Origin of the sequence: Halomonas sp. PAMB 3264 (genome assembly GCF_031954245.1) — a bacterium.
GTDB lineage: Bacteria > Pseudomonadota > Gammaproteobacteria > Pseudomonadales > Halomonadaceae > Vreelandella.
The window spans coordinates 1766851-1880696 of the sequence record NZ_CP134866.1; the positions used below are offsets into that span (position 1 = coordinate 1766851).

The 113846-nt window shown below is 60.6% G+C and carries 104 protein-coding genes, 5 tRNA genes and 3 pseudogenes (1 of these 112 running past the window's edge); 37 read left to right on the plus strand and 75 right to left on the minus strand.

The window, feature by feature from the left end:
* Window positions 1–46 precede the first annotated feature (46 nt).
* Entirely contained in the window at window positions 47–2794 is a 2748-nt protein-coding gene (locus tag RN347_RS07905) for a bifunctional acetate--CoA ligase family protein/GNAT family N-acetyltransferase (protein WP_263584163.1), read from the plus strand.
* A 60-nt stretch (window positions 2795–2854) separates the two neighbouring features.
* Here the strand turns inward: RN347_RS07905 and pdxH are convergent, their stop codons facing one another.
* The 4 genes from pdxH to RN347_RS07925 all read right to left on the minus strand — a co-directional run bounded on the left by pdxH (window position 2855) and on the right by RN347_RS07925 (window position 5161).
* A complete protein-coding gene (pdxH, locus tag RN347_RS07910; protein WP_311960759.1) occupies window positions 2855–3499 on the minus strand; it encodes a pyridoxamine 5'-phosphate oxidase in 645 nt (214 codons plus the stop codon).
* 71 nt (window positions 3500–3570) lie between these two features.
* Window positions 3571–3960 carry a DUF2069 domain-containing protein gene (locus tag RN347_RS07915; RefSeq protein ID WP_311960760.1) on the minus strand — a complete coding sequence of 130 codons (390 nt, stop codon included), beginning with the start codon at window positions 3958–3960 and terminating at the stop codon, window positions 3571–3573.
* Entirely contained in the window at window positions 3957–4580 is a 624-nt protein-coding gene (wrbA, locus tag RN347_RS07920; protein WP_311960761.1) for an NAD(P)H:quinone oxidoreductase, read from the minus strand. Before wrbA ends, RN347_RS07915 begins: the two co-directional genes overlap by 4 nt.
* On the minus strand, window positions 4577–5161 hold the full coding sequence (locus RN347_RS07925; protein WP_311960762.1) for a gamma-glutamylcyclotransferase family protein: 585 nt from the start codon (window positions 5159–5161) through the stop codon (window positions 4577–4579). The genes wrbA and RN347_RS07925 overlap by 4 nt, the downstream gene beginning before the upstream one ends.
* A 150-nt stretch (window positions 5162–5311) precedes the next feature.
* Between RN347_RS07925 and smrA the strand changes: the two genes are divergently transcribed.
* A complete protein-coding gene (smrA, locus tag RN347_RS07930) occupies window positions 5312–5926 on the plus strand; it encodes a DNA endonuclease SmrA (RefSeq protein WP_311960763.1) in 615 nt (204 codons plus the stop codon).
* Between the two features lie 90 nt (window positions 5927–6016).
* Here smrA and RN347_RS07935 read toward each other — a convergent pair whose 3' ends face one another.
* The 3 genes from RN347_RS07935 to metH all read right to left on the minus strand — a co-directional run bounded on the left by RN347_RS07935 (window position 6017) and on the right by metH (window position 12106).
* Window positions 6017–6565 (minus strand): DUF934 domain-containing protein, encoded by a 549-nt coding sequence (locus RN347_RS07935; RefSeq protein WP_311960764.1) that lies wholly within the window; start codon window positions 6563–6565, stop codon window positions 6017–6019.
* Window positions 6555–8210: a nitrite/sulfite reductase gene (locus RN347_RS07940; protein WP_311960765.1), complete on the minus strand. Its 1656-nt coding sequence runs from the start codon at window positions 8208–8210 to the stop codon at window positions 6555–6557. Before RN347_RS07940 ends, RN347_RS07935 begins: the two co-directional genes overlap by 11 nt.
* A 179-nt stretch (window positions 8211–8389) precedes the next feature.
* Window positions 8390–12106: a methionine synthase gene (metH, locus tag RN347_RS07945; RefSeq protein ID WP_311960766.1), complete on the minus strand. Its 3717-nt coding sequence runs from the start codon at window positions 12104–12106 to the stop codon at window positions 8390–8392.
* A gap of 280 nt (window positions 12107–12386) precedes the next feature.
* Between metH and nfuA the strand changes: the two genes are divergently transcribed.
* Window positions 12387–12989 (plus strand): Fe-S biogenesis protein NfuA, encoded by a 603-nt coding sequence (nfuA, locus tag RN347_RS07950; RefSeq protein WP_263584154.1) that lies wholly within the window; start codon window positions 12387–12389, stop codon window positions 12987–12989.
* A 320-nt stretch (window positions 12990–13309) separates the two neighbouring features.
* Window positions 13310–14950, plus strand: coding sequence for a BCCT family transporter (locus RN347_RS07955; protein ID WP_311960767.1), 1641 nt, complete (start codon window positions 13310–13312; stop codon window positions 14948–14950).
* Window positions 14951–15002: 52 nt separating this feature from the next.
* Here RN347_RS07955 and RN347_RS07960 read toward each other — a convergent pair whose 3' ends face one another.
* Window positions 15003–16076 carry a DNA-binding protein gene (locus tag RN347_RS07960; RefSeq protein WP_311960768.1) on the minus strand — a complete coding sequence of 358 codons (1074 nt, stop codon included), beginning with the start codon at window positions 16074–16076 and terminating at the stop codon, window positions 15003–15005.
* 243 nt (window positions 16077–16319) lie between these two features.
* On the opposite strand from RN347_RS07960, the gene RN347_RS07965 reads away from it, so the two are divergent.
* Window positions 16320–17441, plus strand: coding sequence for a tyrosine-type recombinase/integrase (locus RN347_RS07965; protein ID WP_311960833.1), 1122 nt, complete (start codon window positions 16320–16322; stop codon window positions 17439–17441).
* Window positions 17442–17488: 47 nt separating this feature from the next.
* Window positions 17489–17905, plus strand: coding sequence for a SufE family protein (locus RN347_RS07970; RefSeq protein ID WP_311960769.1), 417 nt, complete (start codon window positions 17489–17491; stop codon window positions 17903–17905).
* Here the strand turns inward: RN347_RS07970 and yidD are convergent.
* From yidD to RN347_RS08045, 15 genes are all read right to left on the minus strand, one after another.
* Entirely contained in the window at window positions 17902–18192 is a 291-nt protein-coding gene (gene yidD / locus RN347_RS07975) for a membrane protein insertion efficiency factor YidD (protein ID WP_263587318.1), read from the minus strand. The two genes, RN347_RS07970 and yidD, sit on opposite strands and share 4 nt — an antisense overlap.
* A gap of 55 nt (window positions 18193–18247) precedes the next feature.
* Complete coding sequence (gene hisI / locus RN347_RS07980) at window positions 18248–18709, minus strand: phosphoribosyl-AMP cyclohydrolase (protein WP_311960770.1); 462 nt, start codon at window positions 18707–18709, stop codon at window positions 18248–18250.
* A gap of 36 nt (window positions 18710–18745) precedes the next feature.
* Entirely contained in the window at window positions 18746–19210 is a 465-nt protein-coding gene (locus RN347_RS07985; RefSeq protein ID WP_263587317.1) for a transcriptional repressor, read from the minus strand.
* Between the two features lie 30 nt (window positions 19211–19240).
* Window positions 19241–20242 (minus strand): alpha-L-glutamate ligase-like protein, encoded by a 1002-nt coding sequence (locus RN347_RS07990; RefSeq protein WP_263584149.1) that lies wholly within the window; start codon window positions 20240–20242, stop codon window positions 19241–19243.
* Window positions 20239–21762, minus strand: coding sequence for an inactive transglutaminase family protein (locus RN347_RS07995; protein WP_263584148.1), 1524 nt, complete (start codon window positions 21760–21762; stop codon window positions 20239–20241). The genes RN347_RS07990 and RN347_RS07995 overlap by 4 nt, the downstream gene beginning before the upstream one ends.
* Window positions 21763–21825: 63 nt before the next feature.
* Window positions 21826–22659 carry an ATP-dependent zinc protease gene (locus tag RN347_RS08000; RefSeq protein ID WP_311960771.1) on the minus strand — a complete coding sequence of 278 codons (834 nt, stop codon included), beginning with the start codon at window positions 22657–22659 and terminating at the stop codon, window positions 21826–21828.
* Window positions 22660–22919: 260 nt separating this feature from the next.
* Complete coding sequence (locus RN347_RS08005; protein ID WP_263584146.1) at window positions 22920–23315, minus strand: ectoine synthase; 396 nt, start codon at window positions 23313–23315, stop codon at window positions 22920–22922.
* Window positions 23316–23378: 63 nt separating this feature from the next.
* Entirely contained in the window at window positions 23379–24650 is a 1272-nt protein-coding gene (ectB, locus tag RN347_RS08010) for a diaminobutyrate--2-oxoglutarate transaminase (protein WP_263584145.1), read from the minus strand.
* Window positions 24651–24747: 97 nt separating this feature from the next.
* Complete coding sequence (ectA, locus tag RN347_RS08015; protein ID WP_311960772.1) at window positions 24748–25329, minus strand: diaminobutyrate acetyltransferase; 582 nt, start codon at window positions 25327–25329, stop codon at window positions 24748–24750.
* Between the two features lie 248 nt (window positions 25330–25577).
* Window positions 25578–26954: a glutathione-disulfide reductase gene (gene gorA / locus RN347_RS08020; RefSeq protein WP_409365776.1), complete on the minus strand. Its 1377-nt coding sequence runs from the start codon at window positions 26952–26954 to the stop codon at window positions 25578–25580.
* Between the two features lie 196 nt (window positions 26955–27150).
* Window positions 27151–27771, minus strand: a complete 621-nt coding sequence (msrA, locus tag RN347_RS08025) for a peptide-methionine (S)-S-oxide reductase MsrA (RefSeq protein ID WP_311960774.1) — start codon at window positions 27769–27771, stop codon at window positions 27151–27153.
* A 9-nt stretch (window positions 27772–27780) separates the two neighbouring features.
* The gene (locus tag RN347_RS08030) at window positions 27781–32211 is read right to left on the minus strand and encodes a translocation/assembly module TamB domain-containing protein (protein WP_311960775.1); all 4431 of its coding nucleotides are present in this window, start codon (window positions 32209–32211) and stop codon (window positions 27781–27783) included.
* A gap of 9 nt (window positions 32212–32220) precedes the next feature.
* The gene (locus RN347_RS08035; protein WP_409365777.1) at window positions 32221–34071 is read right to left on the minus strand and encodes an autotransporter assembly complex protein TamA; all 1851 of its coding nucleotides are present in this window, start codon (window positions 34069–34071) and stop codon (window positions 32221–32223) included.
* An 85-nt stretch (window positions 34072–34156) separates the two neighbouring features.
* Complete coding sequence (locus RN347_RS08040) at window positions 34157–34978, minus strand: hypothetical protein (RefSeq protein ID WP_263584140.1); 822 nt, start codon at window positions 34976–34978, stop codon at window positions 34157–34159.
* A 9-nt stretch (window positions 34979–34987) separates the two neighbouring features.
* Window positions 34988–36277 carry a nucleotide sugar dehydrogenase gene (locus RN347_RS08045; RefSeq protein ID WP_263584139.1) on the minus strand — a complete coding sequence of 430 codons (1290 nt, stop codon included), beginning with the start codon at window positions 36275–36277 and terminating at the stop codon, window positions 34988–34990.
* Between the two features lie 206 nt (window positions 36278–36483).
* Between RN347_RS08045 and ubiG the strand changes: the two genes are divergently transcribed.
* Window positions 36484–37227 (plus strand): bifunctional 2-polyprenyl-6-hydroxyphenol methylase/3-demethylubiquinol 3-O-methyltransferase UbiG, encoded by a 744-nt coding sequence (gene ubiG / locus RN347_RS08050; protein ID WP_263584138.1) that lies wholly within the window; start codon window positions 36484–36486, stop codon window positions 37225–37227.
* Window positions 37228–37932: an HAD-IA family hydrolase gene (locus RN347_RS08055; protein ID WP_311960776.1), complete on the plus strand. Its 705-nt coding sequence runs from the start codon at window positions 37228–37230 to the stop codon at window positions 37930–37932.
* A gap of 32 nt (window positions 37933–37964) precedes the next feature.
* Here RN347_RS08055 and RN347_RS08060 read toward each other — a convergent pair whose 3' ends face one another.
* The 13 genes and pseudogenes from RN347_RS08060 to RN347_RS08120 form a co-directional block, all read right to left on the minus strand.
* Entirely contained in the window at window positions 37965–38726 is a 762-nt protein-coding gene (locus RN347_RS08060; protein ID WP_311960777.1) for a YciK family oxidoreductase, read from the minus strand.
* An 18-nt stretch (window positions 38727–38744) separates the two neighbouring features.
* Window positions 38745–39557: a tol-pal system protein YbgF gene (ybgF, locus tag RN347_RS08065; protein WP_263584135.1), complete on the minus strand. Its 813-nt coding sequence runs from the start codon at window positions 39555–39557 to the stop codon at window positions 38745–38747.
* 84 nt (window positions 39558–39641) lie between these two features.
* Window positions 39642–40196 (minus strand): peptidoglycan-associated lipoprotein Pal, encoded by a 555-nt coding sequence (gene pal / locus RN347_RS08070; protein ID WP_263584134.1) that lies wholly within the window; start codon window positions 40194–40196, stop codon window positions 39642–39644.
* A 77-nt stretch (window positions 40197–40273) separates the two neighbouring features.
* On the minus strand, window positions 40274–41560 hold the full coding sequence (gene tolB / locus RN347_RS08075) for a Tol-Pal system beta propeller repeat protein TolB (protein ID WP_263584133.1): 1287 nt from the start codon (window positions 41558–41560) through the stop codon (window positions 40274–40276).
* Window positions 41560–42771, minus strand: a complete 1212-nt coding sequence (tolA, locus tag RN347_RS08080; RefSeq protein ID WP_311960778.1) for a cell envelope integrity protein TolA — start codon at window positions 42769–42771, stop codon at window positions 41560–41562. Before tolA ends, tolB begins: the two co-directional genes overlap by 1 nt.
* 7 nt (window positions 42772–42778) lie before the next feature.
* Window positions 42779–43222 (minus strand): protein TolR, encoded by a 444-nt coding sequence (gene tolR, locus RN347_RS08085; RefSeq protein WP_263584131.1) that lies wholly within the window; start codon window positions 43220–43222, stop codon window positions 42779–42781.
* A gap of 11 nt (window positions 43223–43233) precedes the next feature.
* The gene (gene tolQ, locus RN347_RS08090; RefSeq protein ID WP_263584130.1) at window positions 43234–43914 is read right to left on the minus strand and encodes a protein TolQ; all 681 of its coding nucleotides are present in this window, start codon (window positions 43912–43914) and stop codon (window positions 43234–43236) included.
* A 116-nt stretch (window positions 43915–44030) separates the two neighbouring features.
* Window positions 44031–44429 carry a tol-pal system-associated acyl-CoA thioesterase gene (ybgC, locus tag RN347_RS08095; protein ID WP_311960835.1) on the minus strand — a complete coding sequence of 133 codons (399 nt, stop codon included), beginning with the start codon at window positions 44427–44429 and terminating at the stop codon, window positions 44031–44033.
* A gap of 59 nt (window positions 44430–44488) precedes the next feature.
* Window positions 44489–45526 (minus strand): Holliday junction branch migration DNA helicase RuvB, encoded by a 1038-nt coding sequence (gene ruvB / locus RN347_RS08100; RefSeq protein ID WP_311960779.1) that lies wholly within the window; start codon window positions 45524–45526, stop codon window positions 44489–44491.
* Window positions 45527–45585: 59 nt separating this feature from the next.
* Window positions 45586–46194, minus strand: a complete 609-nt coding sequence (gene ruvA, locus RN347_RS08105) for a Holliday junction branch migration protein RuvA (protein WP_263584128.1) — start codon at window positions 46192–46194, stop codon at window positions 45586–45588.
* Window positions 46195–46313: 119 nt separating this feature from the next.
* Window positions 46314–46865, minus strand: a complete 552-nt coding sequence (gene ruvC, locus RN347_RS08110) for a crossover junction endodeoxyribonuclease RuvC (protein WP_263584127.1) — start codon at window positions 46863–46865, stop codon at window positions 46314–46316.
* Between the two features lie 129 nt (window positions 46866–46994).
* The gene (gene aspS, locus RN347_RS08115; protein WP_263584126.1) at window positions 46995–48776 is read right to left on the minus strand and encodes an aspartate--tRNA ligase; all 1782 of its coding nucleotides are present in this window, start codon (window positions 48774–48776) and stop codon (window positions 46995–46997) included.
* A gap of 133 nt (window positions 48777–48909) precedes the next feature.
* Window positions 48910–49188 (minus strand): annotated as a pseudogene (locus RN347_RS08120) (FmdB family zinc ribbon protein); the annotation flags it as partial.
* A 187-nt stretch (window positions 49189–49375) separates the two neighbouring features.
* Here RN347_RS08120 and RN347_RS08125 point away from each other — a divergent pair.
* Complete coding sequence (locus RN347_RS08125; RefSeq protein WP_311960780.1) at window positions 49376–50323, plus strand: D-2-hydroxyacid dehydrogenase; 948 nt, start codon at window positions 49376–49378, stop codon at window positions 50321–50323.
* A gap of 33 nt (window positions 50324–50356) precedes the next feature.
* Here the strand turns inward: RN347_RS08125 and RN347_RS08130 are convergent, their stop codons facing one another.
* The 9 genes and pseudogenes from RN347_RS08130 to RN347_RS08170 form a co-directional block, all read right to left on the minus strand.
* Complete coding sequence (locus RN347_RS08130) at window positions 50357–50632, minus strand: acylphosphatase (RefSeq protein WP_311960836.1); 276 nt, start codon at window positions 50630–50632, stop codon at window positions 50357–50359.
* Between the two features lie 21 nt (window positions 50633–50653).
* Window positions 50654–51553: pseudogene (locus RN347_RS08135) on the minus strand (YihY/virulence factor BrkB family protein); the annotation flags it as partial.
* A 152-nt stretch (window positions 51554–51705) separates the two neighbouring features.
* On the minus strand, window positions 51706–52623 hold the full coding sequence (locus RN347_RS08140; RefSeq protein WP_263584124.1) for a LysR substrate-binding domain-containing protein: 918 nt from the start codon (window positions 52621–52623) through the stop codon (window positions 51706–51708).
* A 33-nt stretch (window positions 52624–52656) separates the two neighbouring features.
* Window positions 52657–54075, minus strand: a complete 1419-nt coding sequence (cls, locus tag RN347_RS08145) for a cardiolipin synthase (RefSeq protein ID WP_263584123.1) — start codon at window positions 54073–54075, stop codon at window positions 52657–52659.
* 100 nt (window positions 54076–54175) lie between these two features.
* Window positions 54176–55681, minus strand: a complete 1506-nt coding sequence (locus RN347_RS08150) for a fumarate hydratase (RefSeq protein WP_311960781.1) — start codon at window positions 55679–55681, stop codon at window positions 54176–54178.
* A gap of 200 nt (window positions 55682–55881) precedes the next feature.
* Entirely contained in the window at window positions 55882–56706 is an 825-nt protein-coding gene (gene nei / locus RN347_RS08155) for an endonuclease VIII (protein WP_263584121.1), read from the minus strand.
* A gap of 2 nt (window positions 56707–56708) precedes the next feature.
* Window positions 56709–58733, minus strand: coding sequence for an excinuclease ABC subunit UvrB (gene uvrB, locus RN347_RS08160; protein WP_311960782.1), 2025 nt, complete (start codon window positions 58731–58733; stop codon window positions 56709–56711).
* A gap of 24 nt (window positions 58734–58757) precedes the next feature.
* Window positions 58758–59192 (minus strand): OsmC family protein, encoded by a 435-nt coding sequence (locus RN347_RS08165; RefSeq protein WP_311960783.1) that lies wholly within the window; start codon window positions 59190–59192, stop codon window positions 58758–58760.
* Window positions 59189–59386: a hypothetical protein gene (locus RN347_RS08170; RefSeq protein ID WP_311960784.1), complete on the minus strand. Its 198-nt coding sequence runs from the start codon at window positions 59384–59386 to the stop codon at window positions 59189–59191. The genes RN347_RS08165 and RN347_RS08170 overlap by 4 nt, the downstream gene beginning before the upstream one ends.
* Before the next feature lie 208 nt (window positions 59387–59594).
* Between RN347_RS08170 and RN347_RS08175 the strand changes: the two genes are divergently transcribed.
* Window positions 59595–60548, plus strand: coding sequence for a folate-binding protein YgfZ (locus RN347_RS08175; RefSeq protein ID WP_263587267.1), 954 nt, complete (start codon window positions 59595–59597; stop codon window positions 60546–60548).
* A gap of 107 nt (window positions 60549–60655) precedes the next feature.
* Here RN347_RS08175 and RN347_RS08180 read toward each other — a convergent pair whose 3' ends face one another.
* The 7 genes from RN347_RS08180 to RN347_RS08210 all read right to left on the minus strand — a co-directional run bounded on the left by RN347_RS08180 (window position 60656) and on the right by RN347_RS08210 (window position 64877).
* Window positions 60656–62245 carry a peptide chain release factor 3 gene (locus tag RN347_RS08180; RefSeq protein ID WP_263587266.1) on the minus strand — a complete coding sequence of 530 codons (1590 nt, stop codon included), beginning with the start codon at window positions 62243–62245 and terminating at the stop codon, window positions 60656–60658.
* A gap of 223 nt (window positions 62246–62468) precedes the next feature.
* Window positions 62469–62678, minus strand: a complete 210-nt coding sequence (locus tag RN347_RS08185; RefSeq protein ID WP_311960785.1) for a putative motility protein — start codon at window positions 62676–62678, stop codon at window positions 62469–62471.
* Between the two features lie 114 nt (window positions 62679–62792).
* Window positions 62793–64037, minus strand: coding sequence for an FAD-dependent oxidoreductase (locus tag RN347_RS08190; protein WP_311960786.1), 1245 nt, complete (start codon window positions 64035–64037; stop codon window positions 62793–62795).
* A 340-nt stretch (window positions 64038–64377) separates the two neighbouring features.
* Window positions 64378–64452: transfer RNA gene (locus tag RN347_RS08195), tRNA-His, on the minus strand.
* A 53-nt stretch (window positions 64453–64505) separates the two neighbouring features.
* Window positions 64506–64580, minus strand: a tRNA-His gene (locus RN347_RS08200).
* A 55-nt stretch (window positions 64581–64635) separates the two neighbouring features.
* Window positions 64636–64712: transfer RNA gene (locus tag RN347_RS08205), tRNA-Arg, on the minus strand.
* A gap of 88 nt (window positions 64713–64800) precedes the next feature.
* Window positions 64801–64877, minus strand: a tRNA-Pro gene (locus RN347_RS08210).
* Window positions 64878–65078: 201 nt separating this feature from the next.
* On the opposite strand from RN347_RS08210, the gene folD reads away from it, so the two are divergent.
* Together folD and mtnN are read left to right on the plus strand one after the other, a co-directional pair.
* A complete protein-coding gene (gene folD / locus RN347_RS08215; RefSeq protein WP_311960787.1) occupies window positions 65079–65933 on the plus strand; it encodes a bifunctional methylenetetrahydrofolate dehydrogenase/methenyltetrahydrofolate cyclohydrolase FolD in 855 nt (284 codons plus the stop codon).
* 54 nt (window positions 65934–65987) lie between these two features.
* Window positions 65988–66692, plus strand: coding sequence for a 5'-methylthioadenosine/S-adenosylhomocysteine nucleosidase (gene mtnN, locus RN347_RS08220; protein ID WP_311960788.1), 705 nt, complete (start codon window positions 65988–65990; stop codon window positions 66690–66692).
* A 134-nt stretch (window positions 66693–66826) separates the two neighbouring features.
* Here mtnN and pyrC read toward each other — a convergent pair whose 3' ends face one another.
* Window positions 66827–67864 carry a dihydroorotase gene (pyrC, locus tag RN347_RS08225; protein WP_263587261.1) on the minus strand — a complete coding sequence of 346 codons (1038 nt, stop codon included), beginning with the start codon at window positions 67862–67864 and terminating at the stop codon, window positions 66827–66829.
* 210 nt (window positions 67865–68074) lie between these two features.
* On the opposite strand from pyrC, the gene RN347_RS08230 reads away from it, so the two are divergent.
* From RN347_RS08230 to RN347_RS08240, 3 genes are read left to right on the plus strand one after another with little or no spacing between them, the layout of a single operon-like run.
* The gene (locus RN347_RS08230; RefSeq protein ID WP_263587260.1) at window positions 68075–68500 is read left to right on the plus strand and encodes a hypothetical protein; all 426 of its coding nucleotides are present in this window, start codon (window positions 68075–68077) and stop codon (window positions 68498–68500) included.
* 23 nt (window positions 68501–68523) lie between these two features.
* Window positions 68524–69801 carry an ATP-binding protein gene (locus RN347_RS08235; RefSeq protein ID WP_263587259.1) on the plus strand — a complete coding sequence of 426 codons (1278 nt, stop codon included), beginning with the start codon at window positions 68524–68526 and terminating at the stop codon, window positions 69799–69801.
* Window positions 69802–69828: 27 nt separating this feature from the next.
* Window positions 69829–70368 carry a response regulator transcription factor gene (locus RN347_RS08240; RefSeq protein WP_263587258.1) on the plus strand — a complete coding sequence of 180 codons (540 nt, stop codon included), beginning with the start codon at window positions 69829–69831 and terminating at the stop codon, window positions 70366–70368.
* Window positions 70369–70404: 36 nt separating this feature from the next.
* Here the strand turns inward: RN347_RS08240 and RN347_RS08245 are convergent, their stop codons facing one another.
* Window positions 70405–71178 (minus strand): 3-hydroxybutyrate dehydrogenase, encoded by a 774-nt coding sequence (locus tag RN347_RS08245; RefSeq protein WP_311960789.1) that lies wholly within the window; start codon window positions 71176–71178, stop codon window positions 70405–70407.
* Between the two features lie 155 nt (window positions 71179–71333).
* On the opposite strand from RN347_RS08245, the gene RN347_RS08250 reads away from it, so the two are divergent.
* Together RN347_RS08250 and RN347_RS08255 are read left to right on the plus strand one after the other, a co-directional pair.
* Entirely contained in the window at window positions 71334–71594 is a 261-nt protein-coding gene (locus RN347_RS08250; protein WP_263587256.1) for a GrxA family glutaredoxin, read from the plus strand.
* A 110-nt stretch (window positions 71595–71704) separates the two neighbouring features.
* Complete coding sequence (locus tag RN347_RS08255; protein ID WP_263587255.1) at window positions 71705–72469, plus strand: DUF1338 domain-containing protein; 765 nt, start codon at window positions 71705–71707, stop codon at window positions 72467–72469.
* Window positions 72470–72499: 30 nt separating this feature from the next.
* Here RN347_RS08255 and RN347_RS08260 read toward each other — a convergent pair whose 3' ends face one another.
* Both RN347_RS08260 and RN347_RS08265 read right to left on the minus strand, forming a co-directional pair.
* A complete protein-coding gene (locus RN347_RS08260; RefSeq protein ID WP_263587254.1) occupies window positions 72500–73165 on the minus strand; it encodes a CoA transferase subunit B in 666 nt (221 codons plus the stop codon).
* Between the two features lie 61 nt (window positions 73166–73226).
* Complete coding sequence (locus tag RN347_RS08265) at window positions 73227–73925, minus strand: CoA transferase subunit A (RefSeq protein ID WP_311960790.1); 699 nt, start codon at window positions 73923–73925, stop codon at window positions 73227–73229.
* Between the two features lie 156 nt (window positions 73926–74081).
* Here RN347_RS08265 and RN347_RS08270 point away from each other — a divergent pair, with 156 nt between their 5' ends.
* From RN347_RS08270 to RN347_RS08280, 3 genes are all read left to right on the plus strand, one after another.
* The gene (locus RN347_RS08270) at window positions 74082–75005 is read left to right on the plus strand and encodes a LysR family transcriptional regulator (RefSeq protein WP_311960791.1); all 924 of its coding nucleotides are present in this window, start codon (window positions 74082–74084) and stop codon (window positions 75003–75005) included.
* A 114-nt stretch (window positions 75006–75119) separates the two neighbouring features.
* A complete protein-coding gene (locus RN347_RS08275; protein ID WP_311960792.1) occupies window positions 75120–76001 on the plus strand; it encodes an acyltransferase in 882 nt (293 codons plus the stop codon).
* The gene (locus RN347_RS08280) at window positions 75938–76900 is read left to right on the plus strand and encodes a LysM peptidoglycan-binding domain-containing protein (RefSeq protein WP_311960793.1); all 963 of its coding nucleotides are present in this window, start codon (window positions 75938–75940) and stop codon (window positions 76898–76900) included. Before RN347_RS08275 ends, RN347_RS08280 begins: the two co-directional genes overlap by 64 nt.
* 72 nt (window positions 76901–76972) lie before the next feature.
* Here RN347_RS08280 and gcvT read toward each other — a convergent pair whose 3' ends face one another.
* Both gcvT and RN347_RS08290 read right to left on the minus strand, forming a co-directional pair.
* The gene (gene gcvT, locus RN347_RS08285) at window positions 76973–78085 is read right to left on the minus strand and encodes a glycine cleavage system aminomethyltransferase GcvT (protein WP_311960794.1); all 1113 of its coding nucleotides are present in this window, start codon (window positions 78083–78085) and stop codon (window positions 76973–76975) included.
* Between the two features lie 102 nt (window positions 78086–78187).
* Complete coding sequence (locus RN347_RS08290; protein WP_311960795.1) at window positions 78188–79588, minus strand: sodium:alanine symporter family protein; 1401 nt, start codon at window positions 79586–79588, stop codon at window positions 78188–78190.
* A gap of 429 nt (window positions 79589–80017) precedes the next feature.
* Here RN347_RS08290 and gcvH point away from each other — a divergent pair, with 429 nt between their 5' ends.
* Complete coding sequence (gene gcvH, locus RN347_RS08295; RefSeq protein WP_263587247.1) at window positions 80018–80404, plus strand: glycine cleavage system protein GcvH; 387 nt, start codon at window positions 80018–80020, stop codon at window positions 80402–80404.
* Window positions 80405–80478: 74 nt separating this feature from the next.
* Window positions 80479–83376: an aminomethyl-transferring glycine dehydrogenase gene (gene gcvP, locus RN347_RS08300; protein WP_311960796.1), complete on the plus strand. Its 2898-nt coding sequence runs from the start codon at window positions 80479–80481 to the stop codon at window positions 83374–83376.
* 128 nt (window positions 83377–83504) lie between these two features.
* On the opposite strand, the gene RN347_RS08305 is transcribed toward gcvP, so the two are convergent.
* Window positions 83505–84395, minus strand: coding sequence for a LysR family transcriptional regulator (locus tag RN347_RS08305; protein WP_263587312.1), 891 nt, complete (start codon window positions 84393–84395; stop codon window positions 83505–83507).
* Window positions 84396–84557: 162 nt separating this feature from the next.
* Here RN347_RS08305 and ppnN point away from each other — a divergent pair, with 162 nt between their 5' ends.
* The 4 genes from ppnN to RN347_RS08325 all read left to right on the plus strand — a co-directional run bounded on the left by ppnN (window position 84558) and on the right by RN347_RS08325 (window position 87274).
* A complete protein-coding gene (ppnN, locus tag RN347_RS08310) occupies window positions 84558–85943 on the plus strand; it encodes a nucleotide 5'-monophosphate nucleosidase PpnN (RefSeq protein WP_311960797.1) in 1386 nt (461 codons plus the stop codon).
* A gap of 30 nt (window positions 85944–85973) precedes the next feature.
* Entirely contained in the window at window positions 85974–86699 is a 726-nt protein-coding gene (locus RN347_RS08315; protein WP_311960798.1) for a sulfite exporter TauE/SafE family protein, read from the plus strand.
* Window positions 86700–86796: 97 nt separating this feature from the next.
* Window positions 86797–87000: a hypothetical protein gene (locus RN347_RS08320; RefSeq protein ID WP_263587244.1), complete on the plus strand. Its 204-nt coding sequence runs from the start codon at window positions 86797–86799 to the stop codon at window positions 86998–87000.
* A 94-nt stretch (window positions 87001–87094) separates the two neighbouring features.
* Window positions 87095–87274, plus strand: coding sequence for a hypothetical protein (locus RN347_RS08325; protein WP_263587243.1), 180 nt, complete (start codon window positions 87095–87097; stop codon window positions 87272–87274).
* Window positions 87275–87328: 54 nt separating this feature from the next.
* Here RN347_RS08325 and RN347_RS08330 read toward each other — a convergent pair.
* The 6 genes and pseudogenes from RN347_RS08330 to RN347_RS08355 form a co-directional block, all read right to left on the minus strand.
* Window positions 87329–87405 (minus strand) — tRNA-Pro (locus tag RN347_RS08330).
* Window positions 87406–87509: 104 nt separating this feature from the next.
* Window positions 87510–88313, minus strand: a complete 804-nt coding sequence (locus RN347_RS08335; protein ID WP_311960799.1) for an inositol monophosphatase family protein — start codon at window positions 88311–88313, stop codon at window positions 87510–87512.
* A gap of 65 nt (window positions 88314–88378) precedes the next feature.
* Window positions 88379–88831, minus strand: a complete 453-nt coding sequence (locus RN347_RS08340; protein WP_311960800.1) for an anti-virulence regulator CigR family protein — start codon at window positions 88829–88831, stop codon at window positions 88379–88381.
* Between the two features lie 337 nt (window positions 88832–89168).
* Window positions 89169–89303 (minus strand): hypothetical protein, encoded by a 135-nt coding sequence (locus tag RN347_RS08345; RefSeq protein ID WP_311960801.1) that lies wholly within the window; start codon window positions 89301–89303, stop codon window positions 89169–89171.
* A 73-nt stretch (window positions 89304–89376) separates the two neighbouring features.
* Window positions 89377–89640, minus strand: a pseudogene (locus tag RN347_RS08350) (anti-virulence regulator CigR family protein); the annotation flags it as partial.
* A 292-nt stretch (window positions 89641–89932) separates the two neighbouring features.
* Window positions 89933–90364 (minus strand): prepilin-type N-terminal cleavage/methylation domain-containing protein, encoded by a 432-nt coding sequence (locus tag RN347_RS08355; RefSeq protein ID WP_311960802.1) that lies wholly within the window; start codon window positions 90362–90364, stop codon window positions 89933–89935.
* Between the two features lie 221 nt (window positions 90365–90585).
* On the opposite strand from RN347_RS08355, the gene pilB reads away from it, so the two are divergent.
* The 6 genes from pilB to RN347_RS08385 are packed head-to-tail and all read left to right on the plus strand — an operon-like array spanning window position 90586 to window position 96326.
* Window positions 90586–92331, plus strand: a complete 1746-nt coding sequence (pilB, locus tag RN347_RS08360) for a type IV-A pilus assembly ATPase PilB (RefSeq protein WP_311960803.1) — start codon at window positions 90586–90588, stop codon at window positions 92329–92331.
* Between the two features lie 8 nt (window positions 92332–92339).
* Complete coding sequence (locus RN347_RS08365) at window positions 92340–93566, plus strand: type II secretion system F family protein (RefSeq protein WP_263587239.1); 1227 nt, start codon at window positions 92340–92342, stop codon at window positions 93564–93566.
* A 53-nt stretch (window positions 93567–93619) separates the two neighbouring features.
* On the plus strand, window positions 93620–94465 hold the full coding sequence (locus RN347_RS08370) for an A24 family peptidase (protein ID WP_311960804.1): 846 nt from the start codon (window positions 93620–93622) through the stop codon (window positions 94463–94465).
* Between the two features lie 28 nt (window positions 94466–94493).
* The gene (gene coaE, locus RN347_RS08375; protein WP_311960805.1) at window positions 94494–95120 is read left to right on the plus strand and encodes a dephospho-CoA kinase; all 627 of its coding nucleotides are present in this window, start codon (window positions 94494–94496) and stop codon (window positions 95118–95120) included.
* Between the two features lie 57 nt (window positions 95121–95177).
* Window positions 95178–95408, plus strand: coding sequence for a DNA gyrase inhibitor YacG (gene yacG / locus RN347_RS08380; protein ID WP_263587236.1), 231 nt, complete (start codon window positions 95178–95180; stop codon window positions 95406–95408).
* A gap of 45 nt (window positions 95409–95453) precedes the next feature.
* Entirely contained in the window at window positions 95454–96326 is an 873-nt protein-coding gene (locus tag RN347_RS08385; RefSeq protein WP_311960806.1) for a DNA replication terminus site-binding protein, read from the plus strand.
* On the opposite strand, the gene RN347_RS08390 is transcribed toward RN347_RS08385, so the two are convergent.
* The 10 genes from RN347_RS08390 to RN347_RS08435 form a co-directional block, all read right to left on the minus strand.
* Window positions 96298–96648: a hypothetical protein gene (locus tag RN347_RS08390; RefSeq protein ID WP_311960807.1), complete on the minus strand. Its 351-nt coding sequence runs from the start codon at window positions 96646–96648 to the stop codon at window positions 96298–96300. The two genes, RN347_RS08385 and RN347_RS08390, sit on opposite strands and share 29 nt — an antisense overlap.
* A 617-nt stretch (window positions 96649–97265) precedes the next feature.
* The gene (locus RN347_RS08395) at window positions 97266–97652 is read right to left on the minus strand and encodes a histone-like nucleoid-structuring protein, MvaT/MvaU family (protein ID WP_263587233.1); all 387 of its coding nucleotides are present in this window, start codon (window positions 97650–97652) and stop codon (window positions 97266–97268) included.
* A 264-nt stretch (window positions 97653–97916) separates the two neighbouring features.
* Window positions 97917–99599: a 30S ribosomal protein S1 gene (gene rpsA / locus RN347_RS08400; RefSeq protein WP_252108694.1), complete on the minus strand. Its 1683-nt coding sequence runs from the start codon at window positions 99597–99599 to the stop codon at window positions 97917–97919.
* Window positions 99600–99792: 193 nt separating this feature from the next.
* Window positions 99793–100482: a (d)CMP kinase gene (gene cmk, locus RN347_RS08405; RefSeq protein WP_263587232.1), complete on the minus strand. Its 690-nt coding sequence runs from the start codon at window positions 100480–100482 to the stop codon at window positions 99793–99795.
* The gene (locus RN347_RS08410; protein ID WP_311957878.1) at window positions 100479–102746 is read right to left on the minus strand and encodes a bifunctional prephenate dehydrogenase/3-phosphoshikimate 1-carboxyvinyltransferase; all 2268 of its coding nucleotides are present in this window, start codon (window positions 102744–102746) and stop codon (window positions 100479–100481) included. Before RN347_RS08410 ends, cmk begins: the two co-directional genes overlap by 4 nt.
* 17 nt (window positions 102747–102763) lie before the next feature.
* Window positions 102764–103855: a prephenate dehydratase gene (gene pheA / locus RN347_RS08415; protein ID WP_263587230.1), complete on the minus strand. Its 1092-nt coding sequence runs from the start codon at window positions 103853–103855 to the stop codon at window positions 102764–102766.
* Window positions 103856–103859: 4 nt separating this feature from the next.
* A complete protein-coding gene (serC, locus tag RN347_RS08420; RefSeq protein ID WP_311957879.1) occupies window positions 103860–104963 on the minus strand; it encodes a 3-phosphoserine/phosphohydroxythreonine transaminase in 1104 nt (367 codons plus the stop codon).
* A complete protein-coding gene (gene gyrA / locus RN347_RS08425) occupies window positions 104947–107676 on the minus strand; it encodes a DNA gyrase subunit A (RefSeq protein ID WP_263587228.1) in 2730 nt (909 codons plus the stop codon). The genes serC and gyrA overlap by 17 nt, the downstream gene beginning before the upstream one ends.
* A 292-nt stretch (window positions 107677–107968) precedes the next feature.
* On the minus strand, window positions 107969–108298 hold the full coding sequence (locus RN347_RS08430) for a DUF3140 domain-containing protein (protein ID WP_263587227.1): 330 nt from the start codon (window positions 108296–108298) through the stop codon (window positions 107969–107971).
* Window positions 108299–108441: 143 nt separating this feature from the next.
* On the minus strand, window positions 108442–108876 hold the full coding sequence (locus RN347_RS08435) for a thioesterase family protein (protein ID WP_311957880.1): 435 nt from the start codon (window positions 108874–108876) through the stop codon (window positions 108442–108444).
* Window positions 108877–109077: 201 nt separating this feature from the next.
* Between RN347_RS08435 and RN347_RS08440 the strand changes: the two genes are divergently transcribed.
* The 5 genes from RN347_RS08440 to RN347_RS08460 all read left to right on the plus strand — a co-directional run.
* Window positions 109078–110016 (plus strand): recombination-associated protein RdgC, encoded by a 939-nt coding sequence (locus RN347_RS08440; protein ID WP_263587225.1) that lies wholly within the window; start codon window positions 109078–109080, stop codon window positions 110014–110016.
* A gap of 68 nt (window positions 110017–110084) precedes the next feature.
* Window positions 110085–111263 carry a 1-acyl-sn-glycerol-3-phosphate acyltransferase gene (locus tag RN347_RS08445; protein ID WP_311957881.1) on the plus strand — a complete coding sequence of 393 codons (1179 nt, stop codon included), beginning with the start codon at window positions 110085–110087 and terminating at the stop codon, window positions 111261–111263.
* 102 nt (window positions 111264–111365) lie between these two features.
* Window positions 111366–111647: a hypothetical protein gene (locus RN347_RS08450; protein WP_263587223.1), complete on the plus strand. Its 282-nt coding sequence runs from the start codon at window positions 111366–111368 to the stop codon at window positions 111645–111647.
* A 134-nt stretch (window positions 111648–111781) separates the two neighbouring features.
* Complete coding sequence (gene metG / locus RN347_RS08455) at window positions 111782–113818, plus strand: methionine--tRNA ligase (protein ID WP_263587222.1); 2037 nt, start codon at window positions 111782–111784, stop codon at window positions 113816–113818.
* Window position 113819: 1 nt separating this feature from the next.
* Window positions 113820–113846, plus strand: partial view of an RnfABCDGE type electron transport complex subunit B gene (locus RN347_RS08460; RefSeq protein ID WP_311957882.1) — the start only. Its footprint extends 960 nt past the window's final position; only the first 27 of its 987 coding nucleotides appear in the window; it begins with the start codon at window positions 113820–113822; the stop codon falls past the right edge of the window.

The following is a 113846-nucleotide window of genomic DNA, read 5'->3' on the forward strand; positions in this document are numbered from 1 at the left end:
ACACTGATCATAAGTCGTACATGAAATACCCCCAGGAGATGCGTTCGTGAGCACCCGCTTTTTACATCACTTTTTCGAGCCGCAAACGATCGCCGTCTTTGGCGCCTCTGAAAAGCCGGAGTCTCTGGGCGGGCTGGTGCTCGGCAATCTTCAGGAGGGTGGGTTCAAAGGTAAACTTTGGGCGGTCAATTTAAAAGGCTACGACGAGGTTTTCGGCGTTCCCTGTTTCAAAGGCGTCGATGAGCTTCCCGAGCCCCCGGGGCTTGCGGTGATCTGCTCGCCGGTGGAAGGGGCACCCGGGCTCATCGAAAAGCTCGGTCGCAAGGGCGTCAAGGCGGCGCTGGTACTCTCGGGCGGGGCGTATCTCGATCGCGAGCAGGGCAGCGAAGGCTCGATTCGAGAGCAAATGCTTCAGGCCGCTCGTGTCTCGGGCATTCGCGTGCTGGGCCCGGAGTGCATGGGGCTGATCGTGCCCAGCAAAAAGCTCAACGCCTCCTACGCCAGCCAGCCGGTCAAGCCCGGGCGGGTGGCGTATCTGGGCCAGTCCGGGATGCTCGCTAACGCCATGATCGACTGGGCGGCGGGGCGCGAAGTAGGCTTTTCTCACCTGATCAGCGTGGGTGATAGCGTCGATGTGCTGCTGCCGGATCTGATCGACTACGTGAACCAGTTCTCGCCGGCCCAGGCCATCTTGCTCCACCTGGAGCGTATCAAGGACGCGCAGCACTTCATGACGTCGGTACGCGACGCCTCGCGTAACCGGTTGGTGCTGGCGATCAAAAGCGGGCGCACGCCGGAGTCGGATATCTCCGGTATGGCGCCGACGCCGGGTATCACCCACCGGGACGTGGTGTTCGATGCTGCCTTCGCCCGTGCCGGCGTCGTGCGCGTCAACGATTCCGACGAGCTCTTCGACGCGCTGGAGACGCTTTCACGCATGCGCCCGCTGCGCGGCGACCGCCTTGCGGTGGTCTCCAACGGCCTTGGCCCGGCGATGCTCGCCATCGACAAGCTCATCAGCGCCGGCGGCACACTCGCACGCTTTAGCGATGAAACCCAGGCCGCGCTGACCGAGCGTAAGGTCGATCGCAGCAAGCCCGGCGAGAACCCGGTGGATCTGGGCGGCAACGCCACCCCCAGGCGCTTCGTCGAGGCACTGGAGATCGTCACCGCCGACCCTAACGTGGACGCGGTACTGGTCGTCCATGCGCCGACCCGCCTGGCGCCGTCGGTCGAAACCGCCCAGGCGCTGATCGACAGCCGCAAACGCTTCAAGCGTAACCTGCTGACCAGTTGGATGGGCCTCAAGGAGGCGCTCAAAGCGAGAAGCACGTTTAGCGCCGCGGGTATTCCCACCTATATTTCGCCGGAAAAAGCGGTCAAGGCGTTCATGCACATGGTCGACTACCAGCGGGTACAGGCGCTTTTGCACGAGATTCCGCCCAGTTTGACCTTCGACACTCGCGCCGCTGACCGTCAGGCCTGCCGGGAACTGATCGCGAAAGCCAAGGAACAGCGCCGCTACACGCTCACCCACTCGGAAACCGCGACAGTGCTCGAGGCCTACGGTATCCCCACCGCGCCGAGCGTCTATTTGCAAAACCCGAGCGATGCGCTCAAGGAGCAGGGGCACTTCGCCGGCCCCAAGGCTCTAAAGGTGGTACACGATGGCAACTGCCACCCGTACCGTTACCGCCGCCACCCGCACAAGATTTCTGCCGGGCTGCTGCAGGATCTGGTCACCCCAAGCCAGGTCGCCGAAGGCGTTCAGCGTCTGGGCGACAAGGTGCGCGAGAAGTTTCCCGAGTACACCATCCAGGAGTACTGCCTGCAGCCCATGCAGCGCGGCAAACACTCGATGCAGATCTGTGCGGGCATCACCCGTGATCCGGTGTTCGGCCCCTTGATCGTGTTCGGTATCGGCGGCTACAAGGTGAACGTGTTGGCGGATCGCCAGGTGGCGCTGCCGCCGCTCAACATGAGTCTGGCCGCGGACATGGTGGGGCGCACCCACGCCGCCTCGCTGATTCGCGAACACTCGGGCGAGGCGGAGCGCGATATCGAGCGGCTCTGCCAGTTGCTGGTCAAGCTTTCGCAGATGGCTTCGGATCTGGTTGATCTGCGCGGGCTCGAGCTCAATCCGCTTTTGTTGAACCGCGATGGGCTGCTCGCGGTCGATTTCGCCATGGATCTGGGCCCGCCGGCGCGCTTTGCGATCATGCCGTATCCGGAGGAGCTTCGTGAGTGGGTCACGCTCAAAAACGGTTGGCAGGTCGAGGTGCGCCCGATTCGCGCCGAGGATGCGCCGCTGATTACCCGCTTTCACACTCGGCTTTCCGAGGAGAGCATCCGGTTTCGCTACTTCCACAACAAGTCGAACCTGTCCCAGCGAGATCTGTCGATCCTTTCGCACATCAACTACGACCGCCAGATGGCGTTCATCGCCGAGCACCAGCACGATGACGGTAGCAAGGAGATGCTGGGGGTGGTGCGGGTCTACAACGACGCCGACAACCTGCGGACCGAGTTCTCGATCATCGTGCGTGACGATCTGCAGGGGCTGGGAATCGGTAAGCTATTGATGGAAAAAATGATCAGCTACTGCAAGAGCGTGGGCACCATCGAAATGATCGGCAAGATCATGATGGATAATCATCCGATGCGCGCGCTGATGAAACATCTGGGGTTCACCAGCCGCTACAACATGGACGAGCAGGTGATCGACGCCGTCCTACGCCTCAACGAGCCGGACAGCGATTGGCAGCGCCATCGCCTTGAAAGCCTGCCGGATTGAACTGCATCAAAAACGCCCCTGGCAGCCCAAGGCGGGCAGGGGCGTTTGTCGATGCGGGTATCAAGGCGCGAGGCGAAAGCGGCTCCAGGGGCCGTCGTCCTGGCGCTCGAAGCGTACCCGATCATGCAGGCGGCTGGGTTGGCCCTGCCAGAACTCGATCATATCCGGCTTGATGCGATAGCCGCCCCAGTGGATCGGCCGCGGTATCGTTTGGCCATCGTAGGCATGCTCAAAACGTACCTGGCGCTCCTCGATCCATTTGCGATCCGGGATCACCACGCTTTGGGTCGCGATCCAGGCGCCCAGCTGACTACCTCGCGGCCGGCTCTGAAAGTAGGCGTCGGACTCTTCAGGCGCGACCTGCTCGACTGCGCCCTCGACCCGTACCTGGCGAGAAAGCCCCGGCCACCAGAACGTTGCCGCCGCGAAGGGCACGTTGGCAAGCTCGCTCCCCTTATGGCTGTGGTAGTTGGTGTAAAACGTCAACCCTTGGGCATTGACGCCTTTTAACAGCACCACGCGAGCGTGAGGACGGCCCTGGCTGTCGGCGGTGGCCAGCGTCATGGCGTTGGCGTCCTGGCCATCGCTTTCGAGAGCGGCTTCAAACCACTGGTCGAAAAGCGTGAAGGGATCGTCCGGCATGGCGGCTTCTTCCAATAGCCCGCCTTCGTAGTCACGCCGAACATCGGCAATATTACGGTTCATGATCGCTGCTCCCTGAAGCGTGGTTGAGTGTCGTTATTTTGATCGGTGTCGTCGTTTTTTCATCGAGCCGGTCAGCGCGACACCTTTCGCGCGCCAAACCGGGCATAGCCCAGCGAGCCGAAAAACAGCGCGGCAGCGGCGGCGATTTCAAGCGCCCCGCGCAGAAACTGCCCGGTGGCCGCGGCAAACATCACGCCCTGGGCGATATACAAAAGGCTGACGAAGGCGAGCCAGGCATGGCCCCGGGGCCGCTTGCCGATGATCGACGGCAAAAAGAGCAACAGCGGCAGAACAAAAGCCAGTACCGGGCGCCAGCTGTACTCGTCGCCCTGGACCTGAAAACCGCGCAGCATCACAAGCCCCAGCAGTACCACTAAGCTGATCAACACCAGCCGGCGCGTTTTCTGGCTCAGCGCCTCGCGCCCGTGACGGCGCTCCAGGTCGAGAAGCCACTGCCTCATGAGGACGCCTCGCGAAGTGCTGCGAGCGCCACCGCCAGCCGCGCCACACGTCTGCCCTGGGCGACGCACAGGGCGCGCTCGTGCTCATCGATCACGCGATCGCTGCGCCCACCCGCCACGTGGCTCGCCCCATAGGGCGTGCCGCCGGTTTGGGTCTCGATCAATTCGGTTTCATTATAGGGGATGCCCGCGTAGACCATGCCGTGGTGCAAAAGCGGCACCAGCATGGTCAAAAGCGTGCTCTCCTGACCGCCGTGCATGCTCGAGGTCGAGGTGAAGCAGGTGGCGGGCTTGTCGATCAGCGCGCCGTTCATCCAGAGATTGCTCGTGGTATCGAGAAAGTATTTGAGCGGGGCGGCCATGTTGCCAAACCGGGTAGGGCTTCCCAGTGCCAGGCCGCTGCAGTGGCGCAGATCCTCAAGGTCGGCGTAAATGGCGCCTTCTTCCGGCACCTCGCTTTCCACGGCTTCGGTCGTGGGCGAAACCGAAGCCACCGTGCGAAGCCGCGCCTTGATACCCGCCACGCTTTCGACCCCCGCCGCGACCTGGCGCGCCATCTCCCGCGTGGCGCCGGAGCGCGAATAGTAAAGCACCAGAATATAGGGGGTGTTGTCGCTCATGAGGTTTCCTTGAAAAGCCGAGTCTTGGCGCACGGATCAGTTGCGTCGTTTGCCGCCGGCCAGTGGTAGCCCGGCAGGCCCGGGGCGCCTGAACCGGCAAGCACCATTCGCTTATATCCTACCAGAGCCTGCTCGTTGGGCGCAGCTGCGTTGGCTGACGCTTGTTCGGCCAGGCGCCGGTAAACCCAGGCCACCTCGCCGCTTTCGAGCTCGACCTCTTCACGGCGATAGCGAACGCCCAGCCGCTCATAGCGGTCGAGTCGCGAAAGCTGCTGGGGCGTAACGGTTAGCAGAAGCCCTTGAACCGTGCCCTGCGGGGCCGGCGAAAGGTCGAGGCCATTTTTGGTGAAGCCTTTTAGTGCGTCGGCTTGCGCTTCGCCACCGGTATGCATCACCACCCAGCGCACCGGAGCAAAACGCAGCGTGCCGTAGACGAACACCTGGTGGCTTCGCTGCTCGATAGGCGCAATATGGGCCGGGCGCTCGTAAAACCAGGGGCTTAGCATGGTCATCCAGAGCCACATCGCCACGCCCAGCACGACGAGTAGCCCCAGGGCCAACCCCCTTTTTATCCAGATCATGTTCTATCCTTGTAGTGTCCGCCGTCCCTGCATGATGCAAAACGTGTCATGCAAGATAGCCCATGAAAAGAGAGCCTTGAATAGAGAGCCCTTAAGCCCGGCGCCGCTTTATGCCAGGATATCGATTGCACCCACTCCGAGGAGCCCGCCATGAATCAGCCACTTCGTGATGATTTTCGTGAAGACTTTCGTGAAGACATGGATTTTCGCGCTTTTGTCGGTGATGTGAAACCCCTGGCGAAGGGCCGCCGGGCGGATACGGGCGACCGGCGCTCCAAGCCCTCCGAGGCGCAGCTGGCCCGGCGAGAAAGCGCCGAGGCGGCTATTGATCAGAACAACTTTCTGTCCGACGACTTCGTCGATCTATTGCCGCCGTTCGACCCGCTCGAGTACCGCCGCGAGGGTATCCAGCAGGGCGTGGTCGATAAACTCAAGCACGGCGGCTACCCCGTTCAGGCGCAGCTCCACCTGCTCAGGCGCCCGCTCGCCGAGTGCCGGCGGATGCTCTTTCCCTTTATCCAGGACGCTTTTGGTCATGATCTGCGCTCGGTGATGATCGTTCACGGCCGCGGGCGTGAGATCGACAGCCCCGCCAACGTGCTGCGCTCGTATCTGGCCAAGTGGCTTTGCCAGTTCGACGAGGTGCAGGCATACGTTTCGGCGCAGTCTTCCGACGGGGGGCTCGGGGCGACCTGGGTAATGCTGCGCAAAAGTGACCGCGCCAAGGCCAACAACCGCGAGCGCCAGCAAAAGCGCCGCGGCTAACGCGCTCAATGCGCAACGACAAAAAAGGCAGCCCGTAGGCTGCCCTTTCGATTAGCGGCCAGAAACGCGCCGCTCGGTTTTATAAAGCGTTTACTCTGCAGCGGCCAGGCGGCGCTCGAACAGCGCTGAGCGCGTCTGGACATCGGTCTGATAGCGCACGCTGAACACCCTGAGCGCGCGCAGGGCGGTTTCCGGATCCTGATCCTGGCGCAGCGCCATGGCGTTGAAGCCACAGCGCTCCATGTAGTTGAGCTGATCGATCAGCACATCGCCCACCGCGCGAAGCTCGCCCGTAAAGCCGTAGCGCTCGCGCAGAAGCCGCGCCAGGCTGTAGCCGCGCCCGTCGGTGAAGGCGGGGAAGTCGATCGCCACCGCGTGAGCCTTTTTCAGCTCTTCACCCAGCGCCGGTGTAAGCTCGGTGTCGCTGGTCAACAGCGGGGCGAGGTCGGTGTCACCCAAATGCTCGCGCCAGAGCGCCAGCGGGACGAACGCCGGCAGCTGCTCGGGCAGGGCCTCACCGTCATACGAGACGCACCAGGCGTTCTCGGCGGCGAGCTCGCCGTCATTGATCAAATGGTCGACGTGAACCGGCGCCGGGGCGGTATCCTGTGCCGCGGCGTCTTTGGCATCAGTGGGCATAAACGCGCTCCTTGAAGGGTTTCAGGCCGATGCGGCGGTAGGTATCGAGAAAGCGCTCATCCTCGTGGCGCTCGGCCACGTACACTTCGAGCACTTTTTCGACCACGTCAGGCACGTCTTCGCGGAAGAACGACGGGCCCAGAATCTTGCCAAGCGAGGCGTCGTCGGTAGAGTTACCGCCGATCGAGACCTGATAATACTCCTCGCCTTTTTTATCGACCCCGAGAATGCCGATGTGGCCGACGTGGTGGTGGCCGCAGGCGTTCATGCAGCCCGAAATATTGAGATCGATCGGGCCCAAATCATAGAGGAAATCCAGATCCTCGAAGCGCTCCTGCAGCGACTGGGCGATCGGGATCGAGACCGCGTTGGCCAACGAGCAGTAGTCGCCGCCGGGGCAGCAGATGATGTCGTTGAGCGTGCCGACGGTGGGGTTGGCCATGCCGAGCGCCTCGAGCTCCTGCCAAAGCGTTTCAATCTCGTCGACCGGCACGTCGGACAGCACCAGGTTCTGTTCGTGGGTCACGCGAATTTCGCCGAACCCGTAACGGTCGGCCAGATCCGCGACCGCGTCCATCTGATCGGCGGTCACATCGCCCGGGGCGTGCTCGCGGCGCTTGAGCGAGAGCGTTACCGCCTTGTAGCCCGGCACCTTGTGGTCGGTCACGTTGTTGGTGACAAAGCGCGCAAAGGCGCGGTTCTCGCCGCGTAACGCCTCGAAAGCGTCAATTGCGCTTTGTGCCACTTCGCGGCGCTCGGGCTCGGGGAAGTGGCGTTTGGCGTCATCCACCGCGGCCTGGTTCAGCGTCTGGGGGCCGTCTTTCAGATGCGCCCACTCCTCTTCGACGCGGCGGCGATACTCTTCGACGCCCAGCGCCTTGACCAGAATCTTGATGCGCGCCTTGAACTTGTTGTCGCGGCGGCCGAACTGGTTATAGACGCGAACGCAGGCCTCGAGATAGGTGAGCAGGTGCTGCCAGGGCAGGTCCTCGCGTACGGTTTCGGCGATCATCGGCGTACGACCCAGCCCGCCGCCGGCGAGTACCTTCACGCGTAGCTCGCGGTCTGCGTTGTACCAGAAGCGCAGGCCGATATCGTGAACCTGAATTGCCGCGCGGTCGTGACTGGCGCCGCTGACCGCGATCTTGAACTTGCGCGGAAGGTAGGCGAATTCCGGGTGCAGCGTGGACCACTGGCGAATCAGCTCGCACCACGGGCGCGGGTCTTCGACCTCGTCGTTGGCGATACCGGCGAACTGATCGCTGGTCGTGTTACGAATGCAGTTGCCGCTGGTCTGGATGGCGTGCATCTGCACCTTGGCGAGCTCGCCGAGAATGTCCGGCACGTCTTCCAGCGCCGGCCAGTTGAGCTGCAGGTTCTGGCGCGTGGTGAAGTGGCCGTAGCCACGGTCGTAGCGCCGCGTGATCTCGGCCAGCGCTTTCAACTGATGGCCGGCGAGCATGCCGTAGGGAATGGCGATGCGCAGCATCGGCGCATGGCGCTGAATATACAAACCGTTTTGCAGGCGCAGCGGGCGAAATTCTTCTTCTCCGAGCTTACCGGCCTGGTAACGCTCCATCTGATCGCGGAACTGAGCGACCCGCTCATCGACGAGCGTTTGGTCGTGAATATCGTAACGGTACATGTGCACGGTCCTGCATGGCGAAATGGTCACGTCGAGACGGACGGTCGAGTACCGCCACCTTAACGCAGATCGTCATATTCTATGAAAGAATATATAATTATCTTTTTATTCTTGAATGATATTTATAAAGCGTATGCACGCCGGCACCGGTTGTAAAGCCGGCGCCGGGTGGCGGCACTTCAAACCGTGGCGCTGGCCGTCGGCTCTGGCTCGTAGGAGAGCACCGGTGAGAGCCAGCGCTCGAGCTCCTCGAGGCTCATGGCCTTGCGCGCCGCCAGCGCCTCGACCTGGTCGCGAGTAATCTTGCCCGTGGAGAAGTACTTCGACTGCGGGTGGGCGAAGTACCAGCCGGACACCGCCGCGGCTGGCCACATGGCGAAGTTCTCCGTCAGCGCCAGCCCGGTGTTCTCGGTGGCATCCAAAAGCCTGAACAGGGTCGCCTTCTCGGTGTGGTCGGGGCAGGCCGGATACCCCGGTGCCGGGCGAATGCCCTGGTACTTTTCGGCGATCAGCGCGTCGTTATCGAGCGTTTCATCTTTCACGTAGCCCCAGAACTCCTTACGCACGCGCTCGTGGATGCGCTCGGCAAACGCCTCCGCCAGCCGGTCGGTGAGTGCCTGGACCATGATCGCGCTGTAGTCGTCACCGGCTTTTTCATAGGCTTTCGAGAGCTCATCGACGCCATGACCGGTGGTGACCGCAAAGCCGCCGATCCAGTCGGGTTTGCCGCTCTCCCTGGGCGCGACGAAGTCCGCCAGGCTGTAACAAAGCCCGTCGCGGCCCTTGGTGGTTTGCTGGCGAATATGGTGCAGCCGCTCGACGACCTGCTCGCGGCTTTCATCGGCGTAGACCTCGATCACATCGTCATCGACCGTGTTGGCCGGCCACAGCCCGATTACCCCGCGGGCGTGGATATGGCCCTCGGAGAGCAACTTCTCGAGCATCACCTGGGCATCCTCGAACAGGTTGCGCGCCGCCTCGCCGACGACTTCATCGTTGAGAATCTTCGGATACTTGCCGGCGAGCTGCCAGCTCATGAAAAACGGCGTCCAATCGATGCGCTCCACCAGCTCACGCAAATCGTAGTTTTCGAACACGGTGATGCCGGGCTGCAAGGGGGCGACGGGCGTCACCTCGTTCCAGTCGGTCTTGAAGCGGCGCTTGCGCGCTTGGGTGTAGTCGAGATCCGCCGCCTTGGGTCTGCGCTTGGCGTTGCGCTCGCGCACCACCACGTACTCATCGCGAATGCTCTGGACATACTCCGCCTTCAGGCTCGGCGTCAACAGCCGCCCGGCCACGCCGACGGCCCGCGAGGCGTCGGTGACGTAGATCACCGGGTGCTCGTACTGCGGCTCGATCTTCACCGCGGTGTGCGCTTTCGACGTGGTGGCGCCACCGATCAGAAGCGGCAAATCCATGCCGCGGCGCTGCATCTCCTTGGCCACGTGAACCATCTCGTCCAGCGACGGCGTGATCAGCCCGGAGAGGCCGATGATATCGGCATTGTGCTCTTCGGCGGCCTTGAGGATCTTTTCGGCGGGCACCATCACGCCCAGGTCGATCACCTCGTAGTTGTTGCACTGGAGCACCACGCCGACGATATTCTTACCGATGTCGTGAACATCGCCTTTTACCGTGGCCATGACGATCTTGCCCTTGGCCTGGGTGTCCTCGCTCTTTTCCGCCTCGATGTAGGGAATCAGATACGCTACCGCCTGCTTCATGACGCGGGCGGATTTAACCACCTGAGGCAAAAACATCTTGCCGGCGCCGAACAGATCGCCGACCACGTTCATGCCGTCCATCAGGGGGCCTTCGATCACCTCGATGGGGCGCGCGGCCTGGGCGCGGGCCTCTTCGGTGTCGGCTTCGATGTGGGCGGTGATGCCCTTGACCAGCGCATGCTCGATGCGCTTGTTCACCGGCAGGCCGCGCCACTCCAGGTCCTCCTTTTTCGGGCCGCTGCTGCCGTCGCCCTTATACTCGTCGGCAATGTCCAGAAGGCGCTCGGTGGCGTCATCACGGCGGTTGAGCACCACGTCCTCGACCGCGTCGCGCAGTTTGGCCGGCAGGTCGTCGTAGACCGCGAGCTGACCGGCGTTGACGATGCCCATGGAAAGACCGTTCTTGATCGCGTGGAACAGGAACACCGAGTGGATCGCTTCGCGCACCGGGTTGTTGCCGCGAAAGGAGAACGACACGTTGGAGACGCCGCCGGAGATCATGGCGTGGGGCAGGTTCTCGCGAATCCAGCGGCACGCTTCGATGAAGTCCACCGCGTAGTTGTTGTGCTCCTCGATGCCGGTGGCGATGGCGAAGATGTTGGGATCGAAGATGATGTCCTCGGCGGGAAAGCCGATGTCATCGACCAGCAGGCGATACGCTCGTTCGCAAATTTCGGTCTTGCGCGCGAAGGTGTCTGCCTGGCCTTCCTCATCGAAGGCCATGACCACGATCGCCGCACCGTAGCGCATGCACTTGGTGGCCTGCTCGCGAAAGGCGGCTTCGCCTTCCTTCAACGAGATCGAGTTGACGACCGCCTTGCCCTGCACACACTTGAGCCCGGTTTCGATGATCTCCCATTTGGAGGAGTCGATCATGATCGGCACGCGCGCGATGTCCGGCTCGCCGGCGATCAGGTTCAGAAAACGCTCCATGGCTTCCTGGGATTCGAGCATCCCTTCGTCCATGTTGATATCGATCACCTGGGCGCCATTTTCCACCTGCTCCAGCGCCACCTCGAGCGCGGTGGTGAAGTCCTCTTCGACGATCAGGCGCTTGAAGCGCGCCGAGCCCGTGACGTTGGTGCGCTCGCCGACGTTGACGAACAGCGAGTCCGCCTCGATGTTGAACGGCTCGAGCCCGGAGAGTCGGCACGCCGTCGAGCGCTGCGGGATTTGACGCGGCGCCACATCGCGCACCGCGTCAGCAATGGCGCGAATGTGTTCCGGGGTCGAGCCACAGCAGCCGCCGATGATGTTGACCAGCCCGCTTTGGGCGAACTCGCCGACGATGGCGGCCATCTCTTCCGGGGTCTGATCGTACTCGCCGAACTCGTTGGGAAGCCCGGCGTTGGGGTGTGCGGAGACATAGGTGTCGGCGCGGGTCGAAAGCTCTTCGAGATAGGGGCGCAGCTCCTCGGCGCCAAGGGCGCAGTTGAGCCCGACGGTCAGGGGCTTGGCGTGGCGCACCGAGTTCCAGAACGCCTCGGTGGTCTGACCCGACAGCGTACGCCCGGAGGCGTCGGTAATCGTGCCGGAGATCATCACGGGAAGGCGCTTGCCCAGATCCTCGAACAGCACTTCGAGCGCGTAGATCGCCGCCTTGGCGTTGAGCGTGTCGAAGATCGTTTCGATCATGATCAAGTCGCTGCCGCCATCGATCAGCGCCGCCGCGGCTTCATAGTAGTTCTCGTACAGCGCATCGAAGGTGACGTTGCGCTTGGCCGGATCATTGACGTCTGGCGAGAGCGAGGCGGTGCGCGAGGTCGGGCCCAGCACCCCGGCCACGAAGCGAGGGACGCCGGTCTCTTCGGTCACCTCGTCACACACCTGGCGCGCAAGCCGCGCGGCTTCGCGGTTGAGCTCGATTACCAGCTCCTCCATGCCGTAATCGGCCTGGGAGAGGCGGGTGCTGTTGAAGGTGTTTGTTTCGAGTATGTCCGCGCCAGCCTCGAGGTAGTCGCGGTGGATGCGCGCGACCAGTTCGGGCTGGGTCAGCGCCAGCAGGTCATTGTTGCCCTTGAGATCCGATGGCCACGCCTTGAAGCGCTCGCCACGGAACTCCGCCTCGCTGAGCGCTGCGTTTTGCAACATGGTGCCCATACCGCCATCCAGAAGCAGGATGTTTCGGGAAAGACGTTGGGTGAGCGATGCGGTCATATCTCGTAAAGCCATGGCGAAGGGGAGTCTCCAACAGCGCAATCAGGGAAGTTCGGCGCGAACATCGACGCAAATGGCGCTTATCATATCAAACGCGCTTGATCGGGGCAGCACTCGGGGCGTCAACTGGCCAGGCTTTCGCGCCAATATCGACGGTAAAAGGGCTGGCAAGAGCTGCAGGAACTAATAGTTTACTAAAATGGTCGGGATTGTGTCCGCAGTCGGTTTTGCATACCATAGAGGCAAATGACATGTGACGCGGCACCGCCGCTACCACAGGAGGATGAGACCGCTCATGACCACGACTATCGAAGCGCCCGGCATCGACATCACCGATAGCGCCCAGGACTATCTTGCGGAACTGCTGGAAAAGCAAAACGTGGATGGCATTGCGGTGCGTATCTTCATCACCCAGCCCGGCACCCCCTACGCGGAAACCTGCCTGGCTTACTGCCGCCCAGGCGAAGAAGAGCCTACGGACGTGCTGCTCGAGCTCGAGAAGATCAACGTCTATCTCGACAAGAACAGTCTGGCGTTTTTGGAAGAGGCGGTGGTGGATTTCAACGCCGACCGCATGGGCGGACAGCTCACCATCAAGGCGCCCAACGCCAAGATGCCCAAGGTGAATGCGGATAGCCCGCTGGAAGATCGCATCAACTACGTGCTCTACAGCGAGATCAACCCGGGTCTTGCCGCTCACGGTGGCGAAATCAAACTGATTGAGCTGACCGACAAGAAGGTGGCGGTTCTCGCCTTCGGCGGCGGCTGCCAAGGCTGCGCGGCGGTGGATTTGACATTGAAAGACGGCGTCGAGAAAACCCTGATCGAGCGCATTCCGGAACTCGCCGGTATCCGCGACGTGACCGACCACTCGGATACGACCAACGCTTACTACTGATACGTGTCTGTAAATGGTCGGCTGAGGTTGTAGGCGTTTTTACTGCCTTATCGAGCACGCTAGACAGTGAAAAGCGCCCCGCCATTGCGGGGCGCTTTTTTTAGCGCTTGGGTCACCGGTATCGATCACGCTGCTCCGGTCGACAGCGGGATTTTAACCGACAGTCAACGCTTGGCTGCGTCAGAAAATTGATAAAACGGCGCCCGGTAGTATGGTTGAGTAGAGACGTGCGACTTGGGTTTCGCTCTCTTGAGCCCAATCACTAATAACTCTTAACTCTACCAACACGTTCGGGAGACAGGATCATTAAAACGTCGTCGATGTTATCCAACATTCACAAGCCGATCTTTTTCGGCTCGCTAGGGCTTTTGCTGCTGGTAACGCTACCCTTGATTCTCTTTCCAGAAGTGGGGCGTGTGTGGGTCATGGCGGCGCAGGCGTTCGTGTCGCGTAATTTTGGCATGCTCTACTTGGGAATGGGGCTCGCGTCACTAGGCTTCATGATCTATATCGTGTTCAGCGACATCGGCCAGATCAAGCTCGGCGATATCGATGCCGAGCCGGAGTTTTCGCTGCTCTCCTGGGGGGCGATGCTGTTTGCCGCCGGGATCGGCGGGGCGGTGGTGTTCTGGGGCATGGTGGAGTGGATGTACTACCTTCAGTCGCCGCCGTTTCATCTCGAGCCGTTTTCCGAGGAGGCGACCGCTTGGGCGGCCACTTATGGCATGTTCCACTGGGGGCCGATCGCCTGGTCGATCTATCTCGTACCGGCGCTTCCCATGGCGTACTTTCTTCATGTGCGCAAGAACAAGGTGCTGCGCATCAGCGAAGCGATTCGCCCGGTACTGGGAGAGAAACTCGCGCGAAGCTGGCTGGGCAACGTCATCAATATTCTGTTCATCTTCGGTATGCTGGGCGGCGGCGCGACTTCATTGGGCATTCTGGTACCACTGATCAATGAAGGACTGGGCAACCTTTTCAATTTCACGCCCAATGCCTTTAGTCAGATTCTGGTGCTGATAGGTACCACGGCGCTCTTTGCCGCCAGCGCCTGGCGCGGTCTCAAGGGCGGTATCGAGCTTCTGTCCGACATCAACATGTGGCTGGGTCTTGGTGTGCTGCTGTTCGTTCTGGTGGCCGGCCCCACGGTGTTCATTCTGGAGACCGGGCTCAACTCGATCGGCCTGATGCTGAGCAATCTGGTGCGCATGGCGACCTGGACCGAACCCTTCGGCGCGCTTGGCGGTTTCGAGGAGACAGGCTTCTCACGTAGCTGGACGATTTTCTACTGGGCCTGGTGGCTGGTGTTCGCACCTACGGTCGGGCTTTTCATCGCGCGTATTTCCAAGGGGCGCCGGATCAAGACCATGGTCGCGGGATCGATCTTTTTCGGGTCGCTGGGCTGTGCGCTATTTTTCATCATTCTGGGTAACTACGGGCTCTACCTGCAGTTGAGCGGCACCCTGGACGTCATTCAGATCATGAACGACCGCTCCGCCAACGCGGCGTTCTACGCGGTGCTCGGCGAATTGCCGCTGACCTGGCTGGTCACGGCGGCGGTCGTGATACTGCTGTCGATCTTTACCGCAACCACCTTCGACTCCATTGCCTACATTCTCTCGTCCGCGGCGGAGAAGAACCTGGAGGAGGAACCGGGGAAATTCCACCGCCTGTTCTGGGCGTTCACGCTGTCGTTTCTGCCCATGTCGCTGCTGTTTTTGGGCGGGCTCGAGACGCTGCAAACCGCCAGTATCGTTAGCGGCGTACCGCTTCTGTTGATCGCGGTGCTGTTGATGATGTCGATGGTGCGCGCGGCAAAGTACGATCTGCGCTACCAGCCGGACTATTCGGATCCTGAGATCAATATCGAGGAGTTTCCCGAGAACGATCCCTGGAGCGAGGAAGGCAGCTGGGAGCTGCCCGATGAAGCCGAGGACGAGGCGCCAAAACCGCAAACCTGAGCGTCTGGTTTTAATCGGCTCGCCTCACATGGGCTCTACGAAGGCCACTCCGTCAGCGGGGTGGCTTTTTCGTTTCTTCTTTTTGGCGCGCTGCTTCAAGGGTTTGAGGCAACTCCTTGAGCTGGCGATGAAGCGCCTCGACCTGCTCATTGAGCGTCTGCTGCCAGGCGTTAGCCTCGCTCGCTTGCGAGCGCGTTGTTATCAGACGCTGTTCGGTCTCTTCGCGTTCTCGCGCCAGCGTCGCGTTTTGCTCCTTGAGGCGCTGATTCTCCTGCTCGAGGCGCGCCAGGCGCTCCTGGGCGCTTTGCTCGTCGCGACTTTTTTGCTGTAGCGCCTGCTTTTCGCTTGCCAGCGACTCTTCCAGAGCGCCCAGTTTTTGCTCCATTTGACTCACACGCTTTTGGTGCGCCTTGTCCTGCTGGGCGCGCTCCTGTCTGAGCGTATCCAGTAGCGCCATGAGCTTGCCTTCCGAGGCCTCGTTGCGCTCCTCTTCCTGACTCAGCCGCTGCTCCCAGCTGCTTTGAAGCGCCTGACGCTCCTTTTGGCCGCTCTCTTCCAGCGCGTGATAGCGCTTCTCCAGCGCCTCGAAGGCGCGATGAGAGCGTTCGGTTTGCTGTTCGGCGCGGGTGGCCTGCTCGACGAGCTGACTCTGGGTCGATTCGAGCGTGGCCAGATCACGGCTCAACGCTTCGAGTCTCGCTTCGGTGTGACGCAAATGCTCTGTCAGTGCTTTCTCGCGCTGCTCGGCGTCAAGAGCGTTCTGGTCGGCCTGCTCGGCGGCTTCGCGCGCCTCGAGCACCTGGCGATTGGCATCCTCCCGATAATGGGCCAGCGCTTCGTTGGCGACCTCCTGAGCCTGCGCCCAAAGCGAGCTGGCCGCGTTGGCCACCACTTCCGGCACGCCTCTGGGCGGCGGCACGTCGCGATTTTGCTCGCGCTCACTGCGCCACTGACGAAAGTGCTCACTGATGGTCGTGAAACTGCCGGTGCCCAGCACCTCGCGAATACGCTGAACGCTGGGAGTGTCTCCCTGACTCAACAGCGTATCGATCGCCTGTTGAACGTCCCCGTACTGAATACCGCTACGCGCCATGATGTCGATTCCAATGACTGATAAAGACACCATTTTGCGACAGCTTTTCGATTTAAACAATAATTACGTAAAACGTAATATGTAATTTTATTTATGATACTGTCAATAAATTCAAGATTACACGTATTATCTTGAGTTTTTGTAGCTGTGGCAGCAGAATTTGGCGTGAGGCGTGAGGCGTGAGGCATGAGGCGTGAGGCGTGAGGCATGAGGCATGAGGTATTAAAGAGGTAAAGCGTAGTGAGTAACGAGGTTTACACCCTTCAAGATAATGATATTTCGAGGGTTTTTGACGTCGTCGGTAGGGCAGAAGGCGTTGCCCATATTACGGCTTCAAGCGACGCCGAGGCGGTCGGACTATGGCTAGCCGAGTACCGCGAGAGCCCGCAAACCTTCAAGGCGTATCGGCGCGAGGCGGAGCGGCTGCTGCTGTGGCTCTCAAGCACACGGCGGCGTTTGGGCGAACTCGATCGGGAAGGGCTGCGTGAATTCGAGGCGTTTCTCGAAGACCCGCAGCCGGCCTCGCGCTGGGTGGGGGGTGGGGCGTCGCGCTCGAGCCCCGCCTGGCGGCCGTTTCGTGCGGGGCTGTCGCCGGCGAGCCGGCGTCAAAGTCTGGTGATACTTCAAGGGCTTTACGGCTGGCTGGTCGAGGCCGGGTGGGTCGCGCACAACCCGTTTCGGCTGATGCGCGACAAGTCGCGTCGGCTCAATAACCAAACACTTGGCGTCGAGCGTTACCTGGAGTACGAGCTTTGGCAATGGCTTTGGGGCTGGCTGAATGGAGATACGGAGGAGGGCGCGAGTACCCGTCAGCGCTATGAGCGGGCGCGGTGCCGGTTCATTTTCAGTTTTGCCTATCTGCTGGCCCCGCGTATTAGTGAGATGGCCAGCGCCCGTATGGAGGATTTCGTTTTCAGGGAAGGGCGCTGGTGGTGGGTGGTGACCGGCAAGGGGCAGAAAACCGCACGCATTCCGCTGCCCGAGGATATGCTGGGCGCACTGGCCGAGTGGCGCTTGGCGCTGGGGCTCTCATCGCTTCCTGCGTTTGACGAGGCAACGCCGCTTCTGCGCGCGCTCGACGGTGTTCGCGGTATCAGCGACAACCAGCTCTACCGGCTGATCAAAAAAACCTTCGCCCAGGCCGCCGAGGCGCTGGAGGCGGAGCAGGGCGCGCCGGGCCACATCGAGGCCCTACGCCACGCGACACCCCACTGGCTGCGCCATACGTCGATTACTCACCAGGCGCAGTCGGGTATCGAACTCAGGTACCTGGCCCAAAGCGCGCGCCATGCGCGTCTTGAAACCACCAGCCGCTATCTGCATACCGAGGCCGAGCAGTGGCACACCGAACAGCAGCGCCATCGTCTGGGCGCTTCACCCACAAAACGGCGCGATTGAGCGTTATAATGACGGCCAAATTTGCCTAATGCCTTCAAGGAGAAACCATGAGCACGCCAGGCCCCGAGCTTGCCCAGCAGGAACTGATCGAAGAGTTCGAGATGTTCGACAACTGGATGGATCGCTACCAGTACATCATCGATATGGGCAAGCAGCTGCCCGACTTTCCCGCCGAGTGGCAAACCGAGGAGTACAAGATTCAGGGGTGTCAGTCCAACGTCTGGATGAACCACGAGCAAGACGGCGACAAGCTGGTATTCAAGGCGACCTCAGACGCGGCCATCGTTTCCGGCCTTATTGGCGTGCTGCTGCGCATCTACAGCGAACGCACCCCGGCCGAGATTACCGCCACCCAGCCGCACTTTTTGCAGGATCTGGGCCTCGACAAGCACCTTTCGCCGACGCGCAGCAACGGCCTGCACGCCATGCTCGAGCGCATCTATCAGGTCGCGCAAAGCGCCTAATCGGATCGATCGTTGCAGCAGTGTGTGTTGCCGGTTTTGGATTTATCGCACTCGATTTCGTCGTCGCGGCAAAGCGCTTCGCTGCGCCCGCCGGGCACCGGGTCCATGCCGCCGGGGTGGCCCGGATGGCATTTGACGAGTCGTTTCAAGGCCATCCAGCCGCCCTTAAGCGGGCCGTGTACCTGGATGGCCTCGATCGTGTAGGAGGAGCAGCTCGGCCAGAAGCGACAGCGCGGGCCGAGCAGGGGGCTCAGGATGAGCTGGTAGAGCCGAACCAGCGCGATCATCAGGGCGCCAGGGGTTTTGATGACCCCTTTCTTGACCGCCCGCCAGGCGTTCACGTTAGCGCTTGGCGTAGAGCGTGGCCGGGTCGATGAGGGGCGCGCTGGTGATGGCGGCTTTTTCGTGGTCGACGGCGATATAAAAGCAGCTGCGCCGGCCGGTGTGGCACGCCGGACCGGTTTGGTCTACCTGCAAAAGCACGGTATCGGCGTCGCAGTCGAACGCGGCGGACACCAGCGCCTGCTGCTGGCCGGAGCTTTCGCCCTTGCGCCAGAGTTTGCCGCGCGAGCGGGAGTAGTAGCAGACCCGGCGGGTCGAGAGGGTCTCCTCGAGCGCCTCGCGGTTCATCCAGGCCATCATCAGTACTTCGCCGCTGTCATGCTGCTGAGCGATGGCGGGTATCAGGCCGTCGCTATTGAACCTGGCCGCGTCCAGCAGCGTTTGGGTCGGCGGCAGCGTCTCATCGCATCCGGCGGATTCGAGCGCCTTGAAAAGCGAGGCGTGCGGGTCGAAACGGGACATAACGGATACTCGTTTGAAGGGTCGCTAAGAAAAAAGTCAGTCGGCGGCGGCGTTTGCCTGGCCGCTTTCCCGGCAGGTAGCGCAGTAGCCCTGTAATTCGATGGTCTGACGTTCGACGTTGAAGCCTTTTTCTCGCGCAAGACCCACCAGCTCGTCGCTGATGGCATCCAGGTGCAGCTCTTCGACGTGACCGCAAAGGCGGCAAATCAACAGCTGAAAACCGTGGGTGTGCTCGGGGCAGGCGCAGGCGATGTAGGCGTTTTGAGACTCGATGCGATGAACGAAGCCTTCGGTGATCAAAAACTCGAGCGCGCGGTACACCGTCGGCGGACGCGCGGCGGCGTGTTCGCTGGAGAGCTGGTCGAGCAGGTCGTAGGCTTTCAGCCCACCGCCGCTGTCGGCGATCATTTCGAGCACGCGCTTGCGAATCGGGGTGAAGCGCACGCCGCGATTGATGCATTGCGATTCGGCTTGCTGCAGTAACGTATTGGTTTTCATCATCAGCGACCGGGTCAACATGGTGAGCCTAGTTTACGCGCTCGCCGTCTCTGTGTCAGGGGCGCTGACGAGCTCACTTTGGCGCGCGAAGTGATGCTGGGCAAACGCCACGCGCTCCTTGGCGCTGACGCCCTCGGGCTGGCGTTCGATCAGATCGAGGCGTCGGCGAAGTCCTTCGCCGTTGGTCATCTGAATGGCAAGCCCGGGCCGGGCGTTGAGCTCCAGCAACATGGGGCCGTGTACCCGGTCGAGCACCATGTCGGTGCCCAGATAGCCAAGGCCGGTCATTTCATAACAGCCGGCGGCCAAATTCAGGAGCGTGTCCCACTGTGGCACGACCAGGCTCGCCAGGTCGTGGCCGGTATCCGGGTGGCTGTAGCAGGGGCGGTCGAACTGAACGCCTCTGAGCGCCGCGCCGGTGGCGATGTTGAGCCCCACGCCCACTGCACCCTGGTGCAGGTTGGCCTTGCCATCGGAGGCGGCGGTGGACAGGCGCATCATGGCCATCACCGGGTAGCCCTTGAAAACGATGACGCGAATGTCCGGCACGCCTTCGTAGGTGTAAGCCATCAGGCTTTCATCGAAGTTGATCAGTGTTTCGATCACCGCGACGTCCGGCGAGCCACCAAGCGAATAGAGCCCGGAAAGAATGTTCGATACGTGACGCTCGAGGTCGACCAGGGTCAAATGCGCGCCGCTGGGTTTGATGAAGACGTTGTCATCGTCGACGTTTTCGATGACCAGAATCCCCTTGCCGCCACTGCCCTTGGCGGGCTTGATCACAAACCCCTTGTGCCCGGTGAGCATGGCGCCGATATGCTTGACGCCGAACTGGGTGCTCACCGTACCGATCAGTGCGGGCGTGGTGATGTCATAGCGCTGGGCCAGCAGCTTGGTCTTGAGCTTGTCATCCACCAGCGGGTAGAGCTTGCGCGAGTTGTAGCGGCCGATGTAGCGAATGTTGCGCCGGTTCATGCCGATGATGCCCTTGTCTCTTAGCCTGGAAGGCCAGGTCCAGTCCTTGAACCAGCTCATGAGGGCTTCTCGTCATCAATAATCGGCTTGAAGCGGCGCAGTTCGAGCAGGCGATAACCGGTGTAGTTACCCAGCATCAAAATGAACGCCATCAAAATCAACTGCACGCCGAGGAAGTTGAAGGTGATGTGGCGAATCCAGGGGTTGTTCATGGCCAGATACGCGAGCACCGCGGTCACCAGACTGCCACCGCCCTGGATCAGCACCTGCTTCGGGCCTTCTTCCTCCCAAAGAATCGACATACGCTCGATGGTCCAGGCCAGAATGATCATCGGGAAGAAGGTGACGGTGAGCCCCGCCGAGAGGCCCATGCGATAGGCGAGCACGGTGAAGGCGGCGATGATCGCGATGACCGTGATGATGACCGCCGACACCCTCGCCACCAGCAGCAAATTCAAGTGCGACAGGTAGTTTCGGATCACCAGGCCCACCGCGACGATGAGCAGAAAGCCGATCAGGCCGGTTAAAAGCGTGGTTTGAATGAACGCCAGCGCGATCAGAACCGGCATGAAAGTACCCGAGGTTTTCACCCCGATGAAAACGCGCAAAAGCACCACCACCAGCGCCCCGATGGGGATCAGCAAAATGGTCTGGAACAGCGCCTGCTCCTCCAGCGGTAGGCTGTGAATCGAGAAGTTCAAGAGCGTGCTGTCCGAGCGGTGGTTACGCACCGCCGCCGACGCCGGTTGGTTGTGGGTCAGCATCGAGAAGCTGACCTGGGAATTGGTGCCGCCCTGAACCTCGAGTACCGCGCGGCCGCCGGTTTCCCATAGCAGCAGATTATCCGGGCGGCCACGCTCACCGGTCCTTGGATTGAACACTGTCCACTGCTCGCCGGTTTCGTCGAACACCTGAATCCAGCTGGTCAGCGACTGGCGCCGGCGCGCGTCCTCGAGCATGAGGCCGCTGATTTCCCGCGCCTGAACACCGGCCTGGTTCAATAGCCGTACGATCAGCGCCGTCGGCGTCTCCTGGCTCAACAGCAGCCGCGCGTTCTCGGCCTGACGTTCGCCGTTGAGATCGAGGATCAACTCGCGGGCAAACGTGGCGTTATCGGCGCTTCGCGCCCAGGCCCGCTCGATGATCTGCTCGGCGGCGCTATCGTAGGGCGCCCCCCAGGGCGTCGGCGTCGATAGCCCGGGCGGCGTCTGGATAGGCGCGCGCGCTTCGGGCGATACCAGCATTTGCACCGAGTAGTAAAGCTGCTGGCTACCGGCGGCATTGCGGATGGTCCACTGCGCCTGGCGGCCCAGCTCGTCGGCGCTATAGGCGAGGCCATAGCCCGATGAGGCCGTGTTTTCGGTCAATACACGATAGCCCGCCTGATGCGACGGCAGCGCCAAATCGACCTGAACCGGGCCATCCTGGGCGTTGAACGTGATCACCGCCTCGATCTCCCACACCTGGCGCTGCTCGCCGGGGGTCCAGGGAATTTCGAACTGAACGTGACGATGAATACTGGCCGCGATACCCACGACCAGCAAAAAGCCCACGATTAAATAAAACGCCAAGCGTGACATGAAGGTTGATTCCTTGCGGCATTAAACGACAGGGGAGAGCGGTGGCTCGAGGAGGTAGAGCGGCTACTCTTCTGTATCGTCCTGATCTTCAGAGACTTCATCGTCAGCGGCCTGGTCGGCAGGTTCGCCGCCGGGGAATTCGGGCCGATCGTGAACGTAGGTTTGGGCGACGTCGATGGTGGCAATATCCATCATGAAGCGCCGTCCCAGCAGCACCGGGAAATCCAGGTGGGTACGGTCGTTGAGCGTGAATTCGACGTTTTCGCGAATGGGCCCTAACGTCATCAACAGCGAAATGACCGGGCGCGACTCTTCGCCGGAGGCCTGCACGATGCGCACGCGACGCTGGATCGGCGCTTCGATCCATTCGTCTTTAACGCGCTCGACCGCCACGTCTTCGTCGTTGAGCGCGAGCTTGAAGCGTACCCAGTCTTCGCCGTCACGCTCGAAGCGCGTGATATCGGACGCCGACAGCGACGATGTCGAGGCCCCGGAGTCGATACGCGCCTTGAGGTAGGTACCGATCGCTGGAAAGCCGACCCATTCGCTGCGCCCGAGCACCGTTTTGGCGTTGTGTACCGGCTGAGCTTCGCACTCTTCACGCACGATGAGGGGTTCGCCGCCGCGCGCCTCGATAGTCGCCACGTCCTTTTGCAAGACACGCAGTAGGTTGCCCACTTCGTGCATGTTGGATCTGAGCGTTTCGTACTGGCTCGTTTGGCGCGACTCCAGCGCTTGGGTGTCACACTGCTCTAAAAGCGTGGACTCGAGCTTTGTGATGCGCGCGTTGAACGCGGCATCATCAAGCGGCGGGGGCTCTTGAGGCGCTGGCGGTTGAGCAGCGCAGGCTACCAGTAGCGGCATGCCTGCCATCATCCAGGTCAGTTTCGTGCGCATAGATCGGAAGTCCCTTACCAAACAAGAGCTGGGATAATATGAAGAAGTGCGTCCGGTTGTCCAATGATGTTAAGGGTTTTACTCAATGACTGCCATATGATTTAACATAATATATATTATGCGAACCAATAGAAGCCGGTCTGATGTGTAGAGATCTGCTTGCCCATGCACGGTTAAAACGTCACAGGAACCCGGCCATAAAAAAGACAGCCCGCTTGGGCTGTCTTCGAGATACTACATCATGGTGTCACGAGCGACGCTTACTCTTCCGGCGGCGCGTAGGAGCCGTCTTCGCGGTGTACTTCCTTGCCGGTCAGCGCCGGCGTGAAGACACACGCCACGGTCATGCCCTGTTCCTTGCCACGCAGCAGGTGCTCGTCGTGCTGGTCGAGCATATAGATGTCGCCGGCCTTGATCGGCCAGATTTTACCATCGGCGATGGTTTCCACTTCACCTTCGCCTTCGTAGCAGAACACGGCTTCGTAGTGGTTCTTGTAGTGAATGTGGGTTTCGGTGCCCGGAAAGATCCGGGTGATGTGAAACGAGAAACCGGCCTTGTCGCTGGCCAGCACCAGACGCGTGCTGTCCCAGTTACCGTTCTCAGCGGTTACCAGGCGGTCGGTCTTGCGGGCTTCTTCCAGGTTGCGAACGATCATCGGTGTGCTCCTTGAAAGGCGGCCGTCGATGGCCGCCGAAACGATGGCTTGGCGTTGGATCCGTTATTGGCCGCTGATCACGGCGTCGACACATTTTTCCAGAATATCGAGGCCTTCGATCAGGTCTTCATCGCTGATGGTCAGCGGGCACAGGCACTTGACGACTTCGCCGGCCTGACCGCTGGTTTCGATGATCAAACCGTGCTCGAACGCCTTACCGGTGATCGCATCGGCGATATCGCCATCGACCACGTCAATACCGCGCATCAGGCCACGGCCACGCTCGGTGGCGGGCATGCCGTTATCCGACAGGCGCTTGGCCAGCGTTTTGAAGCGCTCCTCGACGATATGGCCCTTGCGTTGAACATCGCGCTCGAAGGTATCGTTGGACCAGTATTTTTTCAGTGCGGCGGTCGCGGTGATCATGGCCAGGTTGAAGCCGCGGAACGTGCCGTTGTATTGGCCCGGTTTCCACTGGTCGAGCTCCGGGCGCATCAACACATGAGCAAACGGCAGGCCGAAACCGGACAGCGACTTGGAGTTGGTGACCATATCCGGTTTGATGCCGGCGTGCTCGAAGCTAAAGAACTTGCCAGTACGCCCGCAGCCCGCCTGAATATCATCGACGATCAATAGCAGATCGTGGTCGTGACAGATACCTTCCAGACGCTTCAACCATTCGAGGCTCGCCACGTTGATACCGCCCTCGCCTTGCACGGTTTCGACGATGACCGCCGCGGGAATATCGAGCCCGCCGGACTTGTCCGCCAACAGCTTCTCAAAGTAGTCAAGGGTATCGGTGTGCTCGCCCATGTAGCCGTCATAAGGCAAGAAGCTTGCGCCCTGGGTCGGGATGCCGCCGGTGGCCTCGCGGAACTTGCGGTTACCGGTAGTCGCCAGCGCCCCCATGGTGACACCGTGAAAGCCGTTGGTGAAGGTGACGATGTTGTGGCGCCCTTTGGCCACCCGCGCCAGGCGAATGGCGGCTTCGACGGCGTTGGTACCGGTCGGCCCCGGCAGGTGCACCTTGTAGTCGAGCCCACGCGGCTTGAAGATCAGCTCGTTGAGCGTATCGAAGTAGTCACGCTTGGCCGCCGTCCACATGTCCAGCCCATGTACTACGCCGTCCGAGGCGAGGTAATCGATCATCGCTTCTTTCAGGTGCGCATTATTGTGGCCGTAGTTCAACGTGCCAGCGCCGGCGAGGAAATCGATGTATTCGCGGCCGTTTTCATCGGTCAAACGGGCGTTTTTAGCCTTGGTGAATACTACGGGAAACGAACGCGAATAGGTGCGTACGTTGGATTCCATCCGTTCAAACGTTTGGGTCTGCATCATGACCTCCCTTTCAAAAAATTTCCTGTCTCAAGCGCTTAAAAAACCTTGAGACGGTTCGATGAATTTTCAAGGTGTCGCGCGGCGCTCGACCTGGCTAGACGATGTGATCGGTTTGAAAAGGTCCGATGCGCACGAGGTTTTCCGGGTCGTGCTCACCGCCGAGCTGTTCGGTGGAGAAATATTCGCGGCTGTTGAGCGGTGCCTGCCAGCGCGCCGCCAAGCGGCGGAAAAGCCCCCAGGACGCGAGATTGTCCGGTGTGATAGTGGTTTCCATGTGGTGTACGGCGCTGAGCTCGTCACGCGACATGATGGCCTCGATCAGCCTGCGCGCTAACCCGGTACCGCGCGCTTTCTCTCCTACCGCGACCTGCCACAGAAAAAACGTGTCCGGTGCGTTGTCCTTTACATAGCCGGAAACGAAGCCGACGATCTCGCCCTCTTCATTGGTCGCCACGGCGCAAGTATCGCGAAACTGGGTAGCGAGCAGCAGATAGGCGTAGGCAGAGTTGACGTCCAGCGGGGGGCACGCCTTGACCAGCTCGAAGATACCCCAGCCGTCGTCGGCATTGGGCTTGCGGATATAGAGCGGCGTCTGTTCATTACCGACCACGGCGTCAGCGACGGTCGGCCGCGCCAGGTCGAACGATGGGGTAAAAGGCGTTGAAGGCATGCTCATGGTGATACTTCGCCGTTGCGAATTCCAGCAGGATCATAACAGCTGATGACGTATAACTCAAAGCTCATATTATCCTTGGCTCCCTTTTCAATAATTTTTAATTATATGTGACGGGCAATGCTGTACGGTATATCGATCCTCTCTGTGACCGTTAAAAGCTTAGTCCAACTTCGATGAAGTGGTAAAAAAAAGCGGGCTTTCGCCCGCTTGTCATGAATCGCCCCGGTTACACCACGTCAGCATGCGGGTCAGGTACGCGAGGGTTCGCGCATGGTGACGAGTTCCTCGGAGCCGGTCGGGTGAACGCCCAGAGTGCGGTCGAAATCGGCCTTGGTGAGCCCGGCGCGTACGGCAATGCCGACGTTTTGAATCAGCTCGCCCGCCTCTTCACCCACGATATGCGCGCCGACCACAACGTCGCTTTCATCATCCACCACCAGCTTCATCAGCATTCGCTCGCTGCTTCCGGAAAGCGTGTGCTTCATGGGTTTGAAGTCGGTACGGTAAACACGAATGTTGGCGAAGCGCTCCCGGGCAGCCTCTTCGGTCAGGCCAACGGTGCCGATGTTGGGCTGGCAAAATACCGCGGTGGGAACGCGCTCGTAGTCCAGCGGCTCCGGTGTAGTCTCGCCAAAGTGATGCTCGACGATCTGCATCGCCTCGGCGATCGCCGCCGGCGTAAGCTCCGGACTATCGATCAGATCACCCAGGGCCAGAATCGAGGGCACGCTGGTCTCGAAGCGCTCGTTGACCGGAATCTTGCCGCTGTCGTCGAGCTCGATGCCCAGCGCCTCGATCCCCAGCCCGCTGACGTTGGCACGCCGCCCGGTGGCCACCAGCACGGTATCGACGGTGAGCGTATCGCCATTGGTGAGCGTCACGTTCAGGCCATCGTCGCCGCGCTCGATGCGCTCGATGTTGGTGTCAAAGTGCAGATTGACGCCCTTTTTCTTCATTTCGTCGCGGGTAAAGGCGCGCACCTCGTCATCGAAGCCGCGCAGGAAAAGCTCGCGGCGATAAATCAGATGCGTTTCGCTGCCCAGGCCGTTGAAGATACTGGCGAACTCGACGGCAATATAGCCCCCGCCCAGTACCAGAAAGCGCTGGGGAAAGGTGTCGAGATCGAATACCTCATTGGAGGTGACGGCCAGGTCGCTGCCCGGAAAGTCGGGTACCCAGGGCCAGCCGCCGGTGGCGAGCAGAATTTTGGCCGCGCTCACCTCGCTTTCGCCCTTGGCAGAGCTCATTGACACGGTATGGGCATCCTTGAGCGTCGCCCGGGCGTTATAGAGCGTGACGCCGGCGTTTTCCAGCAGGCGCTGATAGATGCCGTTTAGCCGCTTGATCTCGCCGGACTTGTTGTCTCTGAGCGTCGGCCAGTCGAAGGTCGGCGTATCCGGCAGATGCCAGCCGTAGCCTGCGGCGTCGTCGAAGCTGTCGCGAAAGTGAGAGGCGTAGGCGTAGAGCTTTTTCGGCACACAGCCCACGTTGACACAGGTGCCGCCCAGGTAGCGGTCTTCGGCAATGGCCACCCGTGCGCCTCGAGCCGCTGCGGTACGCGCGGCGCGCACGCCGCCGGAGCCGGCTCCAATGACCAGCAGATCGTAATCAAATTCAGCCTGCATCGACATAAGTACTCCTTGCAGTTCGACGTCGTTCAATCGAAGAGCCGTCTCATCGAACAGCTGTCGTAGTGAACCGTCGTCTTCTTTAACGTAAGCCGCTCGCTCGAGAGGCTCGAGCGAGCGGAAAAGGCCAACAGGTTGGAAAACGCAGATGACCGGCTAGACCGCCGACGGGGTCTGCGTGAATCAATAAAGCTTAACCAATCGCACAGGTCACGCCAGTGCCCTTCAAACCGCAGTAGCCGCCGGGATTCTTGTCCAGGTACTGCTGATGGTAGCCCTCGGCATAGTAGAACCTGTCCAGCGGATAGATGTCGGTGGTGATGCGCCCCTTGCCCTGCTCATCGAGCGCCTTCTGATACGCATCACGGCTCTGCTCGGCCTGCTCGCGCTGGGCGTCGGTCGTGGTGAAAATCGCCGAGCGGTACTGGCTACCGATATCGTTGCCCTGCCGGTTGCCCTGGGTCGGGTCGTGCTCCTCCCAGAAGGTGCGCAAAAGCGTGGCCAGCGAGACCTGGTCGGGATCATAGACCACTCGCACCACCTCGGTATGGCCGGTGCGCCCGGTGCAGGTTTCGTCATAGGTCGGGTTGGGGGTTTCGCCGCCGGCGTAGCCTGCGGCGGTCACGTGTACCCCGGGGATTTGCCAGAAGAGACGCTCGACGCCCCAAAAGCAGCCCATGCCGAGGACGATCTCCTCGAAGCCGTCAGGGATCGGCCCCTTCAGGGCGTTGCCGTTGACGGTATGGGTCTCGCTTGTTTCGATCGGCGTATCACGGCCTGGCAGTGATCCCGATGTTCTGGAAAAAAGTGTCATGGCCACCTCTTATTGCCGTGGGAGTATCGGTGGAAGTATCGTCGGTGAGCCCGGACGCGAGAAGGTGTAGATCAAGTCGACCGCCTGACTCGTGCCGGTAACCACCTGGACGTAGAAATTACGCCAAAGCGTATAGCGTAAGGTTAGTTCAGCGATGGGCGAAAAGATTCCCACACCGTAGCTAATTCGCAAATCGTCGGTAAGCTGACCGCTGAGTGCGACCTGGCTTTCGTCACCGGCGCCGGTGGTATCCAGAGTCAAGTCGTTGATGCCGAAAGCCTCCCCAATCGAGCCGACCGCCCCGCCGGTGCGCCCGAGCGACATACCGATCAGCGCCGTGGTCAAGGCGCTGTCGACACCGCCGGAGGAATCCGGGGCGCGCCCGCGAAGTACATAAGAAAGCGCGCTGTTCTCCGGCATCGCCGGCTCCGAGAAGATCGCTACGTTCGGTTCTTCGGCGGTGCCGGTGACCCTGAGGCCCGCGATCACGTCGTCCTGAGTCACTTCCGGGTTTCGGATCGCCTCGAAATTGAGCACGGGAAGCCCGGGCGGGCCGCTGAACAGCAGCTGGCCGCGACGAATGAGCAGATCCTGACCGAAGGCCTGGAAACGCCCGTCTACCAGGTTTACCTCGCCAAAGAGTTGCAGCACCCCGCTGTCTTGGCGCACCTCCAGACTGCCCGCCAGGTTCGATTCCAGCCCATAGGCGGAGAGCTCCATGTCGTCGCCCAGGTTCAGCGTGATCAGCATGTCGATCTCCATACCGCCGGCGGCGAGTTCATCCGCCGCGCTCGGGCCTTCGCCGTTGGCGGTGCGCAGCCGTGCGATGCGCTCGGCCTCGCGGTCGTCGCGCTCGGTGATGATGATCTCGTCGCCGCTTGGGGTAATCGCCGAGGCCGGCAGGCTGCCGATTTCCAGCCGCGCCCAGGGAATATCGACGTTGCCGCGAATCTGGAGTCGCTCCGGGTTGACGCGGATACGAATGTTTGGCGCCGCTTCGAGGCGCCCGAACTGGGGCAGCACGACCAAAAGCGGCTCCTGAACCGCGTTCAGGTCGACGCCTGCCCGCCACTGCTCGTTCTCCGGCCAGTAGGCGTCACCGGAGATGTTGAGCCGGCCGCGCTCGGCGGCGATGAAGCCGTCGATGCTGCCCTGGCCGCCGTCGAAGCGCAGCGCAAGCTCGCCGTCCTGAACGTCGATCGGAATGTCCGGGCCGCGGGCACGCACGCCGCGAAGGGCCAGCGTGCCCTGCAAATCCGGCTGGGCGGTCGTGCCGCCAATCGAAACGGTGCCGTTGAGCGCGCCCTGCAGCTCATCGAGCTGTGCGACCAGCGGCAGGTACGGTTCGAGCACGATATTGCTGGCGCGCAGCTCGCCGTTGAGCCCGCCCCGGCCGATCGGGTCGCTCACGCTCAGATCCAGCGCCAAACGCCCCGCCTCGGACAGCGACAGTACCACGCTGGCGTTGGCGTTGGCCTGGTTGGCATCGATCCGGGCATCCAGATTGATGACCGGTAAGCGCACCGGCTGGCCGTAGCCGTCGACCGCGGTGATCGCCAGTTCGCTCAAAAGCTCGACGTCGGCCTGCCAGCGCGCACCGCCCTGGCTCCAGGAGAGCGCCAGATCCGCGGTGGTGTCGCCGTCCAGACGCCACTCTTCGGGCAAAAACGGCTCGAGCGCTTCCATCGGCACTTCGCGCACGGTTAGAAGCGCCCGGCCCTGTTCGGCCGAAGCGTTGACCGTTTCTGTCGAGCACACGAGCCCGCCTTCGAGCCGGCGCAGGCAGAACGGCGACAGCCGCGCCTGGCCATTGGCCAGGTTGTAGCGCAAATCCAGCGGGCTCTCCAGGCGAATATCGCCGGCGTCAGAGTCGATCTCAAGCGGCGTAACGTTGGCCTGATAGAGCTGGTTGGCCTGATCGAAACGTCCGCGCAGCGCAAGCTCGGCGCGCTGCAAGGCGCTGGTATCATCGCCCTGCACATCAAGCGACAGCGTGTGCTGGGAAAGCAGGCCCTCGAGGGTCAGCTCCAGGCGTTGCAGCGTCTGGCCACCGGCCACGACCCGGTCGAGCAGCAGGTCGATGTCCAGGCGCGGGTCATCGATGCCGCTGATATCGGCGTTGAGCGAAAGCCGCTCGACGGCATTGTCGGCAAAGCGCAGGTCGCTGCCTTCAAGGGCGGCGTTGATTTGCGGCTGCTCGATGCTGCCGCGCGCCTGAACATTGCCGGCCAGACGCCCGGCAAGCTGCGGATGAATCGTTTGCAGCTGATTGAGCGCGATGTCGGCGTCGATCGACAGCGCCTGCTGGCTCGCCCGGCCCTGGGCGGTCAGGCGGTTGTTGCCCTGGGTGAAGACCAGGCTCTCGATGTCGGCCTCGAGATCCGAGTTGGCGCGCAGAGACGCCGCCAGCGTGAGCGGGTAATCGCGAAGCTCGCCCTCGATATCGAGCGTAGGGAGATCGATCAGCCAGCGCTCGCCCTGCTGAAGCACGCCCAGTTCGATATCGCCGTTGAGCGAGCCGTCGAGCTCGGCCACGAAGTGGGACGGATCAAACTCGTCGAGGCGAATCGTCGTGTCCAGCGTAATGGCGTTGGCCCAGTTCACGCGCCCCTGGCTTGCCAGGCGGCTCTCGTCGATTTGAAGCGCAAGCGTCGACCAGCCAAAGCTGCCCGTATCGCCGCTACCCTCCAGGTTCAGCGATAGAAGCGGCACGTCCGGGCCTTCGGCCTCGACGTCGAGGGCCAGGGTGTAGGCATTGATATCGCCGCTGGCGCGCAGATCCAGATTCTGCACCACCCAGGGGGTGACGTCGGCGCTCTCGGAAGTGATCAGCGGCCACTGTAGTCGGTCGCTTTGAAGCCGCGCAGTGAAGGGATAGTTCGGGTCCTCGATATCGGCGCGCGCCTCGAGTCGGGTGTTCTCCACGCCGTCGGCATCCAGCGTTACCGTGAATTCTTCGAGACTTCCACTGGCGTGCAGATCCAGGTTCTGCACCACGAAGGGCTCGGCGGCGGTGTCGGCGTCTTCCGGCACGTTGAGCGGCCACTGGAAGCGCTCGCTTTGCAAACGCACATCGAAGGGGTAGCTCGGATCATCGAGATCCACCTGCCCGTCGAGGCGCGTGTCATCGATGCCCTCGGCATCGACGGTCACCGCGAAGGCTTCCAGATTGCCGCTGGCGCGAAGGTCGAGATCCTCGACTCGGATGGGCTCGGCGTCACTGCCCTCCACCGGTGTGAGCGGCCACTGCAGCTCGTCGGTTTGCAGGCGCACGTCGAACGCGAACAGTGGGTCGAGTACGTCGACGCTGGCATCGAGCACGACGTTGACCAGCCCCTCGGTATCGAGCTCGCCTTCAAGTTCGGCAAGCGAGCCGGACAGTGCAAGCGACACCGTGTTGCCGGAAAGCTCGGGAAAGCGCTCCGGCAGGTAGAGCGTGGTGGCCAGGTTCAGATCGAGCGGATACTCCTCGGCCAGGCGGATCGTGCCGTCGAGATTCACCTCGGCGTCCGGAGTAAGCACGTAGAAGGTATCGATCGCGATGTCGTGCTCGACCGCCGAGCCCACCAGGGTTAGCCGCTCGACGCTGTAATCGACCGCGCCTTCCAGGGCGAAGTCGTTGATGGCGAGCTCTTCGACGATGACGTCGATCGGCAGCATGATGTCGGGAAGCTGGGTACGGCCCTGTTCCGTGACCAGCACCCCGCTGTCCTCCTGCTCGGCGGGCTCGGGCGCCGGCGGCGTATGCACGGCAATGGCGCCGTCGATTCCGGTGGCGTCCAGCGGCGTCTCGAGCCCCTGAGTCAAACGCACGCCCGGCGACGGCGGAAGGTAAACTCGGGGCTGGTCAAGCTCCGTGGGGGCCAGGCGTACGCTCTGGCCCTCGGCGATCGCGGCGCTGGTAAGCGAATCGACGGTGATGCGCGTGCCGTCACCGAGCGTGACCGCGGTATCGTTCAACACCAGTTCACGAAGCTCGATGGGAAACGGCAGCGTGATGCGAAGCGGCGGCTGATTGTCCGGCGGCGGCTCCGGCTCGTTCTGGCTCGCGCCCAGGCGAATGTCGGCGCCTTCGGCGCGCAGCGTGTCGATACAGAGCCTACCGGAAAGCAGGCAGTCGTCGGCCCAGCGAAGCTCGAGATCGTCGATCGCCACCTGCACGCCCGCGACGTTCATGCGAAAGCCCTGTAGCGTGAACTCGTCGAGCAGACCGCCGGACTGCGCCTCAACACTGACGTAGCCGCGTTTCTCGACCTGGGAGAAGAGCTGCGCCGTCCCCCAGGGCGACAGTGCCGCGCCCAGTACCAGTGCGACCAGGCCAAACAGCCATAGCGGCACGAGGATCACCAGGCGAATCACACTCCAAACGGCCAGTCGGGTACGCGCGCCGGAGGAGAGCCGCTTTTTCGTTCGCGGCTTTTTCTTTGCAACGTCTGCCAAAATGCGCTCCTAGAACTCGGGGCCGATAGAGAAGTGAATGCGGAAGTCGTTGTCTTCATCATCAAAAGGATGGGCGACGTCGAAGCGAATGGGGCCGACCGGCGAGATCCAGCGCACGCCAAGTCCGGCGCCGGTTTTAAGATCGTCGGCGCTCCAATCGTCGAAGGCGTTGCCGTTGTCGACGAAGGCCGCGCCCCACCAGTCGCCGGTGACCCGGCGCTGATACTCGAGCGTCGAGGTCAACATCTGCTGGCCGCCACGCAAAAGCCCATCGTCGTCGCGAGGCGACAGGCTCTCGAAGGAGTAGCCGCGCACGCTTTGATCGCCGCCGGTGAAAAAGCGCAGCGACGGCGGAATCTTGTCGAAATCGTCAGTTTCGATGGCGCCGACGCCCAAGCGCGCCAAAAAGCGGTTGCTGTCGCCCAGGGTGCGAATCCACTCGGTATCGCCGGTCACGCGCAAAAACGTGGCGTCCGAGCCCCATAACGTATCGGAATACTCCAGCGACAGCTGCTGGCGGTCACCCCAGAGCGGAAAGCGCGTGGGCCGCGTGCGTGTGCGCGACCACTGAATGCCGGGATAGTAGAGCCACACTTCATCCGAAAGATTACCCTGGGTGAAATCCTCGTAGGTGGTGCGCACGTAAAGGGTTTGCACCCAGCGGTTGTCGAACTCCCAGCGCCGCGCGAACTCTACCGTGCCCTCGAGCGACTCGGTGTCGTTGTCTTCACGCTTACGAATACCGTACTGCAGTCGGTAGTTGTCGCGAATCGGGTCTTCGAGCGGAATGTTGTAAACCCCGGTGAAGCGCTGGTCCGGCCCCGAGATATAAAGGTCGTGGTTCAGGCTGTGACCGAGGCTATTGATCCAGGGTTGCTGCCAGCCAAAACGAAGCCTGGGGCCAACGTCGGTGGCGTAGCCGATACCGGTTTCGAACTGATGACGGTCGGCGGGCTCGACGGTGACATCGATCGGCAGACGGTAGTCGTTGGGCTGGCCCACGCTCAACGCACTTGCAAAGGCGGCGCTCGAGAGCCTTGGGCGCTTTGGCTGGGAGGCAGTGGCGGAGTCGTACCAGGCCGCCCCACCGCCGGTCGGCGTAATGACGAGCTCCTGAGCGGTTTGCAGGCGCGGGCGAACGGTCACCGAACGAAACCAGCGGGTCTCGCCCAGGCGCTGGTTGTAAAGCGCGATCGACTCGGCAAGATAAGGGTCGCCGGGCTCAAAATCCTGCATCTGTTTGAGCCGCTCCGGCTGGATATGGCTTCCCACGATGCGCGTTTGACCAAACCGGTAGCGCGGGCCGCTATCGAAATCCATGTAGAGGCGCGCGCTTTCCTGATAAGGGCGCACTTCCATGCGCCGGTCAGTAAAGCCCCAGTCGAAGTAGCCGCGCTCGATGGCAAGCCCGGAAAACTCGGAGCCGAGCTGATCCCAGGGCTCGTGTTCGAGCACATCGCCCTCTTTGAGCGGGAAGTCGTCCAGCGCCTGTTGAAACGGCGGGTCGTCCTGAGCATCGCCTTCGATGTTGATCGAAAGCGTTTCGATGCGCACCTGGGGGCCGGGCTCGATACTTACTCGAACGGGTTCGGCGAGGGTCACCTCGACCTCTGGCTCGTAGTAGCCGAATACGCGCATCGCTTCCTGAGTGCGTTGGCGAATTTCGCCTTCCAGGCGCAGGTCGGTGTAGCGCTCTTCGTCGATATTTTGCAGGTAGGCGTCGATGTTCTCTTCGACCGGGCCCGACACGCCGCTGACGGTGGCTTCCAGCGCCCAAAGCGGCGGGCTTATCATCAATAAAGGGGCTGCCAGGTAGAACGCTACGGGCATCGCCGTAAATCGCTGACGGTATCGTTGCATGGTGTCCTTCTTTTACCTGATCAGACGGGCGACAGGCGAAGGCCGGGCGATACCCTTCGCCCCGGCGTTTTCACCCTTTTTTGAATTATCGCAGCATTTCCATTTGAGCACTAAACGCTAATTGCGCCTGACGCACCTGACGAACATCGCTCTCAAGTGCCCTGATACGCTCATTGAGCGAGGCGGTAGCGCGCTCGAGCGCCTGCTGGTCGATACCCGTTTCAGCGTTTTGGGACGCCTCGGCGAGTTCATCCAAACGTTCATCGAGATCATTGCGAAGCTCGATCAGTTGGTTGTCGAGGGTCACGCGCTCGCGGCCTAGCCGCTCTTCCAACGCGGCGACCCGCTCGGCGGTGTTCTGGTCTAAAGAGGCCACCTCTTCGAGCAGGTTTTGGCGCCCGGCGGTGCCCGCCTGCTCGAGCGCGCTCACCGAACTGCGTACGGCTTTGAGCTGGCGCTCGTTGAGCTCGGCCGCCTCGCGCTGCGCCGTTAGCGTTTCGCGAAGCTCGTCGATCGCCTCGAGCGACACCGTGTCCTCGCCATCGGTCAAAAGCCCGTAAAGCTCTTCACGGGTATTGGTCAGGCGCACGGCGAGTTGTTCCTGTTCCTGAAAAAGCGTGGTCATCTGGGCCTGCATGTAGCTGACCGAGTCGACCACGTCGGTGTCGCTGGAGTCCAGCCGTGCGTGCAGATTGGAGACTTCACCACTTACCCGGCGAACCTCGTCCAGAAGGCGCTCGCGCTCGTACCAAAGGCCCGCGGCCAGCGCCGCCAGCAGCGCGATGACCAGCAGTAGTACGAGCCACAGCGGCCAAAGGCGCGGACCTCGACGATGGCGCAGATGCTGGGCGCCCAGGCTCTGGTCCACGTCGGGCACGATACGCTGGGACGGGGTGGCGTCAGACATTAAAGTTCCTCAATGAGTCGTTGGGTCGGCGCGTCGGCCGATGCCTCGGTAGCGCAGCCCGCAGCTGGCAACGAAGGCCGGATCGAAAATATTGCGTCCATCCAATATCAATTTAGCATTTAAAAGCTCGGTCAGACGGTGCCAGTCCGGGTTCCAGTAGTTTTTCCACTCGGTGACCAGCATCAGCGCATCCGCGCCTTCGCAGGCCTGGTAAGGATCGTCGGTATAAAGCGTCAGATCCTCGCGCTCACCGAGCAGCGCGGCAAGCGCCGGGGTGGCGGCGGGGTCGTGAAGCTGCACCTTCACGCCTTGAGCCCAGAGCGCTTCCAGCAGTGTGAGCACCGGCGCATGGTCGATGCGTGCGGTGCCGGGTTTGAACGCCGCCCCCCAGATCGCCACGGTCTTACCGGCCAGGTCGCCGTCGAAAAACGTCCAGAGCTTTCTAAAGAGCGTCTCTTTTTTCTGCTCGTTGATATCCATGACCTGCTCGAGCAGCGCGGAGTAACGCCCGCTTTGCGACTGCACGTCGGCCAGGCGCATCAAATCCCGTGAGAAGTTGGGCCCGCCGAAGCCACACCCCGGGTAGAGATACTCAAAGCCAATACGCGTGTCAGCCCCCATCCCTTGGCGCACGTGCTCGACGTCCACGCCCAGGGTGTCAGCGAGCCCGGCGATTTCGTTCATGTAGCTGATACGGGTTGCCAGCATGCCGTTGATGGCGAGCTTGGTCAGTTCCGCGGCGCGCCTTGGCATCAGTTGAAACACATCGCGGCGGCGATTGAAAGCGCGCAACAGCTCGCGAGCGATTTGTTCGCCCTGGGCATCGTCACAGCCTAAAAGCCAGCGGGTCGGGCGCGTGAACGACTCCCAGGCCCGCCCCTCCTCGAGGGTATCCGGCAGCGCAACGCTACTGTGCTGTTCACCCATCAGAGCATTGAGGCGCTCGGTATCGCCAACGGGGAACGTGGAGTTATTGATGAGTACCGCGCGATGCTCGCGAAGGAGCGGTGCGCTCACGAGTGTCTCCGCTGACCGGCGCTGTTCCGGCGAAAGAGCCAGCCACACCACGTCCATCGGCGCTGCCTCGTCGAGGGAGGTCACGATGCGAAGCGTCTGCTGTTCGAAGGCCTGACCGATATGGGCCATGAGTTCGGGCTCACGGCGCAGCCAGTCGAGGGTGGAAATCACCTCCCAGGGGGCGTCCTCGTGCAAAAGCCAGTCGATGCGATGACCCACGAAAGCCAGCGCCGCCGCCGCCGTGGCGGCACTGAGTTCGCTGCCGTAAAGAAGTACGCGCATCAACCATGCTCCTTGCGCAATTGCCGGATAAACAGGGCCTTTTGGGTCATGTCGACGTCCTTTTCATGCGCTTCGCGCCTGGAGTGGTTAGAATGCAATAATACAAAACCGGGGGGTGGATGCCACCTTGTAGCTTAATGTAACCAATTTTTTTGGTAAACGGGCGCCGGTAACGTCTCGCGTTGACAGGATAAGGGAGTAAACCCATGCAAGCGACCCCAGAGGATAGCACCGCCAATCGCTATCAAGGTAACGTCGATCAGGCGGAAGTGGCGAAATTTGAAGCACTTGCCAGCCAGTGGTGGGATGAGACAGGAGAGTTCAAGCCGCTTCATGAGATCAATCCGCTACGCCTTGATTTCATCGACGCCCGCGCCGGGCTTGCGGGCAAGAAAGTGCTCGACGTGGGCTGTGGCGGCGGAATTTTGAGTGAGTCGATGGCGCGCCGCGGCGCCGAGGTGATTGGCATCGACCTGGGCGAGGCCCCGCTGGGCGTGGCACGGGTGCACGCCGAGCATCAAAACGTCGAGCTTACGTATCGCAACGTCAGCGTCGAAACCCTGGCCGACGAGTCGCCGGGAGCGTTCGACGTCGTCACCTGCATGGAGATGCTCGAGCACGTGCCGGACCCGGCCTCGGTCATTCGCGCGTGCTGCACGCTGGTACGCCCCGGTGGCTATGTCTTCTTCTCGACGATCAACCGCACGCCGAAATCCTACGCCTTCGCCATCGTCGGCGCCGAGTACGTGCTGAACCTCTTGCCCCGCGGTACCCACGACTACGCCAAATTCATTCGGCCATCAGAAATGGCGAGCTGGGCACGCAAGGCGGGGCTCGAGGTGCGCGAGCAGACCGGGCTGACCTACAACCCTTTCACTCGGCGCTACAAGCTGGTGGCCAACGACGTCTCGGTCAACTACATGATGTACTGCCGCCGGGTGGGCCACTGAATGGCTCTCGCTTCCACCAATCACGTGACCAACTTGGCCAGCGCCGAGCTTCCCGCGCCCAGGGCCATTTTGTTCGATCTGGATGGCACGCTGGTCGATACCGCGCCGGATCTGGCCAATGCCACCAACGCACTGCGCCGCTTTCACGGCCAGCCGCCCCTGCCCTTCGAGCAGATTCGCCGGGAAGTCTCCAACGGCGGCAGCGCCCTGGTGACGCTGGCGATTGGCCTTACGTCGGACGCCGAGGGCCATGCAGAGGCGCGCCAGTATCTACTGGATGCCTACGAGCAGGCCGTCGCCACCCATAGCCAGGTGTTCAAACCGCTGGACACCTGGCTTGCCGGCTGGCAAGGCGAACAAAAGCCCTGGGGGATCGTCACCAACAAGCCTCGCCGCTACACGCTGCCGCTGTTGGAGGCGCTGGCGCTTTCGCCTGGCGCGCTTCTGTGCGCCGACGATCTGAGCGTGAAAAAGCCGGAACCCGAGCCGCTCTGGGAGGCGGCGCGGCGCCTCTCGATCGACCCGGCGCACTGTTGGTACATCGGTGATCATCGGCGAGACATCGAAGCGGCGAAGGCGGCGGGCATGACCGCCATTGCGGTGGGCTACGGCTATATCAGCGAGCAGGATGACTACCGCCGCTGGCCCGCCGATATCTGGTTTGACACCTGCGAGGCGCTGGTCGAGCGGCTGGCCACGTTTTAACGCCTCGGCCGCCGCTCGTCCGGGTTAGCCCATCAGGCTTTCGGCGGCTGGGCGTCGATTTTTTGTCCGGTCACGCCGCGGCTATCCGGGCCCATCAGCCACAGGTAGGTCGGCATGATTTGCTCCGGGGTGCGCAGCGTGGTCGGGTCCTCGTCCGGGTAGGCGCCGGCCCGCATATCGGTGCGCGTCGCGCCCGGATTCAGCGTATTGATGCGAAGATGCTCGTGCGCCTTGAATTCGTCGGCCAGCACTTCCATGAAGCCTTCGGTCGCGAACTTCGACACGCTATAGGCACCCCACTGCGCCCGCCCTTTTCGGCCCACGCTGGATGAGGTGAAAATCAGCGAGGCATCGTCGGCGCTGTCCAGCAGCGGCAAAAGCGACTGGGTCATCCAGATTGGACCGTTGATATTGACCTGCATCACCTGCTCCCAGAGTTCCGGCTCATACTCCTCGAAGGGCGTGATGGTGCCCAGCAGTCCGGCGTTATGCAGCACGCCATCCAGACGGCCAAACTCACGGTCCAGCCGGCTTGCCATGTCGTCGTAGTCCTCGAGCAGCGCACCTTCGATATTGAGCGGAAAGATCGCCGGCTGGGGGTATCCCTGGGCTTCGATCTCGTCGTACACGCGCTCGAGCTTTTCGAGGGTGCGGCCCAGCAAAATGACGGTGGCGCCGTGGCGGGCATAGTCGAGCGCGGCGACGCGGCCGATACCATCACCGGCGCCGGTGACGAGAATGACGCGATCCTTGAGCAAGTCAGGCCGGGCCTGATAATCGATCTTGCAGGTCATGCATAACCTCGGGGTGAATTATCCGGCGGACTGGCGAAGAAAGTCGTTGGCCAAGCCGGCGGCGCTGCTTTGCGGGTAATCGTCTCGCACCTGCTCGAGCAGCTCGCGGCTGCGCTCGGTTTCGCCCTGGCGTGCCTTGACCAATCCCAGCTTATAAAGCGCATCCGGCACCTTGGAGCTTGAGTCGAAATCGTTGATGACGCGGCTAAACGCGTCATCCGAGGCGGAGAGCTCGTTTTCAGCAGCGTAAAGCTCACCAAGCCAGTAGTAGCCGTTGGCGGTCAGGCTGGTATCCGGGTGAGCGGTGACGAAATCGTTGAAGGCATCGATCGCCTCGCTAAAGCGGCGTGCCTGGACGTGGGCGAAGGCGGCCTGATAGTCCGCCTGAGCGTCTTCGCTGACGTTGCTTGCCGAGGACGATGAAGACGACGCGGCCACCTCCTCGGCGGCCTCGGGCTCGACCTGGGGTGCGGTCGGTGCTGACGGCGTGGGCGCGGGGGCACTTTGCAGGTTCATCAAGCGGTCCTCGATATCGAGATACTGCTGCTGCGACTGGCGTTTGAGCTGCTCCATCTGATGGCGAAGCTCTTCGATTTGACCCCGCAGGCGTTGAATCTCCTGCTGATGCTCCTCGACCTGATTGAACAGTACCAGGTTACCGCCAGAGGCTTCCTGACGCTGAGTTTGCGAGTAGAACCCGCCGGAACCGGAGGACATGTCCTGAACCAGCGGCTGCTGAGCGAGCACCGCGAGAGGCAATACGGACAGCGGGAGCGCAATGGCTCCCGCACCGCACAGCCTCCCAAAAAAACGTTTGAGACTGTGATTCATGATGACTCCCAAAGACGCCCCAAGGCAGTCCTGCCCCGGGGCGCTTGATAGCTTAACGTCTAACCGTCTGACCCATTAGCCGAATTAGTAGCTAAAGACCACGCGACGGTTTTGCGAGTAGGCGCTGTCGCCCTGACCGCTGGCCGCCGGACGCTCTTCGCCGTAGCTGACAACGCTCATTTGAGACGGGGAAACGCCCTGAATGTTCAAAAAGCGCTGAACGGCGCGGGCGCGACGCTCGCCAAGTGCCATGTTGTATTCACGCGTACCGCGCTCGTCGGTATGACCCTGTAGCGTCACGCGGGCGTTGGGGTTGGCCTGCAGGTAGCGCGCATGGCCCATCACGACGGATTCGTACTCGCTTTTGATCGTGTCGCGGTCGTAATCGAAGTAGATGGTACGCACTTCGGGAATGCGTGAGTCGGCCTGCTGGCCAGCGCCGTAGCCGGAGCCCGAGGTGGAACCGTACTGGCCGCTACCGTTGGTGCCCATACCGGAACCGTTACCGGTACCGGCGGTGCTGCCGCTTTGGCTACCGTATGCGTCACCGTCCTGGGTGCCGCCGGTGCTCGAACAGCCCGCAACGGCCAGAATGGAGAAGGCGACTGCTAGAGAGCGAGCCAATGGCTTAAGTTGCATGATCAGACTCCTTGCCTGAAAAACAGAATTCAATGTTGTTCAACGTTTCTGTGGTTCAACGTTTCTGTGGTTGAACTTCAGTTTAAAAAGGGAGACCACGCGGGGTCGCGTACTTCACCCTGTGCTGCCGGCAGTCTGAATGACGAGCGGCCATCCGCCGAAACGGCACTCAAAAAGCCACTTCCACCCTGTTGGGTAGCGAAGATTACCATGGTCCCGTTCGGTGCAACACTAGGAGATTCATCCCGCGTTGACTCACTCAAGACCACCAAACGACCGCCGTCGAGTTCCTGGCGTGCCACTTGATAACCGCGGTCCGACCGGTGGACCAAAAAGATCTGATCGCCTTCCGGTGAGTAGCGCCCGCGAGCGTTGTAGTTGCCGGTGTAGGTCACCCGATTGGCGTTTCCACCGTTGGCGGACATCTGATAGATCTGGGGGCCGCCGCTGCGATCCGAGGTGAAAAGAATGTTGGCGCCGTTGGGCGAAAAAGCCGGTTCGGTGTCGATGCTGTTGCTGTCGGTCAAGCGATTGAGCGAGCGGCTGCCGATATCGAGTACGTAGATATCCGGCTGGCCATCCTTGGAAAGCGACATCGCCAAGCGGCGGCCGTCCGGCGACCAGGCCGGCGCGCCGTTGATGCCCTCGAACGATGTTGCCTGTACGCGTTGACCGCTTGAAACATCCTGAATATAGATCGCCGGGCGCTCGGTTTCAAAGGAAACGTAGGCCAGCTTACGCCCATCCGGAGACCAGGCCGGCGACATGATCGGCTGATCCGACGTCAGCACCTGTTGGCTGCGGGCACCGTCGGCGTCTGCTACGTACAGGCCGAACTGCATGTTGTCGCCCAGCCCCTGAGCGGTAACGTAAGCGATTTTGGTCGAGAACGCGCCGCGGATGTCGGTGATCGCCTCGAACACCTGGTCACTGATGTAGTGGGCCGCACCGCGCAGGTCGTTGCCGCTGACGTTGACGGTTTCGCCGATCATGCGCGTCTGGCCGCTGATATCCATCAGATCGAACTGAATCTGATAGCCGCCGCCGGTTTGCTGGGCACGCCCGACCACCAGGTAGCGCGTATCGAGCGAGCGCCAGGTGCCGAACTGAACGTCGTTTGCCTGACTTGGGCGTTCGAACATGGCGCTGCGCGCGAGCGGCGCGAACATGCCGCTACGCTCCAGATCGTCCTGAACGATTTGCGCTACGTCTTCCGGCAAGCCTTCGCCCCCTTCGAAGGGCACGACGCCAATGGGAAGCGCCTGATCACTGCCGCGCGTGATTTCGATCGTCAGGTTGGCGCTTGCGACGCTGCTGATCAGCAGCAGCACACAAAATAGCCAGGCTTTACTCAAGGTTTGCATCAACGTACCCCCGATGGAGTGAAGTTAAAGTTTATCGGTCGCGATCGTATATCGCGCTGCTGTTCCGGTGTCAGCTGTAACAGCTCACGAAACGGTGCGGCTTGTTCGACCGCCTGAACGGCGGATTGATCGAAAGCGCTGTTGCCGCTCGACGTTACTATATTAGTCAATAGAACTTCCCCCGAGGGACCCAGGCGCGCACTTATTACCGCGCGCAGGTTGTCAGCCCCGCCCGGAATAATCCAGGCCTGCTCCACGGCACGCTGCACCAGGTTACTGAAGTTGTTCGCCGCCTGCTGCGCTTGCTGGGCGTTGGCCGCGGCGGCCGCCGCCTCGCCTTCGAGCCGACGCTGCATGGCGGCTTCTGCCTCGCGCTGGCGCTGTGCTTCGGCTTCGCGTTCACGCTGCGCCTCGGCCTCGCGCTGACGCTGCTCCTCTGCTTCTCGCTCACGCCGCGCTGCCTCCTCGCGTTCGCGCTCGGCCTGGGCTTCTGCTTCGCGACGAGCTTCTTCTTCGCGCTGACGCTCGGCTTCCGCTTCCGCTTCGGCCTGGCGCTGGCGTTCGGCCTCGGCTTCAGCTTCGGCTTCGCGGCGGGCTTCCTCTTCACGCTGACGCTCGGCTTCCGCTTCTCGCTCCTGGCGGGCCTGCTCTTCACGCAGCCGTTGCTGTTCAGCCTCTGCCTCGGCGCGCGCCTGCTCTTCGGCGGCGCGCTCCTCGGCCAGCCGCTGGGCCTCCTCTTCGCGTGCCTGGGCCTGAGCTTCCTGCTCTTGGGCAAGCCGCTCGGCTTCTTCAGCGCGGCGTGCGGCTTCGGCTTCGGCCTCTTCAAGCGCCCGGGCGCGCTCCGCCGCGGCGGCTTCGGCTGCCGCCTCGGCCTCGGCCTGGGCGGTACTTTGATCGGGTTCAGGTTCAGGTTCGGGTTCTGGGTCCGGCGCGGGCTCGGGCTCGGGAGTCGGCTCCGGCGACTGTTGGGTTTCGCTACTGGCGCCGCTTTCAAGCGCAGCCTGTTGCTCGATCGCCTGCTGCGCCTGATCGGTGAAGGTTTCGGTACTCACAAACGTCGCCTGAACGATCGAGGTGGTATCCGGCTCCTCGGTGGACGATGGCCAGCTCACAAGGCTGAAAAGAAGAATCAGCGCGTGCACCGCCACGGCGAGCACTAGAGGCCAGGTGTAGCCGACGTCCTGTGGGTCACGAAAAGCGTCATGGGCCATAAAAGCGTTACCCTTGGCCGTCCTGCGGCGGCTCGGAAAGAAGCCCCACGTTGGCCACGCCCGCACGCTGAAGCGTACTCATGAGCACCACGATCTGACCGTAGGGCACGTTGCGATCGCCCCGAACCATGACCGGCGTATTGGGCACGCGCTGCAAAATGGCGACCACGCGCTCGGAGACTTCATCGATGGTGACGCTGCTGGTGTCTTCGCCCAACGTGATATAGAAGCTCCCCTCGTCATCGACGGAGATGATGATGGGATCATTGTCTTCCTGATTCTCGATGGGCTCGGAGCTGACTTGGGGCAGGTCGACCTGAACGCCCTGGGTCAGCATGGGGGTTGTGATCATGAAGATCACCAGCAGTACCAGCATGACGTCGATGAAGGGAACGACGTTGATCTCGCCCATCGGCTTTTTCTTGCCGCCGCGATTGAATGGCCCGTGCATGGTGAACTCCCTTAGCCGACGCTTTTGGTGCTATCGCGACCCTGAAGATTGCGATGCAAAATGGCGTGAAACTCTTCGGCAAAGTCTTCGTACTTGCCCAGCAGCCGGCCGACATCGTTGGAGAGACGGTTATAGAAAATGACCGCTGGAATGGCCGCAAAAAGGCCCATGGCGGTCGCGATCAGCGCCTCGGCGATCCAGGGCGCGACGGTGGCAAGGGTAGCCTGCTGGGAAAACGACAGCGCTTGAAACGAGCCCATGATGCCCCAGACCGTACCAAAAAGACCGATGTACGGGCTTGCCGAGGCGACGGTGGCCAAAAACGTCAGATGCTGTGTCAGACGGTCCTCTTCGCGCGACCACGCCACCCGCATGCTGCGCTGAACGCCTTCCAGAACGGTGTCCGGGTTGCGCGTTTTGGGCATCAAACGGTTGAATTCGCGAAAACCGGATTGAAAGATGTGCTCAGCGCCGTGGCGCGGGTCGTCGGCGGGAATGTCGCGGTAAAGCTCGTTCAGATCTACCCCGGACCAGAACGACTCTTCGAACTCGCTGTACTCGCGCTTGGCGCGACGCAGAGCGATACTGCGCTGGAAAATCACCACCCATGAGAGGATCGAACCCACCACTAGCAGCAGCATGACCAGCTGTACGACGGTGCTGGCACTCATTATCAGGTGGGGGATGGACATGGTGTTATCGTTCACAGTGGCCCTCATTGGTCAGTCAGCGCAAACGCGCCTGGGTGGTCCGTCGGTTGAATACAAAGCCCCGCTCAAATGCCTTTAGCAAGTGCCGCGCTCAAGCGTCAAGCCGATGACGTCTGGCGCTCGGCCGAAACCGTTCGGAGCGCTTCGGGCCATGCCCGGGGGCGCAGCGTATGGCGATCAAGGCAGGCTATCTCGACTGTCGCGCGGCAAAGGAGTTCCTCGTTTCGCCAAACGCGCTGCTCGAACGTCATCCTGCAGCGGCCCATATGCTCGACGTGCGCATCGACGCTGAGCGCATCGTCGAGCCTTGCCGGCTTGCTGTAGTGACAAGCCAAGCGGTATACCACTAGCTGCGTGCCTTCGTCCAGCAGCGTTTGCTGGGAAAAGCCCAATGCTCGTAGCCATTCGCTGCGAGCGCGCTCCATGAACTTCAAATAGTTAACGTAGTAGACGATGCCGCCGGCGTCGGTATCCTCGATGTAAACGCGCACCGGCAGTTGAAACGCCTGGTTTTGTTTACATTGGCGCTGTTCGCACTCAACTGGTTCGGACTGGCTCACGGGCGGCGCTCCCCTTCCACATCGACGCTCTGCTCGTGGGGCACGCGATCGAAATGCAGCCACGCCTGGCGTGTCACCATGCGACCGCGCGGCGTGCGCATCATCAAGCCCTGCTGGATCAGGTAGGGCTCGATCACGTCCTCGATGGTATCGCGCTCCTCGCCGATCGCCGCCGAGAGTGAATCCACGCCAACCGGGCCGCCGTCGAACTTGTCGATCATGGCGAGCAGCAAGCGCCGGTCCATGTGATCGAGCCCGTGGTGATCCACGTTTAGCATATTGAGCGCGGCGTCCGCCAACGCTGCGTTAACGACGCCGTCGCCCCTGATGTCGGCATAGTCGCGCACGCGGCGCAAAAGCCGGTTGGCGATTCGCGGCGTGCCGCGCGAGCGCCGGGCCACTTCGATGGCGCCCTCCTCGTTGGTTTCGACGTTCAAGAGCCTGGCCGAACGGGAGACGATTTCGGTCAGCTCTTCGAGGTTGTAAAACTCGAGGCGCTGTACGATGCCGAAGCGGTCGCGCAGCGGCGAGGTCAAAAGCCCGGCGCGGGTGGTGGCGCCGACCAGGGTAAAGCGTGGCAGGTCGAGCTTGATCGAGCGCGCCGCCGGGCCTTCACCGATCATGATATCGAGCTGAAAATCCTCCATCGCCGGGTAGAGAATTTCCTCGACGACTGGCGAGAGCCGGTGAATTTCATCGATGAAGAGGACGTCCCCCGGCTCCAGGTTGGTGAGCATCGCGGCGAGATCGCCGGCGCGCTCGAGCACCGGGCCTGACGTGGATTTGAGCCCGACGCCCATTTCGGTGGCGATGATGTTGGCAAGCGTGGTCTTGCCAAGCCCTGGCGGGCCGAACACCAACGTGTGGTCCAGGCTCTCTTCGCGCAGGCGCGCCGCGCCGATGAAGATCTCGAGCTGCTCGCGCACGCGCGGCTGGCCGATATAGTCGCGAAGCTTTTTAGGCCGAATGGCGTGGTCGAGCCGCACTTCGCCCTGTTCCGGCGCGGCGGCGATGAGCCGGTCGTGTTCTAGCATAAAACCCCATGACTGGCTGGCGTAAAATTGGTTGGCCTCGAATGAGTGGGTGCGTTCACTCAGCCTCCCATGCGCCGCGTCAGCGCCGCCTTGATCAGCGCTTCGGTGCTCTGATGCGGATCAAGGTCGGACAGCATTTTAGCGGCTTCGGTCAGCTTGTAACCCAAACTCACCAGCGCGGCTTCGGCGTCGGCGGTGTTGTCGCGCGGTGGCGCCTCGCCGGTGGCGCCTTCCAACGCCAACGGCGCGTATTCACCTCGCTCCCATTCCGGGAACCGGTCGCGCATCTCGATAATCAGCCGCTCGGCGGTTTTCTTGCCCACTCCTGGAAGCTTGGTCAGCGCCTTGGCGTCGTCGTCGCGCACGCAGCGCATGAAGGCGTCTTCATCCATGCCGGAAAGAATCGCAAGTGCAAGCTTCGGCCCCACGCCGTTGACCTTGATCAACGCGCGAAACAGCGCGCGTTCGTGCTCTCGGGCGAAGCCGTACAGCAGGTGCGCGTCATCGCGGATCGTCAGGTGGGTGTAGAGCGAGACTGGCTCGCCCGGAGCGGGCAGCGCCACCAGGGTCGTCATCGAGGCCTCCAGCTCATAGCCGACGCCGTGCACGTCGACGACCACCCAGGGCGGGTGTTTTTCCAGCAGCGCGCCGCTTAAACGACCAATCATGAACGACCTCATTCCCAAACCAGAAGATGATCAAGCGCTGGCGGGCAGCGCTCGAAACCGGGGTTACTATATGACGACTCTGTACTTATGACCAGTGGTGCCGAGGCCCTGTGGCGTTGTCAAAGCCGCCAGCGCCCGCTCGAACGACGCCGGGCGCCGCGCGCGGGCGTGGCCAGTAGCCCCTGGCCCGCGTAGGCGTGGCTCAGCGCGATCGCCAACGCGTCGGCGGCGTCGGCCTGGGGCGTGGCGGAAAGATTCAAAATCGCGGTGACCATGTGCTGCACCTGAGACTTGTCCGCGCCGCCCTGGCCGGTCACCGCCTGCTTGATCTGGCGGGCAGCGTATTCGGCGATGTTTAAGCCGTGGTTGGCCATGCACACCAGCGCCACGCCCCGGGCCTGGCCAAGCTTGAGCGCTGAATCCGGGTTTTTGGCCATGAACACGCGCTCGACGGACACTTCAGTAGGCCGGTGAAGCCCGACCACCTCGGCAAGGCCGGCGTAAATTTGCGCCAGGCGCTGCTCGAGTGCCCCGTCGGCGGTACGAATACAGCCGCTGGCAACGTAGACCGGCCGGGCGTTGACCAGCTCGATCACGCCGTAGCCGGTGATTCGCGAGCCCGGGTCGATGCCCAGAATGCGCCGGGGCGGATCAGTGGGCCGTTCATTCATGTTGCTGCTCTCCAACCGGCTGGTCTCCAGCCGGCAAAGGTGGGCCTCTTGTCTGAATAGAAAGGCACCTTGAAACGAAAACACCGGCGCGAACGCCGGTGTTTGAGCCTGCTCGATAGTGAGACGACGTTACTGCGCGGCGTCTTCGGCTTTCGCTTTCTGGCGCAGGCGGATGTTGAGCTCCTTGAGCTGCTCGGCGCTCACCTCGCCCGGGGCGTCGGTCATCAGACACGCCGCGCTTTGGGTTTTCGGGAAGGCGATCACTTCACGAATGGTCTTCGCGCCGGCCATCAGCATGACCAGACGGTCGAGGCCGAAGGCCAGGCCGCCGTGGGGCGGCGCGCCGTACTGAAGCGCGTCGAGCAGGAAGCCAAACTTCTCCTGGGCTTCCTCTTCACCGATGCCCAGGATCTCGAACACGCTGCGCTGCATGGTTTGATCGTGGATACGGATCGAGCCGCCGCCGAGTTCGGTACCGTTGAGCACCATGTCGTAGGCGCGCGACAGCGCCTGGGCCGGATTGGCCTTGAGCTCTTCCGGCGAGCAGGACGGTGCGGTAAACGGATGGTGCAGCGGGCTCAGGCGGCCGCTGCCATCGGTTTCGAACATCGGGAAGTCGACGACCCACAGCGGCGCCCACTCCTGAGTGTAAAGTTCGAGGTCGGCGCCGAGCTTGACGCGCAGCGCGCCGATCGCTTCGTTGACGATCTGAGTCTTGTCCGCGCCGAAGAAGATGATGTCGCCATCCTCGGCACCGACACGCTCCAGAAGCTCTTCGACCACGTTCTCCATGAACTTGACGATCGGCGACTGCAGCCCTTCGAGGCCCTTGGCGCGCTCGTTGACCTTGATCCAGGCCAGGCCCTTGGCGCCGTAGATACCCACGAATTTGGTGTACTCGTCGATCTCCTTGCGCGACAGGCTGGCGCCGCCCTTGACCTTCAGCGCGGCCACGCGGCCATCGTCGGCGTTGGCCGGGCCGGAGAAGACCTTGAAGTCGACCTGCTTCATCAGGTCGTCGACGTCGGTCAGCTCGAGCGGAATGCGCAGGTCCGGCTTGTCGGAGCCAAAGCGGTCCATGGCCTCCTGCCAGGTCATGCGCGGGAAGTCGGGCAGCGTGACGTCGAGCACTTCCTTGAAGAGCTTTTGGATCATCGACTCGGTGATACCCATGATATCGCTCTCCTCGACAAAGGAGGCCTCGATATCGATCTGGGTGAACTCGGGCTGACGATCGGCGCGCAGGTCCTCGTCACGAAAGCACTTGGCGATCTGGTAGTAACGATCGAAGCCGGCGACCATCAGAAGCTGCTTGAACAGCTGCGGGGATTGCGGCAGCGCGAAGAATTCGCCGGCGTGGGTGCGGCTCGGAACCAGGTAGTCGCGCGCGCCTTCCGGTGTCGCCCGGGTCAGTACCGGCGTCTCGATGTCGAGAAAGCCTTCGTTTTCGAGAAACGCGCGTACGCTGTGAGAAATGCGCGAGCGCAGGCGCAGCTTCTCGATCATGTCCGGGCGGCGCAGATCGATATAGCGATGCTTCAAGCGCACTTCTTCACCGACCTTGCCGTGTTCATCGAGTTGGAACGGCGGCGTAGCGGCGGTGTTGAGTACCTCGACGTCCTTGGCCAGCACTTCCACCATGCCAGTGGGCATGTTGGGGTTCTGGGTACCTTCCGGGCGCAGACGGACGCGACCGGTAATACGCAGCACGTATTCATTGCGAGCACGGTCGGCGGTTTCGAACGCCTGGGCGGTATCCGGGTCGACAACGAACTGCGCGATGCCGTCACGATCGCGCATGTCGAGGAAAATGACCCCGCCGTGATCACGGCGACGGTGGACCCACCCACAAACGGTCACCGTTTGATCTACCAGAGTTTCGTTAAGCTGGCCGCAATAATGGCTGCGCATGTTTCATCCTGTTCTGTTACGTGGCAATAAAAGTGGCGCGGGCATCGCGCCGTGACCGGCGCGGCTAGGCCGCGGCGCCCTTATCCTTTGATGAACCGCCTTTTGACGAGCCGTTTTTCGACGAGCCATCCTTTGCAGAGCCGCTCGACGTAGGCGCGTCGCTTTTCGCGCTGGTGCTATCCTTACCGCTCGAGGCGCCCTGACTGTCCGCGGCAAGATTTTTCTTACCACCGGTCTTGAAATCGGTTTCGTACCAGCCGCCACCGGCCAGGCGAAAGCCCGCTGCCGATACCAGCCTTGAAAGCTCGTCCTGGGCACATGCCGGGCAGTGGGTCAGCGGGTCGGCGCTGATTTTCTGTAATTTTTCCATGCGATGACCGCAGGCCTTGCACTCATACTCATAGATGGGCATGTTGATGGCTCCTGAAAAGCTCAACTGGACAGGACGTCGATGACCCAAGCGTTGCTGGGCCGTGACAATATGTGGCCTGTGGTCATAAATTCCAAGACAGCGGCCCGCAAAGCCGCCCATTATACCCTTTTGTGCCCCCTGCCAAGCAAGGTTTGGCGGGGCTCGCCGTCCATATGGAGATCATCAAATGCCCCACGCGGTAATGCTCGATGCGAAAAGCATGGGTCCTGGTATCGATTTCACCGCCATTCGCGACAGCGTGTCGTCGCTCGAGGTGTTCGACCAGACAGCGTCGGACGAGGTTGTCGAGCGGCTCAAGAACGCTGATATCGCGCTGGTCAACAAGGTCAAACTGAGCCGCGACGCCCTCGACGCCCTGCCCTCGCTCAAGCTGATCTGCGTGATGGCCACCGGGGTCAACAATATCGATATGGACGCCGCCAGGGACAACGGCATCGCGGTGAAAAACGTCACCGCCTACGGTACGGCGAGTGTCTCGCAACACACGCTGATGCTGATGCTCACCCTGGCCGCGCGCTTACCGCGCTATCAGCAGGATGTCGCCTCCAGGGCCTGGCAGCAGAGTGCGTTTTTCTGCCTGCAGGACTACCCAACGCTGGAGCTTGCCGGCAAGCAGCTCGTGATGGTCGGCCAGGGAGAACTCGGCTCCGAAGTAGCGCGGCTGGCCGAGGCGTTTGGCATGAACGTGCGTTTTGCGGCCCGCCCCGGCGATGAGGCGAACGACGAGCGCCAAAGTCTTGATGAGCTGCTGCCCCAAGCCGACGTGATCAGTCTGCACTGCCCGCTCAACGAACAGACGAAGCATCTGATCAACCAGGCGCGCCTGGCGAAAGCGAAATCCACGCTTTTACTGATCAACTGCGCCCGCGGTGGCATCATCGATGAGCACGCCGCGCTGCAAGCGCTTCGCGACGGTCAGATTGGCGGACTCGCCGTTGATGTGCTGCCCGAAGAGCCGCCTCGCGAGGGGCACGCGCTACTGGATGCGCTGGCAGCCGTTGAGCCGCTCAATCTGATCGTCACCCCGCACAACGCCTGGATCACGCCCGAAGCGCGTCAAAACATCGTTCGTCTGACCGCCGAGAACATCGACGCCTACAAAAAGAGCGCCTGAGGCGCTCTTGTAAAACGGGTTTTGCCACGGCCCTCATGCCGTGGTGAAACTTTCGGGCACGTGGGCCTCCTTGACTTGCTCGAGGCTCACATCAGTCACATGAGCGCCTTCCGGGCCATGCCATAGCCACTCGACGAGCGAATCGACCGCCTCCTCTTCCCCGCATATCAGTACCTCGACGCGGCCGTCGGAGAGATTTTTAGCGTAGCCGCTGACACTGGTGGCCAGCGCCTTTTCCCGTGTGGTGCTGCGAAAATTGACGCCCTGGACCCTCCCAGTCACAAATGCTCGTACGCTTTTAGTCGACATGTCAGCCTCCTTGAACTCCTTCACGAACTCGTGCTTGACGCGAACGGCGCTGTTACGCGGAATGATCGCCCGACCGCGGCGGGTCAATAGCGAGCGCGTAAACGCCGCGCCGAACAGCAGAATCAGCGAACTGTAATAGACCCATAAAAGCACCATGACTACCGAGCCCGCCGCCCCGTAGGTCGAGGCCGTGGCGGTATAGGCAAGATAAATGGCGATCAAATTGCGCCCGATGGTGAATAGAATCGCCGTGACCAGGCCGCCAATGAACACGTCTCGCCAGCGCAGCACGACGTCCGGCAGCACCTTGAAGATGGTTGCGAACAAAAGCGTCACCATGCCAAGCGACACCAGCGACTCGACCGCGCGGGTAAAAAAGCTAACATAGGGCACGATATAGTTCGCCGCCTGCAGCATGCCCCTCACCACGACGCCCAATACCAGCGATACCAGCAGGATGAAGCCGATGGCAAGCACCACGGTGAGCGACAAAAGACGGGTCTTGATGAAGATGAATACGCTGTTGGAAGTAGGCTTGGCGGTTACATCCCAGATCGTGTTGAGCGAGAACTGCATCTGACCAAAAACGGTCGTTGCGCCGATCAGCAGCGCTCCAAAGCCCAAAAGCGTTGGCAGCAATCCCGACTCCTCGATACGCGATTGGGCGACCGCCTGCTCGATGGCCGAGGCCGCATCGAGGCCGAGCGTTCCCTGAAGCTGAGCCACGATCTGCCCCTGGGCGGCTTCTTCACCGAGCACCATACCAATGACCGTCACGGCGATGATGATCGTTGGCGCGAGCGAAAAAAGCGTATAGAAGGCCAAGGAGCCTGCGTAGCTAAAGGCGTTTCGCTCGAGCCAGAGCGCGATGGCGTCCTGCACCACGTGCCACCAAAAAAGCAGCGTTCTTTTTACCTGCATGTTGATTCCCTTGCAAAATGCATTATAAGTGCGCCTTATATCGAGCGCTTGTATGGTCTGATCAGCATATCTAACTATAGTCTGCCGCGCAGCGTTGTCGTGATGTCGGCAAAACTTGCCCCTAAGCGCTCAATGAACGGCTTTGAGGATTATCAGGCCTGCAAAAAGTCGCGGGGAAGCTTCATCATCTGGCGCCACAGCCGCTCGACGCCCGGTTTGTGGACCAACGAGCAGCGGTAAAGGCGAATTTCCAGTGGGATATCGAGACTCTCGTCGCCGGCGCGTACCAGCCGGCCACTTTTAAGCTCTTCGCGAATGCAGAAATCCGGGATCCAGGCCATGCCTACGCCTTGCAGCACCATTCCTTTCAGCCCTTCCGCCATTGCGGTTTCGTACACCGTACGCAGATTCAATCGGCGCGGGTCGTTCTTGAGCACCATGTGCACGCTTTTACCCAAAAAAGCCCCCTGGCTATAGCTCAGATATGGTACCGGGTCGGGTTGGTCGAGGGTAAACAGCGGCTTGCCCTGTGCGTCTGCAAGCGATACCGGCAGCATGTTGACGTTACCGATCGAAAATGAAGGAAAGACCTTGGTGTCGAGCTGCATGGTGGCAAAGGGGTCGAAGTAGGCGAGCATCAGATCACAGTTGCCCTCGCGCAGCACGTGGATCGCTTCGCCGACGTTCATGGCCACTAATCGGGTGGGTAGCTCTCCCACTCCCTTTTGCAGCCGCGAGATCCAGGGGGGGTAGAAACTTAGCGCAAGCGAGTGCGCCGCGACGATATCCAGCGCCTCGTTGGCGATCGATAGCCCCCTCAAGTGGTTCAACGATTCATTGAGCTGATCGACCAGGTTGCGCGCGGTGACCAAAAAAAGTTGGCCCTCCGCAGTCAGCCCGATGGGCGTGGTCGAGCGATCCACCAGCGTGGTGCCCAGCGCCTGCTCCAGAGCGCGAATGCGCCGGCTGAACGCGGGCTGAGTGACGTGGCGCTGTCGTGCAGAGGTGGAAAAACTGCGCGTATTGGCGAGCGCGACGAAATCCTCGAGCCATTTGGTTTCCAGATTCACCCGGTTCTCCTCGATTCGGCCTTCATGCTAGCGCTACTGAATGGGCGCGGTTAAATACGCGGCTCGCGACACGACCTTTTTCCAAAGCGGGCGATTGCGAATTTCATCGATCGTCACGCGACGACAGTGGGTAAAGTCCTCTTCCAGCATGTGGGCGACGCTCAAGGCAAAGGATTCAGACGGCATATACGCGGTAATTTCGAAATTGAGGCGAAACGAGCGGTTATCCAGATTTACCGTGCCAACCGTTGCGGCTTCTGAGTCAATAAGCATAACCTTTTGATGTAGAAATCCGGGAAGATAACGGTATATTTTTACACCCGCACGCAGCATGTCGGGTAAAAATGAAAAAGCCGAAAGAAACACCAGAAGATGGTCCGGACGCTCGGGGATCATGACGCGCACGTCCACTCCCCGCATGGCCGCCAGGCGCAGCGCATCCTGAACGCCTTGGTCCGGCACGAAATAGGGGCTGGTCACCCATAGCCGGTCGTTGGCGCTATGAATCAGCTGCTGTACCAGAAGACTTGCGGTATCGTGCTTGTCTGCCGGCCCGGAGGGTACGATCACCACCTGATGATCCATTTGGGCGTGATTTTCCGCGTGCCAATTCAGCGTGATCACCTCCCCGGTCGCCCAGTGCCAATCTTCCCAAAAAGCTTCCTGGAGGCCGAGTACGCCCGGCCCCTGAAGCGCCAGGTGCGTATCTCGCCAGGGGCCGTGACGGGGGTTCTCCCCCAGATATTCGATACCCACGTTGAAGCCCCCGACCCACCCCTTTTTACCGTCTACCACCATGATCTTGCGATGGTTACGAAAATTGAGCTGAAACCGGTGCTTGAAGCCGCGGGAAGATCCGAACGGGCTAACCGCTACCCCTTCGCTTTCGAGCTCCTTGAAGTAGCTGTCGCGCAGTTTGCGGCTGCCAAGCTCATCATAAAGAAAGTAGACCCGTACGCCGCGCCTGGCCGCCTCGAGCAGGCGCGCTTTTAGTGCCTGGCCAAGCCGGTCGTCACGTACGATGAAAAATTGCAGCAGCAGGTAGTCTGTCGCCTCGTCGATCCCCTGAAACAGATTTTCGAAAGTGGCTTCCCCATCGATCAGGAGCTCGGCGTGGTTACCCTTGGTCAACGGCATCATCGCCAGTTGCTCGACCGCCTGAATGTCCCGCGTGGCGGGCAGCGAAATATGCGGCTTCATGTTATTACGATAGCGGCGCAACACGCGGCGCAACACGTTGTCTTTGGCGCCACGAGCGGTCACGTAGCCGTAAAAGCGCGGCCGGCCGAACAGCCAGTAAGCGGGCAGCGCAACGTAGGGGAACGTGAGAAGTGACATGATCCAGGCAACGGCGCCCTGGGAGGTACGGCTCGACATCAGCGCCATGACGGCGGACACGACCCCCATGAGATGAATCAGTAAAATGGCCGTACCGATAAGCCATGAGGTCATCTAACGCTCCCTGCCATGGACATGAATTCCCTTGTGATTTCGCATGTGCAAAAGCCCCGCAATACGGGGCTTTGTCGGTCTATAATTGCAGGCGTTCAGTTTACGCGGTTTCGGCGATGATTGCCTTCCATTTGGCCGGGCCGGTCTGGTGCACCGACGTACCTTTCGTGTCGACGGCGACGGTGACCGGCATGTCTTCTACTTCGAATTCATAGATGGCTTCCATCCCCAGGTCCTCGAACCCGACCACGCGCGACTTCTTGATTGCCTGGGCGACGAGATAGGCCGAGCCGCCGACGGCCATCAAATAAACCGCCTGGTTGTCGCGAATCGCCTCGATAGCAGCCTCGCCCCGCTCTGCCTTGCCGACCATGCCCAAAAGGCCGGTCTCCTCGAGCATGGTGCGGGTGAACTTGTCCATCCGCGTGGCGGTGGTCGGACCCGCAGGGCCAACCACCTCGTCGCCGATCGGGTCGACCGGGCCGACGTAGTAAATGAAGCGCCCTTTCATATCGACAGGCAGCGGCTCGCCCTTGCTGATCATGTCGGTCATACGTTTATGGGCGGCGTCGCGCCCGGTCAAGAGTTTGCCGTTGAGCAGCAGCGTATCGCCGGGCTGCCAGGTTTTGACTTCTTCCGGTGTAACGCTGTCGAGATCGACCCGCTTGACGTTTTCACCCACTTCGCGAGTAATCTCCGGCCAGTCCTCGAGTTTGGGCGCAGGCAGCGCGACCGCGCCGGAGCCATCGAGGGTGAAGTGCGCGTGACGGGTGGCGGCACAGTTGGGGATGATGGCGACCGGCTTGTTCGCCGCGTGGGTCGGGTAATCCTTGACCTTGATGTCGAGCACCGTAGTCAGGCCACCCAGGCCCTGCGCGCCAATACCGGTCTTGTTGACCTTATCGAACAGCTCCAAACGCAGCTCTTCGGCACGGTTACTCGCCCCACGTGCCTGCAAATCCTGAATGTCGATCGGATCGAGCAGCGCTTCCTTGGCGATTTCCATGGCTTTCTCGGCGGTGCCGCCGATACCAATACCGAGCATGCCCGGCGGGCACCAGCCAGCGCCCATTTTAGGTAGCTGCTCCAGCACCCAATCGACGACGCTATCGGACGGGTTCAGCATCGCGAACTTGGATTTCGCCTCGCTACCCCCGCCTTTCGCCGCCACGTGGATATCGACCTTGTCGCCGGGCACGAGCTTGTGGTGAATGATGGCGGGCGTATTGTCTTTGGTGTTCTGGCGCTTGCCGTCCGGGTCGGCCAGCACCGAAGCGCGCAGTACGTTGTCGGGCAGCAGGTAGGCGCGGCGAACGCCCTCGTTGACCATATCGTCGAGGCTCATGTCCGCCTCCCAGGTCACGTTCATGCCCACGTGAACAAACACGGTCACGATGCCGGTATCCTGGCAAATCGGCCGATGGCCGGTGGCGCACATCCGCGAGTTGATCAGGATCTGGGCGATGGCGTCCTTGGCGGCAGGGTTCTCTTCGCGCTCGTAGGCGGCCGCCATGGCGTCGATGAAGTCTTTCGGATGGTAATAGGAGATGTATTGAAGGGCGTCGGCAACGCTTTGAATAACGTCATCCTGCTTGATCACGGTCATGAACAACGGGCTCCTCGGTGGATCGATTTCAAGCGGCTATTTATCAAGGGGATTTTTCAACCCGTTAGCCGTTCTAATTCATCGATTATACCTGATCGATTCATCGCCGGCAGCTTTGCTGTTGTCGCTGAATTTTTTGCAAAGACCTAAATTATAAATTTTTTATGTTGCATAAAAGATAACGGTATAAATATTTATCGTTAAGTCGCCGGCTGGCAGTGCGGGCACCAGTAAAGGCGCCGCGACCCTACCATTTGTCGTTCGATGATGTCGCCACAGCGATGACATGAGAGCCCGGCGCGCTCGAATACGCTAAAGCGCCACTGGCGCCTGGTTTCACCCGCTGCCTTGGCCTGCTCGATCCACGCCTCGCGGTTCGTCACGCCCGCCTGCCGGTAAGCCTGCCACGTGGTGTCGATAATGATCTGCGCCAGCTGCTCTCGCTCGTTATCGCCAAGGTCGACCGGGCGCTTTTTGGGGTTGAGCCCGGCGTAGAACAAAATTTCCGAGCGTAAATAGTTGCCGAGCCCCGCCACGAGCCCCTGATCCAGCAGCAGCGCCCCGAGGCTTCGACGGTGAAAACGCGAATCGTCGAGCCGCGCCAGCACGCTGGCAGCCGAGACGTTTTGACTCAAGAGATCCGGTCCAAGCCTTGCGAGAAACGGATGCTCATTAAGCGCATCAGCGTCGAGTAGCGCGATGCTTGATGCGCTGTAGAGACTCGCCGCCCTGCCCTCGGTGACGAGCCTTACGCGCAGCGAGCGATTGGTCTGAGGCGGCTTGTGGGCGGCGTGGAGTTTCCATACCCCGTAGAGCTGATTATGAGAATAGAGCACGCGCTGGTTATCGAAACGAATCAGCATCGCCTTGCCGCGGGTTTCGACGGCTTCGACACGCGTGTCGATCAGGGAATCCGCCTGGGTTTGTAGCTCTTCGAAGGCGAACCAGGCGTGCTCCAGCACGCGCCCGCCAATCTGTTTTTCGATGCGATCTGCTGCGCGGCGGATCTCTGGTCCTTCCGGCATGTTTACCCCAGTACCAGCTGTTTCTCTTTCATTTGGTTGAGCTGATCGCGAAGGCGCGCCGCTTCCTCGAATTCAAGATTCTGGGCCGCCTCGAACATGGCGTCTTCCAGCTTGCCAATCGCCTCACCCAGCTCGTGCTGGCCCATGTTGGCGATATCGTAGTCCGGCGTAGCACTTTTCTTGCGATCTGCCCCGCGACGGCCGTTGGTCTTCTTCGCCCCGGGGGCCTGGGCTGCCTCGAGAATGTCGGCCACGGAGCGCGTGACGGTGGTCGGCGTGATGCCGTGCTCTTCGTTGTGCGCCATCTGTTTGGTGCGACGCCGCTCGGTTTCGTCCATCGCGCGGCGCATCGAGTCGGTAATACGATCGCCGTAGAGAATCGCCTTGCCGTGGGCGTTACGCGCGGCACGGCCGATGGTCTGGATGAGCGAGCGCTCGGCGCGCAGAAAGCCCTCCTTGTCCGCATCGAGAATCGCCACCAGCGACACCTCGGGAATATCCAGGCCCTCACGCAGCAGGTTGATGCCCACCAGCACGTCGAATTTGCCCAGGCGAAGATCGCGGATGATCTCGACCCGCTCGACGGTGTCGATATCCGAGTGCAGGTAGCGTACGCGCACGTCGTGGTCGTCTAGATACTCGGTCAAGTCTTCGGCCATGCGTTTGGTGAGGGTGGTGACGAGCACGCGCTCGCCGACCGCCGTGCGCTTGTGTACCTCGGAGAGCAGATCATCGACCTGGGTACTGGCCGGGCGCACTTCGATTTCCGGGTCCAGCAGGCCTGTTGGGCGAACCACTTGCTCGACGACCTGGCCCGCGTGTTCGGCTTCGTAGTTGCCGGGCGTGGCGGAAACGAAGATCGTCTGCGGGCAGATCGACTCCCACTCCTCGAATTTCATCGGGCGGTTGTCCAGCGCCGAGGGAAGCCTGAAACCGTATTCGACCAGCGTTTCCTTGCGCGAACGGTCGCCCTTGTACATGCCGCCCACCTGCGGAACGCTGACGTGGGATTCGTCGATGAACAGCAGCGCGTCGTCGGGCAGGTAGTCGAAGAACGTCGGCGGCGCATGGCCCGGGTCGCGCCCGGAAAGATAGCGTGAGTAGTTCTCGATACCGTTGCAGTAGCCAAGCTCCAGCATCATCTCGATATCATAGAGCGTGCGCTGCTCGAGACGCTGCGCTTCCACCAGGCGTTCGTGCTTTCTAAGCCACTCCAGGCGCTCCTTGAGTTCACCCTTGATCGACTCGATCGCCTCGAGGATCGTTTCGCGCGGAGTGACGTAGTGGGATTTCGGGTAGATCGTCATGCGCGGCACCTGACCGCGCACGTCGCCAGTCAGCGGGTCGAACAGGCGGATGGAGTCGATCTCATCGTCGAACAGCTCGACCCGCACCGCCTCCTCGTCGGAGTCCGCGGGAAAAATATCGATGACGTCGCCGCGTACCCGGTAAGTGCCGCGGCGAAAATCCATGTCGTTGCGCGTGTACTGAAGTTCGGCAAGGCGGCGCAGGAATGCGCGCTGATCGATCAACTCGCCCCGAGTAAAGTGCAGGCGCATCTTCAGGTACTGGTCCGGGTCACCCAGGCCGTAAATTGCAGAGACCGATACCACGATCAGCGCGTCGCGGCGCTCCAGCAGCGCCTTGGTCGCCGACAGGCGCATCTGCTCGATGTGATCGTTGATCGAGGCGTCCTTCTCGATGAAGGTGTCCGAGGACGGCACGTAGGCTTCCGGCTGGTAGTAGTCGTAGTAGGAAACGAAATACTCGACCGCGTTGTCCGGAAAGAACGCCTTGAACTCGCCATAAAGCTGAGCGGCCAGGGTCTTGTTCGGCGCCATGACGATGGTCGGGCGCTGAAGCTGTTGAACGATATTGGCCATGGTGAAGGTCTTGCCCGAGCCGGTCACGCCCAACAGCGTTTGATGGGCAAGCCCCGACTCGAGCCCGTTGATCAGGCCCTTTATGGCATTGGGCTGATCGCCCGCAGGCTGAAACTTCGACGTTAGCCGGAACGCTTTGCTCATCACTACTCCCGTTCTAGAAAAGGACTATTGGCGCGAGGCGTCAGTCGCACTCGCAAGCCGGGTCTCGATGGTGACCGTGGCCTCGGTCATCAAGCGCTGCACCGGGCAGCGGCTGCTGATGTCCAGAAGTTTCTGTTTCATCGCGTCATCCAGAGGCCCCTGGAAGTCGAGACGTACGTCCAGCCCATATTCGCCTTCACGCTCCTTGCGGTCGTCACGCGCAATGGTCACCGTGATACCTTCGAGCGGCCACTCCTTGCGCCTGGCGTACATCTGCACGGTGATCGCCTTGCAGCTGCCCAGCGCCATATCGAAGTAGTCGTGGGGGTCCGGGTCCTGGCCGTCGCCGCCAAGCCCTTTGGGGGCATCGGCGTAAAGGGCCTCGATGCTTTCGACCTCGATACGGTGGCGAAACGTCCGGTTGCGTTCGCTGATCAGCGTGATGGGGGTGCGCATCATGAGACCTCGACGCCTAGCTTGAGATCCTTCACCGCCTTGACGAGGGTCTGGTGGCTCGCCCGTCCTTCCACTTCCGCACCGTGGCGACCGACCTCCGCACTCTCCACGCCGTCGAGCATCATTAGCGCGGTGGTGATTCGGTTGACCTGATCGGCGTTTTGTACACCCTTGAAGCTCAGCGATTGAATAGCCATGACACGTCCTTTACTTGAGCCGGCGCCAGCGCCGGTAAACTCGTGCAAAGGCTTGCTGCAAAACCGGGCAGCAGAACCTATGCAAAACTGATACAGACCGAGAAGTCTAGCACGGCGGGCCAGGCTTGCAATTACAACCTGGCGCCCGCACCTGCCTTGAGTAGTGTTAGGCTAGACGCATTCTCAATCCCCTTGCCGTGGAGCATGTATGGCAACCGAACACCTACCCACTTTTAATGGTGAAGTGCGCCTCGATCACCTATCAATACTGGACATCAAGGGCGAGAACGCCGAGAAGTTCCTTCAGGGCCAGACCAGCGCCCAGGTGAGCCTGGCCAACGGTTCTTTCGCCCCGCTCACCTGCTTCTGCACGCCCAAGGGGCGCATCATCGCCAACGGTCAGCTTTTCCGGGTTGCCGAGCACCATTATCGCCTGCTGGTCAGCACCACGCTGGCGGACAAGCTCGCGACTCACCTTAAAAAGTTTGCCGTGTTCTATCGCGCCGAGCTTAGCCTCAATTGCGCCATCGCTCTGGTGGGTGCCGGACCAGCCCAGGCCCTCGAGCGCGCCAGGGCACTGGGGCTCGTGCTACCCGCAAGCGGCTATCTGCACAGTGGCGACGAGAAGGCATCGGTACTGCGTCTGCCTTTTGAAGAGCGCTACCTCTTTTGTATCGAGGACGATATGCCCGACGCCGATGCGGCGCTCGAAAACGCCTGGCGGCTGGCGGACATTCAAAGCGGCATCGCCTGGCTTGACGAAGTCCAGGAAGATCATTTCCTGCCGCAAATGATCAACTGGGAAGCGCTGGGGGGTATCAGCTTCAAGAAAGGGTGCTACACCGGCCAGGAAGTCGTAGCGCGGGCGCACTTTCGCGGCCAGGTCAAGAAGCGCCTGGTGCGCGCAAGCCTGAAGGCGGATGCACTGCCCGCCGCCACTGAATCGCTGGTAAGTGACGAAAACAAAAGCCTGGGCGAGGTGGTCAGCAGTGCCTTCAGTGATCAGGGGCACGTCGAGCTGCTGGCGGTGGTGGCAACCAAGGCCATCGAGGAGCCGCTGCCGCTTTATTTGAACCAGCAGCCCGTAACGCTCGAATCGTTGCCCTACGCCGTCGAGCGCCTGGACCCGGAGCAGCTCTCGGCGAGTCTGATGTCGACCTAGCGAGAGCGAGCCCGCTAACTAAAACGGCCCGGCGAACGTCAGTTCGCCGGGCCGTTTTGCCTGAAGCCGCGTTATGCAATAAACGACTTCAACATGCTACGAGAGACTTAGTGCTCGCGGGTAGGCTGGAAGCGAATGTCTGGCCAGCGCTCCTGAGTCATCTGCAGGTTGACCCGGGTCGGGGCGATATAGGTGAGATAGCCGCCGCCATCGATGGCAAGGTTCGCACTCGCCTTGCGCTTGAACTCCTCAAGCTTCTTCGCATCGTCGCAGTATATCCAGCGGGCGGTCTGCACGTTCACCCCTTCGTAAATACAGTCGACCTTGTACTCCTCTTTCAGGCGGTGCGCGACTACGTCGAACTGCAGCGTTCCCACCGCGCCGAGAATCAGGTCGTTGTTGTCCATCGGCATGAAGACCTGGGTGGCGCCCTCTTCCGAAAGCTGCTGCAACCCTTTCTGCAGCGCCTTCATTCTCAGCGGATCTTTCAAGCGTACACGCTTGAAAAGCTCCGGGGCAAAGTGTGGGATGCCGGTAAAGCGCATGTCCTCGCCCACGGTGAAGGTATCGCCGATCTGTACCGTGCCGTGATTATGCAGACCGATGATATCGCCAGGCCAGGCTTCCTCGACCTGGGAGCGGTCCGAGGCCATGAAGGTCAGGGCGTCGGCGATCTTGACGTCCTTGCCAATACGCACGTGGCGCATCTTCATGTTCTTCTCGTACTTGCCGGAGCAAACCCGTAAAAAGGCGATGCGGTCGCGGTGATTCGGGTCCATGTTCGCCTGAATCTTGAACACGAAGCCGGTGAAGCGCTCGTCACTGGCGGTCACTTCCCGGGTGTCGGTCTCGCGCGGCTGCGGCGCCGGGGCGTATTCGACGAAGCCATCGAGCATTTCGCGCACGCCGAAGTTGCCCATGGCGGTGCCGAAGTAGACCGGGCTCAGCGCGCCGCGCCGGTAGGCGTCGAGATCGAAAGCGTGGGAGGCGCCGCGCACCAGCTCGATCTCCATGCGAAGCTCTTCAGCCTGCTCTTCACCGAGCAGCGTATCGACTTCCGGACTATCCAGCCCTTCGATGCGCTTGTCTTCGGAAATACGATTGCCCTGGCCCTGGGTATAGAGATGGATCACATCGTTATAGAGGTGATAAACCCCCTTGAAGTGACGCCCCATACCGATCGGCCAGGTCATCGGCGCACACTGAATGTTGAGAACCGTTTCGACCTCGTCCATCACCTCGATCGGGTCGCGAATGTCACGGTCCATCTTGTTGATGAAGGTGAGAATCGGCGTGGTGCGCAGTCGGCACACTTCCATCAGCTTGATGGTACGGTCCTCGACGCCCTTGGCGCCGTCGATCACCATCAGGGCGGAGTCGACCGCGGTCAGCGTCCGGTAGGTATCTTCCGAGAAGTCCTCGTGACCGGGGGTGTCGAGCAGATTGACGATACGCCCACCATAGGGGAACTGCATCACCGAGGTGGTCACCGAGATGCCGCGCTCCTGCTCCATCTTCATCCAGTCGGATGTCGCGTGGCGGTCATTGCGCTTGCTCTTGACCGAGCCCGCCATCTGAATGGCGTTTCCAAACAGCAGCATCTTCTCGGTAATCGTGGTTTTACCCGCATCCGGGTGCGATATGATAGCGAAGGTGCGTCTAAGCTCCGCTTCACGGGCCAACTGCGTCTCTTTCATCGTGCCTCAATAAACATGTGTACTCAGCCATGTACTCAAGACATGTGCTAATAAAGTTGAGCGGGCTGAGTGAGTAGGATTGGGGCGAATTGTAACGTTCCGGGCCAAACGGTGCCACGCCCTTTCAAGCGTGCTATCGAATGCCTGCACAGGGGCATAAAAAAAAGAGCCGCCAATAGCGACTCTTTTTTGTTGTAGCCTACACCAGGTGGGGTTTGCTCGATCAAGCGTAGGTGTTGATTTGCGTTCCCAGCGACCCTTCGGTTGCCAGATCCGGCTGCGCCGTCATGTTGGCACTGGCCAGTACTTCGGTCACCTGCTGGGCCTGCATGTCGAGTGCCTGGCGAAAAAGCTGCATTTGCGCCTGTTCAGCGGTTTGCGCCTGATTCATGTAAAGCGCCTGACTAACGGCGTTGCTCGCTGCGATATCCATTATCTCACCTCACATTAAAACCGTAATGTCGTCAAGCTTAGCAAGCACTAGAAAAATGCGCCAGCGAAGCGCCATTTTAGTAATTCAAAAAACCGGCTCATTAAAACCTATTTATTAGAAACGATCGGCGCGAAACGGCGACATATCGATGGCAGGTGTCTTGCCTTCCATGATATCCGCCAGAAGCTCGCCGGTCGCAGGCCCCAGAGTAAAGCCCTGATGGCCGTGACCGAAAGCGAACCATAGCCCTTGATGGCGAGGCGCCGGGCCAATGATCGGTTTCATGTCCGGTAGACACGGCCGTGCGCCCTTCCAGGCGACCGGCTCTTTGCGCTCGGCGAGCGGGAAAACGCCCCGAGCGACGTTTTCAGCAGCCTCGAGCTGGTGCTCGTCTGCCGGCGACTCAAGCTGGTCGAGCTCGGCGCCGGTGGTCAGACGCACACCCGCGTTCATGGGCGCTAGCAGATACCCGACCTCGGCATCCATCAGCCAGTAGTTGAGCTTCGCCGGCGCCTGTGTGGCGTAGTGCATGTGGTAGCCGCGCTTGACGAACGTGGGAATGCGATAGCCAAGCTTCGAGGCCCACTGGCCCGCCCAGGGGCCCAGCGCCATGACCACATCGTCGACCGCAAGCTCACACTGATCGGTCTTTACCCGATAGCCTTCGCCCTGGGGCTCCACATCCTCGATATCGGCCTGAAGGATGGTACCGCCTTGCAGAACGAACGCATTGGCGTAAGCGGCCACCAGCGCCCCCGGGTCGGCCACCGTCCAGGGATCGAGCCAGTGGATGGCGCCGATGATCTTCTCACTCAGATCCGGCTCCTTTTCGATGAGCGCGGCGCGGTCCAGCACCTCGAAGCGAACGCCATAGAGCTTGAGCGCCTCTTGGGCCTCGACCACGCGCTTGTCGAGTTTTTCCTGAGTCCGGTAGATTTCCAGCCAGCCATCCCGACGCACCAGATGCCCCGCGCCGGCCGCTTCGATCATCTTGCCGTGCGCCTCCAGGCAAAGCCCGATGAGTGAGGCGTACTCGGGAACGATTTTCTGATACCGCCCGGTGGAAGAGTTGTGCCAGTAGCTCAGAAGTGGCGAAAAAGCGTTGAGCATGCCTTTGGGGCGGTAGCGAATGTCGACGCGCCTGTTGGGCAGTACGCTTAAAATCGTTTTCATGTCCCGAGGAAACGCGTAAGGGCGAACGGCTTCTCGCTGAACGATGCCGGCGTTGCCATAGGAGGTTTCGCGTCCGGGCTGGCGCCGGTCGATCAGCGTTACGTCGAACCCCCGCTTTTGAAGATGCCACGCGACGCTGACGCCCACCATTCCCGCACCGAGTACCGCTACCTGCCGCTTGGCCATCGACTCTCTCCCGCCCTGTCATTATGTGTGGTGGTAAAACTGGATATCCTGAATGAGGATAAAATTACCACCTCTTGCGGGCGCAATGCACAGCGGAATCGACCGTTTTAATCGTTTTACTCAGGCTGAAATATTGGTTTATCTGATTCCGCGGTGGAAAATGTCTTTAAAGCCCAATAAACAGGAAAAAACACTACGGCCAATAAAGTGACTTTATTGAGCAGGAATGGCCATTTGAAAAGGTTTAAAACGCACAAAACCTTCGAGGCGAAAGCGCTCGAAGTAGGAGAAAATACGATAGGAGGAAACATTGACCAACGGAGGGAAAAGTAAAGGTTACTGGGGTGGATGATGGGGATCGAACCCACGACCACCGGAGCCACAATCCGGGGCTCTACCACTGAGCTACATCCACCACAACCTGTTACCTGTACTGCCTTGACCATACGCTGCTTTGACTGCCATCAATGGGGTGGATGATGGGGATCGAACCCACGACCACCGGAGCCACAATCCGGGGCTCTACCACTGAGCTACATCCACCATTGACGCTAAAGCAAAACGTACTGCCTGCGCTCGAGCACTGCGACCACTTTCGTGGCACGCCCAGCAGGACTTGAACCCGCAACCTACGGCTTAGAAGGCCGTTGCTCTATCCGGTTGAGCTATGGGCGCACAAGGTATTCTCGAACCGAACACCGCTGAGCACTCTACCACAACCCACGCCCGGAGAAGCTCTATGCCACTTGAAGCGCGAGGTACGTGGTCGGGATGGAGGGATTCGAACCCCCGACATCCTGCTCCCAAAGCAGGCGCGCTACCAGACTGCGCTACATCCCGATGACTACCCTTGACGCTGCCGCTTGGCCCGTCTCAAGCGAGGCACATACTACTATTTTTAATTTTAAAGTCAAGACTTAAAGGCTTTGACGCTGTTCGCTTTGCCTACCAGGCCCAACATGCGAAAATTGGTCATTCGCTGACGTCTCCACCTTGCGTCGGCTTTTGATTCGCTCATCACCTCCTAAGGGACCTCACTACATGACCGCCCAACTCATCGATGGCAAAACCATCGCCGCTAATGTCCGCCATCGCGTTGCCGAGAAAACCGCTGCCCGCTTACAGGCCGGCGCTCGCGCCCCCGGATTAGCCGTGGTGGTGGTAGGCGATGACCCGGCCTCTCATGTGTACGTCAATAACAAACACCGCGCCTGCGACCAGGCCGGCATTCTCTCCTTTCAGCATCAGCTCTCGACCAACACTACCCAGCACGAGCTCGAAGCACTGGTCGACCGTTTGAACAACGACCCCCAGGTCGACGGCATTCTGGTTCAACTGCCGCTGCCGGAGCATCTGGATGCCGGCCCGATCCTCGAGCGCATTCGCCCGGACAAGGATGTCGACGGCTTTCACCCCTATAACCTGGGCCGGCTGGCTCAGCGCTCTCCCGCGCTACGCCCCTGCACGCCCAAGGGGATCATGACGCTGCTATCAGAGAGTGACATCGACGTGCGCGGCCTGGACGCCACGGTGGTCGGCGCTTCCAACATCGTGGGCCGGCCGATGGCCATGGAGCTGATGCTGGCGGGCTGTACCACCACCGTGTGTCATCGCTTCACCCAGAATCTGGAGGCTCACGTTCGCCGCGCGGATCTGGTCGTGGTCGCCGTAGGCAAGCCAGGGCTCGTCAAGGGCGAGTGGATCAAGCCAGGGGCCGTGGTCATCGATGTCGGCATCAACCGCCAAGAGGATGGCAAGCTCGCCGGCGACGTGGATTTCGAATCGGCCGCCGAACGCGCAAGCTTCATCACGCCGGTACCCGGTGGCGTCGGCCCGATGACCGTGGCCACGCTTTTGGAGAACACCCTGGAAGCCGCCGAAGCGCACGACGCTTGAATCACCTGAACGACTCCCCCACTGGACCTACAATCGACCAAGGAGCACGCCCGAGTGCAACGCATTGGAATCATCGGCGCGATGGCGCAGGAAGTAAGCATACTGGCGGGCCAGCTCGAAGGGGTTGAGCGCCTCGAGCATGCCGGGTTCGTGTTCTATAGCGGCACGCGTCACGGCCTCGAGGTCGTCATCCTGCAGTCAGGTATTGGTAAGGTGAACGCCGCGGTGGGTACGGCGGTGCTGCTCGAGCGCTACCAGCCCGAGGCGATCATCAATACCGGCTCGGCCGGCGGCTTCGCCCTGGATCTCGATATCGGCGACATCATCATCTCGAGCGAAGTGCGCCATCACGATGTCGATGCGGTGGTGTTCGGCTATGAAATGGGTCAGGTACCCGGCATGCCCGCCGCCTACGTGGCCGATAGCGCGCTTTGCGACGTCGCCCGTCAGGCAATTATCGACCTTGGTGAAGTGAACGTGCTCGAAGGTTTGATCGCAACCGGCGACGCCTTCATGGCGGACCCGGCGCGCGTTGCCGCCACCCGCGCGCAGTTTCCCGCGATGCTTGCGGTCGAAATGGAAGCCGCGGCCATCGCGCAAACCTGCTATCTCTACGGCTGCCCCTTCGTGGTGATCCGTGCGCTTTCCGATATTCCCGGCGCCGGCGACAATCACCTCTCCTTCGAGCAGTTTCTGGACATCGCGGCGGATCACTCCTCGCGCATGGTCGACGCCATGCTGATCCGGCTCGGTCAATAAAAGACTTGGCTAATAAAAGACCTGGCCAATAAAAGCGCCTGACGCCTCTTCAAAATATACATCGTCAAAACACATCGAGCGCGCCTAACGGCGCGCTCGATGTGTTTATATCAACAGCACTTTCTAATGCACTATTAGCGCACCATCGACCACTCCAGCGCTTCTCCGGCCAGCAGCGGTACGATCGAGCATCCGTCGCCGTAAGCGTAGTGGGAGGGCAGCGCCAGCGCACGACGCTCAAGGGTAACGCGATCAGCATTCGGCGCCAGCCCGTAAAAGCGTGGGCCGTTGAGGCTCGCGAAGGCCTCGAGTTTATCGAGCGCTCCCATTTGATCGAAGGCAGTGGCGTAAAGCTCGAGCGCTGCCGGCGCGGTGTAGGCGCCCGCGCAGCCGCAGCTCGACTCCTTGTCGGCCTTCTCGTGCGGCGCGCTGTCGGTACCCAAAAAGAATTTCGGGCTTCCGCTGGTGGCGGCTTTCAGCAGCGCCTGGCGGTGCTGTTCACGTTTTAGAATCGGCAGGCAGTAGTAGTGCGGGCGAATGCCGCCGGCCAGCATCTGGTTCCGGTTGAACAGAAGATGATGCGCGGTAATCGTGGCGGCCAGGTTATCGGGGCCATTGGCCACGAACTCGGCGGCCTGCTGGGTCGTGATGTGCTCGGACACCACCTTGAGCGTCGGGTGGCGTTCGAGCAGCGGCTTGAGCACGCGCTCGATAAAGGCCGCTTCGCGATCGAAGATGTCGATATTGCTATCGGTCACCTCACCGTGAATCAAAAGCGGCATGCCGACCCGCTCCATGGCGGTAATCGCGGCGTCGCAATGGGCGATATCGGTCACCCCGGACGCCGAGTTGGTCGTCGCTCCAGCCGGATAGAGCTTGACCGCCTTGACCACACCGCTGGCATGCGCCTTCTCGATCTCGTCAGCGGTGGTGAAATCGGTCAGGTAGAGCGTCATCAAGGGCTCGAACGCACTGTCCGGCGCGAGCGCCTTCAAAATGCGCTCACGGTAAGCCAGCGCCTGGTCGGTCGTGGTGATCGGCGGCTTCAGATTGGGCATGATGATCGCACGCCCCATCTGCGCGGCGGTGTGGTTCACGACCGCCTCGAGCACCTCGCCGTCGCGCAGGTGAAGGTGCCAATCATCAGGGCGAGTCAACGTAATAGAGTCCACGGTCTATCCTTTACAAGCGGTATGTAGAAAGCGCCCGCCAGTATACCCGAAGCCAGCCAGGGATGAATCCGGAGCTTCGATGCAACGGTTCGACCAGCAGTTTAATCCTCCGCCGGGGGGCCACAGCGCCTGGCAAGTGTCGTATCATGTCAGCGCTTTACTTCGCTTTGTCATCTCACATTCAGACCTTTTCCAGGACATTATCCGCCTATGCAAAACGTGAGGCGCTACGCTGACATTCTCACCAGCATCGAGGGGCTAATGTGGCTCGCGCTCGCCTGGTCCGTTTCCGCATCGACCCATCGGGGCAGTACCGAACCAACGATTGCGATGCTCTTCGTGGTGGGCACGCTGGTGCTGTTTAGCTGGGCGCATAAGCCCATGCGTTTCATGCTGCGCCGCTACCACGTGCGCAAGCGCCGCACCGATATGTGGATTCACACCCTGGCGCTGCCGCTTCTGCTGGCCATGCTCTTGCATATTTTATTGGAGGCGCTTGTGGGCCGGGCCTGGCTTCCGCCCAAGATTCTGGTTTTCAACCTGCTAGCGACCGCTGGCTGGCTGACCTATGTGATGACGCTTTTCATCAAGTTCGTCATTCACTCGGTCAAGACGTCTCGCGCGCACTCCCATTGACCGTCACCGACAAGTAGCCTTTCATGCAAACCGCCCTGCCGCTGCCGCTTTCGACCCCCAACCGCAACCTGGTGCGCCTGACCATCGTTCGAGGTATCACCTGGACCGGCTTTTTGTTGGCGATCCTTATAGGCGTCGAGGTGCTCGATTTCGAGCTCGAGACCGCCACGGTCATCAGCGTCGTGGTATCCATGGGGCTTTTGAACATCCTCACCTGGTGGCGGCTCGGGCGCCCGCGGGCCGTCAGCCATCTTGAGTATCTTCTCCACCTGCTGGCGGACATTGCCGGGCTGACACTGCTGTTCTACTTCACTGGCGGTTCGACCAATCCATTCATTACCTACTACCTGGTACCGGTGACCATTGCCGCGGCAACGCTGCCCTGGCGCCACGCCTGGATCATCGCCGGTTGCGCCATGGCGGGCTACAGCTACCTGATGGTGGATTACCACCCCATCGCCCAGCTCAGCCATATCGATAGCGACAGCCTTTTGAACCTGCATGTCGTGGGCATGTGGCTCAACTTCGGGCTTTCAGCGGGCCTGGTCACCTTTTTCATCTACAAAATGGCCCATGCGCTTCGAAGCCGCGACAAGGCGCTATCGCGCACCCGTGAAGCCGCACTTCGAAACGAGCAGGTGCTGGCGGTGGCCACCCAGGCAGCGGGCACCGCTCACGAACTCGGCACACCGCTTTCCACCATGGCGGTGCTTTTAAAAGAGATGCAGGCGGAAGCCGCTGACGACTCGCCGCTTTATGAGGACATCGCGCTGTTGCGCCAGCAGGTAGATGTCTGCAAGTCACGGCTGCAGCACCTGGTCACCAGCGCCGACCGTCGGCGTATGGCGGAGCCGGAGGTTCAGGATGGCGAGGCCTGGCTTTCCAGCGTCATCCAGCGCTGGCTGGTCATCCGCCCGGATGTCACCCATACGCTCGAGACGCCGAATCGCCGCGGGCGACCCTGGCTACTGGTCGATGCTACCCTCGACCAGGCACTGACCAACCTTTTGAACAACGCCGCCGACGCGCATCCGGACCAAATCGCCATTCGACTGGACTGGTTCGACGATAACGTCATCATCGACATTCGAGACCACGGTCCGGGGGTTTCGATGTCGATCGCCGACCAGCTCGGCGACACCTTTGTGTCGACCAAGAGCAAGGGCATGGGCATTGGTCTATTTTTAACCCATGCCACCATCAACCGTTTTGGCGGCGGCGTGAGCCTTTATAACCACCCGGAAGGCGGCACGCTCACCGAGGTAACGCTGCCGCGCAGCGACGCGCCGGAGAAAACGTGAGTGCTGCCCAACGAAAGCGAGAAGACCATGCACACAGATGACCAGCGCCTTTTGATCGTGGATGACGACGACGTGTTTTGCCACGTGTTGAGCCGAGCGCTTACCCGCCGCGGCTTCGATGTGAAGGTCGCTCACGACGCCGAGCAGGCGCTCGAGATCGCAACGTCGTTCTCACCGACCATCGCCACACTCGATCTCAAACTCGAGCACAGCTCCGGGCTCAAGCTTTTGCCGGAGCTTCTATTGGTGGTGCCGGATTGTCGCGTCGTGGTGCTAACGGGCTACTCGAGCATCGCCACCGCCGTCGAGGCGATCAAGCTTGGCGCGGTGCACTACCTGTGCAAGCCGGTGGACGCCGACGATGTCATCGCGGCATTTGAAAACGGCGGCGGCGACCCGGACATCGAGCTTGCGGACAACCCGCCGTCAATTAACCGTATCACCTGGGAGCATATTCAGAAGGTGCTGCAGGAGCACGACGGCAACATTTCCGCCACCGCGCGGGCGCTGGGCATGCACCGGCGCACCCTGCAGCGAAAGCTGCAAAAACGTCCGGTTCGACGCTAATGCAGCCATTCGGTAAAACGAAGTTACCCAGCCGAATCAGTGCGCCGTCCAGCCAAGGTCGATATTGAAACTCGAGCCGGTCACGGAGCCGGCGGCATCGGAGGCCAGATAGCACACCAGCTGAGCGACCTCGGCGGGTTCGATCAGGCGCTTGATTGCAGCGTCCTTGAGCATGATCTTCTCGATGACTTCCTGCTCGTCCATCTTGTGCATCTTCGCCTGATCGGCGATCTGATTTTCGACCAGGGGCGTTTGGACGTAGGCCGGGCACACGGCGTTGGCGGTAATGCCCTGCTCCCCACCCTCCAGCGCGGCGGTTTTGGTCATGCCGATCAAACCGTGTTTGGCGGTCACGTAGGCGGCCTTGCCCGGTGAGGCCACGTGGGCGTGAATGGAGGCGATATTGATGATGCGGCCCCAGCCGTTTTCGCGCATCGAGGGCCACACCGCCTGGGTAAGCAAGAACGGCGCGGTGAGCATCAAATTCATGATCGCTCGCCACTTCTCTTCGGGAAACGACTCGATATCGCTGACGTGCTGAATACCCGCGTTGTTGACCAGGATATCCACTCGTCCAAAGCGCTTGATCGCCTCCTTGACGGCGTTTTTACACGCCTCGGGGTCGGTCAGGTCGGCCTGGTAGAACGCCGCGCCCTGGTCGCTGGCGATCTTTTCACCCGCCTCGTTGAAATCCACCGCCAGCACCTGAAACCCTTGCTTGCAAAAGTGCTCGACCACGCTTGCGCCGATTCCACTGCTCGTACCCGTTACCAGTGCCACCCGAGGCGTTGTATCCGCACCTGCCGACATAGTCATCTCCTATAAAAAAGACATCCAGTTACCTTGAGAACCCACTCAGTATAGAACCGTGATCGTGCGTTGAACCAACGCGACGCGTTATTGTTCAACGCAGCCCTCCTGAGCGACAATGATCGAAACGCCATTCACCAACCCAAGGAATTTTCATGTTCGTGGTAATTTTTGGCCGTATGAGCTGCCCTTTCTGCGTTATGGCCAAGCAGCTCGCCGAGCAGCTCGAAAACGCTCATAAAATAGAGGGTTATCGCTACGTCGATATGCCCTCGGAAGGCGTGACCAAGGAAGATATCGCCAAAACCGCCGGCAAACCGATCCACACCGTGCCTCAAGTATTCATCGACCAGAACCACATCGGCGGCTTCTCCGAGTTCGACCGCTACGTTCGTGACAACGACCTGCTCGCCTGATGCGTTGATAGCCCTCACACTCTCACGCGGAACCCGTGTAGAACCTTGCTGCCTATACTGGGAGGGCATCCTCCCTAACAAGACCGAAAAAGTCGGCAAGGACACGCGCCATGCAACGTGAAGAGTTCGAACGCCAGCTTTGGCTCGATTACATTCATACCCATCCGGATGTTGGCGGGCTGGGCATCTGGCCGCTGGACGTCAAGGCGGACTACCTCACCCTGCTGACCCTCAATCACGGCCCCTTCAGCGCACGGCGTCTCACCCAAACGCTCCAGCGAATGGGGTACGCTTGCGCTACTCAATACGCCCTGGCAGACAAGGGGCTGATCATTCATTTGCTCGGAGCGCCGGGCAGCAGCTGGCTGGTGCTGGTAGAGCTTCAGCTTGGTGCCCTGTGCACCACGCCGCGCAACGCCTTGATGGCGCTGATCGAACAGAGCCACCCGCAGGACTGCAAGGGACATAACCTGTTGTGTCGCGGGCGGCCCTGGCCCATGCCCTCCTGGGCGCTCTATCAGCAGCTGGAAGCGGAGCACCCGCTAGCAGCATGGCTCGCCGCCATGGGTCCACGGCTGCACCATGCCGGCTTTGACTGCCGGGCGCTCGGCGAACCCATCACCGCCCTCGACAAAGCGCTGGGCCAAGCCGGTATGCAGTGCTCGACGAACCGACAAAACGGCATTTTCCCCGTCTCGAGTTCGCTCGAGCACCGCTTCTATCCCGCCATGCCGCAAAAGCTGGTGTTTCGCCAGGGCGATGAGCACCGGCTCTGTCTTGGCGGGCTGGCACTGGCGCAAAAGGTGCTGAGCGAAAGCTCCGCCACCCTGGGCGAAGAGCTTTTACCGGCCCACACCCGCTGCGAGATGGCGTGACGAACACGCCATCTCGCCTTTTACGTGACATCAGGGCTCGGCAAACTCCATCTCCGGCACGTGATCGGGCACGATGAGTTTGCCGGCGGTTTTCTCCTTGATCTCCTCGACGCTCACTCCCGGCGCACGCTCTTTCAACACGAACGCCCCGTTCTCGATCTCAAGATAGGCAAGATCGGTCAGCACGCGGCTAATGCAGCCCGCGCCGGTCAGCGGCAGTTCGCATTTTTCCAACAGCTTGGATTCACCGTTCTTGGAAGCGTGGGTCATGGTGCAAATGATGTTCTCGGCGCCGGCGACCAGATCCATCGCCCCCCCCATGCCCTTGATCAGCTTACCGGGAATCATCCAAGAGGCGATGTTGCCATTCTGGTCCACCTCGAAAGCGCCCAGAACGGTCAGATCCACGTGGCCGCCGCGAATCATGGCAAATGACTCTGCGGATGAAAAAATCGCCGCCCCCGGGCGGGCCGTGACCGTTTCCTTGCCGGCGTTGATCATGTCCGGGTCGAGCTCTTCGTCAGTCGGGTAGCGCCCCATGCCCAACAGCCCGTTTTCGGACTGCAGCATCACGTCGATGCCTTCCGGGACATAGTTGGCCACCAGGGTGGGAATGCCGATTCCGAGATTAACGTAGAAGCCGTCCTTGAGTTCGCGGGCAACGCGCTGGGCCATCTGCTCACGTGTTAGCGCCATGGTAATGTCCTCAAATCAATGATGATTGGTCGATAGCGTCGGTGTCGATGACGTCCGGCGGTTAGTTTCGAACCGTGCGTTTTTCGATGCGCTTTTCGAACGAGCCCTGAATGATCCGGTCGACGTAGATGCCCGGCGTGTGAATCTGGCTCGGGTCCATTTCGCCGGGCTCAACGATCTCCTCGACTTCCACGACGGTGATTCGGCCGGCGGTGGCGGCCATGGGGTTGAAGTTCTGCGCGGTGTGGCGATACATCACGTTACCGTAGCGGTCCGCCTTCCAGCCCTTGACGATGGCGAAATCACCCACCAGTGCCTCTTCGAGAATGTAGTGGCGGCCGCCGAACTCACGTACTTCCTTGCCTTCAGCGATCGGCGTGCCGTAGCCGGTCGCGGTATAGAACGCCGGAATGCCCGCGCCGCCGGCGCGCATTCTTTCGGCTAGCGTCCCTTGAGGCGTCAGTACGACGTCGATCTCTTCGTTGAGCATCTGCTGCTCGAACAGCGCGTTCTCGCCGACATAAGAGGCGTAGATCTTGCTGATCTGACGCTTTTCGAGCAGAAGGCCGAGGCCGAAGCCGTCGACACCGCAGTTGTTGGAAGCCACGGTCAGATCCTTGACGCCGCGGCGCTGGATCTCGGCAATCAGGTTTTCAGGAATGCCGCAGAGCCCGAAGCCGCCCGCCAGCACGGTCATTCCGCTCTCGATACCTTCCATCGCTTCTTCATAAGAAGCGACGCGCTTGTCGAATCCTGCCATGGGTAACCTCGCTGTTGTCGGTAGAGCCTCTCGCACTGAAAAGGCGAACAGGCGTATTCAAGAGGATAGCTGCCCGAGCCAGTGTTGTGCCGGGCGATATATTTGTTAAGTTTGTTTTTCTTATGAATTGATTTAAACAACTTATGAAGAGTCGCCATGACCGTCAAGCAGCTTCGCGCGTTTCTGGCCGTCGCTCAAACCCTGAGCTTTACCCAGGCCTGCGAGCGGTTGCACCTTTCACAGCCGGCGCTCTCTCTGGCGATCAAGGGTCTGGAGGAGTCGCTCGGAGGCAAACTTCTGATCCGCAGCACCCGCCACGTTCGCCTGACCCCGGAAGGTGAATCGCTTCTGCCGCTGGCCAAGCACTTATTGGCGCAGTGGGAAAACACCGAGGAGCGTCTGCGCGAACGCTTCACGCTGCAGCTGGGTCGGCTCAGCGTGGCGGCCATGCCCTCCTTTGCCTGTGGCCTACTGCCCGAGGCGCTGGCGAGCTTTCGCCAGCGCCACCCGAAAATCAACGTCACGGTACACGATGTCATCAACGAGGACGTCATGGCCATGGTGCGTGCCCGTCAGGTCGAGGTCGGCATCCTGTTCGCCCCGGAAGGACTGGGCAGCTTGACCTTCACGCCGCTTTTCGAGGACCACTTCGTCGCCGTTGTCCCACCCGAAAGCCCGCTTGGCCGTCGACCGCTTGACTGGCAGCGGCTCTTGCAAGAGGACATGATCACGCTGCAGCGCCCGTCACGGGTGCGCCGCCTGCTCGAGGATGGCCTGGCACGCCAGGGGTTTGAGCTCTCCATCGCCTTCGAGAGCCACCAGCTTTCGACCGTGGGAAGTATGGTCGCTCGAGGGCTCGGGGTGAGCGCGGTTCCGTCGATGTGCATTCCCCAGATGCACGCGCTGGGCGCGCGCTGTGTAGCGCTCACTGGGGGGTTGATCGAGTGCCAGGTGGGCATGCTCACGCATCAGGAGCTCTCCATAGCCGCCCAGGCGCTTCGCACGGTGCTGATCGACACCGCCGCTCCTCTTTTTGAAGCCCGCTGGCAGTCGCCGAGCACCGGATTTGCTGGGAAGTAACGCCTTGATCCTTTAGGATTTAGCCAAAAGCCGTCGGGGACGTCAGTGCGGTTCCAGACAAAACGGCTCACCAACAGGTAATAAGGGCCTCGGGCCACTCAAGGGGGTGTGAGTATGCCGCTCATCAAGGGAGTCGTTAGCCTGATGCTGATGACGCTTACCACGCTTTTCTGGGGCGTGCCGCTTCTTGTGCTCACCTTTCTCAAGGTCGTGGTACCGGGGCGGCGCGCTCGCCAGTGGCTGCTCGACCGGCTCTGCGCGGTGGCGCTGAACTGGATCGGGCTCAATCTCTGGTGGATGAAGCGCTGGCTCAAGCCCAACGTTTCGCTGGACGTTCCCGACTCGCTGAGCCCTGATCAGTGGCTGCTGGTGATCTCCAATCACCGCAGCTGGACCGATATTTTCATCCTGTTCATGGCGCTGCACCGGCGTATTCCCATGCCGCGGTTCTTTCTCAAGCATCGGTTGATCTGGATCCCGATCGTCGGTCTCGCCTTCTGGGCGCTGGAGTTTCCCTTCATGCGCCGTTTTAGCCGCGAGCAGATTGCCAAAAATCCAAAGCTCGCTACCATTGACCGGGAGTCGACCGAACGCGTGTGCCGCCAGGCGCGCCACGCGCCGATTTCGATCTACAATTTCGTCGAAGGCACCCGCTTCAGCGTGGCCAAGCGCGACGCTCAGCAGAGCCCGTATCAGCATTTACTGCGGCCCAAGGCCGGCGGCGTCGCCCAGGTGCTCGGGCTCATTGGCAACCAGCTCGACGGCGTGATCGATGTCACCATCAGCTACGCCAACCCGTCGCCGACCTTCTGGGGCTTTCTGTGTGGCCAGGAAGCGCCCATCACGCTGGTGGCCCGCAAACTCGAGATCCCCGAGTGGATGCACAGCGCAAACTATCATCAACAACCGCAGCACAAGGAACGTTTCCACGCATGGATCAACTCACTCTGGCAGGAAAAAGACGCGCTGCTGGAAACACTCAGCGACCACGCCTAGCGCTCTGGTTCGGTGTTTGCCTGCTGGCCGGCGTTCTTGGCGGGTGCGCGGGCTCGTCACCCTCGTCGGGTCAGCGCGTTAGCGTGGGCAGCAGCGCCAGCGGCACCAGCGCCATCAACGGTCAGTGGGTCGAGGTACGCCGCGGCGATACGCTGGGTGAGCTTGCCAACCGCGCGGGCGTACCGCTGGAGCGCCTGGAGCGGTTTAACCCCGGGGTCAATGCCAGAGGCCTGGCGGTGGGGCAACGCCTTTTGATTCCTACTCAACAGGAGCGCGCCCCGTCCGGCGGGCCCTATCGCTACCAGATTCGCCCGGGCGATACGTTTTCCAAAGTCGCGCGCCACTTCAACACCACGGCGGGGCGCATTCAAAGTGCCAACTCGGGCACCTCACCCACCGCGCTGCGTGTGGGCCAGGTCATTAGCGTACCGCTGAGTGGCGCATCCGCCGCACGAGCAGCCTCCTCCAACGCCTCGAGTAGCGCCAGCCGCCCGGCCCCCACGCCGAGCGCCAGCGTCCCGTCGTCGGCGCGCAACTGGCCCTGGCCGCTGGAGGATTACCGCATCGTGCGCCGCTTCGGCACCGACAGCCGAGGCACGCTTCAACCGATGCTGCTGGCGACTCAAGCGGGCGCGCGGGCCCAGGCGGTCGCTCCGGGTGAAGTGCGTTTCGCCGATGGTATGCGCCAGCTGGGTGAAGTCGTGATCGTGCATCACGCCGATAACCTGCAAAGCGTCTACGCGCTGTGTGACAACATCCTGGTCAGCACCGGCCAGAACGTCAGCGCCGGCGAGCCGCTTTGCGAAGTCGGTCAGAGTAACGCCACCCAGCGTTATGACCTGCTGTTTGATTTGCGCCTGGGTGGCCAGCCGATCGATCCGCGCCAGGTGCTTCGCTAGCGCCCCAACGCGTTACGGACAGCTACAAAAAAGCCCCGGCCATCGCCGGGGCTTCTCGGTCAGGACGTAGGCCTAGCCGCGATAGTACCCCGGAGCAACGAACGGCGTTTTAACCACGGTCATCGGCAGCCTCTTTCCACGCACTTCGGCGTAGACCACCGTCTCCACCGCTTCGAATTCGCGGGCCACGTACCCCATGGCGATCGGCTTGCCAACGCTTGGCCCAAAACCGCCGGACGTGACCACCCCAACCTCCTCACCCTGCTCATCGACCAGGCGCGCGCCTTCGCGTACCGGCGCCCGGCCATCGGCGACCAGACCCACCCGCTTGCGCGTATGATCCTTCGCATCGATCTGGTGAAGCACCACGTCGGCGCCAGGAAAGCCGCCTGCGCGTTCGCCGCCGTGGCGGCGGGGCTTGCCGATCGCCCAGATCAGGCCGGCCTCGATGGGCGTGGTCTGCATGTCCATATCGTGACCGTAAAGGCAGAGCCCAGCTTCCAGGCGCAACGAGTCCCGCGCGCCCAGGCCGATCATTTCCACCTCCGGCTCGCTCAAGAGTGCTTTAGCGAACGGCTCACAGTCCGGCTCGGCTACCGAGATCTCGAAGCCATCCTCACCGGTATAGCCACTGCGGCTGATCCACACGTCAAAGCCGGCCACGTTGAAACGCCCATGCTGCATGAAGGTCAGCGCGCACGCATCCGGGCAGATACGCTGCATGACGTTAACAGCCTCCGGGCCCTGCAGCGCCAGAAGGCCGCGCTCCAACACCTCGATATCGTGGGTGTTGCCCAACGTGGCGCGCAGGTGCGCCAAATCCTGATCCTTGCACGCCGCGTTCACCACCAGATAGAAATGATCACCGGCGTTGACCAGCATCAGATCGTCGATGACGCCGCCCTCGGTGCCGATGAACAGCCCGTAGCGCTGATGATCTTTCGACAGGCCCACGAGGTCGGCGGGAATCAGCGATTCAAGCGCCTTTGCAACGTCCGGGCCGGACACCGTGATCTGGCCCATGTGGGAAACATCGAACAGCCCGCATTGATGGCGGGTATGCTCGTGCTCTTTCTTGACGCCGAGCGGGTACTGCACCGGCATCTCATAGCCGGCGAAGGGCACCATTTTGGCGCCCAGCGACTCGTGCAGCGCGTGTAGCGGGGTTTTCTTGAGTTCGGTCATGCTCGTTCCTCAATATCTGATCTTCGATATCTTTTCATCGACACCAAAAGAGCCGGGAAGCGTGATTCGCCCCCGGCTCGAGTCAACGTGTTGCGCTCATGCTTACTTGTCGTGATCCAGCGCTTCGCCGGGGAGCACGTCCTTGCCGGCGAAGTAGTCGCGCGCAAGCTTGAACACCACCGGCGACAGCAGCGCCAGCGCGATCAGGTTGGGAATCGCCATCAGCGCGTTGAACGTATCCGCCATCAGCCAGATGAACCCCAGCTGAGCCATGGCACCCAGCGGCAGCGCCAGCACGAACAGCACGCGGTAAAGCATGATCGAGCGCGTGCCGAACAGAAACTGAAAGCACTTCTCGCCATAGAACGACCAGCCCAGAATGGTGGTAAAGGCGAAGATCGCAAGCGCGACGGCCACGATCTGATTGCCCCAGCCGGGCAGCGCCGCATCGAAGGAGAGCGCGGTCAGCGAGGCGCCCTCCTCACCTTCGAGCCAAACCGTGGAGGTCAGAATGACCAGCGCGGTAATGGTGCACACGACAAGCGTGTCGATGAAGGTGCCCAGCATCGCGATCAGACCCTGGCGCACCGGATTTTTGGTTTGCGCCGCGGCGTGAGCGATCGGCGCGCTGCCAAGTCCCGCTTCGTTGGAGAAGATACCGCGCGCCACACCGAAACGAATCGCCGCCATGACCGCCGCACCGGCGAAGCCGCCAGCGGCCGCCGCCGGGTTGAAGGCGTAGTAGAAGATCAGCCCGAACGCTTCACCGAGCTGGTCGGCGTTGACCACCAGAACCGCAAGCCCTGCCAGCACGTAGGCGATGCCCATGATCGGTACCAGCTTGCCCGCCACGTTGGCGATCCGCTTGATACCGCCCAGAATGACCGCGCCGGTGAGTACCATGATCACGACGCCGGTCAGCCAGTGCGGCACGCCAAAGGTCGCATCCATGGCATCGGCCACGGAGTTGGCCTGAACGGTATTGCCGATGCCGAAGGCAGCGACCGCGCCGAAAAAGGCGAACAGTACGCCGAGCCACAGCCACTTTCGGCCCAGGCCGTTCTTGATGTAGAACATCGGCCCGCCCACGTGGTGGCCGTTGCTATCGGTTTCACGATAGCGCACGGCGAGCACTGCCTCGGCGAACTTGGTCGCCATACCGACCAGCGCAGTGATCCACATCCAGAACACCGCCCCCGGCCCACCCAGGGCAATCGCCGTGGCCACACCGGCAATATTCCCCGTACCGACGGTGGCGGAAAGCGCGGTCATCAGCGCGTTGAACGGCGAAATCTCGCCGTCGTCGGTTTTATGCTCGACGCCCTTCACCCGTTTCGGGTCGCGCCCCTGCCACAACAGCTTGAAGCCCGTGCCGAGCTTGCGCACCGGCATCAACTTCAAGCCCACCTGAAGATAGATCCCCACCCCGAGCAACAGGATGAGCATCAAAGGCCCCCACACGACGCCGTTCACGGCGCCTACCAGACTGGTTAAAGTCTCCACGACATTACTCCTTATCCCTTGAAGCATCCGCTGGATGCTTTTTGTTATGGCTGATTTTTTATGTTCGGCTCGCCCTGCTCTATACGGTGGCAAAGCGTTGACTGAACGCCGAGCGCGACCAGGCCCAGGACCCGTTCCCATTCGGCGCTCGATTTCCCCGTTTTACACCATTACCCCTATCGCCCGCCATGCGCTTTAAGCGTTTTAGCTCGCAAAACCTCGCCAAGCGATTGATTTCACGCACTGCTGCAAATGATCGGGCGCTTTCACAAGGCTATTTTCTTATACCCGATCGCGCTATGGAAATTTGTTTCCTATCAGAAACACGGTACCATAGCGTCCATCATCGACGCCCGGCGAGAGGCTCGCCAAGCCCCCCGGCCAGGCGCTACCATGGTGGTTCAGACAACCGTTCAATAGGGAAACGACATGAGCAACTTGCCTTCCAACCTTCGCTACGCCAAAAGCCACGAATGGGTGCTCGATAACGAAGACGGTACCGTTACCGTCGGCATTACCGATCACGCTCAAAAGGCGCTGGGCGACGTGGTGTTCGTCGAGCTTCCGGACGTCGGCCAAACCCTGAGCAAGGGCGACGAGTTCGGCGTCATCGAGTCGGTCAAGGCGGCCTCGGATCTCTACGCGCCGGTCAACGGCGAAGTGGTCGAAGTCAACGAAGCGCTCGACGATGCGCCGGAAACCGTCAACGAAGCGCCCTACGAAGGCGGCTGGATCATGAAAGTGCGTCTCGACGATACCGGCCTTGACGGCCTGCTCGACGCCGATGCCTACCAGGCCACACTCGCCGACGAGTGAGCTTGAGGCGCCTGCCCTGGCAGGCGCCTGCGTTTTACCCTGCACGGTTTTTCCATCACGTCCGGAATTTTCTCATGCCCTTTGAAACACGCCGCCTGGCCGAACTGGCCGACCACGATGCCTTCATCAAACGCCACAACGGCCCGGGAGAGCGCGACGTTAGCGCGATGCTCCAGGCGCTGGGCATCGAAGGCTTAGAGGAGCTGATTCAGCGCACCGTGCCCGATGACATTCGCCTGGGCCGCGAGCTCGCACTCGACGACCCTCAGGGCGAAGCCGAGGCGCTGGGCTATCTTGCCCAGCTGGCGCGCCAGAATCGGGTTGCCAAAAGCTACATCGGCCAGGGGTATTACAACACCCATCTGCCGGCGGTGATTCAGCGTAACGTGCTGGAAAATCCGGGCTGGTACACCGCCTACACGCCCTACCAGCCGGAAATCTCCCAGGGCCGTTTGGAAGGGCTTTTGAACTTCCAGCAGGTGGTGATAGATTTGACCGGCATGGAGCTTGCCAACGCCTCGCTGCTGGACGAAGCGACCGCGGCGGCGGAGGCCATGGCGCTTTGCAAACGCGCCAACAAGAAGAGCAAGTCCAACGCCTTCTTCGTTGCCGACGACGTCTTCCCACAAACCGTCGACGTGGTACGCACCCGCGCCGAGTGCTTCGGCTTCGAGCTGATCACTGGTCCGGCGGCGTCGCTTGCCGAGCACGACGTTTTCGGCGCGCTGTTTCAATACCCAAACGCCAGCGGCGCCATCACTGCGCTCGAAACGCTGTTGACCACCGCCAAAGAGCGCGGCGTGATGAGCTGCGTGGCCACGGATCTCTTGAGCCTGGTGCTGCTCAAGGAGCCCGGCGCGATGGGGGCCGACATCGTTATCGGCAACTCCCAGCGCTTTGGCGTGCCGATGGGCTTTGGTGGCCCCCACGCGGCGTTTTTTGCCACCTCCGACAAACTCAAGCGCTCGATTCCCGGGCGGATCATCGGTGTGTCCCAGGACAGTCGCGGCCATACCGCGCTGCGCATGGCGATGCAAACCCGCGAGCAGCACATCCGCCGTGAGAAAGCGACCTCCAATATCTGTACCGCCCAGGCGCTGTTGGCCAACATCGCCGGCTTCTACGCCACGTACCACGGCGCCGAAGGGCTTAAAAAGATCGCTGCCCGGGTTCACCGCCTGACCACCCTGCTGGCGCTGGGCCTCGAGCAGGCCGGCGTCACACTTGCAAGCGACAGCTGGTTCGACACGCTACGCCTGACCGGCGTGGATGCGGGCAAGATTCACGGCCGCGCGATGACCGTCGATATCAACCTGCACTATTTCGAAGGCGGCGACATCGGCGTGAGCCTCGACGAAACCACCACCGCCCACGACGTGAGCACGCTGTTCGATGTGCTGCTGGGCGATGAGCACGGTCTGTCGCTGCCGCCGCTCGAAGAGCAGGTGATGAGTGAAGAGCGCTCGGGCATTCCGGCCGCCTATCGCCGTGAAAGCGATTTTCTGACTCACCCGACGTTCAAGCGTTACCGCAGCGAAACCGAAATGCTGCGCTACCTGAAGCGCCTGGAGAACAAGGATCTGTCGTTGGCCCACGCCATGATTCCGCTGGGCTCATGCACCATGAAGCTCAACGCGACCAGCGAGATGATTCCGATCTCCTGGCCGGCGTTTGCCAAACTGCACCCCTTCGCGCCGCGCGACCAGGTGGCCGGCTATCATCAGATGATCGATGAGCTGGCAGCGTTTCTGGTCGAGATCACCGGCTACGACCACGTGTCGATGCAGCCCAACTCCGGCGCCCAGGGCGAGTACGCGGGGCTTTTGGCCATTCGCCGCTACCAGGCCGCCCAGGGCGAGGGCCACCGCAACGTCTGCCTGATTCCGAGCTCCGCCCACGGCACCAACCCGGCGTCCGCGGCCATGGTGAGCATGGAAGTGGTCGTGGTCGAGTGTGACAAGCAGGGCAACATCGACCTTGATGACCTGACCCAAAAGGCCGAGCAGCACAAGGATCGCCTCTCCGCGGTGATGATCACCTACCCGTCGACCCACGGCGTGTTCGAATCCCACGTGCGTAAGGTGTGTGAGGTGGTGCACGCCAACGGCGGCCAGGTGTATGTCGATGGTGCCAACATGAACGCTCAGGTCGGTCTAACCCGGCCTGGCGACTTCGGCGGCGACGTTTCGCACCTGAACCTGCACAAGACCTTCTGTATTCCCCACGGCGGCGGCGGTCCGGGCATGGGACCGATCGGGGTAAAAGCGCACCTGGCGCCCTTTGTTGCCAATCACGTGGTCACGCCAATCAGTGGTGTGAAAACCGAAGGCGGCGCGGTGGCCGCAGCGGCCTTCGGCAGCGCCTCGATCCTGCCGATCTCCTGGGCTTACATCAAGATGATGGGCGCGCGCGGACTGCGCGAGGCGACCGAACTGGCGATCCTCAACGCCAACTACATCGCCAAGCGCCTCGAAGAGAGCTACCCGATTCTCTATCGCGGCCAAAACGGCACCGTGGCTCACGAGTGCATCATCGATATTCGCCCGCTCAAGCAGAGCTCCGGCATCAGCGAGGAGGATATCGCCAAGCGCCTGATGGACTACGGCTTCCACGCGCCGACCATGTCGTTCCCGGTGCCGGGTACGCTGATGATCGAGCCGACCGAGTCGGAGTCGCTTTACGAGATCGACCGTTTCTGCGACGCCATGATCAGCATTCGAGGCGAGATCAAGCGTGTCGAAAACGGCGAGTGGCCGCTCGAGAACAATCCGCTGGTCAATGCCCCGCACACCCAGCGCGATCTGGTCGATGCCGAATGGGATCGTCCCTACGATCGGGCACTCGGCGCGTTCCCCTCGGAGGCGGTCATGGCGGCGAAGTACTGGCCCGCGGTCAACCGGGTCGATAACGTGCTTGGCGACCGGCAGTTGATCTGCTCCTGCCCGAGCATCGACGACTACCGAAGCGAATAGCCCCCTCGTCTTTTGGCACTACAAGCCCCGCCGCGCGCATCGCGGCGGGGCTTTTTTATACGTTTCGATACTTATGCGTTTCGTTGCCCACGCTTTCGTTACTTATGCCTTCGTTACTTATGTCTTCGTTACTGAGCGGTTTCCTGAAGCCGCTGCGCCTTGAAGCCGTCGAGCAGCTTTTGATAACGCTTGGGCGGGGTGGCGTCGCGCCGTGTCAGTACGTAGAGCACCTCGTCGACACCGACCGGAAGCGAAAGCGCCCGTACCTGACGCTGCCAGGGCGAGGTTTCGAGCACCAGCCGCGACACCACGGTAAACCCCAGCCCCCGGGCCACGGCGTCGAGCACCATGCTCACCTCGTTGGTAAATCCTTGATGGCGGAAGTGGCTCATCGAGCGAAATTCGTCGGGATAGTTGGCGCGCAGCAGGTGGTTGGCGTGGTTGATGCCGTCGTAGTAGTTGATGAAGCCCAAGCCCATCAACTCGGCAAGCGTAGATCCAGCGAAGTCCGCCGGTACGACCAGGCAAAGCGGCTCGGTATGCCAAACGGTGCAGGAGAGCTCCGCACTTTTGACCTGTTCGGTGGCGATACCGATATCGTAGCGCCCATTGATCACATCCCCGACGATCTCGTGGTTGAAGGCGAAGCTGTAGCTCACCGTCAGGTTGGGGTGCATCTGCTGCTGACCCAGAATGAACGGGTAGAGCATGAGTCCTACGCTTCCGGGTGATGCAATACGGCACTCGCCGCTATCGATCAAATCATCATCCAGGGCGTGTCGAAACTGCTCGTGCTCGGCAAAGAGCTTGAGCGCGTAGTCGTAGGCGCGACGCCCGGACTCGGTCAGCGTGAAGCTCTTGCCCTTACGCTCGATCAGCGTTTTATCCAGATACCCTTCGAGCTTTCGAATGTGCTGACTGACACCCGGCTGGGTCATTTCCAGGCGCTTTGCGGTGCGCGTGAAGCTGCCGGTTTCCACCAAAGTGATGAACGTTCGAAAGTAGTGGGCATTGAACATGAGAAGCGCCATGGCAAAAGAGTCGTCAGGTGACGCAACCCGGCCACCCAAACGCGTAAGGTTAGCATAACCGGCAAGTGAAGGCGGCCTTGCGCCAGCCCCGATGCTTGCGTGATAGTATGGAAATCAACCGCGATCAATTACATAGAGACCGTCTCACGCATGAATGAAGTTCTGTCACCTCGCCCGACCATTTCCAGCATCATCTCGCCGGAGGGCAGCCTCGAAGTACTCTCGCAGCAGGAGGTCAACCGGCTGCAGAGCACCTCGCAAACCGGTCTGCACGACCTTTTGCGCCGCTGCGCGCTGGCGGTGCTCAACTGCGGCAACCCCTCCGATGACAGCCTCGCGATTCTCGAAGCCTACAAGGATTTCGACATCGAGGTGCTCCAGCAGGATCGTGGTATTCGCTTGAAACTGACCAACGCCCCGGCGGAAGCCTTCGTCGACGGCCACATGATCCGCGGTATTCGCGAGCATCTCTCGTCGATTCTTCGCGATATCGTTTACGTCTATAACGAGATCCAGCAGCACAATCGCTTCGATCTGACCACCGGTGAAGGTACGACCAACGCGGTGTTTCATATTCTGCGCAAGGCGGGCACGTTAAAGCCCGGCCTCGACCCGAGCCTGGTGGTGTGCTGGGGCGGCCACTCGATCTCACGCCAGGAGTACGACTACTCCAAGGACGTGGGCTATCAGCTGGGCCTGCGCGAAATGGACATCTGCACCGGCTGCGGCCCGGGCGCCATGAAGGGCCCGATGAAAGGCGCCAACGTGGCCCACGCCAAACAGCGGCGCAAGGGCGGGCGCTATCTCGGGATTTCCGAGCCGGGCATCATCGCCGCCGAGGCGCCGAACCCGATCGTCAACGAGCTGGTGGTGATGCCGGACATCGAAAAACGCCTCGAGGCCTTCGTGCGTCTGGGCCACGGCATCATCGTGTTCCCCGGCGGAGTGGGTACTGCCGAGGAGATTTTGTATCTGCTCGGCATTTTGCTCCACCCCAACAACGCCACCATGCCCTTCCCCCTCATCTTTACCGGCCCCGCGGATTCCGCTGCCTACTTCGAGAAGATCGACGAGTTTCTGGTCTACACCCTGGGTGAGGAGATTCGCCGCTACTACACCATCATCACCGGCGATGCGGTGGCGGTCGCACGGCGCATGCGCGAAGGCATCGACACGGTTACGCACTTTCGCCGCGAGCACCAGGACGCGTTCTACTACAACTGGCGCCTCAACATCGCCCGTGAGTTCCAGGCGACCTTCGAGCCGACCCACGAAGCGATGAAAAGCCTCGCGCTTCACCGCCATCAGCCGACTCACGAGCTTGCCGCCAACCTGCGCCGGGCGTTTTCCGGTATCGTCGCCGGTAACGTGAAAGAGCCGGGCATTCGCGCGATCAAGGCGTATGGGCCCTTCGAGCTCTCCGCCGAGCCGGAACTGATGACGCGCCTGGACGAGCTCTTGAGCTCCTTCGTCGCCCAGGGGCGCATGAAGCTCGACGGCCAGCCCTATACGCCCTGCTACGTGCTCAAGAAGTGAACCTTAACCGACTCACTCAGGGTTGAAGGCGTGGTCATTGCGTTGTTGACCCTGCTTGCCGCCGGTATCGTCAAGGGAGCGATCGGCTCCGGCGTGCCGGTGATCGTGGTGCCGATCTTCACCATGCTCTACAACGTGCGGGTGGCAATTGCGCTGCTGGTGGTCTCCAATCTTTGCAGCAACGCGCTTCAGGTGTGGCAGTACCGCCGATACCTGCTGCCGTGGCGCTTTCTGGCCACCTTCTCGATCGCCGGGTGTGCGGGCATCGTGGTCGGCACTTGGGGGCTCGTCGCGCTGTCTCACGAGTTGCTGTCGCTTGGCGTCGCGGGGGCGATCGTGTTTTATCTTGCGATCAAACTGCTGCGTCGCCAGATGGCGCTTTCCATGGCCTGGGCGCAGCGGCTCGTTTTACCGGTGGGGCTGGTCGGCGGCTTACTACAGGGCGCGGCGGGTATGTCGGCCCCCGCCTCGATCACCTTCCTGAACGCCATGCAGCTCGAACGGCGCGTTTTCATCGGCTCGATCTCGGTGTTTTTCTGCGCGATCACCGTCGCCCAGATTCCCGCGCTGCTGGCCGCGGGGCTTTTGAACGCGGAGCTTACGCTTTACAGCGCCGCCGCCTTTATCGTCATTGCGCTGGGCATGCCGCTTGGCGCCGCCCTCGGCAAGCGCTTGCCCTACGTGTGGTTCGATAATCTCATCGTGCTGCTGCTGGCCTCCATTGCGGTAAAAATCATCACCGACGTGTTTCTTTGAACGCGGCGTACAACGTTTGACGCAAATGTCGAACGAAACACTATACTAAGTACACGCGACATCGCGCTTTATGTACTCCCAAGGAAAGGATACTCACATGGAAATGATCAACCAGCTTCAGGAAGGCCCGACCAAGGCGTTCGCCAAACACTGCTTCGAAGCCCACTCCCCGGAAGAGCTCGAAAAGGCGGCCGAAGGCGCGCCGGACGAAGCTGAAATGGAGCATTGGGGTATCAACGCGGGCCAGTGGGAAGAAGCCGTAACCACCGCACTCGCCGACCACCGCGCCCAGCAGGAGTAAGCGCCTTGCATTGCCGCTCCAATCGAGCGGCGTTATAGCTCGAACGCTGCACGCTAGATAACCAATGCCCTCTTAACTTTATCAAGGAGGCTTTATGAGAAAGTGGATCATGCTGGCGGTGTTCAACTGGCTGCGAAAGCCCGCCAATCGCCAGAAGGTAAAAAACGCCTGGGACAAGCATCGCGGAAACACTCCCAATCAAGCTCAGCGCCCTCAAAACGCGCGCCCTGGTGGCCAGCAGGGCCGACCAAACGAGCTCAATGACCGCTACTGACCAGCCATAAAAAAACCGCCGCTCGGGATAAACCAAAGCGGCGGTTTTTAGTATTGGTCGGAGTGACAGGATTCGAACCTGCGACCTTTGCAACCCCATTGCAACGCGCTACCAAGCTGCGCCACACTCCGATGCCCATTGGCTTAACGCCTCAGGACGGTGCGTATACTAGCGTTTTGCGCTTCAAATGAAAAGGCCTTTTTACGCTTTCTTATCAAATGCTTGGCCAAGGCTTTCAAATTGCATCGAGTAAAAGCGACTTCATCGATTGGAAAACACCGGGCGCGGTGATCAGAAGCTCTTTTGGGTAAAGATCGATTGAGACACCTTCGGGCACCTCGACCAGCCGGCCCACCGTCGCCCCCGCTTCCCGGGCAATCACCCAGCCCGCGGCGAAATCCCAGGGCGATACCGTTTCGACATACGCGTCCAAGCGCCCGCAGGCGATGTCGCAAATATCGAGTGCGGCCGCGCCATTGCGGCGGATATCCTGGCAGTGGGTCAGAATCGTTTCCAAACGTGGCATCAGCGCCTTGCGTGCGGCGCGGTCATAGGGAAAGCCGGTGCCTACCAGCGTAGCGGGAAGCTCGGTGGCGCTACTTGGCTTGATCGGCTGGCCGTTACAGAACGCGCCGCCGCCCTCACATGCGGTAAAGGTTTCATCGAGAAACGGCGCGTGCACGACGCCGACCTTGCCCGCACCCGCCTCGAGCCACGCGATCGAGACTGCCACATGGCGAAGCCCCTGGGCAAAGTTGACCGTGCCGTCGATGGGGTCCACGACCCATAGCGGCGATTTCGTACTGAGGCCCTGCTCCGGGCTCAGTTCTTCGCTCAACTGCAGCTCGCCGGGGAAGTGTTTGTCGAGCTGCTGACTGATAAAGGTATCGACCGCCACGTCCACATCGGTGACCAGTTCGATACCTTCCTTCAAGCGCTGATCGAAGCACTGCTCTTCTCGCGCTTTAACGATCATGCGCCCTGCCTCTTCGGCAATGCGCACCGTCTCTTCCAAACGCGCTTTTAAAGTAACCGCCATGCTGACTCCCTTAACGTTGTGCTAAACGCTTTATGGTAAGGAGTCCTCATGGCGGTGTCATGACATTAACGAATCAGCGCGTTGGTAATGATATCGACGACTATTTGGGTAGCCGCTTCGATCAGCACCACATCGGCCCCCACACGGCGCCATTCGTAACCGGAATACTGTGGAAGCTCACGATAAACGGAATCGTCGAAGCGTTTGGCGATCCCGGGCGGCAAGGGTTTACCCTGCTCCAAACGGTTTTGCATACCCGGCGGCAGGGAGGAGTCAGCGCGAACATCGTACTGGCGAAGGATGCGCAGAATATCCTGGTCGTTGAAACGCGGCAGGTCGCTGTAGGAGTGCGACTCGTCATGGCCGCGGTGTGAATTGCCGCGCTGATGGTGTTCCTGGTGATGGCCTTGCGAATTGCCTCGCGCGCCATGGGCTGGCGCGTGGGCGGGTTGGGCTAGTGCAACGGTGTGCCACGTCAAGGAAGCGGCTACCACGATGCTTAATGTAGAAATTTTCATATCAAGGCTCCTTTTGAATGGAACCCTTAGCTTAGTATGAAATTAAGGATGAATTATGAACTTAGGTGTAACTATTATTTTTTAAAAAAACCAAATTATCATCATGTTATTACAAAGACCATCTTACACCATTAATAACTAATGCATGATCACTTTGACAGGTTATGCATCTGCATTTTGGTTCTTATATTTTGTTACAGCTACATCGTCAACATTAATTTTAAATCTCAGTTAATCATTAAACTGCATCTAACTGATGAAAAACCGGGTGAGCTCTTCGCTGATAAAAATATTGATCGCCACATCGACATCGACATCAGTCATCAGTCATCAGTCATCAGTCATCAGCTCGACTCTTTTTCTTTAAACGCTGGTTCAAACTCTGCTCTTCTCGCGCTCTAACGACCATACGCCCCGTCTCTTCGGCGATGCGCCCCGCCTCTTCCAAACGTGACTTTAAAGTAACCGCCATGTTGACTCCCTTACCATTGTGCTAAACGTTTTATGGTAAGGCGTCCTCATGGCAGTGTTATGACCGTAACGAATCAGCGCGTGACAATTATATCTACAACTACTTGAGTAGCCACTTCGATCAGCACCACATCGGCTCCTATGCAGTGCCACTCATAGCCGGAATAATGCGGAAGCTCACGATAAACGGAATCGTCGAAGCGTTTGGCGATCCCGTGCGGCAAGGGTTTACCCTGCTCCAAACGATTCTGCGTACCTGGGGGCAGGGAAGAGTTAGCGCGAACGTCATATTGGCGAAGAATGCGCAGAATATCCTGGTCGTTGAAACACGGTAAATCGCTGTAGGATTGCGACTCTTCATGGCTGCTATGCGAATTGCCGCGCTCGTGGTGCTCCTGATGCTGACCTTACGAGTTGCCTCGCGCGCCATGTCAGTAAAGTGACCAACGCGATGCTTAACTTTAAAATTTTAATATCAAGGCCCCTTTGAATGGAACTCTCGCTTAGTTTGAAACTGAGGACTGATTATGAATTAACATCATTTACAGGAAGTTTAAATATTTAACTACAAATCCAGCATCAAATCAATAAACGACCGCCCGGAGACGGCCGCTTATTGTATTTTTGAATCTAAATAGAATCTTGATCGGCGGTAATTTGACCACGGTTAGTAATATAAACTTCTTGCTCGCGGTTTTGTGTCACAACTGTCTCAGCTAATGCAGAATCTGCGGTTGCACCGTCGCTACTTGTTCCAACCTGTTGAAATAGAGCGATCAATTCATTAGATGTTGGATCACTTGAATCATTTACGTTACAAGATTGAAAATCAAAGGTTATAGAATCCGTATCACCAGTAGCTGACGATGCTACTGCCAGAGAGCGAAAAGAATTCAATTCGGCAATACAAGCACTACGCTCAGACCGATCCAAATAATTACCATACTGCGGCACCGCAATCGCCGCCAAAATACCGATGATCGCGATGACGATCAAAAGCTCGATCAAGGTAAAACCGCTTTGGTAGTACCGGCGTAGCTGAGTAGTCGTGGGGGTTTGCATACGTTGAGTCCCTTGCGTTGTGCGTTATGGAGCTAAAATAGCTTAGCCGCTTGGCTTGTCACATTAGCTCAGCCCCTGCAAGCTGACAACTAGCTTTATAAGCCTTTTTTTAGCGCTATTCAGACGTTTTGACCAAACACATTCGTGCAGTATAGTGCTTTTAGGTGGCAGCGTCCGATGTCAGCTGCTTTCCCCATGCACCTCCTGCGCTGCGAGCCCCTATGTCCTCTTCCGCCTTCGATCAGCCCTTGGCTTCACGCGCGCTTAGCGGTATCGCGAAACGGCTCGTCGCTCATGAGGTGATGACCCTGGGCCAGGCCGAAGTCGCCGATACGACGTCTGCCGAGCTCGAAATCTCGTTTCTGGAGCACGTGGTACAAAGCGGATTGGTGGGCTCGGTCGATGCCGCACTTGCGGCGGCCTGGGAGTACGGTTTGCCGGTGGTGGATCTGGAGGCGATCAAGTTGAGCGCCTTGCCCCCTGCCAGCGACTATCCGGTCAAGATTCTCGAAAAGCTGAACGTTTTGCCGCTGGCACGCCACGGCCACCGGCTGACCGTAGCAGTGCCCTACCCGGCCACGCTCACAAAGCTCGATGAGCTGCAGTTTGCGACCAGCCTGAGTGTCGAGGGCGTGCTGGCGCCGGTCGAGCAGATACGCAATAACCTGGCGCAGTACGTCTCGCAAAACGAGCGTAGCCTGCTGGATGAGTTGGAAGGCGTGGACGACGCCGTGGGCGAGCTCAATGTCGTGCAGCAGGAAGAGGAGGAAGAGGTTACGCTCGAGTCCTCGGTGACGAACAAGGATGACGCACCGGTCGTGAAGTTCGTCAATAAGGTGCTGCTGGACGCCATCGGCCGCGGGGCGTCGGATATTCACTTCGAGCCGTTCGAATCCCAGTACCGGGTTCGCTTTCGTATCGACGGCATGCTCATCGAGGTCGCTAAACCGCCCTTTTCGATGCGCGACCGAATCGCCGCACGCCTGAAGATCATGTCGCGACTCGATATCTCCGAGCGTCGCCTGCCCCAGGACGGCGCGATCAAGCTTCAGCTCTCGCGCACCCGCTCGATCGACTTTCGCGTCAACTCCCTGCCCACCGTGTATGGCGAAAAGCTGGTGCTGCGGATACTCGACCCCTCCTCGGTGCGACTTGGCATCGAGCAACTGGGCTTTAGCCCCACACAGCAGCGCGAGTACGAATACGCGCTCAAGCGCCCCCAGGGCATGATTCTGGTCACCGGGCCAACCGGTAGCGGCAAGACCGTGACGCTTTATACCGGCATCAACATGCTCAATGAGATCGAGCGCAATATTTGTACCGCTGAGGATCCGGTCGAGATCAAGGTGTCCGGCATCAACCAAGTCAACGTGCTGCCCAAAATAGGGCTCAACTTTGCCAGCGCCCTAAGGGCGTTTTTGCGCCAGGATCCGGACGTGGTCATGGTCGGCGAGATTCGCGACCTCGAAACCGCCGAGATCGCCGTCAAGGCGGCACAAACCGGCCACATGGTGCTCTCCACGGTCCACACCAATTCGGCGGCGCAAACCCTGACGCGCCTGGCCAACATGGGGGTGGCCTCTTATAACATCGCAAGTTCGGTCACGCTGATTATTGCTCAGCGCCTTGCGCGCCGGCTTTGCCCGAGCTGCAAAGCGCCGGCGGACATTCCTCAGGAAGCGCTTTTAAAAGCCGGCTTTCGCAAGGAGCAGCTGACTAACGTGACGATCTATAAAGCGGTTGGCTGTAAACAGTGCACTCAGGGGTATAAGGGGCGGGTCGGTATTTATGAAGTGCTGCCGATCAGCGATGCCATGCGCAACCTGATCATGCGTGACGGCAACGCGCTCGAAATCGACGAGCTGGCGCGCAAGGAGGGCCACCCGAGCCTTTATCAAAGCTGTCTTGCGCGCGTACTCGATGGCAGCACGAGCCTTGAAGAAGTCAACCGTATCAGCAAGGAGTAGCACCGGTGATGGCCAAAGCAAAAGCGCGGACGAAGCTTGCCCCCCTTCACCGCTGGAAATGGCAGGGCAAGGGGCCGAAGGATCGCCTCATGAAAGGCGAGCTGATCGGCCGCAGCCGAGAGGAAATCGTCGACCAGCTCGCCAAGCAGCGCATCACCGTTCTCAAGATTCAAAAGCGCAGCAGCTTTAGCGGCCGAGGCAAGGTAGCCAGCGTCGATATCATGCTGTTCGCGCGCCAGATGGCCACGATGATGCGCGCCGGCATTCCGATTCTCCAGGCGCTTCAGGCGATTTCCGAAAGCATGAAAAAGCCCGCCATGGTCGATCTCACCCAGCAGATCATGCGTGATGTCTCCTCCGGCGATAGCCTCTCCCAAGCCATGGCGCGCCACCCCAAACAGTTCGACCGGTTGTTCGTGAACCTGGTCAATGCCGGGGAGCAGGCCGGCGCGCTGGATCAGATGCTCGAGCGTATCGCGATTTACAAGGAGAAAGTCGCCTCGCTCAAAAGCCGGGTGAAAAAGGCGCTCTGGTATCCGGCCGCAGTACTCACCATCGGCCTTGCCGTGACCATGATTCTGCTGGTCGTCGTCGTGCCGGAATTCGAAAGCATGTTTCAGGGCTTCGGCGCGGAGCTTCCGATGCTGACCCAGCTCACCGTTCAGTTTTCCGAACTCGCTCAGGTGTTTTGGCTGCCCACACTGGCGCTGATCGTCGGCGCCATACTGCTGCTCAAGGCGGCGGCGCGGCGCTCGGATAAGGTCGCGTACAAGATCGATCAGTTTCTGTTGCGCCTGCCGGTGCTGGGCGACATTTTGCATAAATCCGCGGTATCGCGCTTTACGCGCACGCTGGCGACCACGTTCAGTTCCGGCGTGCCGCTGATCGAAGGCCTCGAAACCGCCTCCGGCGCGGCGGACAATCGCGTTTACATGAAGGCGATCAATGAAGTACGCCAGGATGTCACCACCGGCCAGCAGCTTCACTTTGCCATGCGCCTGACCAACCGCTTTCCCGCCCTGGCGGTTCAGATGGTGAACATCGGTGAAGAAGCCGGTTCCCTGGATGCCATGCTCAATCGAGTGGCCGACTATTACGAAGAGGAGGTCGAAAACAAGGTCGATACCCTCACCTCGCTGATGGAACCGGTTATAATCGTGGTGTTGGGGCTTCTGGTCGGCGGCGTCGTCGTCTCCATGTATCTGCCCATTTTCGAAATAGGAACCGCGCTTTAATCGCGTAAGGTCATTCAACTACACACCGCCATTCAACCACGCTTCGGAGCACCATGGGCGTATCGCCAGCCATTCTGTACCCGCTCGTTTTCGTCATTGGCCTCTGTTTAGGCAGCTTTTTGAACGTTGTCATCACGCGTTTACCCGTCATGCTGATGCGACGCTGGCGTGAGGAGGCGCAGCAAGCCCTCGAAATTCCTGTCGATCACGCACCGCGCTTCAACCTCGCCGTGCCCGCCTCGATGTGTCCGCGCTGTGAAGCACCCATCGCCTGGCACGACAACCTGCCACTTCTGGGCTGGCTCAAGCGCCGCGGCCGCTGCGCCCATTGCCAGACGCGCATCAGTGGGCAATACCCGCTCGTCGAGCTCGCCGGTGGACTCCTGGCGGTGGCCGTCGCCGCGCTTCATGGCTTTGAGTCTCAAGCGCTGTTGGTATATGCGGCCTGTTTGACGCTGCTGGCGCTGGCCGTGATCGACTTTCGCACCTTTTTACTGCCGGATACGTTGACCCTGCCGCTGCTATGGCTAGGGTTGGTTTATCAGCTGCTGTTTCAGCCGTTTATGCTCACGCAGGCAGTCATCGGGGCGATCGCGGGCTATCTAGCGCTCTGGAGTTTCTACTGGCTCTTCAAGCTGGTTACCGGTAAGGAAGGCATGGGCTATGGCGACTTCAAATTGCTGGCGGCGCTGGGCGCCTGGCTTGGCTGGCCATTCTTGCCGCTTTTGCTAGTGCTCTCAGCGGGGCTTGGCGCAGTGGTCGGTGGGCTCGCCCAACTGCTCTCGCCCACTCTGCGCGGCAAGCCTCTTCCCTTTGGCCCGTTTCTAGCGCTCGCCGGGTGGGTGTGTCTTTTGGTCGGTGATGAGCTGTTCGCGCTCTACGCCGCGCTAAGCTATTGATCCGTACTCAAGTAAATGGCGCGATAATATGATCATTGGATTGACGGGCGGTATCGGCTCGGGCAAATCGACGGTGGCAAAAGCGTTCGAAGCGCTTGGCATCGGCTACGTGGATGCCGACGACGTTGCCCGAGAGATCGTCGAGCCTGATGAGCCGGCGCTTTCAGAAATCGCCGATCATTTCGGCCGGCACCTATTAAAAACGGATGGCAGCCTCGATCGCGCCGCGCTTCGCGAGCGTATCTTCAACGAGCCTTCTGAGCGCGCGTGGCTCGAGTCGGTTACCCATCCGCGCATCCGCCAACGCATTGTCGAACGCTTGCAGGTGCTGAAGCGCCACTCCCCTTACGTGCTGCTCGTCTCGCCGCTGCTGTTCGAATCCGGCCAGGCGGCGCTGGTCGCGCGAACGCTGGTCGTCGATGTTAGTATGGATACCCAGCGCGAGCGAACCCTGCGACGGGATGGCGTTAGCGCCGCACAAATCGAGGCCATACTGGCCGCTCAGCTTTCGCGCGAAGAGCGTTTGGTGCGCGCCGACGATGTGCTGGACAACGATGGCGCCCCGGAGCGACTCAAGGCGCAGGTGGCGGCGCTTGACCAGCGCTATCGCCACATGAGCGAGACGAACTCACCGCAGGAACCAAAGCGTTCGTAAATATTCCAACAGGAAGTTCAATCCGATACCGCGAAAGCGTTTTTACCCAGGAGTTTTATGTCCCCTGCCAACGATTCCCCGTTCGAAGTCGACTGCCCTCAGTGCGCTACCAAAGTGGCTTGGGCGCCGGAAAGCGCCTATCGACCGTTTTGCAGTAAGCGCTGCCAACTTCTGGATTTGGGCGCCTGGGCGGACGAGTCGCATCGTATCGGCGGCGAATCGGCCATGGACGAAGCGGATATCGAAACGCTGCTCGCCCAGGCCGACAAGGATGCGCCGCTCTCATGAGGGGCTTTGCCGATACGGCGCTCTACGCCGGGGCTGCACTCTTCCATGACTAGCCCGGCGCCTGCTGCCTATCATCTTTTCTTCGAGCTGGATGCGCGCTTCGATGAGCTAATGGCGGCGATCGACCACGCAGCGTCGCTTTTCGAGGCTCAGCCGCCGCTTAGCTGGCGACTCGAAACGAACGCCGAGGGGCCCCACTGGTTTCGTCAGGCACTGATGGATATGTGGCACGTTGAAGGTCAGGACGGGCGTGAAACGCGTAATTACATCGCCGTCGTGGCGGCGGATGAACCACTCCTTCTAGCGGTCGAAGAGGTCAATCGGAAGAAAGATGCTATTGGCGAACTAATTGGGCGTATCAAGGCGCTCTCTCCTCACGCGCTATCTGAGGCCAAGAGTAGACTGCCTGCACGCCACCCCCATGTGGACGACATGCTGCGTAAAAGTGGTATGGCGCGCCTTCATTTAAAGCAGTGCTGGCGCCATGTACCGATCGCGCCGGCGCCGGTGGCCAGGGTTCGGCTTGCCTGGTACACCAGCGGGCGCTCGATCAAAAAACTCAGCGTCCGGGATGCTGAAAAAAAGCTTTTGCAGCTCGATACCGACGCACCTCATATTCGGATTCAGCTGCAAAAACTCGCGGGGATCCCCAGTAGTGAAACGCTGGCTCAGGTGCAGGCCCAGGCTCCGCTCATGCGCGCCAATCTGTTTTTTATCGAACCGCTGGAAGATGGCCACACGCGAAGAGCGCATAATATTGCCATGCCGCTGATCGTTCCAAACGTCGAGGCACGTTTGCCGCATATCAAGGCGCCTAATAGCCAGGCGCCCACCGAGCGAACTCGCGCCAAGCGTCGTGATGAAAAGCTCGAGAGCGATCCGTTTCTGCCTAGCCTTCGGATCTATCGCTACCGCTGAGCGCTGCCACGGTAGGTTCGCTGATCGCAGGCGTATCTTCTCTGGACCAAAGACCGCATTCCAGCAGACTTTCAATCAATGCCAGGGCTTTTTTATCGCGGTAGCCTGACTCGATGCACAGCGCTTTCAAGCGCTCCTCGAATTGGCGCTCACGCTCTTGTAAGCGCGTCTGATGCTCTTCCTCTTCCAGATCCTTGAGCGAGCGCACGGGAGGGCCGGTGGGGATATCAAAACGATTGCCTGGACTTTCAAGCTGTCGCAAGGCTTCGGCGAAGGCGTCGTCGAGCTCGCGAAACTTGCGCAGTTTATCGCGTTCATCCACTTGTTTATGAGCCTTTTGATATTTCATTGAACTTGAATTCACACCTTACTTAAGAAAAGAGAGCGTTCTTTATTGGCACTAATTGCTGACTTTAACGGCACTATTTTCATGTGTGCAAAACTCGTCAGCGTCAACCTGAATCAGGTGCCTTGAAACGACAAAAGCTACAAATATTCAAACCGCGGTGAGAGCATGTCCTGCTCTGTATCCACGTAAAGCGTCAGTGAAAAAAGCCAGAAGATAGCCGCTTCATCTTGGCGGGAGGTTGCTCGTTAATACTCGTCGACAAATACTACGAAAGATGCCCGGGTCTGGGACGCCCTCCTGCCCATCGAATACGAGCGCCTACTACTATAGCGCATATATCCGAGTCTGGAAGAACGACATTAATCGAATCACCCTAACGGTGAGCGCTTGAATCATGAAGTCAAAATTTGATGCCATTTTCCGGATTGAGTTCCGTAGACAAGGCTTCGAATATCGCAGTGTCTTAAAACAAGGCAGAGTTGCCGGCAGGAATGCCTAACACACTACTAGACACGTTTACCGCTCATGAACACTGCTACCACCCCGAGAAACAAAAAACCGGCGCCCTCAACGAGGGCGCCGGTCATGTTTTAGCTATCCTGCTGCTCGAGCCAGGATTCTACGGTTTCATCACCGTACTCGTCTTTCCAGCTGCGCAGGCCTTTATGATTGCCGCCACGGGTTTCGATGACTTCACCAGTGTGCGGATTCTTGTACACTTTCAAACGGCGCTTACGGCGATTGCTGGGGGTAGCAGAAGCCTTGGAAGCAGCACTGCTGCCTCGCTGGTCGCTTGACGGGTCAAGCATGGCAATAACATCGGCCGGTTTTTTACCGAACTCGTTCATTAACGCTTCGAGTTTGGATTTAAACTCCAGCTCACTTTTAAGTCGCTGATCGCCTTCCAGACGTTGAAGGTCTTCCTGCAGCTGCTTTAACTGCTGCTCTTTTTGCATGTATTCATTCAGCAATGACATGGGGCTTCCTTGATAAACTATGGCTGGAAAAGCAAAACGTCTTTTAAAGCCGTCTACTTATCGCGAGGCGGCGACATTATTACTTCAATTTCACTAATTGACAATAGTCTAGTCCATTCAAGGACGAATACTAATCGTTTTTTTATATCTACGCTTGAAACTTAACAACTGGTGGTCGTAAAGAGTGCGTCATGGAAAAGATTCAACTCAGCCAAAAAAAAACGCCACCCGAAGGTGGCGTTTTTTGAGATAGAGCCGGAACGATTAGTCCTGACCCATCTGCTGCTTGATCAGATCACCGATCGTGGTAGCACCGCCACCGCCGGTTTCGGAGTCCTGCTCGCGCAGTTTCTTCATGTTCTGACGAGTATCGTCCTGCTCTTTCGCTTTGATCGACAGATTGATCTGACGGCTCTTGCGATCGACGTTCACGATACGCGCTTCAACGCTGTCGCCTTCGTTCAGCACGTTACGCGCGTCTTCGACACGGTCAGCGCTGATTTCAGACGCCTTGAGGATAGCAACAACATCGGTTGCCAGCTCAACGTGCGCTTCTTTTGCATCGACTTCGACAACGCGGCCAGTCACGATGCTGCCCTTGTCGTTGACCGAGAGGTATTCAGCCACCGGATCGGAATCCATTTGCTTGATACCCAGGGAGATGCGCTCGCGCTCCGGGTCGATCGACAGGATAACGGCTTCGGCTTCATCGCCTTTCTTGAAGTTACGAACCGCTTCTTCGCCAGTCTCTGTCCAGGAGATGTCGGACAGATGAACCAGACCGTCGATGCCGCCTTCCAGACCAATGAAGATACCGAAATCGGTGATCGACTTGATGGTGCCAGAAACGCGGTCGCCCTTGTTGTACTCGGCGTTGAAGGTTTCCCACGGGTTAGCGGTGCACTGCTTGATACCCAGGGAAATACGACGACGCTCTTCGTCGATGTCCAGAACCATGACGTCGACATCGTCGCCCACTTGAACGACCTTGGACGGATGGATGTTCTTGTTGGTCCAGTCCATTTCAGAGACGTGAACCAGACCTTCGACACCCTCTTCGAGCTCTGCAAAGCAGCCGTAGTCGGTCAAGTTGGTCACCACGGCGTGCACCTTGGTGCCTTCCGGGTAACGCGCCTTGATGTTGACCCACGGATCTTCGCCCAGTTGCTTGAGACCCAGCGATACGCGGTTACGCTCGCGGTCGAATTTCAGCACCTTGACGTTGATCTCATCGCCCACGGCGACGATTTCGGACGGATGCTTGATGCGCTTCCAAGCCATGTCGGTGATGTGCAGCAGGCCGTCGACGCCGCCGAGGTCGACGAAGGCACCGTAGTCGGTCAGGTTCTTGACGATACCCTTGATCTGCTGGCCTTCCTGAAGCGTGGCAAGCAAAGCTTCACGCTCGGCGCTGTTTTCAGCTTCGAGGACGGCGCGACGCGATACAACGACGTTGTTACGCTTCGGGTCGAGTTTGATGACCTTGAAGTCGAGTTCCTTGTTTTCCAGGTGCGCAGTATCGCGAACCGGACGAACGTCGACCAGTGAACCCGGCAGGAAGGCACGGATGGAGTCAACGTCGACAGTGAAGCCGCCTTTAACTTTACCGTTGATCACGCCCTTGATGATTTCGTCTTTCTCGAAGGCCGCTTCCAGAATCTTCCAGGCTTCAGCACGCTTGGCTTTTTCACGCGACAGGCGCGTTTCGCCGAAACCGTCTTCGACGGCTTCAAGTGCAACGTGAACGTCATCGCCGATGGCGATAGTGAGTTCACCGTTGTCGTCGCGGAACTGTGCCGCGGGGATTTGGCCTTCGGATTTCAGACCAGCATTAACGGTAACCCAGTCACCGTCGATGTCGACAACCTGGGCCGCGACGATGGCGCCCGGCTCCATGTTGATGTCGTTAAGAGACTGTTCAAACAGTTCAGCAAAGCTTTCGCTCATGGTTTTCCTACGTGATCAACGTTGTTGAGGCGTAATGCCTTCTCCGTACCACCAGCGAGTACGGGCCTATGTAACTCAGCTTTCAGGGGTGTTAGCGCTGGTTGGACCTGACCGGGCTCTCGGATATGAACGATCATATGACTTGCCGCCCTGCCATGTCGTGACACCTTCCCAAAAACGCCGCAAGGGAGAATCAGTCTGCGCTTGCAAGCCCTTTTTGGGCCAGCAACTGCGTTAGACGATCAACCACTTCCGGTATACTCAGGCGCGTGGTGTCAAGCGTTACGGCATCGGATGCCGGCTTGAGCGGAGCCACACTGCGCTGCGTGTCGCGTGCATCGCGTGCCTGAATCTCCTTCAAAAGACTCGAAAGACTAGCATCCACGCCGGCGTCCTGCAACTGCCTGAAGCGTCTTCGCGCCCGTTCCTCGGCACTGGCGGTCAAAAATACCTTGACCGGCGCATCGGGGAAAACGACCGTACCCATATCGCGCCCATCCGCCACAAGCCCGGGCGTCTGGCAAAAGTTGCGCTGGCGCTCCAAAAGCCCCTGGCGAACGCCGGGAAGCGATGCCACCTGGGAGGCGCGCTCGCCGGCCTGCTCGGTGCGAATGGCCAGCGTGACGTCTTCGCCTTCCAGTAGCGTACGCGGCGTGCCCTCTTCTACTGGAAACGCGACGTCCAGCGACATCGCCAAGCGTTCGAGGCCGCCTTCGTCGTCCAGCGCCACGCCGTGCTTGAGCGCCGCCTGGGCGGTCAGCCGGTAAAGCGCGCCGCTATCGAGCAGATGCCAGCCCAAGCGTTCGGCGATCAAGCCGCTAATGGTGCCCTTGCCGGCGCCCCCGGGGCCGTCGATGGTGAGAACGGGAACCTCGACATTCACTGGCGCACCTCCTCGGCACTCATGCCGATACGCTCGAGAAGCCCTAGAAAGCCCGGGAAGGAGGTCGCCACATTGGCGCAGTCGTCGATCGTGATTTCGCTGGAGGCGCGCAGCGCCGCCACCGCAAAGGCCATGGCAATACGGTGATCGCCCAGACTATCGACGTTGCCACCGGTGTAGTTGGGCGCCGGTGAATCATCCTGCTGAGCGCCCACGATATCGATACCGTCATTGAGCATCGTGTGCTCGATACCCAGAATCGCAAGACCGTCGGCCATGGCCTGCAGCCGGTCCGACTCCTTGACGCGAAGCTCTTCCGCCTCGCGCAGGCGCGTAGTGCCTTGGGCGTTGGCGGCGGCAATGAACAGCGCCGGAAATTCGTCGATGGCCAGCGGCACCTGCTCGACCGGAATATCGATGCCCGTCAGAGGCGCGTAGCGAATACGAATATCCGCCACCGGCTCGCCGCCTACCTCGCGCTCGTTCTCGAACGCAAGATTCGCCCCCATCAGCGTTAGAATATTGATCACGCCGATGCGCGTCGGATTCATGCCCACGTGCTCGAGGGTAATATCCGACCCCGGGGTGATCGCTGCGGCCACCAAAAAGAAGGTCGCCGAAGAGATATCCGAGGGCACGTCAATGGGCCCGGCGGTCAGGCCGTGGCCGCCTTCCAGCCAGCACGTATCGCCTTCGCGGTGAACCGGGTAGCCAAAGCCATTGAGCATGCGCTCGGTATGATCGCGGGTCGGCGCGGGTTCGCGCACGCGGGTTTCGCCTTCGGCGTAAAGCCCGGCGAGCAGCAGGCACGACTTCACCTGGGCGCTGGCCATCGGCATATCGTAATGGATCCCCTTGAGCGCCGCGCCGCCCTTGATGACGAGCGGCGGGCGCCCGCCGTCGGCGGTCTCGACGGTGGCCCCCATCGCTCTCAACGGGTCCGCCACGCGGCCCATCGGGCGCTTGGTCAGCGATTCGTCGCCAGTGAGTTCGCTATCAAAATCCTGCCCGGCCAAAAGCCCGGCAAACAGGCGCATGGCAGTGCCGGAGTTACCGACGTACAGGGGCCCCGCCGGCGCCTTGAGCCCGTGCAGGCCCACGCCGTGAATGATCACACGCCCCTGGTGCGGGCCTTCGATGGCTACCCCCATTTCGCGAAACGCCTGGAGCGTGGCCAGACTGTCCTCGCCTTCGAGAAAGCCCTTGACCTCGGTTACGCCTTCGGCAAGCGCCCCCAGCATGATGGAGCGGTGCGACATCGATTTGTCGCCGGGCACCCGCAGGCGCCCCTGGGCCTGGCCGCCGGGCTTGACACGGTAGGTAACGCGCGCATGAGAGTGCATATGGTATTCCGCCTGATAGCTTGTTTGACTGAGTAAGGTTCCAAAGTAGCGCCGCGCATGGCTGGCTCGATCGAAGGTGGCGATCAACGCGTCGCTATCGCCGCGCTCGATGGACGTTCTAAGCGTTTTCAGGCCCGCCTCGAAGTCATCGAGCGACGCCAGCACCGCCTCGCGGTTGGCAATGAAGATGTCGCGCCACATGACCGGGTCGCTGCCGGCGATCCGCGTGAAATCGCGAAAACCGCCAGCGGCGTAGCGAAAGATATCGAGGCGCTGGTCCTGACGTGCCAGCGTATCCACCAGCGAGAACGCCAGCAGGTGCGGCAGGTGGCTGGTGCGCGCCAGCACCTGGTCGTGACGCTCGACGCTCATCTCCAGCACCTCGGCGCCGCAGGCTTGCCAAAGCGCGTACACTCGGCCCAGCGCCACGGGATCGGTGTCGGGCTCTGGCGTCAAAATCACCTTGTGGTCGATGTAGAGCGCCGGGTTGGCAGCGGCCACGCCGCTTTTCTCCGAGCCGGCGATCGGATGCCCCAGCACGACATTGGTGGGAAGCTCACCGAACACGCGCTCGACGCAGTCACGAATCACGCCCTTGGTGCTGCCGACATCGGTCACGACGGCGTTGGCCGCCGCACGCTCGAGCCCCGCCTTGAGACGTTCCAGCACCGGCTCCATCGCCAGCACCGGCACCGCCAGCACCACCAGCGAAACGCCATCCAGCAGCGCTTCGAGCTCACGGCCACCGCTGTCGATCAGCCCCATTTCGACGCCGAGCGCGATCTCGCCTTCGTCCGGGTCGCAGGCCAGAATCTCGCCTTCGAAGCCCCTGCTCTTGAGCGCAGCGGCGAGCGAGCCGCCCATCAGGCCAAGCCCGACGATGAGAATGCGCGGCTCATGACACACGCCTGCAACGCTCATCGAAGAGAGCCGCTTTGTCACATGACACCCTGGGGGTAGGAACCCAGTACGCGCAGCTCGAGCGCGCCGCGGCTGACCTCTTCGAGTACCGACGCCACTTCGGGCTCGTCGGTGTGGCCCTTGAAGTCGATGAAGAACACATAGTTCCAGGCGCCGGTGCGTGAGGGGCGCGTTTCGATGCGGGTAAGATCGATACCGTGACGGTGAAACGGCTCGAGCAGATCGTGAAGCGCGCCGGGCTGGTTGCGCATGGCCACCACGACCGAGGTTTTGTCTTCGCCGCAGCTCGGTACGCCTTCGCTGCCGATGATCAAAAAGCGGGTAGAGTTATCCGGCCGGTCCTCTATCTTTTCTGCAATATGGGTCAGCCCGTAGAGTTTGGCCGCCATGTCGCCGGCGATCGCCGCGCTGTGCCACTCGGTCTTGACCAGCTTCGCCGCCTCGGCATTGGAGGCCACCGGCACCCGTTCGGCGTGGGGGAAGTGGGCGTCGAGCCATTTGCGGCACTGGCCAAAGGATTGCGGATGCGAATAAATTCGCGTGACCTTGTCGCGGCGAGTGTTCTCGCTGACCAGCAGGTGGTGATGAATACGCAGGACGACTTCGCCGCAGATCTTGATCGACGAATCGATGAAGGTATCCAGGGTGTGATTGACCACGCCTTCGGTGGAGTTCTCGACCGGCACGACTCCATAGTTGACGGCGCCCGCCTCGACCTCGCGAAAGACTTCATCGATGGCCGCCATCGGCAGACTCACGGCGCTGTCGCCAAAATGCTTGAGCGCCGCCTGCTGGGTAAAGGTGCCTTCTGGTCCGAGATACGCCACCTTGATGGGCTTCTCCAGCGCCAGACACGCCGACATGATTTCACGAAACAGCCGCGCCATCTCTTCGTCGTCCAGCGGCCCTTCGTTGAGCGACATGATCCGGCGCAGCACCTGGGCTTCGCGCTCGGGCCGGTAAAATACCGCGTTCTCATCGTCGGCAAGCTTCACGCGGGCGACCTGCTGAGCGCAGCGGGCGCGCTCGCTGATAAGACGCACGATATCCTCATCGAGCTGGTCGATGCGCTGGCGAAGTTCACCCAAATTGATTGGCGTATCTGACATGGGGTTAGCCTTTTCGTTGTTCGAAATCGTGCATGAAGGCAATCAGCGCGTCCACCGCGGCTTCGGGCACGGCGTTATAAAGACTTGCGCGCATGCCGCCGACACTGCGGTGGCCCTTCAGGTTCAAAAGCCCCGCCGCCTCCGCCTCGCTCAAAAACGCCTTGTCCAGGGCGCTATCGGCCAGTACGAACGGCACGTTCATGCGCGAACGGTTATGTTTGGCGATCGGGTTGGAATAAAAGCCGCTTTCATCGATGGCGCGGTAGAGCTTGTCGGCCTTGCGCTGGTTCAGCGCATCCATGGCGTTTAAACCGCCCATGTCGTTCTTGAGCCAGTCGAACACCAGCCCCGACAGATACCAGGCGTAGGTCGGCGGCGTGTTGACCATCGACTCGGCCTCGGCCAGCGCCTGATAGTCGAACAGCGTCGGCGTCTTCGCCACGGCGTGACCGGCGAGATCCTCGCGCACGATGACCAGCGTCAGCCCCGCCGGGCCGATGTTCTTCTGGGCGCCGGCGTAGATGATGCCGAAGTCGGCCACGTTGGTCGGCCCGGACAAAATGCTGGAGGACATGTCGCACACGAGCGGCACGTCAACGCCGTCGGCGCGCGCAATCGTTGGGACATAGTCGAACTCGAGCCCGCCGATGGTTTCATTGGCGGTATAGTGCAGGTAAGCGGCGGCGTCGCTTATTGAGAGGCTTGAAAGCGGCGGCACTTCGGTATGGCCGTTGGATTCGCTCTCACCCGCTACGTGGCAATCGAACCCTAACCGTTTGGCCTCGGTGAGCGCCTTCTTGCCCCAGATACCGGTCTGAATGAAGTTGGCGCTGCCGCCTCGCCCGAGCAGGTTCATGGGGAGCATGGCGAACTGCATGCTCGCCCCCCCCTGCAGGAACAGCACCCGGTAGTTATCGGGAATGGCCATCAGCTCGCGAAGATCCGCTTCCGCCTGCCTGGCGATTGCGATGAACTCGTCGCTTCGATGGCTCATTTCCATCACCGAGAGGCCGCGCCCCTGGTAGTCGAGCATCTCACGCTGAGCGCGCTCCAGAACGGCGGTAGGCAGGGCCGCAGGCCCTGCGCAGAAGTTATAGTGACGTGTCATCGGCGCTACCTTGCTCTTGCTCACCCTGATTGTCGCCGGCGTTCTCGGCGGTGCTGGCGTCAGCCTCGAGCGCCTCCGCTTCGTCGACCAGCACCTCCTCAGGCTCATCGACGCGCACGGTTTTAACGAGCTGTTCTTCCTTGCCCAAGCGAATCAGCATCACGCCCTGGGTGTTGCGCGAGGTGGTGGAGACCTCCTCGACTCGCGTGCGCACCAGCGTGCCGCGGTCGGTGATCAGCATCATTTCGTCGGCGTCATACACCTGCATGGCCGCCACCAGCGCGCCGTTGCGCTCGCTGGTCTGCATCGCGATCACGCCCTGACCGCCGCGCCCCCTGAGCGGGAACTCCTGAAGACGCGTACGCTTGCCGTAGCCTTTCTCGCTGGCAGTCAGAATGTAGATCTGCCCCTCTTCGATCGGCGTCTCGGCGGCCGCTTCGGGTGCCGCCGATTCATCGTCGCCGTCGTTTTCCTGGTCGATCTGCTGGCTCTTGGGAATGATCAGGCTGATCACTTCCGCGTCGTCGAGCAGGCGCATGCCGCGAACGCCGCGGGCGGTGCGGCCCATAGCGCGCACGTTACCCTCTTCGAAGCGGATCGCCTTGCCGTTGGACGAGAGTAGCATGGCGTGATCGGTGCCCGACGTGATCGCCGCGCCCACCAGGCGGTCATCCTCTTCGAGGTCGATGGCGATCAGGCCCACCGAGCGTGGCCGCGAGAACTGCTCGAGGCTCGTGCGCTTGACGGTGCCCTTGGCGGTGGCGAAGAAGATGTAGTGCTCCGGGTCGTAGTCGCGCACCGGCAAAATCGCGTTGATCGCCTCGCCTTCGTCGAGCGGCAGCATGTTGACCAGCGGCTTGCCGCGTGAGCCACGGCTGGCATTGGGCATTTCGTACACCTTGAGCCAGTACACCTTGCCGCGGTTGGAAAACAAGAGCACGGTGTCGTGGGTCGAGGCGACGAGCAGGTGCTCGATGACGTCCTCGTCCTTCATCGAGGTCGCGGACTTGCCGCGACCACCACGGCGCTGGGCCTGGTAGTCGGACAGCGGCTGGGTCTTGGCGTAGCCGGAGCGCGACACGGTGACGACCATGTCCTCTTCGGCGATCAAGTCCTCCATGGAGAGGTCGAGGTGGCTTGCCTGGATCTCGGTACGGCGGTCGTCGCCGAACTGGTCGCGCACCGCGTGAAGCTCTTCACGGATGACTTCCATCAAACGATCCGGCGAGGCCAGAATCTCGGTCAGCTCGGCAATGCGCTGAAGAATCGCCAGGTACTCGTCGAGAAGTTTTTCGGTTTCAAGCCCCGTCAAACGGTGCAGGCGCAGCTCCAGAATCGCCTGGGCCTGAGCCGGCGATAGCCGATACTCCGTGGCCAGCGTATTGAGGCCAAAGCCTTCGTCGAGATCCTCGGGCTTGCAGGAGGTCGCCCCGGCGCGTTCGAGCATCGCCGTGACCTGACCTGGCTGCCACACCTGTTCGAGCAGCTTCTCCTTCGCCTCGGCGGCGTTGGGCGAGGCCTTGATGAGCTCGATCACCTCATCGATGTTGGAGATCGCAACGGTCAGGCCTTCGAGAATATGGCCACGCTCGCGCGCCTTCTTGAGCTCGAACAGCGTGCGCCGTGTGACGACTTCGCGGCGGTGGCGAATGAACGCCTCGAGCATCTCCTTCAGATTCAGCGTGCGCGGCTGGCCGTTCTCCAGTGCCACCATGTTGATGCCAAAAACGTTTTGAAGCTGAGTCTGGGCGAAGAGGTTGTTGACCACCACCTCGCCGGATTCGCCGCGCTTGATCTCGATGACCACGCGAAGCCCTTCCTTGTCGGACTCGTCGCGAAGCTCGGCGATGCCTTCGATGCGCTTCTCTTTCACCAGCTCGGCGATCTTCTCGATCAGCCGCGCCTTGTTCACCTGATAGGGCAGCTCGGTGATGATGATGTGATCGCGGCCGCTCTTGTCATCGTGCTCGATGGTGTGCAGCGCGCGCACGTAGATGCGCCCACGCCCGGTGCGGTAGGCGTCCAGAATCCCCGCGCGGCCGTTGATGATGCCCGCAGTGGGGAAATCCGGCCCCGGGATGTACTGCATCAGATCGTCGATGGTCAGCGTGTAGTCGTCGATCAGCGCCAGACAGCCGTCGATCACTTCGCGCATGTTATGCGGCGGGATGTTGGTCGCCATACCCACGGCGATACCCGAGGAGCCGTTGATCAGTAGATTCGGTACGCGCGTCGGCAATACCTCGGGGATTCGCTCGGTGCCGTCGTAGTTATCGACCCAGTCGACGGTATCCTTTTCCAGATCCGCCAGCAATTCGTGGGCCAGGCGCGCCATGCGCACCTCGGTGTAACGCATGGCAGCGGCGTTGTCGCCGTCGATCGAGCCGAAGTTACCCTGGCCGTCGACCAGCACATGGCGCATCGAGAAGTGCTGCGCCATGCGAACGATGGTGTCGTAAACCGCGCTGTCGCCGTGAGGGTGGTATTTACCGATGACATCGCCGACCACACGCGCCGACTTCTTGTACGGTTTGTTCCAGTCGTTGCTCAGCTCGTGCATGGCGAACAGCACGCGGCGATGCACCGGCTTCAAACCGTCGCGCACGTCGGGTAGCGCGCGGCCGATGATGACGCTCATCGCGTAGTCGAGGTACGACTGTTTTAGCTCGTCTTCGATATTGACGGGCAATATTTCTCTGGCGATGTCACCCATGAAAGTCAGATCCTTTGCACTGCATTGGCACTGCGAGAGTTGAAAGCGCTTGAAGGCCGCTTGAACGGCCTATCAGAGGCGAACATAGTCGCATGTATCATACCACTGTGTGAGCATCATGGGCAGTCAGAGAGCACGCCAAAGCGTTGACCTGAAAGAACAGTAGGCCCCCAAGGGGTCGTGAAAAAAGCGCGTGGCGGGACACTCAGACGCGCCGAGTCTGAATCGAGCGTGTTAAAAGCGGCCAAAGGCAGTGCTCGGCCGCGGGTAAAACCCGAGAGGCGTTCGCCGATTATTTCAGCGGATCGTGTCCCCAGTTCATTAACGAGTAGCGCCAGCGCGAGGTCTTCTTGTCCTCTTTCTTTGGCGGTTGCTTGAGATGACGCGCCACGTACTGGTTCACCTTCTTCATATGGCTATAGTCGCTATCGGTCAGCTCGTCCTTGTTCTTGCGCTTGATCTCGACGATACGCCGCCCCGACTTGTGCCCGGTCGACTCACCGCCGTCACTATCCCCCACGGATTTGGACTCGTCGGTCTCAAGCCACTCCTCGAGCTCCTTGGGCGCCATGTTGACGGCCTCTCGAAACTCCTTGTAGATCGCTTCCTTGTCATCGCTCATAGCGAATGCCCTTTCCCATCGAGAGTGTTGTCAAGGCGCAGCCATCGCCCGCTGCGCTTGGCCTGGTATCCCGGCGCTCTGGGGCGGCGGGATAGTAAGAGTCTAGCCCCTAAAATCGCAAAAAATGAAAGCGAGTGGGCGACTTAAAGGGCGAACTCGGTTTTGGCCACTCGAATGCGCTTCATCGTCTCGAGAATTTCGCCGTCGATCGTGCTGGCTCGGCCGGCATTCATGTCCATCAGCACGAACGTCAGGTCCGCTTGAGCCACCACCTTGCCGTCGGCACGCAAAATGCGGTGATGGCAAAGCGCGCTGCGCTCGCCGACCTCGATCAAGCCAGTCATTACGGTGAGGTCATCGTTTTGCACCGCGGCGCGTTTGTAATCGATGTTCAAATTGACCACGACGAAAGCGCGCCCGGAATCGTGCATTTCGCTTACGAGCCGCGCGTGCTGATCGAAGTAGGACCAGCGCCCCTCCTCCATGAACTCGAGATAGCGCGCATTGTTGACGTGCCCATAGCCATCCAGGTGATAACCCCGAACGCGAAGGCCGACTCGATTGATCAAAGATGACATACTGACTCCTTATTCGATGTAAAAAACGCGCATTTCGCTTTTGGCAGGCGCCCCGAAGAAGAATAATTATCCGTCTAACGACCGCTTACGCAATCAAACACAAGTTTGAAACGTAGGCAATAAAACCCGGTGCATGCGTGAGGCTGGCAGTCGCGTCGGCGTTTCGCCATAATGTGCCCCCTTTTGGATAGGATTGGTGATATGTGGTTTAAACACCTGCACTTGTATCGTCTGCACGGCGAGGTAGCACCGGATGCCGCGGCACTCGAGCGCGCTCTGGAGCCTTTAGCATCGAGGCCGCTGGGCGGCTCGGATGCTCGCCGGCTCGGGTGGACAGCGCCGGCAGGTCGTTTGGGAAGCGGTCAGCTTCTGCACGAAATTCAAGGTCACCGCCTGTTGTCGGTATTGCGCCAGGAGCGTCTTCTGCCTGCCTCGGTCGTCAAGGAGGAGCTCGATGACAAGGTCGCCGATATCGAAGCCCAGGAGGCGCGCAAGGTTTCCCGAAAGGAGAAGACCGCACTCAAGGAGCAGATCACCGAAGAGCTGATGCCGCGCGCGTTCGTGCGCAGCCAAAAGGTAGATCTATGGTGGGACACGAAAACCAATCTGATCGGCATCAACGCCAGCTCGCGCACCCGCTGCGAAGAGATTCTCGATCTACTGCGCGAGAGCCTGGGTAGCCTCAAGGTCACTCCCGTAAGCTCCGAAACGCTGCCGATTCGCGCGATGACGGCCTGGCTTGGCGACGCCGCCAGCCGCCCGGCGGACATGCAGCTCGGTGATCAGGTCGAGCTCAAGGCCAAGGGCGACGACGGCGTACTGCGCGCCCGCCAGGTCGACCTCGACAGCGACGAGATCCAGCAGCTGTTGGAGAGCGGCCGCCAGGCGAGCAAGCTCGCTCTCGGGCTCGAAGGTCGGCTGAATTTAGTGCTTCACGACGATCTGGCGCTGAAGTCGCTGCGCTTTGGCGACGCGCTGATCGAAGAGGCCGATCACGCCGATGATGGCGACGACGCCCTGGCGCGACTCGAAACCGATTTCATCCTGATGGCGCAGTCGCTTTCTCAGGACATTCCCAGGCTGCTCGAGTGGCTTGGCGGCGAGGCGAAAAAAGAGCCGGACGCCCCGCAAAGCGCTTGATGCGAGTTGAACGGCGCGCGCCGCTGTCCAACGCTTCTCGATTTGGCTCACTCTAATAAACGGATCGCATGACTGACCAACTCCACGCCCCCAACGCCTCGACCGATGATCCCTGGGCCGACATTCGCCCTTACATGGATCACGAGGTGCACGACGTGCTGTCGCGGCTCTCTCACGACAGCGAGCTTCTGGACGCGTTGACCCGGTTCAAGCTGCCCCGATTGGCCAAGTGGGCCCCCGGGGTGGCACGCCTACTCGCCGGGCGCGCCGTGCGCCGCGAGGTCGATAACGTCGCTTCGGTGTATGATTTCCAAATGCGTATCGCAAGCTACATGGAACGCATGATACGCACCACCACCGATGCCTTCGAAGTCACGGGGCTCGAGAAGCTCGACGACGACAGCGCCTATCTGTTCATCGGTAACCACCGCGACATCTCGCTCGACCCGGCCTTCGTCAACTACGCGCTCTACCAGGCCGGACGCGACACGGTGCGTATCGCTATCGGTGACAATCTGTTGAAAAAGCCCTACGTCACCGATCTCATGCGGCTCAACAAGAGCTTCATCGTGCCCCGAAGCGCCCGCGGCAAACGCGCGATGCTGGCGGCCTACCAACAGCTATCGGGCTACATTCGCCACTCGATCACCACGGACAACCACTCGATCTGGATGGCCCAGCGCGAAGGGCGTGCCAAGAACGGTATCGATCGCACCGATCCGGCGATCGTCAAGATGCTCACCATGGCGCGCCGTGGCGACGCCGGCGAGTTCGTTTTCGGCGATGCGATCGCCGAGCTCAAGCTGGTGCCGGTGTCGATCAGCTATGAGTACGACCCTTGCGACGTGCAAAAAGCCCAAGAGCTTTTCGACATCGCTAACAAGGGCAGCTATTCAAAGACCGAGTTCGAGGACATCCGCTCGATCGTTGCCGGCATCACCGGCACCAAGGGGCGCGTGCAGCTGCGCTTTGGTCAGCCGATCGGCGCGGACATGGCGACCCCGGACGAAGTCGCCGCCGAGATCGACCGCCAGGTGATCGGCGGCTACCGGCTGTTCCCGAGCCACTATTTGGCCCTCGAGGCGCTGGGAGAGGCGCCGGAGCTGATCGCCCGCAGCGCCATCAGCCGCGATGATCGCGCAAGGTTCAACGAGCGGCTGGCCTCGGTTTCCGATGAGCTAAAACCCTATTGGCTGGCTCAGTACGCCAACCCGGTCAAACACAAGGCCGGGCGGCTGCGCGTCTAGCCGCAGCGCGTGCCTCATGCCGCGCGTGGCAAAAAGTGCTATGGTCAAGGCATATTCGAAATGGTCAAGGCCTTGTGATGACAAGGCGATAAGGAGCGCATCATGTCCGCATCCGAAATTCAGAAAACCCGCGTGATCAACGAGCTGCGCGGCTTCATACGTAAGCTTTTACAGGACCCGGAAATTCTCACGCAGTCGCTGAACGTGGCGCGCCAGGAGTTCGCCGAAGGCTCGAGCCCGGCGGTCATGGCGCGTATCGCCAACGAGATATCGGGCACCACCAGCGTCCATATTCCCGAAGACCCCGCCGAGCACTCTGAGGCGGACAAGCTTTTTCTAGAGCTTTTAAAGGAAGTGGTACAAGAGGAGCAGGCGCTCTACTGAACCCCTGCTGACCAGCGCGGCCCAACGTGCCGCGACCTGCGGCTTTTTGAGTGCCCCGTTATCGGCGAAGTATCGGCAAAGCGCCCTCTTCGCCGTCTTTATTTGTTACAGGCTAATTGGAACGTCCACGAACCATGTCAAACACTGCCCCGCGCAACATTCTGGTGACCAGCGCTCTCCCCTACGCCAACGGTGACATTCACCTTGGCCACCTGCTCGAGTACATTCAAACCGACATCTGGGTGCGCTTTCAAAAGAGCCGGGGCCAGCGCTGCTTCTACGTGTGCGCCGATGACGCCCACGGCACCGCGATCATGCTGCGCGCCGAGCAGGAAGGCATCACCCCCGAGGCGCTGATCGAGCGAGTGTCGAACGCCCACCAGGCGGACTTCGCCAAATTCGGCGTGGGTTTCGATAACTACCACTCCACCCACTCGGAAGAGAACCGCTACTTCAGCGAGCAGATCTACACCCGCCTGCGCGACAAGGGCCATATCGCCACCCGTGACATCGAGCAGATGTTCGACCCGGTCAAGGGCCTGTTTCTCGCGGACCGCTTCATCAAGGGCACCTGCCCGAAGTGCAAGGCCGACGACCAGTACGGCGACAACTGCGAAAAGTGCGGCGCGACCTACACGCCGGCGGAGCTGATCGACCCGGTATCGGCGATCTCGGGTGCGACGCCAGAAGTGAAAAGCTCCACCCACTACTTCTTCAAGCTGCCCGAGTTCAGCGAGTTTTTGCAGGCGTGGATCAGTGACGGCCACGTGCAGCCGCAGATTCGCAACAAGCTGATGGAGTGGTTCGAATCCGGCTTCAACGAGTGGGACATCTCCCGCGACGCCCCCTACTTCGGCTTCGAGATTCCCGATGCGCCGGGCAAGTACTTCTACGTATGGCTCGACGCGCCGATCGGCTACCTGGCCAGCTTCAAGAACCTGTGCGAACGCGAAGGCATCGATTTCGATAGCTTCTGGGAAAGGGACTCCGAGGCCGAGGTCTACCACTTCATCGGCAAGGACATCGTCTACTTCCACGCCCTGTTCTGGCCGGCGATGCTCCACGGGGCGGATATGCGCACCCCCACCGCGGTGAACTGCCACGGCTTTTTGACCGTCGACGGCGCCAAGATGTCGAAGTCGCGGGGCACCTTCATCAAGGCTGCCACCTACGCCGAGCACCTGAACCCGGAGTATCTGCGCTACTACTTCGCCGCCAAGCTCAGCGCCGGCGTCGACGATCTGGATTTGAATCTCGACGACTTCACCGCCCGGGTCAACTCCGATCTGGTCGGCAAGGTGGTCAACATCGCCAGCCGCTGCGCGGGCTTCGTCAAAAAGCTCGGCGGCGGCACGCTTTCCGCAGACTGCGCCGAGCCGACGCTCGTACAGCGCTTTATCGATGCCGGCGACGACATCGCTCAGGATTTCGAAGCGCGCGAGTTCGGCCGCGCCATGCGTAAAATCATGGAGCTCGCCGACGAGGCCAACACCTACATCGCCGACAAAGCGCCCTGGGCATTGGCCAAGGAGGAAGGCCGCGAGCAGGAGGTGCTGGATATCTGCTCCGTGGGTATCAACCTGTTCCGTCAACTGATGGTGTACCTGGCGCCGGTCGTGCCCGCCATGGCCGTTGAAGCGCAGCGCTTTCTCAAGCTCGAGCGCCTTGACTGGCAAAGCCGCACGGCCGTACTGACCGATCACGCCATCGAGAAATTCAAGCCGCTGATGACGCGCATCGAGCGCGACAAAATCGACGCCATGATCGAGGCATCGAAGGAGGACCTGGTGGAAGAGCAGAAACTCAAGGAAACACCCAAGGGGCCGCTGGCGGAAGAGCCGATCGCCGATGAGATCGGTTTCGACGACTTCGCCAAGGTCGATTTGCGCATCGCGCGGATCGCCAAGGCGCAGTACGTCGAAGGCGCGGACAAGCTGTTGCAGCTCACGCTGGATTTGGGCGGCGAAACCCGCAACGTCTTCTCCGGCATTCGCAGCGCCTACTCGCCGGAGGCGCTCGAGGGTCGGCTGACCGTGATGGTCGCGAACCTGGCCCCGCGCAAGATGCGCTTTGGCATGTCCGAGGGCATGGTGCTGGCAGCAGGCGATAATGAGGGCATCTACCTGATGTCACCGGATAGCGGCGCCAAACCGGGCCAGCGGGTGATGTAACGTGCTCGCCACGCAGTTAATCGATGCC

What these genes read in the sequence shown, in the direction of transcription:
- RN347_RS08230 (WP_263587260.1), top strand. Translation starts at nt 68,075, where the DNA reads ATGCAAAACGTGAGGCGCTACGCTGACATTCTCACCAGCATCGAGGGG.
- RN347_RS08335 (WP_311960799.1), bottom strand. Translation starts at nt 88,313, where the DNA reads ATGGCGGTTACTTTAAAAGCGCGTTTGGAAGAGACGGTGCGCATTGCC.
- aspS (WP_263584126.1), bottom strand. Translation starts at nt 48,776, where the DNA reads ATGCGCAGCCATTATTGCGGCCAGCTTAACGAAACTCTGGTAGATCAA.
- serC (WP_311957879.1), bottom strand. Translation starts at nt 104,963, where the DNA reads ATGACACGTCACTATAACTTCTGCGCAGGGCCTGCGGCCCTGCCTACC.
- ybgF (WP_263584135.1), bottom strand. Translation starts at nt 39,557, where the DNA reads ATGAATCACAGTCTCAAACGTTTTTTTGGGAGGCTGTGCGGTGCGGGA.
- RN347_RS07935 (WP_311960764.1), bottom strand. Translation starts at nt 6,565, where the DNA reads ATGCCCACTGATGCCAAAGACGCCGCGGCACAGGATACCGCCCCGGCG.
- RN347_RS08040 (WP_263584140.1), bottom strand. Translation starts at nt 34,978, where the DNA reads ATGTCTGACGCCACCCCGTCCCAGCGTATCGTGCCCGACGTGGACCAG.
- ruvA (WP_263584128.1), bottom strand. Translation starts at nt 46,194, where the DNA reads ATGATTGGTCGTTTAAGCGGCGCGCTGCTGGAAAAACACCCGCCCTGG.
- RN347_RS08035 (WP_409365777.1), bottom strand. Translation starts at nt 34,071, where the DNA reads ATGCAACGATACCGTCAGCGATTTACGGCGATGCCCGTAGCGTTCTAC.
- tolA (WP_311960778.1), bottom strand. Translation starts at nt 42,771, where the DNA reads ATGGCCCATGACGCTTTTCGTGACCCACAGGACGTCGGCTACACCTGG.
- pilB (WP_311960803.1), top strand. Translation starts at nt 90,586, where the DNA reads ATGTCCTCTTCCGCCTTCGATCAGCCCTTGGCTTCACGCGCGCTTAGC.
- RN347_RS08240 (WP_263587258.1), top strand. Translation starts at nt 69,829, where the DNA reads ATGCACACAGATGACCAGCGCCTTTTGATCGTGGATGACGACGACGTG.
- RN347_RS08060 (WP_311960777.1), bottom strand. Translation starts at nt 38,726, where the DNA reads ATGACCTGCAAGATCGATTATCAGGCCCGGCCTGACTTGCTCAAGGAT.
- RN347_RS07985 (WP_263587317.1), bottom strand. Translation starts at nt 19,210, where the DNA reads ATGATGAAAACCAATACGTTACTGCAGCAAGCCGAATCGCAATGCATC.
- RN347_RS08255 (WP_263587255.1), top strand. Translation starts at nt 71,705, where the DNA reads ATGCAACGTGAAGAGTTCGAACGCCAGCTTTGGCTCGATTACATTCAT.
- RN347_RS08175 (WP_263587267.1), top strand. Translation starts at nt 59,595, where the DNA reads ATGGCAACCGAACACCTACCCACTTTTAATGGTGAAGTGCGCCTCGAT.
- RN347_RS08355 (WP_311960802.1), bottom strand. Translation starts at nt 90,364, where the DNA reads ATGCAAACCCCCACGACTACTCAGCTACGCCGGTACTACCAAAGCGGT.
- coaE (WP_311960805.1), top strand. Translation starts at nt 94,494, where the DNA reads ATGATCATTGGATTGACGGGCGGTATCGGCTCGGGCAAATCGACGGTG.
- cls (WP_263584123.1), bottom strand. Translation starts at nt 54,075, where the DNA reads ATGACCTCATGGCTTATCGGTACGGCCATTTTACTGATTCATCTCATG.
- yacG (WP_263587236.1), top strand. Translation starts at nt 95,178, where the DNA reads ATGTCCCCTGCCAACGATTCCCCGTTCGAAGTCGACTGCCCTCAGTGC.
- RN347_RS08395 (WP_263587233.1), bottom strand. Translation starts at nt 97,652, where the DNA reads ATGTCATTGCTGAATGAATACATGCAAAAAGAGCAGCAGTTAAAGCAG.
- tolQ (WP_263584130.1), bottom strand. Translation starts at nt 43,914, where the DNA reads ATGTCCATCCCCCACCTGATAATGAGTGCCAGCACCGTCGTACAGCTG.
- RN347_RS08000 (WP_311960771.1), bottom strand. Translation starts at nt 22,659, where the DNA reads ATGCGCACGAAACTGACCTGGATGATGGCAGGCATGCCGCTACTGGTA.
- RN347_RS08345 (WP_311960801.1), bottom strand. Translation starts at nt 89,303, where the DNA reads ATGGCGGTTACTTTAAAGTCACGTTTGGAAGAGGCGGGGCGCATCGCC.
- nei (WP_263584121.1), bottom strand. Translation starts at nt 56,706, where the DNA reads ATGCCGGAAGGACCAGAGATCCGCCGCGCAGCAGATCGCATCGAAAAA.
- smrA (WP_311960763.1), top strand. Translation starts at nt 5,312, where the DNA reads ATGAATCAGCCACTTCGTGATGATTTTCGTGAAGACTTTCGTGAAGAC.
- metG (WP_263587222.1), top strand. Translation starts at nt 111,782, where the DNA reads ATGTCAAACACTGCCCCGCGCAACATTCTGGTGACCAGCGCTCTCCCC.
- ppnN (WP_311960797.1), top strand. Translation starts at nt 84,558, where the DNA reads ATGAATGAAGTTCTGTCACCTCGCCCGACCATTTCCAGCATCATCTCG.
- metH (WP_311960766.1), bottom strand. Translation starts at nt 12,106, where the DNA reads ATGGCTTTACGAGATATGACCGCATCGCTCACCCAACGTCTTTCCCGA.
- RN347_RS08055 (WP_311960776.1), top strand. Translation starts at nt 37,228, where the DNA reads ATGGCTCTCGCTTCCACCAATCACGTGACCAACTTGGCCAGCGCCGAG.
- RN347_RS08385 (WP_311960806.1), top strand. Translation starts at nt 95,454, where the DNA reads ATGACTAGCCCGGCGCCTGCTGCCTATCATCTTTTCTTCGAGCTGGAT.
- RN347_RS08260 (WP_263587254.1), bottom strand. Translation starts at nt 73,165, where the DNA reads ATGGCGCTAACACGTGAGCAGATGGCCCAGCGCGTTGCCCGCGAACTC.
- RN347_RS08275 (WP_311960792.1), top strand. Translation starts at nt 75,120, where the DNA reads ATGCCGCTCATCAAGGGAGTCGTTAGCCTGATGCTGATGACGCTTACC.
- pdxH (WP_311960759.1), bottom strand. Translation starts at nt 3,499, where the DNA reads ATGAACCGTAATATTGCCGATGTTCGGCGTGACTACGAAGGCGGGCTA.
- pheA (WP_263587230.1), bottom strand. Translation starts at nt 103,855, where the DNA reads ATGTCAGATACGCCAATCAATTTGGGTGAACTTCGCCAGCGCATCGAC.
- ectA (WP_311960772.1), bottom strand. Translation starts at nt 25,329, where the DNA reads ATGAGCATGCCTTCAACGCCTTTTACCCCATCGTTCGACCTGGCGCGG.
- RN347_RS08340 (WP_311960800.1), bottom strand. Translation starts at nt 88,831, where the DNA reads ATGAAAATTTCTACATTAAGCATCGTGGTAGCCGCTTCCTTGACGTGG.
- RN347_RS08440 (WP_263587225.1), top strand. Translation starts at nt 109,078, where the DNA reads ATGTGGTTTAAACACCTGCACTTGTATCGTCTGCACGGCGAGGTAGCA.
- RN347_RS08410 (WP_311957878.1), bottom strand. Translation starts at nt 102,746, where the DNA reads ATGAGCGTTGCAGGCGTGTGTCATGAGCCGCGCATTCTCATCGTCGGG.
- RN347_RS08005 (WP_263584146.1), bottom strand. Translation starts at nt 23,315, where the DNA reads ATGATCGTTCGCAACCTGGAAGAAGCCCGCAAGACCGACCGCCTGGTA.
- ectB (WP_263584145.1), bottom strand. Translation starts at nt 24,650, where the DNA reads ATGCAGACCCAAACGTTTGAACGGATGGAATCCAACGTACGCACCTAT.
- RN347_RS07955 (WP_311960767.1), top strand. Translation starts at nt 13,310, where the DNA reads ATGTTATCCAACATTCACAAGCCGATCTTTTTCGGCTCGCTAGGGCTT.
- RN347_RS07960 (WP_311960768.1), bottom strand. Translation starts at nt 16,076, where the DNA reads ATGGTGTCTTTATCAGTCATTGGAATCGACATCATGGCGCGTAGCGGT.
- RN347_RS08435 (WP_311957880.1), bottom strand. Translation starts at nt 108,876, where the DNA reads ATGTCATCTTTGATCAATCGAGTCGGCCTTCGCGTTCGGGGTTATCAC.
- wrbA (WP_311960761.1), bottom strand. Translation starts at nt 4,580, where the DNA reads ATGAGCGACAACACCCCCTATATTCTGGTGCTTTACTATTCGCGCTCC.
- folD (WP_311960787.1), top strand. Translation starts at nt 65,079, where the DNA reads ATGACCGCCCAACTCATCGATGGCAAAACCATCGCCGCTAATGTCCGC.
- RN347_RS08130 (WP_311960836.1), bottom strand. Translation starts at nt 50,632, where the DNA reads ATGTCGACTAAAAGCGTACGAGCATTTGTGACTGGGAGGGTCCAGGGC.
- RN347_RS08445 (WP_311957881.1), top strand. Translation starts at nt 110,085, where the DNA reads ATGACTGACCAACTCCACGCCCCCAACGCCTCGACCGATGATCCCTGG.
- RN347_RS08320 (WP_263587244.1), top strand. Translation starts at nt 86,797, where the DNA reads ATGGAAATGATCAACCAGCTTCAGGAAGGCCCGACCAAGGCGTTCGCC.
- RN347_RS08165 (WP_311960783.1), bottom strand. Translation starts at nt 59,192, where the DNA reads ATGATGCGCACCCCCATCACGCTGATCAGCGAACGCAACCGGACGTTT.
- gcvT (WP_311960794.1), bottom strand. Translation starts at nt 78,085, where the DNA reads ATGACCGAACTCAAGAAAACCCCGCTACACGCGCTGCACGAGTCGCTG.
- ubiG (WP_263584138.1), top strand. Translation starts at nt 36,484, where the DNA reads ATGCAAGCGACCCCAGAGGATAGCACCGCCAATCGCTATCAAGGTAAC.
- RN347_RS08170 (WP_311960784.1), bottom strand. Translation starts at nt 59,386, where the DNA reads ATGGCTATTCAATCGCTGAGCTTCAAGGGTGTACAAAACGCCGATCAG.
- hisI (WP_311960770.1), bottom strand. Translation starts at nt 18,709, where the DNA reads ATGTCCCGTTTCGACCCGCACGCCTCGCTTTTCAAGGCGCTCGAATCC.
- RN347_RS08180 (WP_263587266.1), bottom strand. Translation starts at nt 62,245, where the DNA reads ATGAAAGAGACGCAGTTGGCCCGTGAAGCGGAGCTTAGACGCACCTTC.
- ruvC (WP_263584127.1), bottom strand. Translation starts at nt 46,865, where the DNA reads ATGAATGAACGGCCCACTGATCCGCCCCGGCGCATTCTGGGCATCGAC.
- tolR (WP_263584131.1), bottom strand. Translation starts at nt 43,222, where the DNA reads ATGCACGGGCCATTCAATCGCGGCGGCAAGAAAAAGCCGATGGGCGAG.
- RN347_RS07970 (WP_311960769.1), top strand. Translation starts at nt 17,489, where the DNA reads ATGAGCACGCCAGGCCCCGAGCTTGCCCAGCAGGAACTGATCGAAGAG.
- RN347_RS08265 (WP_311960790.1), bottom strand. Translation starts at nt 73,925, where the DNA reads ATGGCAGGATTCGACAAGCGCGTCGCTTCTTATGAAGAAGCGATGGAA.
- RN347_RS08250 (WP_263587256.1), top strand. Translation starts at nt 71,334, where the DNA reads ATGTTCGTGGTAATTTTTGGCCGTATGAGCTGCCCTTTCTGCGTTATG.
- RN347_RS08190 (WP_311960786.1), bottom strand. Translation starts at nt 64,037, where the DNA reads ATGGCCAAGCGGCAGGTAGCGGTACTCGGTGCGGGAATGGTGGGCGTC.
- RN347_RS08125 (WP_311960780.1), top strand. Translation starts at nt 49,376, where the DNA reads ATGCCCCACGCGGTAATGCTCGATGCGAAAAGCATGGGTCCTGGTATC.
- RN347_RS08325 (WP_263587243.1), top strand. Translation starts at nt 87,095, where the DNA reads ATGAGAAAGTGGATCATGCTGGCGGTGTTCAACTGGCTGCGAAAGCCC.
- RN347_RS07915 (WP_311960760.1), bottom strand. Translation starts at nt 3,960, where the DNA reads ATGAGGCAGTGGCTTCTCGACCTGGAGCGCCGTCACGGGCGCGAGGCG.
- tolB (WP_263584133.1), bottom strand. Translation starts at nt 41,560, where the DNA reads ATGCAAACCTTGAGTAAAGCCTGGCTATTTTGTGTGCTGCTGCTGATC.
- RN347_RS07940 (WP_311960765.1), bottom strand. Translation starts at nt 8,210, where the DNA reads ATGTACCGTTACGATATTCACGACCAAACGCTCGTCGATGAGCGGGTC.
- RN347_RS08450 (WP_263587223.1), top strand. Translation starts at nt 111,366, where the DNA reads ATGTCCGCATCCGAAATTCAGAAAACCCGCGTGATCAACGAGCTGCGC.
- msrA (WP_311960774.1), bottom strand. Translation starts at nt 27,771, where the DNA reads ATGACACTTTTTTCCAGAACATCGGGATCACTGCCAGGCCGTGATACG.
- yidD (WP_263587318.1), bottom strand. Translation starts at nt 18,192, where the DNA reads ATGATCGCGCTGGTTCGGCTCTACCAGCTCATCCTGAGCCCCCTGCTC.
- RN347_RS07995 (WP_263584148.1), bottom strand. Translation starts at nt 21,762, where the DNA reads ATGTCACGCTTGGCGTTTTATTTAATCGTGGGCTTTTTGCTGGTCGTG.
- RN347_RS08235 (WP_263587259.1), top strand. Translation starts at nt 68,524, where the DNA reads ATGCAAACCGCCCTGCCGCTGCCGCTTTCGACCCCCAACCGCAACCTG.
- RN347_RS08045 (WP_263584139.1), bottom strand. Translation starts at nt 36,277, where the DNA reads ATGCGCGTACTTCTTTACGGCAGCGAACTCAGTGCCGCCACGGCGGCG.
- uvrB (WP_311960782.1), bottom strand. Translation starts at nt 58,733, where the DNA reads ATGAGCAAAGCGTTCCGGCTAACGTCGAAGTTTCAGCCTGCGGGCGAT.
- ruvB (WP_311960779.1), bottom strand. Translation starts at nt 45,526, where the DNA reads ATGCTAGAACACGACCGGCTCATCGCCGCCGCGCCGGAACAGGGCGAA.
- RN347_RS08150 (WP_311960781.1), bottom strand. Translation starts at nt 55,681, where the DNA reads ATGACCGTGATCAAGCAGGATGACGTTATTCAAAGCGTTGCCGACGCC.
- rpsA (WP_252108694.1), bottom strand. Translation starts at nt 99,599, where the DNA reads ATGAGCGAAAGCTTTGCTGAACTGTTTGAACAGTCTCTTAACGACATC.
- pal (WP_263584134.1), bottom strand. Translation starts at nt 40,196, where the DNA reads ATGCAACTTAAGCCATTGGCTCGCTCTCTAGCAGTCGCCTTCTCCATT.
- RN347_RS08365 (WP_263587239.1), top strand. Translation starts at nt 92,340, where the DNA reads ATGGCCAAAGCAAAAGCGCGGACGAAGCTTGCCCCCCTTCACCGCTGG.
- nfuA (WP_263584154.1), top strand. Translation starts at nt 12,387, where the DNA reads ATGACCACGACTATCGAAGCGCCCGGCATCGACATCACCGATAGCGCC.
- gorA (WP_409365776.1), bottom strand. Translation starts at nt 26,954, where the DNA reads ATGCAGGCTGAATTTGATTACGATCTGCTGGTCATTGGAGCCGGCTCC.
- RN347_RS08305 (WP_263587312.1), bottom strand. Translation starts at nt 84,395, where the DNA reads ATGTTCAATGCCCACTACTTTCGAACGTTCATCACTTTGGTGGAAACC.
- gcvP (WP_311960796.1), top strand. Translation starts at nt 80,479, where the DNA reads ATGCCCTTTGAAACACGCCGCCTGGCCGAACTGGCCGACCACGATGCC.
- RN347_RS08430 (WP_263587227.1), bottom strand. Translation starts at nt 108,298, where the DNA reads ATGAGCGATGACAAGGAAGCGATCTACAAGGAGTTTCGAGAGGCCGTC.
- RN347_RS08280 (WP_311960793.1), top strand. Translation starts at nt 75,938, where the DNA reads ATGGATCAACTCACTCTGGCAGGAAAAAGACGCGCTGCTGGAAACACT.
- RN347_RS08185 (WP_311960785.1), bottom strand. Translation starts at nt 62,678, where the DNA reads ATGGATATCGCAGCGAGCAACGCCGTTAGTCAGGCGCTTTACATGAAT.
- gcvH (WP_263587247.1), top strand. Translation starts at nt 80,018, where the DNA reads ATGAGCAACTTGCCTTCCAACCTTCGCTACGCCAAAAGCCACGAATGG.
- RN347_RS07990 (WP_263584149.1), bottom strand. Translation starts at nt 20,242, where the DNA reads ATGAGCTGGTTCAAGGACTGGACCTGGCCTTCCAGGCTAAGAGACAAG.
- RN347_RS08245 (WP_311960789.1), bottom strand. Translation starts at nt 71,178, where the DNA reads ATGTCGGCAGGTGCGGATACAACGCCTCGGGTGGCACTGGTAACGGGT.
- RN347_RS08370 (WP_311960804.1), top strand. Translation starts at nt 93,620, where the DNA reads ATGGGCGTATCGCCAGCCATTCTGTACCCGCTCGTTTTCGTCATTGGC.
- RN347_RS07925 (WP_311960762.1), bottom strand. Translation starts at nt 5,161, where the DNA reads ATGATCTGGATAAAAAGGGGGTTGGCCCTGGGGCTACTCGTCGTGCTG.
- gyrA (WP_263587228.1), bottom strand. Translation starts at nt 107,676, where the DNA reads ATGGGTGACATCGCCAGAGAAATATTGCCCGTCAATATCGAAGACGAG.
- RN347_RS08270 (WP_311960791.1), top strand. Translation starts at nt 74,082, where the DNA reads ATGACCGTCAAGCAGCTTCGCGCGTTTCTGGCCGTCGCTCAAACCCTG.